Consider the following 113,341-nt stretch of genomic DNA (forward strand, 5'->3'; position numbering starts at 1 on the left):
TGCGTCGGCGAGGCTGCTCGTGGTGGTCTGCTCGTACCCGTGCTCGGTGAGATACCGCACGGCCGTCGCCTGCGGCGAGTCCGCTGGGGTGTGCTCAGTCGCTGGGTTTCGGTCGCTCATGGGTGAGAAGTTAGCACACGGGTGAAACCCGGTGCCGCATATGTATCCCCGGGATGTGGGGGAAGTTGCGGCAATTGTGGGCCGAGTGGCCTTGATTTGAGACTGAGTCTCAGGCATACTTCTGGGGACGCGCCGCGACCACTGGCGCCCAGGACGACAAACGATGGAGTGTCGAGTATGGCAATCGCAAATTTCGCCCAGCAGACTGTTCCCGATGGCGGAACGTACGTGCCGCCCGTCGCGGACTACGCCTTCCTGCTCGGTGAGGCATTCGGCACCGACGTCGTGGCGCGGGCCACGGATGGCGCGCTGAGCGCGGCCGACGCAGGCGACGCGCTGGAGGCCGCGGGCGAGTTCGCCGCCGAGGTGTTCGCGCCGCTCGACCGCGTGGGCGACCAGCAGGGCGCCCAGCTCGTTGACGGCAACGTGCGCATGCCCGACGGCTTCACGGCGGCCTACAAGTCGTTCGCGGCGGCCGGCTGGGTCTCGGCGTCGGTCGCGGAGGACGCCGGGGGAGACGGGCTGCCAGGATCCGTCACCGCCGCGCTCTCGGAGTTCTGGAACGCCTCGAACGCCGCGTTCGCGCTCTGCCCGGCGCTGAGCCACGGTGCGATCCGTGCCATCCAGGCGAACGCGTCTGAGGAGCTCCGCGCCGCGTACCTCCCCAAGCTCGTGAGCGGCGAGTGGACGGGCACGATGAACCTCACCGAGCCACAGGCCGGCAGCGACCTCGGCGCGGTGCGCACGATGGCCCGCGACAACGGCGACGGCAGCTGGGCCGTGAGCGGCCAGAAGATCTTCATCACCTGGGGAGACCACGACGTTGCCGACAACATCGTGCACCTCGTGCTCGCCCGCACCGAAGGCGCCCCCGAGGGACACCGCGGCCTCTCGCTCTTCGTCGTGCCGAAGTTCACACTCGACGCATCCGGTGCGCCCGGCGAGCGCAATTCGGTCGTCACCGTCGGGCTGGAGCACAAGCTTGGCATTCACGCGAGCCCGACCTGCGTGCTGCAGTTCGAAGACGCGACGGGCTACCTCGTCGGCGAACTCAATCAGGGCCTCATGGGCATGTTCGTCATGATGAACGAGGCGCGGGTCGGCATCGGCGTCCAGGGGCTCGGCGTGGCCGACCGCGCCTACCAGCGCGCGCTCTCGTACGCACACACGCGGGTGCAGGGTGCGGTGCTCGGGCTGCCCGACGGCACTCCGATCGCTGGACATCCCGACGTCCGCCGGCTGCTGCTGTCGATGTCGAGCCGGATCTCCGCGATGCGCGCGTTCTCGGTGCTCGTCGGTGACGTGCACGACCGCGCCGAGGCTGACGGCACGGGCGCGCTGGCCGAGCTGTTCGTGCCGATCCTGAAGTCGTGGCTCACCGAGCAGGCCGTGCACATCTCCTCCGACGCCGTGCAGGTGCACGGCGGCATGGGCTTCATCGAGGAGACTGGCGCGGCGCAGCACTTCCGCGACGCGCGCATCATGCCGATCTACGAGGGCACCACTGCGATCCAGTCGAACGACCTCGTCGGACGCAAGGTGCTCCGCGATAGCGGCCAGACGCTTGGGCAGGTGTTCGCGATGATCCGCGAGCAGACCGCAGCCCTCACCGCGACGGGCGACGCGCTCGCCGCCCGAGTGGCCGAGCGCACCGAGCGCGCCGTCGGAGCGGCAGAGCGCGCCACGCAGGCGCTCCTCGGCTTCGCGTCAACCCCGCGCGATGCGTACGCGGTGTCGGTGCCGTTCCAGGAGCTCCTGGCGACGTTGGTGGGTGGCTGGATGCACGCGACCATCGCGACCGCGGTGCTCGGGCACGGGGAGCGGACCGACGACGACGCGCGACGTCTCGCCGAGGCTGACTTCTACAGCGCGCATCACCTCGCTCAGGTCCACGCGCTTGCGGAGACCGTCGCCGCCGGCGAGATCGGCGAGTAACCGGAGGTCTCGGGCGCCCGCCTCTGCGGTGGCGGGCGCCTCTGCGTGCCGGCCCTATCCCTGGCCGACGTGGCGGGAGTCGAGCGCGCTGATCGAGCGCCGTACCGCCTCCGCGAGCTGCCGCACCGCGGCGCTCGGTCCCGCAGGGCCTGCCGGCGCGGCGAGCAGCAGCTCTCGTGTGAACCTGTCGTCCGCGATCGGCCGCAGCACGACGCCCTCCGGCACGCTGGAACGCATGAGCGACGGCACCAGGGCAACGCCCATGTGCGCCGCGATGAGACCGAGTACCACCGCATAGTCGTCGGTGCGCACGGGCACCGTCAGCTTCACGCGAGTCTCCTCGAAGAGCTCGCGAACGAGATCGTCGAGGGTGTCGCCCGGCGTTGACCCCATGACCCAGTTCTCGCCGCCGAGTTGCAGCAGTGCCTGCGTATCGAACTCCTCGATGTGCGCGAGTTCGTGATTCGCCGGGAGCGCGAGCAGCATCGGGTCGGTGAACACGTGCGTCGTGTGCACCTCTGAGCGCAGCGGGAGCGCGTAGCTGCCCGCCGCATAGACGAGGGCGGCGTCAAGGGTGTGCTGGTTGACGCCGCCGACGAGCGGCATGACCTCGGCGAGGGTGGCATCGAGCTCGATGCCGAGCTCCGAGAGTCGCGTGGCGATGCCGGGCAGGATTCGCGCCGCGGCTGTCGGAAAGATGCCGAACCGCAGCCTGACGTGCCCGAGCTGGGCGAGGTCGCGGACGTCGGTGAGGGTGCGGTCGGCGAGCCCGAGGATCTCCTCGCCGCGCTCGAGCATGAGCAACCCGGCGTTGGTGAGGCGCGATCCTCTGCTGCTTCGCGACGTGAGCTCCGTGCCAACGAGCCTGTCGAGATTCTTCAGGTGGTAGTCGACGGTGGGCTGGCTCCACCCGAGCCTGGACGCGGCGCGGGCCACCGAGCCCTCTGCGGCGACGGCGCTGAGCGCCTGGAGTTGGCGAAGATCGATCACGTGCGCTCCCGGAATAGCTGAGGTTACGGCGAAGAATTCAGCGCCCTGATACATACAGTATATGTCTCTAGGGAGCTGAATCAGGGGTTCTCCTGGGAACCGGGCGAGGCCACTATGAAAGGTATGCCTATTGAGACCCATGTGACCCAGCAGGACGCCCCCTACGCGTCCGCCCTCGAGCGCTTCGCCGATGCGGGGCCGCAGAGTTTGATGGTGCCCGGGCACGGCTGCGCACCCGAGGCCGGCGGGGAACACCTCGCGCGACTGTTCGGCGAGCGCGCAGTGCAGCTCGACGTGCCGCTCATGCTCGACGGCATCGACCTCGGGCCCGGCTCGCCGCTCGCGCAGGCGCTCGAACTCGCTGCGGACGCGTGGGGCGCTCGCCGCACCTGGTTCCTTACGAACGGCGCCTCGCAGGGCAACCGCACCGCGGCCTTCGCTGTGCGCGGGCTCGGCGAGCGCGTGCTCATGCAGCGCAGCTCGCACTCAAGCTTCACCGACGGCGTGCTGCTCGCGGGCCTTATCCCGGCCTTCGTCGCGCCGAACGTCGACCACGACCACGGCATCGCTCACGGACTCACCCCTGAGGTGCTCGAGGACGCGCTCGCGACCGAGGCCGAGGCCGGCCGCGCGGTGCAGAGCGTCTACGTGGTCTCGCCGAGCTACTTCGGTTCGACCGCAGACGTCGCGGGCCTCGCACGCGTCGCCCACGCGCACGGCGCGGCACTCATCGTCGACGGCGCCTGGGGGGCGCACTTCGGCTTCCATGAGGATCTCCCGGACTCGCCCGTCCGTCTCGGCGCCGACCTCGTGATCTCGAGCACGCACAAGCTTGCGGGTTCGTTCACGCAGTCCGCGATGCTGCACATGGGCGACACCGAGTTCGCCGACAGGCTCGAGCCGCTCGTGAACCGCTCGTACACGATGACCGCGTCGACCTCCGCGAGCGCGCTGCTCATGGGGTCGCTCGACTCGGCCAGGCACGCGCTCATGAACGGCACGGAGCAGATCGGTCGCTCGATCGAGCTGTCCGAGGAGTTCCGTGACCGCCTGCGAGCCAGCGAGCACTTCACGGTCATCAGCGATGACTTCGGGGACTTCCCCGACATCGTGAGCGTGGACCCGCTGCGGATCCCGATCGACGTATCGCGCCTCGGCCGCAGCGGCCACTGGGTGCGCGACCGCATGATCTCGGAGTACGGCGTGTACTTCGAGATGTCGACGGCCACGACGATCGTCGCGGTCATCGGCGCGCTCGCCACCCCGGACATCGACCGTGTCATGGCGGGACTCGAAGCGGTGGCCGAGGAAGCCCTCGCGAGCAACGGCGGCCCGAGCGAGCTCGGCGCGTTCCCCGAGCTGCCCGAGGCAGGCACGCTGCGCATGCTGCCCCGCGCGGCGTTTTTTGCGGAGAGCATCGTCGTCACCGCCCACCAGGCGATCGGCCAGATCTCGGCGGACACCCTGGCGGCATACCCTCCCGGGATCCCGAACCTGGTGCCCGGCGAGGAGATCACCGAGGAGACCGTGACGTTCCTGCAGGCCGTTGCCGCCTCACCGACGGGCTACGTGCGCGGTGCCGCCGACCCGCTGGTTGCGACGTTCCGCGTGGTCCGCGACCCGCTGACTGCGAGCGCCAACTAGCCACCCGACCTGGCCAGGCCGGCTTGCGCGCTGGGAAGCCTCGCAAGCCGGCGGGCCTGTACTTCGCCTGCCCGGCGCCGACCGGGCGCCTCCGCCCGGGCGCCACTTGCTGTGTGCCACCCGCCGAAGAGCCCCTTCCCCGCAACAGAGGTACTTCCCAACCGTTGGATTGGGGTCGTTCAGCGAGGTAGGGGCTCTCCCTCGCGCGCGGCGCGTGGTGCCATGACTCGGGCTCGGCGCGTGGTGCCATCAGCCAGGCCCGGCCAGGCCTGGCCAGGCTCGGGCGCGGCCCGCGCGGCGGCGCCCGCACCGCATCCGGGCACAACAAAGGGCGGGTCCGGCAACTGCCAGCACCCGCCCTGTGCGTGAAGGCGTTAGGCCTTCTTCTTGCTCTTCTCGAAGAGGTTGCCGACGAGCGTCGAGGTCAGCAGCACGACGCCGAGCAGTACGATGCCGACGATCGAGATCGCGACGACGTCTACGGGCTGGCCGGCAGCCGAGAACGGTGCGTGCGTGTCGACCTTCTCGACGCCTTCCGACGCGAACGCGGGCGCGCTGACCAGAACGGTAGCGAGCGCGACAGAAGCGGCGGTTGCAATGCGTGTGCGGATCTTCACTGTGTCTCCTCAGAAATCTGTGAGCGCGCGGCATCCTGCAGCGCACCCTCCTATTCTGCCCTATTTTTTGGCGGCGCGTGGATAAGCTCTCATCATGAGTCTCGAACGCGAAACTACCGCCATTGACCAGATCGCTGAGGATTGGGTCGACGCGCTCACAGAGCACGACCCCATCACCGGCAGCTACATCGGGCGTGAGAGTGCCCACGCCCGCCTGAACGACTTCTCGCCCGCCGGCAGCGACGCCGTGGCGTCCGTGATGCGCGACACCCTCGCGAAGCTGCGCGAGGCGACACCCGCCGACGACGTCGACCGCGTGACGAAGATCGATCTCACGGCCGAACTGGAGCTCTCGCTCGCGCGCCACGACGCTGGCGAGGAACTGCGCAATCTCAACGTCATCGAGTCGCCGAGCCAGCAGGTTCGCGACATCTTCGACATCATGCCGAGCGACACCGAGGCCGACTGGGCAAACATTGCGGCACGCATGGCCGCGGTGCCCGAGGCGATGCGGTCCTACCGCGAGTCGCTCGATGCCGGCGTCGCGCGCGGGCTGGTGCCTGCGCTGCGCCAGGTGCGTGAGGTCGCGGCCCAGCTGCGCCGCACCGCGGGGATGTCGCCGCTCATCCAGCCGCGCGGCGGGGTGCCCGGCGATGCAGGCCCCGGCGGTAAGCCCAAGGGGTTCTTTGCCGAGCTCGCCGAACGCGCGGGGGAGTCGGTCCCCGAATCGCTCCGTCAGGATCTCGCGACGGCTGCAGACGCCGCCTCTGAGGCGTACGGGGGCCTCGCGAACTTCCTGGACACGCACCTCTCCGCGCACGCGCCTGAGACCGACGCGTTTGGGCGTGAGCGGTACGAGCTCGCGTCGGAGGTCTTCCTCGGGGCCAAGGTTGATCTCGACGAGACCTACGAGTGGGGCGTCGAGGAGCTGCGCCGCATGACGGAGGAGCAGGAGCGCATCGCCGGGGAGATCCTTGGCGAGCGGCCGCGCCCCGGAATCGTCGCCGACGCGATCACGCACCTTGACGGCGACGCCTCGCGCAAGCTGCACGGCACCGAAGCGTTGCAGCAGTGGATGCAGGAGACGAGCGATCGCGCCGTCGCCGAGCTCGGCGCGACCCAGTTCGACATTCCCGAGGAGATCCGCACGCTCGAGTGCATGATTGCGCCGACGCAGGAAGGCGGGATCTACTACACCGGCCCGTCGAGCGACTTCTCGCGGCCCGGCCGCATGTGGTGGTCGGTGCCCGAGGGCGTCACCGAGTTCGACACGTGGCGCGAGCTCACGACGGTCTACCACGAGGGCGTGCCCGGGCATCACCTCCAGATCGGCCAGGCCGTCGTGAACAGCGGCACGCTCAATGAGTGGCGCCGTCAGCTCGCGGGCAGCTCCGGGAACGCCGAGGGCTGGGCGCTCTACGCGGAACGCCTCATGGAACAGCTCGGCTACCTCGACGATCCCGCTGACCGCCTCGGGATGCTCGACGGCCAGCGCATGCGCGCCGCCCGCGTCGTGCTCGACATCGGCGTCCACCTCGGCAAGCAGCGCCCGGACGGCGGCGGGGTCTGGGACGGCGACTACGCGTTCGAGTTCCTCGCCGAGAACGTCAACATGAACGACGGCTTCGTGCGCTTCGAGGTGCTCCGCTACCTCGGGTGGGCGGGCCAGGCGCCGTCATACAAGATCGGGCAGCGGATCTGGGAGGAGCTGCGCGACGAGGCTCAGGGCCGCGCCGAAGCCGGCGGCGGAACGTTCGACATCCGCGACTTCCACCGCGAGGCGCTGCAGCTCGGCGTCACCAGGCTCGACACGCTCCAGGCCGCGATGCGCGGCCAGCTCGCCGGCTAACGGCGGAACCACTCACGATCTGGCCCGGCGGCCGCGCCTGACGAGGTGCGGGCGGCGGGCCAGATCGTTTTCGTCTGCCCGGAGCGGCCCCGTTCTGGGATGATTGTCGCAGGGGAGCTCCACGGGGGAGCGCCTACCGCGTCACGGAGGCAATCGTGTCCAACGAAGAACTATCGCCCTCACTCGTCGAGCGCACCGGGATCGAGATCGTGCCGGAGGGCGCCCGCACCGCGCGGCCACGCGACCTGTTCTGGCCGTGGTTCGCGGCGAACGTCTCGGTCTTCGGGATGTCGTACGGCTCGTTCGTCCTGGGCTTCGGCATCTCGTTCTGGCAGGCCACCGCCGTCTCCGTGATCGGCATCGTCGTGTCGTTCTTCCTGTGCGGCGTCATCGCGATCGCAGGCAAGCGCGGGTCCGCGCCGACGATGGTGCTGTCGCGCGCGGCCTTCGGCGTCCACGGCCAGAAGGTGCCCGGCATCATCTCCTGGCTGACCTCGATCGGTTGGGAGACCTTCCTCGCGATCATGGCGGTGCTCGCCACCGCGACGGTCATCACGCAGCTCGGCGGCGACGGCGGCGTCGCGGTGAAGCTCGTCGCGACGATCGTCGTCGCCGCGCTCATCGTCGTGGCGTCCGTGCTCGGCTACCACACGATCATGAAGATGCAGTCGATCCTGACCTGGATCACGGGCGCCGTGACGGTCCTCTACATCGTCCTCGCGGCGCCGCACATCGACCTCGCCGCGGTCATGGCGATCCCCGCCGGGAGCACCGGGAACGTCATCGGCGCGCTCGTCATGGTGATGACCGGGTTCGGCCTCGGCTGGATCAACATCGCCGCCGACTGGTCGCGGTACCAGCGCCGCGACGCCTCTGACGGGTCGATCATCCTCTGGAACACGATCGGTGGCGCGCTCGCACCCGCGATCCTCGTCGTCTTCGGCCTGCTGCTCGCCGGTTCCGACCCGGCGCTCATGGACGCCGTCGGGAACGACCCGATCGGCGCCCTCGCGACGCTGCTGCCGGTGTGGGTACTCATCCCGTTCCTGCTCACCGCCGTGCTCGCGCTCGTGTCGGGCGCCGTGCTCGGGATCTACTCGTCGGGGCTGACGCTCCTGAGCCTCGGGATCCGGATCCCGCGCCCAGCCGCCGCGGGCATCGACGGGCTGATCCTCACCGCCGGAACGATCTGGGTCGTGTTCTTCGCGGAGGGCTTCCTTGGGCCGTTCCAGAGCTTCCTCATCACGCTCGGAGTGCCGCTCGCTGCATGGGCGGGGATCCTGATCGCCGACATCCTCCGCCGCAAGCGCGACTACGACGAGGTCGCCCTGTTCGACGCCCGCGGCCGCTACGGTGCGTGGGACTGGACCTCGGTCGCGATCTTCGTCGTCGCCTCGGCGATCGGCTGGGGGCTCGTGACGAACGGCTTCGCCGCCGACGCCCCGTGGAACAACTGGCAGGGGTACCTGCTCGGGTTCATCGGCGGCAAGGACGGCGACTGGGCGTACGCGAATCTCGGCGTGTTCTTCGCGCTCGTGTTCTCGTTCGTCGTCGCCTGGTTCGCGCGAGCTGGCAGGATCCACAAGCAGGAGATGATCGGCCGCTAGCCCGCGGGGTAGGGCCTGGGCCTGCCGGCCCGGTCCTGCCGTGCCTGGTCCTGCATTCCCTCTGGCCGCGCCTCCTCCGGCCGTGCCCCCTCCGGCCGTGCCCCCCTCCGGCGGTTGGCAGTTGTTGTCGCTACGGCGACGCCATAACGGCAACAACTGCCAACTCAGCAGTGGCGGCCGGCCCCCGGATGCCGCGGGCCGGCTCAATCAAATGCAGTTAGGCGCTGCGCTGACCGCCCTGGCGACGCTGGCCGCCGCCCTGGCCGCCGGAGCGCCCGCCGGGACGTCCGCCCTGGCCACCCTGGCCGCCCTGGCCGCCCTGGCCGCGCTGGCCACCCGAGCGCTGACCGCCCTGACCGCCGCGCTGGCCACCCGAGGCTGCGCCCTGTCCGCCCTGGCCTCCGCCACCACGGCGCGAGCGCTTACGCTTGGCGTTGGCACCCGTGGACGATCCCGACCCGGCGGGGTTGTGACCGGCGGCGCGCTGCTGCGCGGCCTGCGCCTCCGCGCGGCGCTGCTCGATAGCCTTCGGATCCTGGCGGGGAGCGACCTCGCCGATGAGGTCGAGGACCTCACGGTTGACGCTCTTCGCCATCGGATCGACCTGCAGCGGCGTGACGTTGATCTTCGCCGCGCGCATGAGCTGGCGCATCTCGCCGCGCTGCTCGGGGAGCACGATCGTGACGACGTCGCCCTCGTTACCGGCGCGCGCGGTGCGGCCCGACCGGTGCAAGTACGCCTTGTGCTCGACCGGGGGATCGATGTGGACGACGAGGTCGACACCGTCGACGTGCACGCCGCGGGCGGCGACGTCGGTCGCGACGAGCACCTTCGCCTCGCCCGAGACAAACTCAGCGAGGTTCCGGTCGCGGGCGTTCTGTGACAGGTTGCCCTGGAGCTCGACGGCGGGGATACCGGCCGCGGTGAGCTGCTTTGCGAGCTTCTTCGCCTGGTGCTTCATGCGGGTGAACATGATCCTGCGGGCGGTACCGCTCGCGAGCGCCTCGATGAGGGCGTCCTTCTGGCCCTTGCCTGACACCTCGAAGATGTGGTGCGTGAGCTGCGGCACGGGGGACTCAGCGGAGTCGACCGAGTGCATCACCGGATTGTGCAGGTACTTCTTCACGATGTTGTCGACGCCGTTATCGAGCGTCGCGCTGAAGAGGAGGCGCTGGCCCTGCTTCGGGGTCTTGTTCATGATGCGCGTGACCACGGGGAGGAAGCCCATGTCGGCCATGTGGTCGGCCTCGTCGAGCACGGTGATCTCGACGCCGTCGAGCGTCAGCACCCCCTGCTTGAGGAGGTCGTCGAGGCGGCCCGGGGCTGCGACGACGATGTCGACGCCGGCTTCGAGCGCGACCTCCTGGCGGCGTTGCGGCACGCCACCGAAGATCGTCGTGACCTTCAGCCCGACGGGGTCGGCGAGCATCTTCAGCGTCTCCGCGATCTGCGTGACGAGCTCGCGGGTCGGGGCGAGGACGATGGCGCGCGGTCGCGACGGGCGACGCTTCTTCGCGGCCTCGCCCGCAGCGATTCCTGCCTCGCCGCCGGCGAGGTTCGCGGCGATCGGAATGCCGAACGCGATGGTCTTGCCCGAGCCGGTGCGGCCGCGGCCGAGCACGTCGCGCCCCTTCAGTGTGTCGGGGAGGGTGTCGCGCTGGATCGGGAACGGGGCAGTCTTGCCGTTCTTATCGAGTGCATGGGCGATGGGAGCGGGCACGCCGAGATCGGCGAAAGTCTGAGTGGTCACGCGGTGTCTAGTACTTCCTGCGTTGGTGTGAGTCATGGGGGATTTTCCCCCGGTACTGTCAGTCTACTTGGCTCCCCTGTGGAGCGGCGGATGTCAGCGATCTCTGGACCGGAAGATGCCGACTGTCGGTGGTGCGCGGTAGCGTCGACTGTGCGCGGCGAGAGCCAGAACAGGAATGAGGCGCAATGTTCGTTCGCGAGACCGAGACCGGGCCGCTGCTGGTCACGAGCGCCAGCGACCTCACGGCCGCGAGCGTGTGCGAGTTCGCGTTCCTGCGACGGGTCGACCTCAAGTTTGGCAGGGCCGTGGAGGTGCCTCCGGACGACGACGTGATGCTGGCGAGGGCTGGTGCGCTCGGCGATGAGCATGAGGAGCGGGTGCTCGCCGAACTACGTGAGACCTACGGGCGTGGTGAAGCCGGGGAGCCGGGAGGCGTCGTCGAGATTCCGCGACCCACCGCAATGACGCCCGACGTGCTCGCCGCCGTTGCCGCTGAGACGGAGGTGGTCCTGGCGGGGAAAGCGAAGGTGGTGTTTCAGGCGACGTTCTTCGACCCGGCGCAGCGGCCCGCGCGGCCCGAATCGGGCGAGCCCGCGATCGCGTTCCTCGGGTTCGCCGACTTCCTGGAGCTCCGCGACGACGGGACGTACGAGGTCCAGGACACGAAGCTTGCGCGCCGCGCGAAGGTCACCGCGCTGATGCAGCTCGCCGCCTACGCTGAGCAGCTCGACCGGCTCAGCGTGCCTGTCGCGGGCGAGGCGACGCTGATCCTGGGGTCGGGGGAGCGCACCTCACACAGGATCGCGGACATCGCACCCGTGTTTCGCCGCCGCCGAGCGCGGTTGCACCGGCTGCTGCTCGCAAGCTTCGCCGCGGTCGGAGCGGACGGGCTGCGGGCGAGCGCGCCTCCGGTCGCCTGGGGTGCCGACGGGGTCACTGCGTGCGGCCGCTGTGAGGTGTGCGAACCGGAGATTCGCCGGTCCCGAGATCCGCTCCTCATCGCCGGACTGTACCCGCGGCAGCGCGACGCCCTCGTCGCCGCTGGCCTGGCGACGATTGACGCCGTCGCCGAGGCAGTTCCGGGCGTTGCGGACGGTTCGCTCGCGGTCCCCGGGCTCACCGGCGCGGCCCTCGAACGCATTGCGCTGCAGGCCGCCGTGCAGGTCGAGACGGAACAGGCCGCATCCGGAAGTACGGCGGCCACACCGCCCAGCGTGAGGGTCGTCGCCCCGGCGGCGCTCGCTGCGCTGCCCGCGCCGAACCCGGGTGACCTGTTCTTCGACTTCGAAGGCGACCCGTTCTACCGGGAGACCAGGGACGGCACCGCACACTGGAACCTCGATTATCTCTTCGGCATGGTCGACGAGCGCGAGGAATTCACGGCGCTCTGGGCGCACTCGCTGCGCGACGAGCGCGCCGCACTCGAACGCTTCATCGCGCTTGTGCGCGACCGGCGCGCGCAGTACCCGGGCATGCGGATCTATCACTACGCGAGCTACGAGCGCACGCACCTCCTGTCGATCGCGGCGCGCCACGGGGTGTGCGAGGCGGAGGTGGATCAGCTGCTGCGGGAGCACGTGCTCGTCGACCTGTATCCGGTCGTGCGGCAGGCGCTCCGTGTGGGATCGCGCTCGTACTCGATCAAGAAGCTCGAGCCGCTCTACATGGGCGCCGAGGTGCGCGCGGAAGACGGGGTGGTGAACGGTGCGCAGTCAGTCGTCGAGTACGCCGAGGCCGCCGCGCAGCTCGCATCCGCCGACGCCGCCGAACGCGCAGCGGGGCAGCGCAGGCTCGACGACATCGCCGACTACAACAGGTACGACTGCGTCTCCACGCTCAGGCTGCGGGACTGGCTACTCGACATCGCCCGCGAGCACGGCGTTTCCCCGGCCTCGCCAGACGAGCTAGCGGGCAGCGGCGAGCCGCCCGTCGAACTCAGCAGGGTGGGAGAGCAGCTGCTTGAGCTCGCCGATACCGAGACCGACGCCGCCGCGCGGACGGCGCTGAAGCTCGCCGCGAGCGCCATCGACTATCACCAGCGCGAACAGAAATCGTTTTGGTGGGCCCACTTCGCGAGGCTTGTCGATCCGGTCGAGGACTGGGCCGACACTCGCGATGTCGTCGTCGCAGACGCGGCGCTCAGCGAGGTCGTGGAGGACTGGCACCGGCCGCCACGCGCGCGCGTCGAACGGCGGCGCGTGCGGTTGCGCGGCGAGGTCGCCCCGGGCAGCACGCTGAAGCCCGGAACGCAGATGTTCGCCCTGTACGAGCATCCGGCGCCGTTCCCGCAGTGGGGTGGGGCTCCCGGAGCGCGCGCCGCGCGTCAGATCGAGGTCATTGAACGCCACGAGGACGGCGTGACGATCGAGGAGAAATTGCCGAATGATGCGATCCCGTTCGAGACGCTCCCGGTCGCGGTGACGCCGGGGTCGCCACCGCCCGCCGGGCGGCAGAAGGGCGCGATCGAGGAATGGGGGAGTTCGCTCGTCACGTCGAAACAGCTCGGCGTTGCTCCGCAGGACGCGGTCTATGCGCTGTTGACTCGCGCGCGGCCAACGCTGGTGAACGGGGCGGGGCTCGTCCCGCCGAGCGCTGACGAGGCGCTCGCCGCGGGCGGCAGCGAGGACGCGCGGACGATCGGGGCGGTGCTTGCGAGCCTGCGCGGCCTCGACCATGCCGCTCTCGCAGTTCAGGGCCCGCCCGGCACCGGGAAGACGTACCTCGCCGCTCGGGTGATCCGGCAGCTCGTCGAGCGCGACGGCTGGCGGATCGGGGTTGTCGCGCAGTCGCACAAGGTCGTCGAGAACGTGCTTGAGGGTGTCGTTGCGGCGGGGCTCGACGCCCGGCTTGTCGCCAAGGTGCCGCAGGGCGGCAAGCTCGCTCCCGGCGCTGAGCAGCCCGGGTATACCGTACTGGGACGCGACGGGTACGCCGCGTTCTTCGACGGCCTCGCCGGTCGCGGTGCCGTCATTGGCGGCACCGCGTGGGACTTCTCGAATGAGGATCGCTTCCCGCGCCGCAGCCTCGACCTGCTCGTCATCGACGAGGCAGGGCAGTTCTCACTTGCGCCGACGATCGCCGCGTCGGTCGCGGCCCGGCGCCTCCTGCTTCTCGGCGACCAGCAGCAGCTGCCGCAGGTGTCGCAGGGGTCGCACCCAGAACCCGTCGACCAGGCGGCGCTGTCGTGGCTGCTCGACGGCGGCGAGACGATGCCGGAGTCGCTCGGGTATTTCCTCGCCGAGACCCGGAGGATGCACCCGGCGCTCACCGAGGTGGTCTCCGAACTTTCGTACGCCGGGCGGCTCCACGCCCACCCGACCACGCTGGACCGCTCGGTGGTTGGCGCCGACGGGCCCGGCCTGCACTGGCGTCCCGTCGAGCACCGCGGGAATTCGACGAGCTCCATCGAGGAGGCGGCGGCCGTGGTCGCGACGATCGAGCGGCTCCTTGGCGCGGGGGATCGGCCCGCGGCAGAACTGCACGAGGCAGGGGGCAGGCCGGCCGGCCGGGGCCGCCCGTTGACGGAATCCGACGTCATCGTCGTCGCGGCCTACAACGCCCAAGTGGAGTGCGTGTCCGAGGCCCTCGCTGCGACCGGTCTCGAGCGCGTCAGGGTCGGCACTGTCGACCGCTTCCAGGGCCAGGAGGCCGCAATCTCGCTCGTGACCCTCGCTGCGTCGAGCCCCGAGGATGTGCCGCGCGGGCTCGAGTTTCTGCTCATGCGCAACCGTTTGAACGTCGCGATCAGTCGCGCCCAGTGGGCGAGCTACCTTTTCTCCGCCCCGAGCCTCGGCGACGGGCTTCCGGCATCGGCCGAGGGAGTTGCGGCGCTTTCGGGCTACCTTCGGCTCACCGAGCGCGGGTAACGTGGAGTCATGGTAAAGGTTCCTGGCCCCTTCAAGACGCCGCCGTCGATCACGCTCGACCCCAAGCCGCTCGCAGACGTACCTGACACGCCACTCACGCCCGAGTCTGGCGATGCTCGGGCGCCGCGGAGCGCGTCGCGCCGCTCTGAAATCCCGGTGTTCGAGGTGATGCAGATCACCGACGAGGTCGCGCGCCGACGGCACGCCGGCCACGATGTCGTCTCACTTTGCGCCGGAGAACCGAGCGCCCGCCCGGCTCCGGGGACGCTCCAGCCCGCCGGCTACACCGGGCCGCTCGGTACGACGCCGCTGCGGGAAGCCATTGCCGGACACTACCGCGACTGGTACGGCGTCGAGGTCGACCCGGGGCGCGTGGCGGTGACGACCGGGTCATCTGGCGCGTTCCAGCTCGTGTTCCTCACCGCGTTCGACCCGGGAGACAGGGTCGCGCTCGTGAGCCCCGGGTATCCCGCCTACCGGAACATCCTCACGGCCCTCGGCGTGCACGTAGTCGAGATCGCCACCGGGCCGGAGACGCGGTATCAGCCGACGCCGCAGCTCCTCGACGAGGCCGTTCGCGAGCACGGCGACCTTGCCGGGCTCATCGTCGCGTCACCGGCGAATCCGACAGGCACGATGCTGGCGCGGTCCGAGCTCCAGTCGCTCGTCGAGTGGTGCTCCGCGAAGGGCGCACGCTTCATCAGCGACGAGATCTACCACGGCATCACCTTCATCGACGCCGGCCCCGACAGCCGCGGCGTGAGCGCTGTTGAGCTCGACAGCGACGCGATCGTCATCAACTCGTTCTCGAAGTACTGGGGCATGACCGGCTGGCGACTCGGGTGGGCGCTGCTGCCCGAAGACATGGTCGCCCCCTTCGAGGCGCTCGCGTCGAACTTCGCGCTGTCGCCCCCGGCTCCCGCCCAGGAACTCGCGATGCGGGCGTTCGCGCCTGAGACCTATGCGGAGCGCGACAGCGTCGTCCAGGGATTCGCGAAGGCCAGGGCGCTGATCCTCGACGCCGAACAGTCACTGAACTGGGGCGCGGCGGCGCCGTCCGACGGTGCGTTTTACTACTACTCGGAGCTGGGTCCGCAGCTCGAGCGGTTCGGCGACTCATCCTCGTACGCCCGAGCCCTGCTCGAGGGCGCCGACGTCGCGGTCGTGCCTGGCGGCGACTTCGACCCCGTCGCCGGGCATCGGGCCGTGCGGCTCTCCTACGCTGCGGGCGAGGCGGCGGTCGCGGAGGCGCTCGACCGCATTATCCGCTTCCAGGGATAGGCCAGACCCGGGCCCGGCCCGGACCCCGCCCACTAGATCTGAATAAGACGCAGGGTATGCCCGAACTCGAGAAGTTGGGCATACCCTGCGTCGATTGCATAGATACGGGGTGGAGAGGCGCGGCCGAGACGTCCCGACGCCGCTGGCCCGGCAGCCGCCAGCTACTTGAGGCGGATGGGCGTGCCGGCCGTGATTCCGAAGCGTGCCTGGAGGGCGTCGGTGACGGTACCGGCGGTCTTCGGGTCATTCATCGGGGCTGGGGCCGCGCCGAGCGCAGCGACAACCGCCGCCCCGCCGGGCACGTCGAGCTCAATCGAGGTGATCGCCGAGGCGAGCGGCCCCTCGAGCCCGGCGACGGCGCGCGAGACCGCAGAGCGCACGGCCCGCGTGAGTGCTTCGATGTCGGCGGGGTCGATCAGCTCGCCGGAGTCGACGGGAAGCGGCCCGCCGACGGTGCGCGCCCGGCCGAGCTCGACCTCGCTCCGGGTGTAGGTGACGCCATCGCCGGTGACGACCTCGGCGATCGCCGTGGACCCCTCCGGCGAGGTCACGAGTCGCACGAGGACGTCGAGCTCGTTTGAGGTTGAGACGGGGGTCGATGCCGCGCCGGCAAAGGGGAGCGGAATGCCCGAAGGGGCGCCACCGTGATCGTGCTGATCAGGTGACGCCCCTCCGAAGGTGAACTTAAGATCCATAGGATCCAGAGTACTCCTGCGCGATTACGCGTTTGCTGCGAGAACCTCGTCGACTGCCTTGAAGGGCAGCTCGGGGAACGCGTCTACGACACCCTTGAAGGTGATGACGCCGTCGTGGGCGTTGAGGCCCTTCGCGAGTGCCTCGTCAGCCTGGAGCGCCTTGACCCAGCCCTTGTCGGCGAGTGCGACGACGTAGGGGAGCGTTGCGTTGGTGAGCGCAGCGGTCGAGGTCTCGGGGACCGCGCCCGGCATGTTCGCCACGCAGTAGTAGATCGAGTTGTGCACCGGGAAGGTGGGGTCGTCGTGCGTGGTGGGGCGCGAGTTCTCGAAGCAGCCGCCCTGGTCGATCGCGATGTCGACGAGGACCGAGCCGGCCTTCATCTGAGCGACCATCTCGTCGGTGACGAGCTTCGGAGCCTTCTCGCCCGGGATCAGCACGGAGCCGATCACGAGGTCGGCGTCCTTGAGCGCCTCGGTGATGTTGTGCGCGTTCGAGGTGCGGGTCTGGATGCGACCGCTGAACTCGTCCTCGAGCTGCTTGAGGCGGGGGATCGCGATATCGATCACGGTGACCTCAGCGCCCATGCCGTACGCGATGCGTGCTGCCTGCTCGCCGGCTGCGCCGCCGCCGATGACGACAACCTTGCCGCGACGGGTCGCGGTGACGCCACCGAGGAGGATGCCGCGGCCACCGTTCGCCTTCATGAGCGAGTACGCGCCGACCTGAACCGAGAGACGGCCAGCGACCTCGGACATCGGTGCGAGGAGCGGGAGGCCGCGGTTCGCGAGCTGCACGGTCTCGTACGCGATTGCGGTGGTGCCCGACTTGACGACAGCCTCGCTGAGAGTCTTGTCTGCGGCGAGGTGCAGGTAGGTGAAGAGCACCTGGTCCTTGCGCATCTTGTCATACTCGGACGCGATGGGCTCCTTGACCTTGAGGATCATGTCGCTCTCGGCCCACACCTGGTCTGCCGAGGGGACGATGGTCGCGCCTGCGGCTACGTACTCATCATCGGTGATGGCCGAGCCGAGGCCGGCGCCTGCCTGCACGAGTACCTCGTGGCCGCGGCGCTTGAGTTCGAACACGCCCGCCTGCGTGATGGCGACGCGGTTCTCGTTGTTCTTGATTTCGGTGGGAATACCGACGCGCATGATCTTCTCCAAATAAATGCGTAACGGGTGTGTAGTTTGCATCGCGGTATCCGTTGAAGTTCGTCTACAAAAGGGTCGAAACAGCGGATGTGACGCGATAGACTTGAAGTATATTCGATATCCGCAGAGATTTGGTGAATTCTCTTCGGAATCAGTTGTTGAGCCTGCCGCATATGAAGTGGAAGAGGAAATTCACGCATGGAATCGAAGAATCTTCGCCTCGAGAACGATCTAGACGCGGTTGACCGTAAGATCATGGAGGAACTGCAGGCGAACGGCCGCATGACCAACGCGGAGCTCGCGGAGCGCGTCGGCGTGGCGGCGTCCACCTGCATCGCCCGCGTGCGCAGCCTCGTTTCCCGCCGTGTCATTACCGGATTCACCGCCGCCGTCGACCCGCGTGCGATGGGGCTCGACCTGCAGGTGCTCGTCAGCGTGACCGTCCGCTCGGGCGCCCGCCAGCGTATCGCCGAGATGAGCGAGGAACTGCGGGCGCTGCCCGAGGTGATGCAGCTCTTCTTCCTCGGTGGCGTCGAAGACTTCATCATTCACCTCGCCGCGCGCGACTCCGATCACGTGCGCGACTTCGTCATGGAAAACCTGTCGGCCCATCCGGCGGTCTCCTCCACGCGCACGAGCATCGTCTTTAGCCACCACCAGAACCCCGTCCGCCAGCCGTAGCGCGCCCGCCCGCACTCGGCGTAGGGTGGGGAACGGTCGCTGCAGGTCCGCGGCCGACCGCAGAAGCACCAGCCGCCGGCGATTCGGCGGAGAGAAGGGGTGGAACGCCGTGTCCCGTGCGCTACTCATCGTTGACGTGCAGAATGACTTCACGGAGGGCGGGGCCCTCGGAGTTGATGGCGGCGCGGCCGTCGCGAAGGGCGTCACCGAACTCCTCAGGAACGAGCGGGAGGCCGAGCAGTACGCCCTCGTCGTTGCCTCCCGCGATTGGCACGACGCCGACAACGACAACGGCGGGCACTTTGCGGCGCCGGGAACCGATCCTGATTTCGCGGGCACCTGGCCCGCCCACTGCGTCGGCGGCACGCCGGGCGCCCAGTACCACCCTGCGCTCGACATCGACCGCATCGATGTGCACGTGCGCAAGGGCATGGGCGAGCCCGCCTACTCCGCGTTCGAAGGCGTGGCAGGCGACGGCCGGACGCTCGCGGCGACGCTGCACGAGGCCGGCGTTGACGAACTCGACGTCGTCGGCATCGCGACCGACTACTGCGTCCGCGCCTCGGCCCTCGATGCACAGGAGCTCGGCATGCGCGTGCGCGTGCGCGGCGACCTCATCGCCGGCGTCGCGCCGGAGACCTCGGTCGCCGCGATCCGCGAGCTCGCGTCCGCGGGCATCGAGATCCTGTAGGGCCCGCGGGCAGGGCTCCCGCGGGCTCGGGGAGCAGCTCAGGATCTCACCGGTCAGGATCGCCGCCCGCGCCCGCAGAGCGCCCGCCGATCAGGATCGCCGTTAGTCGGTGACGCGCTCGGGGATGTCGATCGTCGCCGTGAGCGGCTGCCCGTTGCGGACGAGACGACGCTTGGTGACCTGCCAGGCGATCGCGATCGCGACGAACCAGATCGGCGTGAACATGAGCGGCAGCCGGGTGTCGTCGGCGAGGGCGAGCGTCACGAGGATGAACGCGAAGAACGCGAGCACGAGCCACGGGGTCACGCGCGTGAGCGGCGTGCGGAACTTCGAGCTGGCGTGCCGGTCCGGGTGCTTGCGCAGGTAGCAAATGAAGCTGATCGCGATCATGCTCCAGACGAAGATGATGAACGTCGACGCGACCGAGGTCACGAACGTGAACGCCTCGATCACGCTGTCACCGAGCAGCAGGATCGGCACGACGGACAGCACGAACACTGTCGAGAAGAACACCGCACGACGGGGAACGCCGCGGGCATCGGTGAGGGCGAAGCCGCGCGGCGCGTGGCCGTCGCGCGCTAGCGAGTGCATCATGCGGGTGCCCGAGTAGAACCCCGAGTTCGCGCTTGACGCCGCCGAGGTGAGCACGACGAGGTTGATCGCGAACGCCGCTGCGGCGAACCCCGCGTAGGCGAACGTCGTCACGAACGGGCTCTGGTCGGGGTCGAGCTTGTTCCACGGGGTGATCGCCATGATGACGGTGAGCGCGCCGATGTAGAAGATGAGCACGCGAACCACGATCGAGTTGATCGCCCGGGGAAGGTTGTGCGCTGGGTCCTTGGTCTCGGCGGCGGCAGTGCCGACGAGCTCGACGCCGATGAACGAGAAGATGCCGAGCTGGAAGCCGAGGAGGAAGCCGCTCGCGCCGAAGGGGAACAGGCCGCCGTGCTCCCAGAGGTGGGTGAGCGACGCGGTCGTCCCGGTGTCGGGGTTGGTGAAGCCGCTCACGAGCAGGAAGACACCGGTCCCGATGAGCGCGAGGATCGCGACGATCTTGATGAGCGAGAACCAGAACTCGAACTCGCCGAAGAACTTCACAGGCTGCAGGTTCAGGATGACGAGCACGGCCGCGGTGATGAGCGCCGGAACCCAGTTCGGGATGTCGGCGTTAATGTACGCGACATAGCTGGTGATCGCGATGATGTCGGCGATGCAGATGACGATCCACGTCACCCAGTACGTCCACGAGACGAAGAACCCGGCCCACGGGCCGATGAGATCCTTCGCGATGTCGCCGAACGTCTTGTAGTTCAGGTTCGACAGCAGCAGCTCGCCGAGCGCCCGCATGAGCAGGAACATCATGCAGCCGATGCCGGCGTAGATGAAGAGGACCGAGGGTCCCGTCAGGCTGATGACCTTGCCCGACCCGAGGAAGAGGCCGGTGCCGATCGCGCCGCCGATGGCGATGAGCTGCAGGTGCCGGTTCGAGAGTCCGCGTTCGAGTCCGTCGTGGGCGTCTGCGGGGGCCTGTCGGGCCATGGGGATGTTCCGTTTCTCTGAGAGGCGTCGGGTTCGCCGGGCGCTCTTCGAATCGTCACACGGCCACACCGACATATCACTGCTACGGGCGCTGGCGTCGGCGGGTGGGGCCGGTCGCGCAGGCACGCGCGTGTCACACGCTAGCAACCCGCGCGCCCACGGCGCTCGCGGCTTGAGCAAACCTTGAGATTGGGATCGCGTAACCCGCCGGATCAGCCCGCCGGATGGGCCCGGCAGCCCTACTCTTCGACGAACGGCGAGAGCCGAGCCTCCTGCGCGTCGAGCGCCAGCCCGGCCGCGCGGAGCGCCTGCGAGCTGTAGCGGCCGATCGCGCGCTCCTCGATGAGGGTCGCGCGTTGGGCCTCGAGCGCGATGCGCGTGAGCCGAAGGTACGCCTCGGCGGGCGTCTCGGTGGCCGGGAGCGGGATCGCGCCGGTCTCGTGGAACCGCAGGGCGAGCGGCCCGAGCGCGGCCTTCGTCGAGATCTTTGCCCGCTGCACGACGGTGTCGGACGTGAGCTGGCGATTCGGGTCCTCGCTCTCGACGGTGAGCTCGTCGTCGATCGCGCCGATGCCCGCGTCGACGAGGTCGTGGCTCAGCGCCAGGATCTCGGTCTCGTCCGCGCCGGACTTCACGCCGCGCGGCCACAGCCACCGGATCACCGCGGGCAGCGTGAGCCCGTGCAGCAGGAGCGTCACAACGGCGACGAGGAACGCGATGAGGATGATCTGGGGGCGGTACGGCACGTCGGTCGAGATCGACTGCGCCGCCGCGAGCGTGACCACCCCGCGCATCGCGCTCCAGGTGAGCACGACGCCGTCGCGCCAGCCGAGCTGTTGCTCGAGCTCGTGGTCAAGGTCGGCTTTCGCGCGATCCTGCATGAGCTTCATGCGGCGCTTGGCCCGCTCGTCGTTGCCGCGGCCGTTCTTCGCGAGGCGCGCCTCCATCCGCGCGAGCTCGTCGCCCCTGGCCTGCCTGCGCCGCGGCTCGCCGCGCATAAGGAAGACGAGCGGCACGACGAACAGTGCACGGGTGACGATGAGCAGCAGCACGAGCGCGCCGGCGATCAGCGCGACGTGCCCGAGGTGGAAGGTCGAATCGGTGACCTCGTTCACGAGCACGTGCAGTTGCAGGCCCATGATGAGGAAGACGCCGTTCTCCAGGATGAACTGCACGGTCCGCCAGTTGTGCCGCTCGTTCGTGCGGGCGATCGCGCTGAACCGGCGCACCGAGTGGTACCCCGTGTACAGGCCGGTGACAACGACGGAGAGCACGCCAGACGCGCCGATGACCTCGGCGGGGATGAACGCGACGAACGGCACGACGAACGAGACGAGCGTGTCGTGCACTGGGTTGTTGAGCCGGGCGCGGATCCACACGGTGAGGAAGCCCATCACCAGGCCGACCGCGATCGCCGCGACGACCGAGAACACGAACGCGCCGGCGGCCTCCCAGAACACGAAGCTGCCAGAGACCGCCGCGAGCGCGGTGCGGAGCAGCACGAGCGAGGTCGCGTCGTTCACGAGGCTCTCGCCCTCGAGGATCGAGACGATGCGGTCGGGGAGCCCCAGCCGCTTGCCGATCGACGTCGCCGCGACCGCGTCCGGCGGGCTGATCACGGCGCCGAGGGCGACCGCGGCCGGGAACGGGAGCACGGGCACCGCGAGGTGCAGCAGCCATCCGACGAGCAGCGCCGAAATGATCACGAGCAGCACTGAGAGCCCCGCGACGGGGCGGAGGTTTCGGCGGAAGTCAACGAAGGGAACGTTCATCGCGGCCGAGTACAGGAGCGGCGGCAGCACTCCGAGCAGGATGATCTCGGGGTTGATCTCGATGAGGGGAACCCCCGGCAGATACCCGATCCCGATGCCAACGACGACGAGGACGAGTGGCGCCGCGATCCCGATGCGGCCGCTCACGAGCGACACCCCCACGAGCACGACGACGGCTGCTACTGCGACAAGTGCAAGCTCCATCGCCCTAGTTTCTCACGCGCGGCTATGGGGTCGCGAGCGCGAGTTCCGGTTCGGGGTCGCCATAGAACGCGGCCAGCGGCGGGACGGCGCCAGCCAGCGCGTTGAGGTCGAGCTGCTCGCCGGCGAACGGGGAACAGACGATGGCGCGCGTCTTCGGGTCGCGCCGCCACGTCCCGACCGCGCGACCGCCGCGCACGACCGTCGCGAGGAACATGCCGTTCTTGCCCGGAATGAGCTGCCCAAGGTGCGCCGCGTCGAACTGCGGGGACCGGTCCGAGAAACCGAGGAGGTGTTCGTCGAAGGCCGGGAGGAGCTGCCAGCGATCCTGATCGACGCCCGACGCCGCGCTCTCGGCGGCCGCGAGCGCGTCGGGAGCGGCCCAGAGCGCGCCCGCGACGCCGGTCACGCCCTCGCGCCGCGCCTCAACGATCGCGCCCTGCTCGACCGCGAGCGCGAGACCGCGGGCAGCGCTCGCCGCCGGAAGCATCGCCCACGAGGCGAGGTCCTTGCGGCTCACAGCGCCCCGCCCGCGAACGTAGCGGGCCGCGAACTCCGCGAGCGCGTCGTCGCCCGCGAGGCTCCGTGGCCGCGGGATCCATTCCTCGGCGAGCACGAGCCGCGGTTCAGGATCGGCCTGCGCTGCCGCGCGCTCCGACACCGGCCCGAACGTGGTGAAGCCGTTCTGGCACAGCCACCAGATGAGGTGATACCGCCAGCTCGGCTGCCAGTCGATGCCCGCATCGGTCCACGCCTGGGAGAGCTCGGTGCGGGTGAGGCTCGTCCCAGCGAGCGCGGCGAGCGAGACCTCCGTCGCCCGCTCGAGGACGGCGTCGCTCATGCCGAGGAACGCGCGCCGCTTGGCCGCGCCAGCGACGACCCTCGGGTTCGTCAGCTGCTGCATCCAGCCGATGTCCTCGGCGGGCACGAGGTGGACGGTGCCGCGCATCGGCCACGACCGCACGACCGCGCCTACGTTCAGCGCGGCGACGACGTCAGCGGAGGTCGTGCCGGGGGCGCGGACGCCGACCGCCCAGCGCGACGAGCGCCAGTCCTGGCCCTGCAGCGCGAACAGGTGGGCCACCACGCCGCGCACGCGCTCGGGGCCCGTGCTGCGCGCCTCCGTGTCCGCCGCGCCCGCGCCGTCGAGGCCGAGCGCGTGGAGCCGCGCCCTGAGCAGGGCCTCGTCGGTGAGCGTGAGCGCCACGAGCTAGAACCTGGCCCGGTGATACTGCGGCGGCACGAGGCTCGCCGCCGACGGCGCGCGCAGCTCCGCCGCCCACTGGAGCGGCAGGTGCGGATTGGTGAGGAGCGGGCGGCCGAGGAACACGACGTCGGCCTGGCCGGTGACGAGAATGCTCTCGGCCTGCTGCGCTGACGTGATGAGCCCGACCGCGCCGACGGGGAGCGGCCCGCGGCCGACGCGCTCCGCGAGCGCGACCTGGTACGAGGGGCCGATCGCGGGCGGCGCGACAGGGAGATTCCCGGCGGAGGAGACGTCGACGAGGTCCGCGCCGTCCTCGGCGAGCCACTCGGCGACAGTCGCCGCCTCCTCGACCTCGAAACCGCCGTCCGTCCATTCGCTCGCCGACATGCGCACGAGCACCGGAAGCTCCGGGTGCGCCGCGCGAATCGCGCGCACCACCTCACGGAGCAGGCGGGCGCGATGCTCGAGCGGGCCGCCGTACTCGTCGGTGCGCTCGTTCGACAGCGGCGAGAGGAACTCGTGCAGCAGGTAGCCGTGGGCCGCGTGCACCTCGACCGCGTCGAACCCCGCGCGGACCGCCCGCCCCGCGGCGGCCGTGAACGCTTCGACGAGGGCGGGAAGCTCTGCAGCATCGAGCGCGCGCGGCACCGCGTAGCCCTCCCCGAACGGGATCGCTGACGGGGCGACAGGCTCCCAGCCGCCGGACTCCGCCGGCTCCGTGCCGGACGGGAGGCCGGGCCACGCGCGGTAGGTGGAGGCCTTGCGTCCGGCGTGGGCGAGCTGCACAGCGATCCGGGCGCCGTGCGCGTGCGCGATGTCGACGATGCGGCGGAACGCCCGCTCATGCTCGTCGCCCCAGATGCCGAGATCCTCCGGCGAGATGCGGCCCTCTGGGACCACGGCGGTCGCCTCGACGACGACGAGCCCGGCGCCGCCGCGGGCCAGGCCGCCGATGTGCTGCAGGTGCCAGTCGCGCGGCACCCCGTCGCGCTCCTCAACCGAGTATTGGCACATCGGCGCCACCCAGAGTCGGTTTCGGACCTGAAGCCCGCGGAGTGTGAACGGCTGGAAGAGGAGCGGATTCGCCATGCCTTCAGCGTACCGCCGCGCCGCGCACCCGAGTGTCGGCCGTGCGTGAGAAGCTAGGGGCAGTATTCGACGAGCTGCCAAGGAGGCGAGATGCGCGAGATCAAGTGCCCGCACTGCGGCGAGGCGTTCACTGTTGATGAGGCGGGCTACGCCGACATCTTGAAGCAGGTCAGAGACGCCGAGTTCGAGCAGCAACTGCACGAGCGGCTGGAGCTCGCGGAGCGCGACAAGCTCAGCGCCCTCGAACTCGCGCGCACGGCCGCCGAGGGCAAGCTCCGGGAGGCGGCGGCGGAGAAGGACGCCGCCATTCAGGATCTGCGGGCGAAGCTCGAGGCGGGGGAGACCGCCCAGCGGCTCGCCGTCGCGGAGGCGCTCGGCGACGTCGAACGGCAGCGCGACGCGCTCCAGACGCAGCTCGAGCAGTCCAAGCGCGACGCCGAGGCCGCGGTCGACCTCGCGGTTGCCAAGCTCGAGGCGGCGCAGCAGCGCGCCGCGGCCGAGAAGGACACGGAGATCCAGGCGCTGCGGGCGAAGCTCGAGTCCGTCGAGGTTGCGCAGCGGCTCGCGATCACCGAGGCGGTGAGCGTCGTCGAGCGCGAGCGCGACGAGCTCAAGAACGGGCTCGACCGCGCGGAGTTGTCGCAGCAGCTGTCGGAGCAGGCCCTGAAGGAGCGCTACGAGACCCAGCTGAAGGACCGCGATGAGGCGATCGAGCGGCTCCGCGACATGAAGGCCAGGCTGTCGACGAAGATGGTCGGCGAGACCCTCGAGCAGCACTGCGAGACCACGTTCAACCAGATCCGCGCGACCGCGTTTCCGAATGCCTACTTCGAGAAAGACAACGACGCGTCCGCCGGGACGAAGGGCGATTACATCTTCCGCGATCTCGACGACGAGATCGAGATCGTCTCGATCATGTTCGAGATGAAGAACGAGAACGATACGACGCAGACGAAGCACCGCAACGAAGACTTCCTGAAGAAGCTCGACGAGGATCGGCGAGCGAAGGGGTGCGAGTACGCCGTGCTCGTGTCGCTGCTGGAGCCCGAGAGCGAGCTCTACAACAGCGGCATCGTTGACGTGTCGCACCGGTTCGAAAAGATGTACGTGATCCGGCCGCAGTTCTTCATCCCGATGATCACGCTGCTGCGCAACGCCGCCCTCGGCGCGCTCCACTACAAGTCCGAACTCGAGCTCGTGCGGTCGCAGAACATTGACATCACGAACTTCGAGAGCGAACTGGAGGCGTTCAAGGGTGCGTTCGGGCGGAACTTCGAGCTCGCCGAGCGGCAGTTCGGCGACGCGATCGACCGGATCGACAAGTCCATCGTCGAAATGCAGAAGGTGAAAGACTTGCTTATGCGGTCCGGCAACAACCTGCGGCTCGCGAACAACAAGGCGCAAGACGTGTCGATCAAGAAGCTCACCCGCGGCAACCCCACGATGCAGCAGAAGTTCGCGGAGCTCGATCCCGGCGAGTAGCCGCGACGACTGCCAGCACCGACGCGCACCACGGCACACGCCGCGCCAGCACTACCACCACAGTAAGGACACCATGCATCTCGGAGAGATCCTCGAGACCGAGCGCTTCGCCGAACCCGACGAGATCTTCGCCGTGTTCGAGGAGTGGGCGTGGGAGGAGCGCGGGCTGCGGCTGTACCCGGCGCAGGAGGAAGCCATCCTCGGGATGACCCTCGGGTCGAACGTCGTCCTCGCGACCCCGACCGGGACGGGCAAATCGCTCGTGGCGCTCGGGGCGCACTTCGCCGCCCTCGCCGAGGGGCGCCGGACCGTGTACACGGCGCCCATCAAGGCGCTCGTGAGCGAGAAATTCTTCGAACTCGTCGCCGTGTTCGGGGCCGACCGCGTCGGCATGATCACCGGCGACACCGCGATCAACTCGGACGCGCCGATCATCTGCTGCACGGCCGAGATTCTCGCGAACCTCGCACTGCGGGACCGGACGGCGAACGGGATCACCCAGGTCGTCATGGACGAGTTCCACTTCTACGCCGAACCCGACCGCGGTTGGGCCTGGCAGGTGCCGCTGCTGCTCATGGAGGACGCGCAGTTCCTGCTCATGTCGGCGACGCTCGGCGACGTCACCGAACTCGCAGACGACCTGAGCCGGCGGACGGGCCGCGACACCGAGCTCGTCACCGGCGTCGAACGGCCAGTGCCGCTCGACTTCAGCTATGCGGTCGCGCCAACGCACGAGGTCATCGAGCAGCTCGTTGAGGATCGCCAGACCCCGGCCTACCTTGTGCACTTCAACCAGTCGCACGCCGTCGAGCAGGCGCAGGCCCTCGCGAGCATCAAACTCGTCGATCGCGCCGGGCGCGACGAGATCGCTGAGGCGATCGGCGCCTTCCGCTTCTCGGCTGGCTTCGGTCAGACCCTCTCGCGGCTCGTCCGCTCGGGCATCGGCGTGCACCATGCAGGCATGCTGCCGAAGTACCGGCGGCTCGTCGAGCAGCTCGCTCAGCGCGGCCTGCTCAGGGTCATCTGCGGCACGGACACGCTCGGCGTCGGCATCAACGTGCCGATCCGCACAGTCGTCATCACGGCGCTCACGAAGTACGACGGCGAGAAGATGCGCCGCCTCTCCGCCCGCGAGTTTCACCAGATCGCCGGCCGCGCGGGCCGGGCCGGGTTCGACACGGAGGGCGACGTCATCGCGCTCGCGCCCGAGTTCGAGGTTGAGAACGCCCGCGCCGCAGCGAAGGCGGCCGCGAAGGCGAGCGGCGGCAAGAAGGCGAAGCCTGCGAAGAAGAAGTCGCCGCCGCAGGGCTTCGTCGCCTGGAACGAGCAGACGCTCGACAAGCTCGTGGCCGCGTCGCCAGAGCCGCTCGTGAGCCGCATGCGGATCACCCACTCGATGGTGCTCGGCGTGATCGGCCGCGGCGAGGAATTCGAGGGCGACGCGCTCGCTACGCTCCGCACCCTCGTGTTCGACAGTCACGAGCCCCGCGCCGCGCAGTTCGCCCACGCGCGAACCGCGATCGAGATCTTCCGCACGCTCGTGCGCGGCGGCATCGTGGAGACCTACATTGACGGCTCCGGGCAGCGGCTGCTGCGCCTCACCGTCGAACTCCAGTCGAACTTCGCGCTCAATCAGCCGCTCTCGCCGTTCGCGCTCGCAGCGCTCGAGCTGCTCGACCCGGAATCGCCGAGCTACGCGCTCGACGCGATCTCGGTCATCGAGGCGACCCTCGAGGACCCGCGCGCCATCGTGCGTGCCCAGGAGCACCGCGCACGCGGCGAGGCCATCGGCGCAATGAAGGCCGAGGGCATCGAGTACGACGAACGCATGGAGCTGCTCGAGGAGATCACGCACCCGCAGCCGCTCGCCGACCTGCTCGGGGAGGCCTTCGAGGCCTACGTCAAGGAGGTGCCATGGGCGCGTGACTACGAGCTGCGCCCGAAGTCGGTCGTGCGAGACATGATCGAGCGCGCCTTCGGGTTCCGCGACCTCGTGAACTACTACGGCCTCGGCCGGGCCGAGGGCGGCGTGCTCCGCTACCTCAGCGACGCCTACCGCGCGCTCGAGCGGACCGTGCCCGAAGCGGCGAAGACCGACGAGCTCGACGAGATCATTGAATGGCTGGGAGAGCTCGTCCGGCAGGTCGACTCGAGCCTCATCGACGAGTGGACGGAGCTTTCGAACCCAGACGTTGCGGCCGCCCTCGCGGCGCAGCGCGGCTCCGACGACACCGCGCTCGTCGGCCCACCGCCGGCCCGCTCGCTGCTTGCGAACGAGCGCGCCTTCCTCGTGATGGTGCGCAACGCCCTGTTCCGACGCGTGCAGGCCGCCGCGTTCGAACAGTACGACGAACTCGAAGCGCTCGACGCGTCGCACGGATTCGGCGTGCAGAAGTGGCGCGACGCTCTCGACGGGTACTTCACCGAGTACGACGACATCAGGGTCGATAGCGACGCCCGCGCCGCGGGCCTGCTGACGCTCGACAAGTCCCGCGCGGCCGACGGAACCTGGGGCTTCCGGCAGGTGCTGCTCGACCCGGCTGGCGACCGGGACTGGGGTATCGAGGGCGAGATCGACCTCGCAGCCTCGGAGCTCGAGGGCGAACCCGTCGTGCGCGTCACCCGCGTCGGCCCGACGGTCTGACGCGCGGGGCGTCAAGGCTGGCTGCGAGAACGCCGGGTCAACTCGCGCCGGCGTCGGCCACTATCTAGACTCAAACTATGACTCCCCAGGCACTCACCCCTGAACACTTCCTCGCGAACGCAGACCACACGCTGCTCGCGCCCCCGACGACCGCAGCCGAGCTCGAAACTTTTCTCGACGACGCCGCGGCGCTCGGCGTCAAGCGCGTGTGCGTGAGCCCGTCGCTGCTCCCCGTCGACAAGCGCGGACTCGAGATCGTCACCGTCGTCGGCTTCCCCTCGGGCGTGCACAAAGCCGAGGTGAAGGCGTTTGAGGCGGCACGGGCCATCGCTGACGGGGCCGACGAGGTTGACATGGTGGTGAACCCCGGGCTCGTCCACGCCGGCGATTGGGACGGTGTCGAGGCTGAGGTGCGCGCCGTGCGCGAGGCCAGCGCCGGCAAGATCCTGAAGGTCATCATCGAGAGCGCCTCGCTCACCGACGACCAGATCGTTGGCTGCTGCAAGGCATCTGAGGCCGCGGGCGCAGACTTCGTGAAGACCTCCACTGGATTCAACGCCGCGGGCGGCGCGAGCGCTCACGCGGTCAAGCTGATGGCGGAGACCGTCGGAGGCCGCCTCGGCGTGAAGGCCTCGGGCGGCATCCGCGACGCCGAGACCGCGCGCGAGCTGTGGGCCGCCGGCGCGACTCGCTTTGGTGTCTCCGCGACCGGGGCCGTCGTTGCCGGGTGGGACTCGTCAGAGACCGCCACCGGATCGGGCTACTAACCGCGCGACGGAGCACCGCCAATGACGGTTGAGATCCGTGAGCGGCGCGAGCCCGCGGCGGAGGCGCACGCCGAGATCGAGCGTGCAGCAGACGAGCTGTTCCGCGCGCATTTCGGCGTGCTTCCGTGGAACGAGGATGCGCCCGAGCCTGCGCTACACGGCCACGTCGAACGCGTGTTTGACGCGGTCGATGGTGCGACGCTTGTCGGATTTGCCAAGGTGATCGTTGCGGGGGAGTACCTCCACCTCGAGCAGCTCTCCGTCTCGCCGGACCACGCCAGGCGTGGCATTGGCGGCAGGCTCGTCAACACAGTGTTGTCGGCCGCCTGGGCCGAGGGCTTTCAGGCGGTCACGCTCCGCACCTTCGCGGACGTCCCCTGGAACGCCCCGTTTTACGAACGCCACGGGTTTCGTGTGGTCGACGCCGTGGACACCGAGTTCCATGCGGGGCTTGTCAGCACCGAAGCGAGCCTCGGGCTCATGGAGCACGGCGCGCGCGTGCATATGCTCGCGCCGCGGCCGCAGTAGGACGGCCCTCACGGGTCAGCCCTCCGGCGACCGTCGCTGACTCGTCGGCTGCGCCGCATCCCATTCCCACCATCCCCAATTTTTCCTTTTCACTCCAAACATCCGGGATATTTGGGGTGGAAAGGAAAAACTGGCTCGGGTGGGAGACGGGGGCCAGGATGCGAAGAACCCGGCTGCGCCGCGATGCGACCGCAGCCGACGCGGGGCGTGGCTAGCGACGGGCGCCGAGCAGCTCCGAGATGTCAGCGGCAGCGGCGACTGCGCTCGGGCCGAACCGGCCGATCGAATCGTCAGGGTGCGTCACCACGAGTGACGAGATCGACAGGCTGTACGCGGGCTCGCCGCGGTGGTTGAAGATCGGGGCCGACACGCACACGGTGCCAACCTCGTGCTCTTCGAGATCGAGCGCGTAGCCACGTTCGGCGACCTGTTCGAGTTCGTGCAGGAGCGCGTCGACCTCGGTGAGCGTCGCCTCGGTCTGGGCCGGCAGTCCGGTGCGCTCGGCGTAGCTGTGCACCTCCTCCTCGGTGCGGTGCGCGAGCACCGCCTTGCCGAGCCCAGTGGTGTGCAGCCAGGCGGACCTGCCGGCCCGCGAGTGCACGCGATACGGGCGCTGGGACTCTGCCCCGAACAGGTAGGAGACCTCCTCGGAGGCAGCCTCGCCAATGTGCACGGTGCACTGAGTCGACGCGACGAGATCGGCGACGATCGGCTCCGCGAGCGCGACGATGTCGAGCTCGGAGAGCGTGCGGCCAGCGAGGAATGTGAACCGCTTACCCGCGCGATAGCCGTGCTCGGCGTCGCCCGAAATGAATCCCGAACCGATGAGCATCGCGAGGATGCGGTGCACGGTCGACTTCGGGAGCTCGGCAGCGTCAACGATGTCGGTAAACCTGGTGTTCAGCAGGGCAGCTTCAAGCACTGCAAGGGTTTTTTGACTCGCGGTTTGCGGCCGCAGCAGGTACCCGTCGTCGTGCTGGCTCGTGCCTTGCATCTACTCCCTTTCGCCAATCTTTCTAGCGTAGTGCTCACAGCTGAGTGAGTGGGAAGACAGGCTGAAAACTTGAGATTTCACGAGCATCGAGTCTGACGGCTCACCCGCGCCGGCCCGCCAGCCTAACGGCGGCCCGACTCTCAGCGCGCGTCGAACGCCTCGCCGACCAGCGTGAGCGCGCGGGCCCGATCCACACCGAGTGCGGCGAGCTCCCGCGCGGCGCGGTTCGCGATCTCGCGCGCGCTGGCCTCGATCGGGTCGTCGCCGAGCGCGACGAAGGTGCCCGCCCGCCCGCGGCCCTCGACGATGCCGGCCTCCTCGAGTGCCCGGTAGGCGGACGCGACGGTGTTCGCGGCGAGGCCGAGGTCGGCGGCGAGCCCGCGCACTGTCGGGAGGCGCGACCCCGGCAGGAGGTCGCCCGAGTGCACGGCGCGCACCACCGCGTCGTGCAGCTGCCGGAACGGGGGAGTCGCAGACGCGGGGTCGACCTCGAACGCAAAGCTCGTCATGCTGGCAAGCATAGGGCCCCGGCCACACCGAGGTGTGACCGGGGCCCATTCGCGGCACCAAACGGCGAGGCTAGCCGATGCCGGCCATCTCCTCGACGTGGGTCTTGCCGACGCGGTCGAGCACGGCGGGGCGCTTCGCCTTGATCCACCAGTAGCGCGAGAACGCGGCGAGCATCGTGATCACGAAGAGGTACGGGATCACGTTCAGCGGGAACGCGGGCACGGGGTAGACGTTCGCCACGAACACGTAGGCCATCGCGACGACAGCGACCGTCGCCGTCACCCAGATCATGCGGTTCTTGATGCCTTCGCGCGTCGTGTACACGACGCCGGCGATCGCCACGAGCGAGTACGCGACCATGTATCCGTACGTGCCGTAGGTGTCGACCCAGACGGTGATATCCATCGGGTGCGTCCCGGCGAGCAGCAGGATGATGTCGAGCACGATCGCTGCCGGTCCCGCGATGAGCAGCACGCGGTGCGGGGTGAGGTGGGTCTCGTGGGTGCGGCCGAAGCGCTCGGGCACCATGCCCTCCTTGCCCATCACGTAGATGATGCGGCCGACGACGTTTAGCGGCGCGACGACGACGGCGAAGAACGACGCGGCGACGCCGAATACGAGGATCGGCGTGAACCAACCGGGCATGTTGACCTTTTCCGCGACCGCCTGCAGCGGGCTTGCGACCTCGCCGAGCTCGTCGCCGAGCACGGCGATCTGCGTGTAAGCGGAGAACACGTAGAGCACGCCAACGGCGACGGCGCTCCACATGATCGCGCGGGGGATCGCCTTCTTCGGATCCTTCGCCTCGCGCCCGAGGGCGTCAGCCGAGGAGAATCCGACGAAGCCGAGGATGCCGAGCACCATGCCGGCTGCGACGCCCTGGAACGGCACGCCCTCGAAGGAGAACTGCGAGGGATCCCACGCAGCGTCGCCGAGCACGATGAGTGCGGTGACGAGCAGCACGAGGATGATCGCGACGGAGAGTAGTTCGAGGACGAGCGAGATGCGCGCCGAGATACGGATGCCGCGGATCGTGAAGAAGGTCGCGCCGCCGCCGATGATGACGGCGAGGGCGATGAGCCACGGCGTCGAGCCAGCGGACTCGATGCCGAAGATCACGAACAGGTCGGACATGTACGAGACGGCGCCGCCGAGCGAGCCCGCGGCGATGCCCCACGAGCCGATGAGGAGCGCGACGCCAGCGGCGAACGCGCCGGCCGGGCCGAGACCCTGCGCGACGTAGGTGTACAGCGAGCCCGCCGAAGCGTGGCGCTTCGCGAACATGCTGATGATGTAGCCGACACACAGGATGACGATCGTGGCGAGCACGAACGCGAACATGGTGCCGCTGCCAGCGCCGAGGAAGATCGACGCTGCAGTGAACGCGATGACCGCGCTGGGCGCGATGCTCGCGATGGCCTGCGCCGCGAGTTCGGGGCCGGACATGACCCCTTCGCGGAGGCCGGCGTCAGCCTTCTGGGTGGTGGACTGGGACATTCAACTCTCCTTTGAGAAGTTCTTCGGGGTTACGGGATGAGCAGCGTGCGCAGCACGCCGCCTGAAGCGAGATCGTCGAGGGCGTCGGCGGCTTCGTCGAGCGACCGGCGGCCGGAGATGAGCGGATCGAGCTTGAGCTGCCCGTCCATGTAGCGGTCCACGAGCGCGGGGATGTCGATCGACGGACGTACCGAGCCGTAGTTCGAACCGAGGATGCGCTGGTCTGCCTCCGCGAGCACGAGCGGCTCGAACGATGCCTTTGCGCCGGTGGGCGGCAGCCCAACGATCACGGCGGCGCCGCCGAGGCCGAGCATCTGGATCGCCTGCTCGGTGGTGACGGTGCGGCCGATCGCGTCGAACGCGTAGTCGACGCCGTCGGGGATGAGCTCGAAGAGCTGCTCGACCGCGTTGCCCTCGGATGCGTCGATGCGGTCGGTCGCGCCGAACTGCATCGCCATGGCCGTCTTGTCGGCGACGACGTCGATCGCGATGATGCGCTCGGCGCCCGCGAGCTTGGCGCCCTGCACGACGTTCAGGCCGACGCCACCGCAGCCGATGACGGCGACGGTCGAGCCCGGCTCGACGGCGGCGGTGTTCATGACGGCGCCGACGCCGGTCGCGACCGCGCAGCCGACGACGGCGATGACGTCGAGCGGTGCGTCGTCGCGGACCTTGATCGCGCCCGAGGCTGGAACGACGACCTCCTCGGCGAACGACGAGACCCCGAGGTAGTGGTGCAGCGGCTCCGCCTCACCCTCCTCGCCCTCGATGCTCAGGCGCGAGGTGCCGTCAAACAGCGAGCCCTTCGCGTTGATGACCTGCGCGACCTTCTGGCAGCGCGCCTCGTGCCCCTGCAGGCAGTAGCGGCACTCGCCGCACGGCGGCACCCAGCTGAGCACGACGTGGTCGCCAACGGCGAGCGAGGTCACGCCTTCGCCGAGCTCGACGACGACGCCGGATCCCTCGTGGCCCATGACCATCGGCGCGGGGGCTTCCCACTCGCCGCGCTTGACGTGCAGGTCGGAGTGGCACACCCCGGCCGCAGCGATCTTCACTCGAACCTCGCCCGCTTTCGGCGGTGCGAGTGTGACGTCGGCGACGGCGACGCGGGTGTTTGGCTCGCGAAAGACGACTGCCTTCATGTTGTTCCTCCTCCATTGGGGTGCGCGCTGAGTCGGCGCAAAAGTTCGTCGAAGAGATCGTAAGTACGCGGGGTGCGCAATGTCACTGCGCCAAAGGTCGAATTTGAGAGATGCGGATCGGCATTTGGTACATTCAATGCATGAGCTTCGACGTGCGAACCGTGACCCGGGTCGTTGGTGGCGCCTATGTCGATAACGGCATGAGCGACTACACGCCGTGCGAGGGCCTCGCCCGCGTTGGCGAGTACGTGGTGGTCGCGAGCGCGGAACTCGCGACGCTCGTGACCGGAACCGTGGCGGAGCTCGGGGCGCGATTCGCGCAGGGGAGTGAGGCGGCTGCCGTTACCGCGCGCGCGGTATTCGTGAGCCACGACGACACGCCTCGGCTGCGGCAGCTGCTCGCGGCGCACGGCATGAGCGCCGTCCTCGGGGCCGCGGCCTCGGGCGACGCCCTCCACTACCGGCTCGCCGCGCTGCTCGCCGACGACAGGGCCGCAACGGACAGGCTCGTCGCCTCCGGAACGCGCGTGCTCACCCAGGTGGCCCGCCGCGGCGGCGCGACCGCGGTCATGGCGGAGCTCGCGCACCGGATCGACGGCTGGGCCGTGCTGCTCGACGCCCACGGCCAGCTCATCGCCAGCGCCGGAGCTGGCAGGCTCCACCTTGACGACGCGAAGGCCGTCGCGCTCGGGACGCCCGTGCGCGTGCGGCATCCCGGGCTCCAGACCCACCAGGTCGGGTCCGACCTTGACTTCACCGGGTACCTCGTCGTCGCGTCACGGTCGAGCGCGACGAGCAGGATCCGCGACCTTGCCTCGCAGGCCGCCGCGCTCTTCGATCTCGTGCTGCGCACGCGTGACCCGTCCGTCACCGAGCACCTCGGCCGCGAGGCCCTCCTCGAGATCCTCCACGCGGGCGGTAGCCCGGCGACGCAGCTGCTGCGCAAGTGGGGGGTGCGCGAGATCGAGCTCACCGCGTTCGTGCTCGGGACCCGGACCCGGACGGTCGATCTCGAGCGGCTCGTCGAGCGCTGGCTCGACGAGCTCGGCGTCGAGCACATCTTCGTCGGCGAGCCAGGCATCGTGCGCGGTTTCGTGCCCGAGCATCTCGTCGGCGACCTCGTCGCGCTCGCCGCGGGGTTCGAGCCGCTCGGCGCAACCTCGCTGCACCTCGGGGTCGGGTCCGCGGCGCCGATCGACACGCTCGGCCGGAGCGCCGTCCAGGCGCGGCAGGCGTTCGACGCCGCGTTTGACGCGGGCGCCAGCGCCCAGCGCTACGCGGAGCTGCCGACAGTCGACTTCGTACTCGACGTGATCTCTGACGATCACCGCACCCAGCTGGGCGGGGTGCTCGACGAGCTGCGCGACGAGCGCGGCGAGCACGGGGAGCTGCTCGAGACGCTGCTCGTGTTCCTGTCGGAGAACGGCGCGCACCGGGCGAGCGCCGCGCGGCTCGGCATTCACCGGCAGACGCTGGTCTCGAGAATCCACCGCGTCGAGGAGCTCACCGGCCTCTCGATGGCGCGGCCGGACGATCGCGCGGCAGCCTGGCTCGCGCTCCGGGCGCTCGGACACGAGGCGTTCACGCAATAGAATCGTGCTCATGCGACTCGGAGTCATCGACGTAGGTTCGAATACCGTTCATCTCCTCGTGGTTGACGCCCATCCCGGCGCGAGCCCCAACCCGTACCACTCGCAGCGCTCGACGCTGCGGCTCATGCGCTATCTCGACGATGACGGCGCGATCAGCGAGGAGGGCGTCACCCGCATCATCGCCGCGATCGCGGACGCGGTGCGGACGGTGCAGGAGATCGGCGTCGACGACCTGCTCGCGACCGCGACCTCGGCGATCCGCGAGGCCGCCAACGGCGAGGAGGTGCTCGCGCGCATCGAGCGCGAGACCGGCCTGAAGCTCGACGTGCTCTCTGGCGAGGACGAGGCGCGGATCACGATGCTCGCCGTGCGCCGGTGGCTCGGATGGTCGGCGGGCGAGATCCTGCTCTTCGACATCGGCGGCGGTTCGTTCGAGATCGCGCAGGGCGCCGACGAGTACCCGGACGTGCAGGTCTCGCTGCCGCTCGGGGCGGGGCGCTCGACGATCCTGTACCTCCCCGAGGACCCGCCGACCGCCGAGGGCATCTCCCGGCTGCGCGCGCACGCCCGCGAGGAGTTCACGCGGGTGCGCAAAGAGATGTTCAAGGGGAGGCCGAAGCCGAAGCGTGTCGTCGGCACCTCGAAGACGATCCGCTCGCTCGCGCGCCTCATCGGCGGACCGCCGGATCCCGCGACCGGCGACCTCGCCGAGCTGCACTACGCCGGCCTGCGCGAGTGGGAGCCGACCCTCCGCGACATGCCTGGCTCCGTTCGCGAGTACCTGCCGGGGATCACGCCCGAGCGTGGCTACCAGATCATGGCGGGCGCGGTCGTGCTCCGCACCGCGATGAAGGTGTTCGATGTCTCGACGCTCACGATCTCGCCGTGGGCGTTGCGCGAGGGGATCGTGCTGCGCTACATCGACGCGCTCGATGGCCGCGGAACCGACCCGGTCTCCGAGGACGGATAGCGCCCAGTTATCGGGTAGTTTTAGCGGAAGGTACAAACGCTTAACGTAGCTTCCGTGGGGTTGATATCGAAAACGCAACCATTTCCACTCTCGCGGTGCGTCGAAGGCTGTCGTGCTGTAGGAATACACTAATGAATCTCATTCGCCCGCGGCAGGCGCGGGCGCTCATCCATGGGGGTTAACCATTGACCATCTCAACAACTAAGAAGATGCTCGGCCTCACCGCCGCGGCGGGGCTCGTGCTCGGCCTCTCGGCGTGTGGCCAGGCACCCGAGGCTGGCGGCGAAAGCGGCGGCGCAGAGGCCGTTGCCGGCTTCAAGCCCTGCATGGTGTCGGACGAGGGCGGCTTCGACGACAAGTCGTTCAACCAGCTCGGCTACGAGGGCCTGACCAAGGCTGCCGAAGAGCTCGAGGTTGAGGCCGGCGAGACCGAGTCGAAGAGCGCGAGCGATTACGCATCGAACCTCAGCGGCCTCGTTGACGCAGGCTGCACCTTCATCGTCTCGGTGGGCTTCATGCTCTCGGAGCCGACGGTGAACGCGGCGAAGGCGAACCCCGACGTGCAGTTCGCGATCATCGACGACTGGGCTGACAACGACTTCGACGGCGAGACTGACGCGCCGAACATCAAGCCGCTCGTGTTCGACACGGCGCAGGCAGCCTTCCTCGGCGGCTACGCGGCGGCAGCCGTCTCGGAGACCGGCACCGTCGGCACCTTCGGCGGCGCGAAGATTCCGCCGGTCACCATCTTCATGGATGGCTTCCAGGACGGCGTCGACTACTTCAACAAGGAGAACGGCAAGGACGTCAAGGTCATCGGCTGGGACGTCGCGAAGCAGGACGGCCAGTTCACCGGCGAGTTCGCCGCGAACGACACCGCGAAGCAGATGGCACAGGGCATCCTCGACCAGGGCGCAGACGTGCTGCTCCCCGTCGGCGGCCCGATCTACCAGTCGGCTGGTGAGGCGATCCGCGACTCCGGCGGCACCGCGAAGCTCGTCGGCGTTGACGCCGACGTCTACCAGACCGACCCGAAGGTGCAGGACATCCTTTTCACCTCGATCATGAAGAGCATGGACATCGCTGTGTACGACGCAGTGATGGAGGCCGCTCAGGGCAAGTTCAGCGCTGAGCCGTTCGTTGGTGTACTCGAGAACGACGGCGTGAGCCTCTCCGGGTTCAACGACTTCGCCGACAAGGTCCCCGCAGACCTGCAGAAGCAGCTCGACGAGATCAAGGCCGGCATCATCGACGGCTCGATCAAGGTTGAGTCGCCCTCTTCGCCGTAAGGCACTGTGATGGCGGGCCGGTGGGCGATCTCTGATCGCTCACCGGCCCGCCATCGTGGATTCACCAGGGGTTGTGCCGCCGCACTACCCCAGAGAAACGAACTTGGATAGATTTACGGCATGACGCTCGAACTGCGCGGGATCACGAAGCGATTCGGATCATTCACCGCGAACGACCGCATCTCAATCGAGGTGCGACCCGGAGAAATTCACGCCCTGCTGGGTGAGAACGGCGCCGGCAAGTCCACACTGATGAACGTGCTCTACGGGCTGTACCAGCCTGACGAGGGAGAGATCGTCGTCGACGGCGCCGTGCAGCACTTCAAGGGGCCGGGCGACGCGATGGCCGCCGGCATCGGCATGGTGCATCAGCACTTCATGCTCGTCCCGGTGTTCACCGTCGCCGAGAACGTCATGCTCGGACACGAGAGCACGAAGTTCGCCGGCGCACTCGACCTTGCGAGCGCACGCGCCCACGTGCGCGAGGTTGCCGACCGCTTCGGGTTCGAGGTCGATCCCGACGCCGTCGTCGAAGACCTACCCGTCGGCGTGCAGCAGCGCGTCGAGATCATCAAGGCGCTGTCGCGCGATGCGAAGGTGCTCGTGTTCGACGAGCCGACTGCCGTGCTCACGCCGCAGGAAACCGATGAGCTCATGCAGATCATGCGCCAGCTGCGCAGCGAGGGCACGGCGATCGTGTTCATCACGCACAAGCTTCGCGAGGTCCGCGAGGTCGCCGACCGGATCACCGTCATCCGCCACGGCAAGGTCGTCGCCGAGGCCTCGCCCGAGTCCTCGACGAACGAGCTCGCCTCGCTGATGGTCGGCCGCGCCGTCGAGCTCACCGTCCAGAAGGACGCGCCGAAGGTTGGCGACGGCGGGCTGCGGCTCACGGACGTCACGATCGCCGACAGCACGGGCCACATCGTCGTTGACCGCGTGAACCTCGAGGTTCGCCCCGGCGAGATCCTCGCGATCGCGGGCGTGCAGGGCAACGGCCAGACCGAGCTCACCGAGTCGCTCGTCGGGCTGCAGCAGCTCACGTCGGGCGACATCACCCTCAACGGGACGTCGCTCGTTGGCAAGCCCGTGAAGCAGATTATCGACGACGGCGTCGGGTTCGTGCCGGAGGACCGGATCGAGGACGGCCTCGTCGGAACGTTCTCCGTCGCGGAGAACCTCATGCTGAACCGCACGAGCGACCCCGAGTTCGTGAAGGCCGGAACTGTCAGGCGCGGCGTCCTCACCGACTTCGCCGAGGCCAAGATCGCCGAATACGACATCCGCACGCAGGGCCCGGACGCCCTCGCAGGCAGCCTGTCGGGCGGTAACCAGCAGAAGGTGGTGATCGCCCGCGAGCTCAGCCGGCCGCTGAACCTGCTCGTCGCTTCGCAGCCGACGCGCGGCGTCGACGTCGGCTCGATCGAGTTCATCCACACCCGGATCGTTGAGGCGCGCGACGCCGGCGTCCCGGTCGTGCTCGTCTCAACCGAGCTCGACGAGGTCTCCGCACTCGCGGACCGCATCGCCGTGATGTACAAGGGAACGATCATCGGCATCGTTCCAGGCAACGCTTCGCGCGAAACCCTCGGCCTCATGATGGCCGGCGAAACCCCCGAAGGAGTCGCGGCGTGAGCGCACCGACAATTGACACGAACGGGCAGCCCGCAGGGTCGAAGCCCGCGACGGCGGAACGCCCGCCGCAGAACAAACTCATCACGGAGCTGCTGTCGAGCTCAGTGACGACGACAGTGCTCGCGATCGTCCTGTCGATGCTCATCGGCGGCCTGCTCATCGCGTTCACCGATGCCAAGGTCATTGAGGCAGCGGGCTACTTCTTCCAGCGCCCAGCGGACACGTTCGTCGCGCTCTGGGATGCGATCTCCGGCGGCTACGCCGCGCTCTTCCGCGGCTCGATCTTCAACTACGAGGCGCCGAGCTTCCTCCGCGCGATCAAGCCGCTGTCCGACACGCTGAACTTCGCCACGCCGCTCATCATGGCCGGCCTCGGCGTCGGCCTCGCGTTCCGCGTCGGCCTGTTCAACATCGGTGGCCGCGGCCAGATGCTCATGGGCGCGGCGGCCTCCGGCTTCGTGATGTTCGGCGTCGACCTGCCGTTCGCGCTGCACCTGCCGCTCGTCATCATCGCGGGCATCGCTGGCGGCGTCATCTGGGGCGGCCTCGTCGGCTTCCTCAAGGCACGCACCGGCGCGCACGAGGTGATCCTCACCATCATGCTGAACTTCGTCGCGTTCTACTTCATCGCGTGGCTGCTGTCGACCCCTGGGCTGCTCATGCGCCCGGGCGGCAACCAGCCGATCTCGCCGGTCACCCCGGAGAGCGCGAAGTTCCCGCTGCTGTTCGGCGCGCCGCTGACGACGCACTGGGGCTTCATCGTCGCGCTGCTCGCGGCCGGCTTCGTCTGGTGGCTGATGGAGCGCTCGTCGCTCGGCTTCCGCATGCGCGCCGTCGGCGAGAACCCGCACGCGGCCCGCGCCTCGGGCATCAAGGTCGAGCGGATCATCTTCTACGCGATGGCGATCGCGGGCGGTCTCGCCGGTCTCGCCGGCGCGAACCAGATCGCCGGCACGATCACGACGGGCTTCGGCAGCCACATCGACGCGGGCATCGGCTTCGACGCGATCACCGTCGCGCTGCTCGGGCGTTCACGCGCGTGGGGCGTCGTCTGGGCTGGCCTGCTGTTCGGCGCGCTCAAGGCCGGCAGCTTCACGATGCAGATCGCTGAGAAGATCCCCGTCGACATCGTGCTCGTCGTGCAGGCGCTCATCGTGCTGTTCATCGCGGCACCGCCGCTCGTGCGCACCGTCTTCGGGCTCAAGCGCTTTGACCGAGTGCACGCACTCCAGCAGAAGGGGGCATCGGCATGAGCGCGGTCCACGAACTCACCGGCACCCAGGTCGTCGTCGACGGCGCTGGCGTCGTCCGCACCCGCAGCCTGAAGGCGCCGATCGCGTTCGCGATCGTCGCGGCGATCGGGCTCCTGCTCGCGTTCCCCGGCTCGCGCGCGGGGGAGAGCACGTTCCGGCTTTCCGACCGCACCCAGTCGCTGCAGCTGCCTGACGTCGCGCTGCCGACGGCGGGCACCGTCATCGCGTGCGCGCTGATCCTGACCGTGATGGCGGCGCTGACGTTCGTCTTCTCCGCCCAGTACAAGCGCATCCCGCTGTGGTTCACCGTGGTCTTCGCGATCGTCGGCATCTTCCTGTTCCTCACCTGGTCCGCCGCCGGTGGCGTCGTCCCCGTGACGGGGCTGCTGTTCGGCGCGCTGTCGCTGTCGGTGCCGCTGATCTTCGGCGCCCTCGGAGGCGTCATCGGCGAGCGCGCGGGCGTCGTCAACGTCGCGATCGAGGCGCAGTTCCTGTTCGCCGCGTTCACGAGCGCGCTCATCGCCTCGATCACCGGATCCTACGTCGCCGGCCTCATCGGCGCGCTCATTGCGGGCGCCCTGGTCGCCGCGATCCTCGCCGTGTTCTCGATCACCTACGTCGTCACGCAGGTCATCGTCGGTGTCGTGCTCAACGTGCTCATCACCGGCCTCACGAGCTTCCTCCACGGCGCGCTGCTGCAGCCGAACGCGGCGACTCTGAACTCGCCGCCGCGCTTCCCGCGGTGGGCGATCCCGGGGCTCAGCGAGATCCCGATCCTCGGACCGGTGCTCTTCAACCAGACCCTCATCGTCTACCTCGCCTACATCATCGTGCCGCTCGTCACGTGGGCGCTCTACCGCAGCCGCTGGGGCCTCCGCCTCCGCGCCGTCGGCGAGCACCCGCAGGCGGCCGACACCGTGGGCATCAAGGTGAATCCGACGCGGTTCTGGAACCTGCTGCTCGCTGGCGCGATCGCCGGCATCGGCGGCGCCTACTTCACGCTCGGCTCCGTCGGGGCGTTCGACAAGGAGATGGCTGGCGGTCTCGGCTTCATCGCTCTCGCCGCGGTGATCTTCGGCGGCTGGGATCCGTGGCGGGCGACCCTCGCTGCGCTGCTCTTCGGCTTTACGAAGAACCTCGAGACGCTGCTGAACAACCTCGGCTCGCCGATCCCGTCCGAGTTCATGTCGATGCTGCCGTACGTCGTGACGATCCTCGCGGTCGTCGGATTCTCCGGCAAGTCGCGGGCGCCCGCCGCGAGCGGCAAGCCCTACGTGAAGGGATAACGGCCGTGACAGCACACGATCACCGAGTCGACTGGGCGGGGCTCCGCGCCGCCGCGGTCGCGGCGCTCGACCACGCCTACGTGCCGTACTCGAACTACCCGGTGGGGGCCGCCGCGCTTACCGACTCGGGCAGGATTGTCTCGGGCTGCAATGTTGAGAACGCCTCGTACGGGTTGACGCTCTGCGCCGAGTGCGCCCTCGTCGGCGACCTCCACATGGGCGGCGGCGGCAAGCTCGTCGCGTTCGTCTGCGTGAACCGCGCCGAGGAGACGATCATGCCGTGCGGACGCTGCCGTCAGCTCCTGTACGAACACTCTGCCGAGGGCATGCTGCTCGAGACCGTGTCGGGCATCCGCACGATCGACGAGGTGCTGCCCGACGCGTTCGGCCCGCGCGACCTCGAGCGCGTCGCCGAGGCGACCTGACCCCACACCCCACTGGAAGGAACCATCGTGAGTGTTGAGCCATTTGACGCCGTAGACGTGATCCGCGCGAAGCGCGACGGGGGAGCGGTGCCCGAGCCGGCGCTCCGCTGGATGGTTGACGCGTACACCCGGGGCTACGTCTCCGACGCGCAGATGGCGTCGTTCGCGATGGCGATCTACCAGCGCGGGATGGCCCGAGACGAGATCCGCGTGCTCACCGACGCCATGATCGACTCGGGTGAGCGGATGAGCTTCGCGGGCCTCTCCAAGCCGACCGTGGACAAGCACTCGACCGGCGGCGTCGGCGACAAGATCACGCTGCCGCTCGCGCCGCTCGTCGCGTCGTTCGGCGTCGCCGTGCCGCAGCTGTCGGGGCGCGGCCTCGGACACACGGGTGGCACCCTCGACAAGCTCGAGGCGATCCCCGGCTGGCGCGCGGCGCTGTCGAACGACGAGATGTTCGCGCAGCTCGACGGCGACGTCGGCGCGGTGATCTGCGCCGCCGGGTCGGGCCTCGCGCCGGCAGACAAGAAGCTCTACGCGCTGCGCGACGTGACAGGCACGGTCGACTCGATCCCGCTCATCGCGTCGAGCATCATGTCGAAGAAGATCGCGGAGGGGACCGGCGCGCTCGTGCTCGACGTGAAGTTCGGCTCTGGCGCGTTCATGCAGGACTACGCGATGGCGCGCGAACTCGCCGAGACGATGGTTGCGCTCGGCACCGACTCCGGGGTGAAGACGTCGGCGCTGCTCACCGACATGAACGTGCCGCTCGGCCTGACGATCGGCAACGCGAACGAGGTGCGTGAGTCCGTTGAGGTGCTTGCCGGTGGCGGTCCCGCAGACGTGCGCGAGCTTACGATCGCGCTCGCGCAGGAGATGCTCGCCCTCGCCGGACTGCCTGACGCCGACGTCGCAGGAGCCCTCGACGACGGCAGGGCGATGGACTCCTGGCGCAAGATGATCGCCGCTCAGGGCGGCGACCCCGACGCGGCGCTCCCGGTCGCGCGCGAGACCCACGTCGTCACCGCTCCCGTCTCGGGCGTGATGTCGAAGCTTGAGGGGCTCCCGTTCGGCATCGCGGCCTGGCGCCTCGGGGCGGGGCGTGCGCGGGCTGAGGATCCCGTTATCCACTCGGCCGGTATCGACCTGCACGCGAAGCCCGGCGACGCGGTCGTCGCAGGCCAGCCGTTGTTCACGCTCGCTGCGGAAGACGCCGCCAGGTTCCCGCGCGCGCTCGAGGCGCTCGAAGGCGCCTGGGAGATCGACGCGGAAGCAGCTCCGGGAGCCCACGCGCCCGGGCCGCTCGTGCGCGAGCGCATCACCGGCTGAGGCGCGGCGCGCCCGGCGGCCGCGAGTCGCCGGGCCGGTTTTGAGTTCCGTGGGGAAACCGGGTAAAGTAATCTCTTGGTGCGGCGCTCGAAAGAGTGGCCACAGCCACAGTGGGATATGGTGTAATTGGCAACACTACGGTTTCTGGTACCGTCATTCTAGGTTCGAGTCCTGGTATCCCAGCCACAGAAAAGCCCCGGTCATCCGGGGCTTTTCGCGTTAAATCAGGTCGTGTTGGCTGCTCACTACGCGTGAGGTCGGTCACTCTCGCCTGAAAGCGTGATGCGAAGCGACGGCTGCCAGATCTCAGACGATCGGTGCGTCACGAGGACGACCGTGCCGCGTGTCGCAGCGATCGACTCTACGACAGTGCGCTCAGCCTGAGCATCCAACGCCGACGTGGCTTCGTCGAGCACCAATACCGGTGCATTCTTGAGTAGCGCCCGAGCAATCGCAACGCGCTGGCGTTCACCTCCTGAGAGATTGGCTCCGCGGTGACCGGCTTCCTGGTGCACGCCCAACGGGGAGCGGGCGATCACCTCGCCGAGTGCCGCCCTGCGCGCAGCATCGATGACTGCATCGTCGCTTGCGGCAGGGTCGCCGAGGCGGATGTTCTCCGCAAGGGTGCCGGAGAACACATCCGGATGCTGCGGTACATACGCAACATGCTCCATGAGCTGTGCGTGGTGCATGTCCCTGAGATCTGCGCCGCCGAGCAGCACCCGACCCTCGTCAGGATCGTCAAACCGCAACAGCAAACTAAGCAGGGTGCTTTTCCCGCTCCCAGTGGGGCCCTCCACAATGACGGTCGATCCCTCGGGGAGTACCGCAGACACATCGCTGAGGACGGGCGAGTGCGAAAGCCGTTCGAACTCGATGACGTGGCCGCGAATGGCACCGGGACGCGATGGCTCAGGTAGATCTGGGGCATTGACGATCGTACCGAGCCGGGTGACGGCGTGACGTAGGTCGTTCACCGAGAGAGCAGCAAGCGCGAACGCTTCGAGCGGGGCAGACGCGCGCAGCGCGAGAATCGCCGTCGCGAGCAGCACGGAGGAGTCATACCCACCCGTAACTGCGCCCCACAGGATGATGCCGAGGACGGGAAGTACGCTCACCGCGGTAGCGAGAAAAGCTGCGGTCGCGGTAGCACGATTAGTGTTCCGTAGCGCTTGCGCTTGCGCTTCCCAGCGGTCTGTGAGGCGGTCAACTGCGTGGCGATTGCCGAGGGCGGATCGAAGCAACTCGAGGTGGTCAAGGAATTCGAAGGCAGACTCATGTGCCTCGTGTTCGCTTCGCCCCCGCGCGGCGTCAGCCCGGGCCAGCGAGCGCTGGGCGGCAACTTGTGCCGCGAATGCAACGCCAATTAGTACGGCAACGACCGCGGCGAGCCACCCATCACCCACGATCCAGACGCCGATGACCAGCAATACGGGAAGCAGCGGCGCAACCAAGAGGGTCTGGAGCTGGTGCGCAGGAACGCTCATGAGTGACGGGATGGTTCGGCCTGCGACATCACCTGCCAGAGCCCGGTTCGATTCAGTGAACCACGAGAGCTTTGCGCGTGAGAAGGTCTCGCCGACTGCGCGATAGAGATCCGCGGCGAGGCCTGCGCCGGTTATATACCCGCTTCGCGAGACCACGACCGTGACGGCTATCGCGACAACCGCAGTGACCAAGACCCAGGCCGGGCCCTGCTGCCTCGCAATCGACGCTCCCAGGGTGGTGTAGGCAGCGGCCTCGGTGAAAGCGACCAGGACCCAGCCGAGCGAGATCGAGGCAATCTTTCGCTTCACCACGGTTGGGAAGCCCGGGCTGAGCTGTTGAGGTGCAGAGGTCATGCGAGTTCTCCTGAGGCCGTGACGTGATCCGCGCCGAGATCGAGCCGTTCGTCGGCAAGTTGTGCCATGCGCGTGTCGTGCGTGACGAACACGACGGCGCGATCCTCATCGTGCGCAAAGCGCACCAGCTCGGCGACGAGTGCGTGGCCTGTGGCGTCATCAAGCGCGCTCGTTGGCTCGTCGAGCAGGATCAGGGATGCATCACTGAGGAACGCCCGTGCAATGTTTACCCGCTGTCGCTCGCCGCCGGATAGCGGGCGGGCGGGTGTCTCGGGGCTGGCAGCCAATTGGGCCTGCTTCAGTGCTCGCACAACCTGGGTGCGCTGCGCATCACCGGTGCCGAGACGCACATTCTCCGCAATCGTCCCAGGCAGTAGGTCGCTACTTTGAGGGATGAGTAGTGGTACGGCACGCTCGGCCGCTCCAAGAGGGTTCGTTCCGAAGCGGATCTCACCCCGATCCGGTGAGTCGAGGCCGGCAATCGCTCGGAGCAGGGTTGACTTTCCGCAGCCACTTGGCCCAGTGATTGCGGTCACTTTTCCGCGAGCAAAGGAGTGGGAGAGTCCTTCGACAAGTGTCCGATCTCCAGTGCGTAGCGTGACGTCAACGATCTCAGCGACTGCACCCGAGTCGACCGCTGCCGCAAAGTTCTCTGGGACAGTGGCCTGGTGGAACAGGCCGGTCACCCGGTGAGCCGCTTCTCGGCCCGTGCGAATGTAGTCGATGCCGTGTCCCAGCCGCATCGCGGGCGTCACTATCGCAAGTCCGAACAGGAGCATTGCTGCGAGGGCCTCGGGATCCGCTGAATAGCCCAGCGCGTACGCGATTGCGTATGTCGCGACGGCCTGCATAAACGCGGTCGCTAGGGCCGAAAGCGTTGCAACCTTGCGGACGTAGCGCACGAATCCATCGGTGAAGTTCCGTGTGGCGGAGGCGTAGTCTGCGGCAGCGCCGCTTGTTGCGCCGAACACTCGACAGGTCTGCATGCCATGGGCGTAATCGTCGACCGCGGTGATAATCTCGCCCATGACGCGGGCGTTGCGGTCACCGTGCCGGCGTGAGAGTTTCGGGACGACGAGCAGGAAGTGCGCTGCTGCGAGGAACCCCGGGACGAGCGCAAGGAGCGACACCGGCCCCGCGAAGCTCAAAAGCGCCCCAATTGTCGCGACGGGCACGACGACAAGCATTGTGAGCTCGGAAGGGAGATGAGCGACCATATGGTGCAGCGCCGAAATATCGTCTCCGATCAGGCGCCGGAGATCATTTCCGCTGTACCGTGAGAGGGTTCGGCTCGGTAGTGCGGCAATGTGGGTTGCGGTCTGGCGGCGGAGGCTGGCCGAGAACCGCCCCTCGCCTTCGTGTGCCAGCCACGACGAAAGCGCAGCGCCTAGCGCACTGAGCACCCACAACCCGCATATTGCCGCGGCGAGCGGCACGGATGGAGAAACCACGGTGCGAACGACGCACCACAGTGCCCCCACCATAGCGAGACCGCTCGCGGCAGCGGTGATCACCGCGATGGTGAGCTGCCACGCGCCGCGTGTCAGCGCAGAAGCGATCGACGGTTCGCGCCTGACTCCTTCGGAATTGCCAGCTGCAGTCATGATATCACCGCCTCTCGTTCGGCGGTCACACCTTCCAGATGAGTCCGCCCGAGCGGGATGACCTGCGGGGTGCCGGCGACCGGGTCTGGGACCACCCTGCATGGGAGGTCGAACACGTGCTCGACGAGTTCTTCGGTGAGGACAGCCGCCGGCGCCCCTTCCGCGACGATTGCCCCGTCTCGCATCGCGATGAGGTGGGTCGCGTAGCGTGCGGCCTGGTTGAGATCATGGAGCACCGCGACGAGCGTCCGCCCTGAGCGGTGGAGATCGGTGAACAGTTCAAGGAGTTCGATCTGATGCGTGAGGTCGAGGTAGGTAGTGGGCTCGTCAAGGAGCAGCACGTCAGTCTCTTGGGCGAGTGCCATGGCAACCCACACCCGTTGGCGCTGCCCGCCAGATAGCTCATCAAGAAGCCGACCGGAGAGCTCGTGCACGCCGGTCGCGTCCATCGCCTCCGAGACCGCGGCTTCGTCGGACGGGCTCCACTGCCGAATGAGCTTTTGGTAGGGGAATCTCCCGCGGGCGACTAGGTCGGCGACGCGAATGCCGTCGGGCGCGATCGAGGTCTGGGGGAGAAGCCCGAGGCGCCGTGCAACTTCCTTCGCGGGATAACCGTGAATGTCGCGTCCATCGAGTACCACCTGCCCAGCTTCGGGCTTGAGTAGGCGCGATAGTCCACGTAGGAGCGTTGACTTTCCGCACGCGTTCGGGCCGATGATCACCGTAAACGAGCCATCAGGAATCGCGACGGTGAGGTCAGAGGCGATTGTGCGCTTGTCGTAGGCGAGCGCCAGGTGCTCGGCTCGCAACCGGTGCTCGGTGTGTGTCTCCGGGGCGCCGCTTGCGCGGCTGGGAAGGGACATGTGTGTCAAAGTGATTTTCTCGTTTCTCGGATGAGCAGCCAGATCAGGTAGAGACCGCCAAGGCAGACCGTGATCAACCCGACGGGAATTGGCCGGTAGAGCTCTGCGATCAGTAGTGAGAGTGCGTGGGCGCAGGTGAGCAGAGCTGCCCCCATGCAGGCAGCGCCGCCGACGGTGACTCCTGGAGTGCCGGCAAGACGTCTGGCCAGTTGCGGTGCAGCGAGAGCGACGAACCCGATCGGGCCGGCGGCCGCGGTCACCAGCGCTGTCGCAGCGACGCCGGTGATGAGCAGCGCTGGGCGCGAGCGGTTGGCATTCAAGCCCTGAGAGAGCGCCGCATCGTCGCCGAGCTCAAGCTGCCTGAGTGCGGGGGCGAGTGTCGCGATGAGGCCGACGATGATGAGGCCCCCGATCGTGGCGGGGAACAGCCCCTCCCACCCGACCCTGCTCAGGGAACCGGCTGCCCAGAACCCGACGCTCATCGAATCGGTGATGTCTGCCCGGGTGACGAGGTAAATGTTGACGGCCCCCAGCATTGCGGAGACCGCGATACCCACGATGATGAGCCTGAAACCCTGAACGCCTCGCCGATAAGCCAGTAGGTACACGATCGCAGCTGTCGCGAGCCCACCGATCAACGCGGCAGACGCGACGCCCCAGTAGTTTTTTGTGCCCAGCGTCAATACGGCGATTGCGACCGCGGTGTAGGCCCCGGTGTCAAACCCGATAACGTCTGGCGACCCGAGCGGGTTGCGCGTGAGCGACTGAAAGACGGCGCCGCCGATGCCGAGGAGTAAACCGAAGAGGAGCGCAGCGAGGGCGACGGGAAGACGCCACTCGATGACAATCATGCGCTGGAACTCGTCGCCCTGCCCGGCCAGGGCGGCTACCACTTCCGCAGGGCTGAAAGGGTAATCGCCGAAGCCGAGCGCGAGCACCGCAGCAACGAGAGCGATGGTAACGAGCGCGGCGTTGACCGCGACACTGCGAACACTCCAGCGAAGCGAGACTTGCGCGCCAAGGCGAGTCTGACGCGAGCTGTAGCCGAAATCGATGGGGGTTCTTTCCGGGGTGACACTCGCGCTCATAACGTGGATGCCTTTCTGCGCCGCACGAGCGCGATGAGAACGGGGGCGCCGAGAACCGCGGTCATCACGCCGGCTTCGATCTCGCCGGGGCGCGCAACGACTCGTCCGAGAACGTCCGCGCTGAGCACGAGCACCGGAGAGGCGAGGGCTGTGTACGCGACTATCCAGCGCTGATCGGGTCCCGTAAACCAGCGAACGAGGTGCGGCACAGCGAGCCCGACGAACGCGATGCCTCCAGTGAGCGCGGTCGCGGCCCCTGCGAGAAGTGTGACGCTGATGAGTCCGATCGTGCGTGTCCGGGCGATGTTTGCCCCGAGCGATGCGGCCTGATCGTCTCCGAGCGCGACCGCGTTGAGCGATCCTGAGATGACGACAGCGAGCACCAAACCCAGAACAATCAGCGGCAACACGGTGAGTGTGTCTGATACAGAGACCCGAGCGAGCGAGCCGAGGCTCCAATTCCGGAATGAGCGGAAGGTCTCCTCGTTGATGAGTTGGAGGAACGTCGCGAAGGCTGTGAGTACTGCCGCGAGCGCGACACCGGCGATAACGAGGGTGACGGGGGAGGCGCTGCCGCTGCCCGAGGCGCCGATGAGGTACACGAGAACGGTCGCGAGGACTGCTCCGGCGAACGAAAACCAGACGTACCCGGCGATCCCCGTCACTCCGAACACGGCGACACCGACGGTGATAGCAAAGCCGGCCCCGGCATTCACACCGAGAATCCCAGGGTCAGCGAGCGGGTTTCGAGTGATGGCTTGGATGAGCGCGCCAGCGACCCCGAACGCCGCCCCAGCTACGATCCCAACGAGCGTGCGGGGTGCGCGCAGCGTCCAGACGATTGAGGAGGCCTCGCTCCCGTCTGAGTCGAACACGGTTCGCCACACCTCCGACATTGGAACGGGGTTCGCGCCGTAGGTGATGCTCAACACGAGCACGAGGCAGAGTGCTGCTATGAGGGCTGCGATTCCGAGAAGTCGCCGCTGCGTTGCGTGGCCCTTGGCACGTAATGGGCGCGCTGCGTTCTCAGTGTGAACAGGGGAGGTCATCTAGGTTCCTGGAAGTAGGGTCAAACTGGGCGCGGAGCCTCGTCGGCGCCGCGCCCAGCTTGGACGAGTTGCTAGAACTTCTCGGCGAGCAGCGGCACGAGTTGTTCGGCCGCCCACGCGTTTCCGATCGGCCCACCGCTGGTGATGGCCCAGAGGAGGTCACCGCCGTCGTCGGTTTTCGGGGGGAGCTGGACGAACCTGCCAGACTTCACCGCTCCGAGGCTGGTGAACAGGTCGGTGCCGGTCACGCGCTCAGCCATTTCCTCGAGGGTCGTGGCCTCGCTCTGCCCGAGCACCAGCACGTCTGCATCGATCTTCGAGATCAACTCGTCGCTCACGGTCGTATCCTTCGCGAACGCGGCTGCGCCCGGGTTCGGGGCGAATCCAAGGTCGGTGAGGAAGAGCTCGGGCGCTGCTCCGTTCTGCGAGAAGTACTGGAGCCCGGTCGCCGGGCCGTAGTAGATCGCCCACGTTGCCGTCTTGCCGTCGAACTCTGGGTGCGCCTCTCGGATCCCCGAGAAGAGTTCTTCGTGCTCATCAATCACAGCTTCTGCTCGGTCGCTCAGGTCGATGGCCTCGCCGAGCAGCCGGATCGACTCTTGCCAGGGAACGATGCGCTGGTCGGACGCCGGGCTGGTGAGAACGGGCGCGATTTTCGCTAGCCGATCGTAGATGTCCTCCACGCCGCCAAATCCCGGCACCCAGCCCACCGTGACGATGAGATCTGGCTTGGCCGCTGCAACGGCTTCCATCGGCACGTCCTCGCCCCGCACATATTCGTAGGTATTGAGATCAGCCGCGCCGTGAGCGTCGAGGTAGCCGCCCTCGGAGACCATGTTTGAGTTGAGCACGGGAGTCACCCCGAGCGACAGTAGAAGCTCGGTATCTACGCCGTTGGGTACGATCGCCGCGATCCGTGTTGGACGTTCCTTGAGTACTGTCTCGCCGTACGGGCTATCGAGGGTGAGCGGATAGGACGTAGTTCCCTCGGCGGCTGGCACGAGCTCTGAAGCCTCGGCTGCGGCGCTGTCGTTCGAGCTGGATGCTGCTGGCGCCGAGCACCCGACGAGCAGGAGCAGCGCGGCGAGCGCTGACCCGACAAGGGCGGTTGAGTGAACATTTCTTCGCAGGGGCATGATTGCCTTTCGTGAGTGGACGAGTTCTGAGATTTCGAGACTGTGTGGTTGGCGACTGAAGAGGGCCTGAGCTGGCTCAGGGTGCGTCTGACGCGTCAGGCACGGGAACGCCTGACTGCCCGCGTTTCCAGTAGCCGGTGAAACTGATCGCGGCCCGCGGCAGCTCCCATGTCTGCACAAGGAAGCGCCGGATCTCGCGCACTTCTGCCTGCTCCCCAGCAACCCAGACGGCGAGGTTCTCGCGCGGCAGAGTTGTCGCCTCGAGCGCTACAAGCAGGGGGCTCCTGGTAGGGCTTGCAACTGCGTCCGCATTGATCCAGCGAACACGTACGCCCGCGGGGGCTTGAAGTTCGTATCGGTACTCCTTGCCGGGCACGCTGAGCAGCACCTCGCCTGTTGCTCGCTCGGGCAGCTGCTCGAGTAACCGCGCGACAGCCGGGATCGCGGTGTCGTCGCCGAGGATGAGGTAGTTGTCGGCGCCGCTCGGAAGATCGAGGGTTTTTCCGGGCCCCACGACATACATGACATCTCCGACTGATGCCGTCGACGCCCACGTCGAGGCAACGCCTGTGCCATGAAGCACGATGTCGATGTCGAGCTCGCGGGTCGTGGGGTCAAAGCGTCGGACCGTATAGGCGCGGGCGATCGGGCGGCGGCCAGGCGCAAACGTGACTCGCCCGTGTTCGATTTCAGGCAATACAGGGGTCAGATCTCCCGGGTAGGGGAACAGCAGCCTGACGTCATCGTCGAACCCCGGGCTCGAGAACGCCGGCGTGACGTTACCGGCCTGGTCTGTGTGGGCGTCAAGGGCCGCGCCGGTGAGCGTGATGCGCAGCATCGTTGAAGTGACCTCGGTGAGCCTGCCGACCCTGAGTGGTCGGATGCCAACGGGCATGAGCTGTACCGTTCGAGCGGATACGGGCAAGTCGTGTTCTCCCTCGGAGAGTTCCCGTCTGATGCGGGACCGGTGTACCTCACCGGCCAATGAGAAAGGCTATTGTTGGAATCATCAGATGATTTATCCTGATGCGCAAAGATCACATACTGAGGGGGTTCGGTGCCGCAAGATTCGCACTGTGTGCTGCTCGAATCGAACGAATTCGCCGCTGCGGTCGCTGAGAAGGTTTGCAATTCGCGCGAGCCATCCCTTATTTGGGCCTATGCGGGACAGGGGCGCGTCTCCATCGGCAATCATGTCTATCCGCTGCGCCAGGGCGACGCGATCTGGGTGCCGGCGGGCCTGGAGTACGATATTCGAAGTTCCCCGAACAGCGTGCTTATCCCAATCTTCCCGGCAGCCAGGCGGGCCCACTTTGCGCTCTCGACGCCAACGAGAACGCACTTCGCTGCTGAATGGAACGACTGGCTTGTCTATCAGTTCGCACGGAGCATCGGGTACCTCCGTGGCGCGGCTGCCGCCCAGGGGCTTGCGGGTGTCGTCGTCGGTTCTCCCGGGTCAACCCCAGGAGGCACACCGATGCCCGCGGCACCTGTGCCGCTGCCTCCAAGGCCGAACTCGCCCGAGGCCTCACGGGTCGCATTGCGTCTCATGCAGGATCCTGCCGATTCTGCTTCGATCGATGAACTCGCCTCGGGTGTGAGCGTCTCCGTACGAACGCTGCAGGCGCAGTTTTCGAGCGAAACCGGCTTCGCGATATCGGAGTGGCGAGCCCAAGTTCGTATCGCGGCAGCAGCGACGTATATCGATCTTGGCCACGACATTGGGTGGACTGCGCAGCAGGTCGGGTATGCCACTCCCGCAGGGTTTACCAAAGCATTTTTCAGGCAAACGGGGGTGACCCCGAGCGCTTTCGCACAGCGCAGAGGGCAGCGGGTCCGCCCTAGCGAGCCAGTGTCTGATTTGGCCCCTCCTGGTGAGGCCGGCGAGACTGCTGCATCTCGTCGAGGCGTTCCTCCCGTCGTGCCTGCGAGCAAGACTTGGGACAGGGTGAGCGATTTCCATGTGCTCGTGTGGGTGTATCGAGGTTCAGCACGGGTGGAAATCGCAGGCGAACTGTTCAACCTGCGCCAAGGCGAAGCCGCCTGGCTACCGGCTGGCCTCTCGAACAGTGTCAGCTTGCCCGCAGGGTCGATCCTGCTGCCCCTTGGATCACAGGAAGTGAATTACGGGGCGGACGCTCCGGATGTTCTGGTGCAGCGGTTCTCTGACGATGCTGGGCTGTTTCTCATGCACACAATGGTGGCCAACTACTCGCGCCTTCGCCCCACAATCCACGACCCGCATGCGATCACGCGGGCGTTTGCTCAGCAGAGCGCGGTTATGGGCGTCTCCGCGGGGGTGCGTACTTCATCCAATGCCTCGCGCGTTCAGGCGCTCGCGGCCGAGCTGCATAGAACCCCCGCAGATCGAAGAAACCTGAGTGAGTGGGCCGGCCATTTCGAGATCGAACCCGCTCAGCTGGCGTCGGCGGTCTTGTCGATTACCGGAATGGAGTTCAGCCGGTGGCAGAGCCAGATCCGTATGACGATGGCCCGCCGCTACCTGGCAGAGGGGATGAGCGTGGCTCGGGTAGCGAGGACTCTCGGTTACGCCCACGCCTCCGGCTTTGGACAGGTGTTTACGCGGAAGCACGGACTCTCCCCGCGCGACTATCAACGCGAAGGGTGGCAGCAGACTGCCGAGCCATTGATTGTCCCCTGACTCCGCTTCGGCGGACCACGCCCCTCCGGTGCGAGTGTGACTGGGGCGAGCCGCACGCGCCGCACGCGCCGAGGCTCCGGAATCCCCGCGACGATTTGCGTTCGGTGCGCGGATGGGGGACGGTGGCGCCATGGCGGGTCCTTCTACGGCATCGTCCGACGGCCGACGCTCAGGTCGGCGCATGCCGCAGATTCGATGCGGCGAAGAGCGCTCGAAATGGCGTTGGTGATGGCAGCGCTTGCAATTGTGATTACCCTTGGCCTCGCGACGGAGGACACGCTTTCGTCACTTGCAAAGCAGACGCACGAACGGATCGGCCCCGTGCACCTCATGCCAGAAAGGGGAGAGCCGGGCGTTGAGCCCTTCACAGATGTCATGCTGGACGCGGCTGTTGAGCCGTTCACCAGCGACGACGCGGAACGCGAAATACGCGTGCTCGTCGAGGCGGCACTGGCGGAGCCCAACGGGCCCGCAACGACGAGCGAGCGGATGAGCGAGCCCTCCATCGAGTTCGACGCAGCTCACCCGCCGATCGACGGGCAGAGCTGCGGCTGCGCCACCGCCCCCCTACAGCGTCGGGATGTTCGCGAGCAGCTCCTTCGTGTAGGCGTGCGTCGGGTTGTTGAGCACCTCGTCGACCGGGCCGTCGTCCACGATTTCGCCACGGTTCAGCACGGCGACGCGTGACGCGATGTGGCGCGCCAGCGCGATGTTGTGGGTGACGAAGAGTACCGTGAGATCACGCTCTTCCTGCAGGGTGTGGAGCAGCGAGATGATGTTCGCCTGCACGGAGACGTCGAGCGCCGACGTGATCTCGTCGCACACGAGCACCGACGGCATGTTGACGAGGGCCCGCGCGATCGCGGCGCGTTGCCGTTCGCCGCCCGACAGGTCGCCTGGCCGCCGGTCGTAGAACTGCCGCCCGAGCTGCACGGCGTCGAGGGCGTCACGCACGCGTTCGCGGCGCTCTTCCGCGCTGTACTCGCTCGCCATCTCGAGCGGCACGAGGAGTGACTGCCCGAGCGTGCGGCGCGGGTTCAGTGACGAGAACGGTGACTGGAAGATGTACTGGATCTGCCGCCGCTGCTCCTGGGTCCGCCCTCGCGTTGACTTCGCAAGCTCCTGGCCGTGGTAGCTCACCGAGCCCTCGTAGTCGCTGAGCAGGCCGGCGATGGAGCGGGCGAGTGTCGTCTTGCCCGATCCTGATTGGCCGAGAAGGAGCGTGCTCTCGCCCGGCGCGAAATCGAGATCGATGCCGCGGAGCACCTGATTCTTGCCGTAGGCGACGCGGAGGTCTCGGATCGAGATCCGTGGATCCGCTGCACCCGGCGCCCCCGTCGTGGCGTCCACACCGGGCTCCGGTGGCGCGTCGACAGGCACTGCCGCCGCCGCGCCCGCATGGGCGCCGCCGGCACCGTGAGCGCCGGGACCGTGCGCACCGGCGCCCTCGCCTGCTCCGGCGCCTTCGCCAGCGCTTCCGCCCGCATCGCCGTCACCCGAGCGGGAGACGACCTTATCGGGCGCGGTGTGCTTGAGGATGTCGAGCTCGCCGGTGAGGAACTCCGCGGTGCGCGCGTCCATCTTCGAGAGCTTCCCGATCTGGTTCTTCCCGGCGAGGTCGGGCACGGCGGCGAGCAGCCTGCGCGTGTAGTCGTGCTGCGGCCGCACGAGCACCTGGCTGGTGTCGCCGACCTCCACGATCTCGCCGCGAAGCATCACCGCGACGCGGTCCGCGATCTCCGATACGACGGCGAGGTCGTGCGTGATGTACAGCCCGGCGACCCGGTTCTTCACGGTCATGTCGCGGATCGTGTCGAGCACCTGCTCTTGCGTGGTAACGTCGAGGCCTGTCGTCGGCTCGTCGAGCACGATGACGTCTGGGTACATTGCGAACGCCATCGCGATCCCGATCCGCTGCTGTTGCCCGCCGGACAGCTGGTGCGGCCAGCGGCGCTGGTACTCGTCGCTGTCGGGGAGCCCGACCTCCCGCAGCACCGAGCGCACCCGGTCCGCGCGGTCGGCCTCGGACGCGCCGAAGCCGTGAATGTCGAGCACCTCGCGAATCTGGGCACCAACCCGCATGCTCGGGTTCAGCGAGAGCGCCGGGTCCTGCGGCACGTAGCTGACGCGCGCACCGCGGAGCTGGCGCCTCGCGGACTCGCCCAGCGTGAGCATCTCGGCGAGGTCGGGGCTGTCGGACGGATACAGCGTGACCGTTCCGCCGGTGTGCGCGAGGCCCTCGCGGATGTGGCCGAGCACTGCGAGGCCGACTGTCGTCTTACCCGATCCCGACTCGCCGACGAGCGCGAGGATCTCCGCCGCCCGCAGGTCGAGGTTCACGTCGGACACCACGGCGAGGCCGGTGGCGGTCGCCGCGATCGTGAGGTCGTCGACCTCGAGGATCGGTTCGTCGGCCGACATGCGCAGCTGCCAGGCGGTGCCGTTCTTCTGCGCGTCAGTTGCGATGGGCGCGACGGGGGACTGCTGAGTCATTACTTCTCACCTGCGTTCGTGTTGGCGGATGCGCGAGCGATCGAGTCCGCAATGAGGTTGGTGCCGACGGTCAGGATCGCGATCGCGACGACCGGGAGCAGCACGCCCGCGGGCTGCAGCGAGAGGGCGATGCGGTTCTCGTTGATCATCAGGCCCCAGTCCGCCGCGGGCGGCTGCACCCCGAGCCCGAGGAACGACAGTGAGGCGATCGCGCCGATCGAGTACGTCAGTCGGAGCCCGGCCTCGACAGCGAGCGGGCCGGTGATGTTGGGCAGGATTTCGCGGGTGAGGATCCGGCCGCGCGGCACCGCGTACATCTCCGCGGCGCGGATGTAGTCCTCGTTGATGACGTTCAGCGCGGCGGACCGTGCGACCCGCGCGATGCGCGGCGCGTGCGTGATCCCGATCACGGTGACGAGCACCCACCCCTGCGGGCCGAGCACGGTCACGGCGAGGAGCGCAAACAGCAGCTGCGGCACGGCGAGGAGCACGTCGTTCGCGCGCATAATGAGCGAGTCGAGCCAGCCGCCGGTGTATGCCGCAGCCATCCCGAGGGCGACGCCGATGACGAGGCCGACGAGCGTCGCGAGCGCCGAGTAGATGAGCAGGCTGAGCCCGCCCGCGAGGAACCTGGACCAGACATCGCGCCCAAGGTTGTCGGTGCCGAACAAGCCGTCGGGCTGGAACGGACGACTCGCGAACTCGGTGGCAGTGTACCCGGTCGCCCACGGCAGAAGCAGCGGGCCGAGGAACGCGAGCAGCACGATGATCGCGGTGAGGATCACTCCGATCTTTGCCTGCCGCTGCCGCCAGAAGCGATGCATGAACGACACGTTCGCGCCGGTGTTCGCGGACTTGCTCTGGGCGAGATCCTGCGCGGACAGGGTGTTCGTCGCGTTCAGCCCCGAGGCGTCTTGTGGGTTCGACATGTTAGTTCCCTCCTCGAGTGTGAAGTTTCGGGTTCGCGAGGATCCCGACGATGTCGGCGAGGAGATTCACGACGACGTAGATCGCGGCGACGATCATGGTGATCGCGACGACGACCATCACGTCGCGGTAGTTCACTGCCTCGATGAGCGCCTGGCCGAGCCCCGGGTACCTGAACAGGAACTCGACGACGACCACGCCGCCGGCCATCCACGCGAGTTGGATCGCGATGACCTGCGCCACCGGGCCGATGGCGTGGGGAAGCGCATGGCGCATGATGACGCGGCGCTCGGGCACACCCTTCAGGCGTGCCATCTCGACGTAGCCTGAGTCGAGTACCTCAAGCATGGTCGCGCGCATCATGCGCACGATGTACGGGGTGACGACGAGCACGAGTACGAGCACGGGCAGGATGAGCTGGGTGGGGAAGTCCCACACCTGCGTGCCCGGGGGCTGCATCGTGACGGCGGGCAGGATCGGGAAGACCGTCGTCGCGAAGAGTGCGACGAGGGCGATGCCGACGACGAACTCCGGCAGGGCCGCGAGCACGAGGGAGATGCCGGTGATCGCCGTGTCGGTGGCGCGCCCGCGGCGGAGCGCGGACCAGATGCCGACGAGGATGCCGACAGGGATCGAGATGACCGCTGCCGCGACCATGAGGAAGAGCGAGGCGCCGACGCGCTCGCCAATCAGCGCCGCGACAGGCTGCGAGGTCGCCGCGGAGATCCCGAAGTCGCCGACGAACAGCCCGCCGAGCCACAGCAGGTAGCGTTTCCACGCGGGCTCGTTGAGGTTCATCTGTTCATGGATCGCCGCGATCCGCTCGGGCGTCGCCTGCTGCCCGAGGATCGCCTGCGCCGGATCCCCTGGGAGGAGCAGCGTGACGAAGAAGATCACCATTGAGACGACGAGCAGGATCGCGACGCTGATCGCGAGCCGCCGCGCGATGAGGCGAAGAATCATGAGAGGTCTCCAATCCAGACGCGTTGCAGTTGGAAGCCCGAGAGGGGCAGCCCCGTCGCGTTCGGGACGAGCCCGCCGACGTAGGACTGGTACGCGTCGAGCTGGTTCGCGAACCCCCAGACGATGAGGCCGCCACGGTCGTACATGATGGCCTGCGCCTCCTCGATGAGCTCGCCGCGTGCGTCGTCGTCGGTCTCGCCGCGCGCGCGTTCGACGAGCGCGATGAACTCCTCGTCCGCCCAGTGTGTCTCGTTGAACGGCGAATCCGGCATCGCGCCCGAGTTCGCCTGCGGGAGGAAGTTTCGGGTGTACCAGAAGCTCTGAGAGAACGGGTACTCGAGATAGTCGCCCCAGTACGTCGTGAGGTCCATCCGGTTGATCTTCACCGTGATGCCGGCCTCCGCGGCCTGCTCGGCGAACACCTGCGCGGCCTCCACGGTGCCCGCCTGTATGGGGGCGGTCGCGAGCTCGACGGTGAGGCCGTCGGGGTAGCCGGCGTCGGCGAGGAGGCGCTTCGCCTCCTCGATGTCCTGCGTGCGCTGCGGGAACTCCGGGTAGGCCGGGTCGAAACTCGCGAACATGTCGTTGCCGACGGTGCCGTAGCCGGACAGCACCTGCTCGACCATCTGCTCGCGATCGACGGCGAGGCGGAACGCCTGCCGCACCCGCTCGTCGTCGAACGGCGGGGTGTCGGTGCGCATCGTGAAGGGCAGCCACATGCCGGTCTCGGAGTTCAGGATCTCCATGCGCGAGTCTGCGCCGATGACCTCCGCGAGCGCGGCGGGGATCTGCGCGACGGCGTCGACCTGGCTCGACAACAGCGCGTTGATGAGCGCGTCAGTGTCGTTAAAGTTCAGCAGCTCGATCTTGTCGAGGTACGGTCCGTCGTCTCCCCAGTAGTACGGGTTCCGCTTGAGCACGGTGGATTGGCCGGGCGTGAAACTCTCAAGCATGAACGGGCCGGTGCCGACCGGGTTCGTCGGGTCGTAGTCCTCGGGCACGATCGTCATGGTGTACTGCCCAAGGCCGTCGTCGAGGGACGAGTCCGGCACGTCGAGCCTGAACTCGACGGTGGCGTCGTCAACGGCGACGACCTCCCGGAGGTGCCCGAGGCTTGCGGCGCCGTTCTTCGGATCGTCAGGGTCGATGACTCGCTCGACGCTCGCCACGACGTCTTTCGCGGTCATGGGCCTGCCATCTGAGAACTTCACGTCCGTGCGCAGATGCGCGGTCCACACCGTCGCGTCGGCGTTGGGCTCGATCGAGGTCGCGAGCATCGGCTTGAGGTCGAAGTCATCGTCGCGGTAGAGCAGCGCGTTGTACATGTTAACGGCGCGGGCGACGTCTCCGAGGTTCGTGGCGATCGCGCCGTCGAGGGTGTCTGCGGCGCCGCCGCCGACGAAGCCGACGCGGAGGGTGCCGCCCTCGACGGGGGATCCTGGGCCGACGCCGTCGGCGCCTGGCACCGCCTGGCCGCTGCAGGCCGCCAGGAGGCCGGCGAGGCCGAGAGCGAGCGCGGCTCCAAGCATGTGACGGGCCCGTCGACGACGGGGGTGGCGCACACCGGGGGTGCTGTTCACCATTGAATCGCTTCCTTTCGCATGTTCCAGGGCCGGCAGCAGCCGGTCTTGGATGGTCGTGACGCCGGGGGTGCGAGGCTCGGCGCTCGGGCAAGTCGTGTGTCTGTGGGGTGTCCTGTCTGTCAGTGCGGTGGGCGTGCGTCGTGCGCGTCCGTGCCTGGTTCGGCGAAGCGGCGGGCGGCGAACGCGGCCCCGTCGCGCATGGCTGCCGTTGCGGCGTCGAGCATGCGGCCGAAGTGGAGGAACGAGTGCAGCACCCCGGGGACGATGGACCAATCCACGTCGTGCCCCGCGGCTGCGAGCCGGCGGCCGAGCTCCTCCGAGTCGTCGCGGAGCGGGTCGAGCTCCGCGCCCACGACATAGGCCGGTGGCAGCGGCGCCGCGAGATCTGCGGTGAGCGGAGCCGCGTACGGGCTCACCCGGTCGCGGGGGTCGGTGAGGTAGGTGTCGGAGATGAGTTCGAGGTCCGCAGCCGACATGCCATCCCAGAACCCGCCGAGGCTGTGCCGCGACGCGGAGTCCTCGAGGCCGTAGCCGCCGTAGTACAACAGCATGGCCCTGAGCGAGGCGTTGACCCGTGCGGGATTCGTCGCGGCCTCGGTGACCCGGGCGGGCTCGTCGCGAAGGAGGAGTGCCGTTCCAAGCGCAAGCACGGCGCCCGCAGAGTCGCCGGCGACGGCGAGGCGATCCCCATCGATGCCGTACCGATCCCCGCCGAGCGCGAGATCCGCGACGACGCCCGCGCACTCGAGCAGGGCCTGCGGAAACCGCGCCTCGGGGGCGAGCGAGTAGTCGACCGCAACGACTGCGGCGCCCGACGCGCTCGCCAAGACCCGGGCGATCCGGTCGTGGGAGTCGAGGTTTCCGAGCATGAACCCGCCGCCGTGGAGGTAGACGATAGCCGGGAGTACGGGGGAGTCGGTCGGGCGGTGCACGCGCGCCCGGACCCGTGCGCCCGCGACGTCGAAGGTGAGTTCGCGGGTGTCGTGCATGACGGGCCCGCCGACGTTCCAGAACTCGCGCTCCGCCAGGTAGTCGGCGCGAGCCGCGGCGACGCTTCCCGGGGGCGTGTCGGCCGGAGTGGGCTGGGTCGCCAGGCGGTCGAGCTGGTGTTCCACGACGCGGCGCATCTGGGGCGTACAGGCCTCCCGAATGTGCCTCGGAATGTCGGTGAATGAATGCTGCATTGGTGCCCTTCCAACGTGGTGGTGCGGGGTGCCCGCAGGCTGACGCGTCGAGCGGTGCGGCCCCGGCGTCGTCTGCGGCGTGCGGGGGCTCAGCGCGCGCGCCGCGGGTGCGTGAGCGGTCGCATCGCTCCCTGGGCGCAGGCCGGTTGCCTCGGGAACGGTCTGAGACCGTGCGGCGCGTGGCCGCGCGTTCGGGGCGCTGAAGCAACCCCGCTCACGCCGTGGACCGGCGCGCGGTGCCCCCGGCGGCGTCAGTCGTGCGGCGGGAGGCACCAGTTCGTTTCATGGTGGGGTCTGGCTGGGGGACAGGCCGCGATTGAGGTACTGGCCGACCTCGATCCCCGCGGCTCCGCCCGCGTGAGGCACGGCGCGGGCAGCCCGCCTCACGGGTGCGGCCGGTGGCCTCCCGTGGACGTGCTGCAGTGCGTGTGCCATGTCCTGACACTAAGTGAGGGGTCGACAAGGCCGCAAGTGGTGGCGTTCCGCCGCAAATCTGCTGAGTTCTTTGCGACGAACGTCGCGCAAGTCGCTGATTGGCCTGTGGTGGCCTACCCGCGCGTGGCTGTGCGCTTGGGGCCGTTCTGGCGATTTCGGCGGCCAAATGACACCCGTGAAGTTACGCAAATGTGATTTCCTTGCTCCCCGTCGCGGTGGGGGCGCGCAAAGATGATGAAATAGGCGGTATGACAGATTTTGCCCCGCGCATGGACGCCAGGGAGTCACGGGCCTGGCTTGGGCTGATTGGAGTCGCCCAGTTGCTCCCGCACCTGCTCGACGCTCAGCTGGAGCGGGACTCCCGGATGACGCATTTCGAGTTCACGGTGCTGTCGGCGCTGTACGTCGAGCCGACTTCTGTGCTTCGGATGTCGGAGCTCGCGCAGACGACCGCAGCGACGCTGCCGCGGCTCTCGCACGTGTGCACGCGGATGGAGAAGCGGGACCTCATCGAGCGGGTCCCGAGCGAGACTGATCGCCGCGCGACAAACGTTCGGTTGACCCCGGCGGGACGGCGGGAGTTCATTCGCGCGATCCCCGCCCACATTGAGCTCGTGAGAAGCCTCGTGATCGATGCGCTGACGCCGGAACAGCTCGATTCGCTTGGCGAGATTGCCGAGATCATTGGCGGGAGGCTCGCGGAGCATCGCAACTAGTTCGTCGCTCCGGAGGATTCTCCCAGGCCACTGATAAATGATTGTCGCAACAACCAAATTGGAGCGGGGATCGAATGTCGGAGCCAACAGGCCGCAAGACCACCAAGCAGCAGCGAGCCGAGGCGCGCGCCGAGCGGGTGCGTGCCCACCAGCAGCAGGAGGCGGCGCGCAAGCGCAACCGGCGCATCGCGGCCGTGAGCGGAGCGGTCGGCGGTGCCGCCGTCATCGCCCTCGTCATCACCTTCGTGGCGACATCGACGGAACCAGTTCAGCGGCCCCAGGACATCGAGATCGCGGGGCTCACCGAGTTCCCGAATCTCCCCGCGACCCATATCGACCCGGCGCCCGTGGATTATCAGGAGAGCTACGGCATGGCCGTTCCCGCGGGCGGCGACCACTCGCAGATCTGGCTGAACTGTGGCGTCTACAGCCAGCCGCAGCAAAACGAGAACGCGGTGCACGCGCTCGAACACGGGGCGGTGTGGGTGACCTATGATCCGGATGTGGCGACGGATGAGGACATCTCGGCACTGCGAAACGCCATCCCCGACCAGTACACGATCCTCTCGCCGTACCCCGGCCAGCCCGCTCCGTTCATGGCCTCGGCCTGGGGCGCCCAGATCGAGATGGAGAGCGTGTCGGACGCGCGCCTGGCGCAGTTCATCGACAGGTACTGGAAGTCCGCGGACGCGCCAGAGCCGGGCGCGTCGTGCTCGGGGGCGCTGCAGGGCCCAGGCCTTGTCGCCTAGCGGGCGCAGCGCGGGCCTGACGGCGTTCGTCGCCACGATGCTCGCGCTCGTGCTCGTCGCGGCGTCGTTGATCATCGGGCGCGCGACCGCCGGCCCTGATCCGCTACCGAACACGCGCAGCGCCGAGGCGGGGTTCGCCCGCGACATGCAGATCCATCACGACCAGGCCGTCGAGATGTCGATGATCGTCCGAGACCTCACCGACTCGCCAGACATTCGACTCCTGGCATACGACATCGCGACCTCCCAGTCCCAGCAGGCGGGGCAGATGTTTGGCTGGCTCGCGACGTGGGGGCTCCCGCAGTCGTCGCCCGAGCCTGCAATGACCTGGATGCATCGGCCTCTTCCGTCAGGGGAGAGTCACGTGCACGGCGTGCCAGACGCGACGAGCGCGGTGCCCGAGGCGATGCCGGGCATGGCGACGCGTGCGCAACTCGAGGAGCTGAAGACCCTTCGCGGCGTTGCCGCCGAGCGGATGTTCCTGCGGCTCATGATCGCTCACCACGAGGGCGGCATTGACATGGCCGACGCGCTCCTGCAGCGGAGCGACTATCCGGTCGTGACGGACCTCGCCGGCAGCATCGCCAAGGCCCAGCAGAGCGAGATCCAGCTCATGGAAGACCTCCTCGCGGAGCGCCAGTGACGACCCCGCAATCCAACCCCCGCATCCCACGCAACACTCGAAGGACCCGCCCATGACACGCACGAGCCAGCCCGCGCGCCGCGCGCCAAACCTCCTCCTCATCGTCATCGCCGCAGTGGCGCTCATCGCGGTCGCCGGCGGTGTGATCTGGGCCGTCTTGGCCGGTCGCGACACCGCGTCTGGCGCCGACCGTACCGTCGACGCGGCGGGCGTGCCCGTGGAGCGTGCGGACGGAGTGCCCGCGGAAACGGAGCTGGGGATCACGGAGCTCAAGGTTCAGAACCTCGAGAACGTGCAGGCATATTACGAGAACGCCATCGGGCTCGCGGTCATTGACCAGCAGCCGGACGCGGTCACGCTGGGGTTGGGGGACGTCCCGCTCATGCGGCTCGAGCAGTCCGCCGAGCCCCTACCGGAGGTGGGCGACGCCGGGCTGTACCACACCGCAATTCTCTTCGCCGACGAGGCGTCGCTCGCCCAGGCGGTGCTGCAGACGGCGCAGCTCGCGCCTGGCAGCTATCAGGGGTCGGCCGATCACCTCGTGAGCCAGGCCTTCTACTTCGGGGACCCGGAGGGCAATGGCGTCGAGCTCTACGTTGACCGGCCGCGAGAGGACTGGCAGTGGAACAACGGCCAGGTCGAGATGGGGAGCGAACCGCTCGACCCGAACGCGTTCATCGAGGAGCACCTTGGCGACGATGCGGCCGGCACGGCGGTGATCGGGCATATTCACCTGAAAGTCGGAAACCTCGACGACGCGCGCGCGTTCTACGCCGACACCCTCGGATTCGACGTGGTCTCGGAGGCGGAAGGCGCCCTGTTCTACTCGGCGGGCGGCTACCACCACCACCTCGCGACGAATGTCTGGCAGAGCGCCGGCGCCGGTCCGCGCAGCACCGAGGTCGGGCTTGGCTCGCTGACGGTCGCCCTCCCGAGCGAGGCGGACGTCGACAATGTGGCAGCCCGCGTGGCTGCCGCCGGCATTGATCACGAGGTCGTCGAGCGCGGCATCGTCGTCGAAGACCCCTGGGGCAACAAGATTCGGCTGGTGGCCCGGGCGCAGTAGCCCGGCCGAGGGCGCGGCCCGTCAGCGCTTGCGAAAGAGGATCGTGAGCGTGAGATACACCCCGCCAAGGCTCACCGTGACAGCTCCGACGGGGAGCTGCGTCGGCGCGAACGCGTGTGCCGCGAGCCAGTCGGCAATGCTGAGCAGCAGCGCGCCCGCGAGAGCCGCCGCGAGTGTCGGGTGCGTGCGTGGCAGCACGGCCCGCGCGAGGTGCGGCGCGGCCAGCGCCACGAACATGATCGGGCCAGCCGCGGCAGTGGTCACCGCGGTGAGCCCGACCGCGCAGACGACGAGCAGGAGCCGCGTTGCGCCAACCCGCAGCCCGAGCGCGTGTGCCAGGTCGTCGCCCAGTTCGATGATTCGCAGCTTCGGAACGGTCATTGCGGTTGCCGCCGCGATCACCGCGAGCGCGATGAGCACAGGCTGCAGCAGCTCCCACCGCGTGTTGTCGAGTGTCCCCGCGGCCCACACTGAGCTGGCCGTCGCAGTCGCGGTGTCTGTCTTGTAGACGAGCCAGGTGTTCCACGCTCCGAGGGCCGCGCTGATCGCGATGCCTGCGAGAACGAACGTGTTCCCGCCGACCCCCGAGCGCGAACTGAACAGCAACACGAGCCCCGCAGCGGCGAGGCCGCCGACGAGTGCCGCGGTCGCGGTGGCGGCGAACCCCGGGGCGGGAATGAGGATGAGCGCGAGGAGCACGCCAATGTAAGCGCCGGTGTTGAAACCGATGATGTCGGGGCTGCCGAGCGGGTTACGGGTGAGCGTCTGGAAGATCGACCCGGCCGCGCCGAGCGCCGCGCCGAACGCGACGGCCGCGAGCGCACGGGGGAGTCGCCACGCCAGCACCACGGTCTGGGTGAAGTCATTGGCGCTCCCTGTGAGCGCGGCCCACACCTCGGACGGGCTGAGCGCGAGATCTCCCGCGGCGAGTGCGGCGAGGAACACCGCGGCGAGCAGGGTGACGCCCGCAGCCCACCGCCACCGCGAACGCGCGCGTGCCGGCGGGCCGCCTGCTGCGACTGGCGCTGCACGAGTAACTGCCGAGGCATTCGAAGCGGGTCTCGTGTGAATCATGCGCGCCTCCTCAGCACGACCAGGATGACGGGTGCGCCCAGGGCGGCCGCGACGACGCCGACGGGAAGCTCGCCCGGCCACAGCACCGTGCGAGCAAGAATGTCGGCGATGAGGAGCAGGCCGGCGCCGACCGGAGTGCTGACAAGGATCATGCGCCCGGTACTCGGGCCGGTGAACGGGCGAACAAGGTGCGGCACCATGAGTCCGATGAAGCCGATGGGGCCGGCGATGGCCGTGGCCGCGCCGACGAGACAGGCCGCGCCCACCCCGGTGCCCGCTCGGGCAAGGAACGGGTGGGAGCCGAGGCCCCTGGCGGTGTCGTCGCCGAGGGCGAGCGCGTCGATCGGGCGAGCGAGGGCGAACGCGAGGACGCCGCCGAACATGATGAGCGGCAGCGAGTTCCAGAGTACGTCCGTGTTGGGGCTCGCGAGTGAGCCCGCAGACCACGCGCGCATCGCGTCCAGTGCGCGCGGGTTGAGAAGCGTGATCGCAGACTGCACGCCGGAGACGGTCATGCTGAAGGCGACACCGGCAAGCACGAGTTTCGTTCCGCTGGCCGCGCCCCGCAGTCCAAGCGCGAGCACCGCGGCGGTGACGATTCCCGCGCCCGCCACCGCGCTCCACGCGATTCCGGTGGCCGAGCGCACCCCGAACCAGGTCATCGCGATGGTCACAGCGAACGCCGCGCCCGAGCTCACTCCGAGCAGGCCGGGGTCCGCGAGCGGGTTGCGAGTCATCCCCTGCATGAGCGTCCCCGCCCAGGCCAGGGCGGCCCCGACGAGTAGCGCCGCGATCGTGCGGGGGAGCCGCACCTCCCAGAGGAGGGTGTTCAGGTCGTCCCCGCCGCGGCCCGCGAGCGCCTCATGCAGTTCCGCGGGCGAGACCGTGCGAGACCCAATAAGCAGACTCGCCACGCAGAGCGCGACGAGAACGATGGCCGCGAGGGCCTGCGCTCCGAGGAGGCGCGAGGCGCTCGTGCGGCGCGCCTCTCGGAGCGTGGCGGTCACTTCGCCGGAATGAGTTCGAGGCCCGGGCGGAGCTGCTCGAGTAGCCACGGCACGGATGCGATGTTCGGATCTTGGAGCGCAGTCGCGGCCTCAAGCCCGACGGGCACGTAGCGCTCGGACATGATCGGCTGCTTCGACACGATCGGATCGCTCTCAAACTTCTCCTGCAGCGCGTCAGACTGGAACGTCATGAACATGACGCCAGCGTCGTTGAACAGCGGCGCCTGCTCGAAGCTCACGTCGATGGCGCCGGGAACGGACCCCTGTCCGCCGAGGTCTGCGACTGCAGGCAGTGCAACGAGGCCGAGCTGCTGCATGAACTTCGCGGTGACGTTCGCTTCGTCGACGAGCATGACGACGACGCCGTCCCTGGCCTGGCCGTACAGGAACGTGCCCCCCGCGAGGCCCGGGAGGTCCTCCTTGATCGCTTCCACAGCGGCGTCTGCTTCGGCGATGAGGCGCTCCGCGTCCTCAGACTTGCCGAGCGCGTTCCCGATCCTCAGCGCGGACTCCTCACTCGTCGCGCCGTAGAGCGCGGTCTCGTACGACACGACCGGAGCGATATCGCTCAGCTGCGCGTAGAGCGCCTCGTCGAGCGTGAACCCGGCGGTCGCGAGAATGACGTCCGGCTTCGCAGCTGCGACCTGCTCGACATTGATGCTCATCGGGTTAAGCCACGTAGTGTCCTCGGGCAGCGGGTCAATGTATGGCAGGTTCTTCTCGTCGCCAGCACCCGCGACGCTCGTGAAGGATTCCGGGGCGGCGACGACCTGCGCGCCGAGCGCTGAGGCCAGCGCGACGTCGGCGTAGCCGAGAGCCGCGACGCGCTCTGGCTGTTCATCAATCGTTGCGTCGCCGTATGCGTTGTGGATGGTGACGGGGAACGATCCCGATGCTGCCCCGCGTTCAGCGGTCTTCGGATCTCCCGCTGGGTCCGCGCTGGATGAGCAGCCGGTGAGGAGGAGTGCGCCAGCTGCGAGCGCTGCGAGCCCCGCGGATGTGGCGCGACGAATGGGTGAGGGCATGGGTGTGCCTTCCTAACTGGTGTAGGTGTGTGGTGGTGAGAGGAAACGTCTAGGTGAGCGGGAGTATCGCGGCGACCGCGCGGAAGACCGCCTCCGGCGTCGCAGCGGCATCGAGCGCGGCCCAGTCGTCCATGAGGTCCGAGACCAGTGGGGGCGCCGCGACGGTTGCCCGCTCGGGAAGTCCGGTCGTCGCGTGCTGCGACTTCGCGTGCGTGATTGTCGCCTGACCGAGGATCGTCGCGAACATGGAGCGGTAGAACACGAATGCGCTAGTGCGGTCGAGGCCGGACTCGGTGGCGCAGGTGAGGAAGCCCTCCGAGAATTGCAATCCGGCCGGACTTGCGAGCCTCCCCGTTGTGATCAGACGGATCATCCAGGGATGTTCTCGCAAGAAGTCGTGGAGGGTGAGAGCTAGGTTCACCGCGTGCTCCCGCGCGGTTCCGGCGCGCTCGGGAAGGGTGATATCCGCTGAGACGCGCTCAACGAGCTCGACGAGGAGCGCGTCGCGATCGCGCACATAACGGTAGAGCGCCATGGGGGTGACGTCGAGCCGGGTGGCGAGCTGGCGCATAGCGAGCCCAGCCTCGCCGTCGGTCGCGAGAATCGCCATCGCTTCGTCAACGATGCGTTCGAGAGTTAAAGTCGTCATGTTCATCCTATGAAGGTTAGGTTCGCCTAACTATACGCGTATACTTCGAGGCGTGGCAACCAGGCATCCTCTCGTTCATCCGGCACTTCTCCCAGCGCTCCGCCCCTCACTCCCCGTGCTCGCGCTCGCGGTATTCGCAGCGACGCTGGCTGGCCTCGCGGCACTCGCCGCGACGTGGGGCATCGTGCAGCTCCTTGCAGCACCGGCGGCGTCGGGCGTTGCCAGGGTGTGCGCGGCGTGGGTCGCTGCGGCGGTACTGGCCGCGGTCGCATCGTGGCTCGCGCACTCGGCCGAGGCTCGCTTCGAGGCGCGATTGCGCCGAGAAGTCGCCGGCCGGATGCTCAGGCTCCCAGCTGACAGACTGAGCGAGTACCCACCCGACGCGCTGCGCAGGCTCGTGGCTGACGACGTCGCCGCGCTACACCACATGGTTGCCCACCTTCCCGGTGAGCTCGCGACACTCGTGACGGTGCCGGTTGCTGCCGTAGCGTTGCTCATCCACCTCGCGGGTCCCACGGCGCTGCTCGCGCTCGCGCCCGGGGCGCTTGCAGCTGTCGTGTACCTCGCGGTGTTGCCCCGCCTGTCGGCACAACATGGGGCCGAACGCGGCCGTGTGATGGGCGAGATCGCCTCGGCGGTTGACGACTACGCGCGTGGTATCCACGTCTTCCGGAGCTTTGGGGATGCCTCGGGCGCGCTCGCGACGTATGCCGGATCGACCGCCAGATTCACCGCAGGCATGGTGGCCTGGGTGCGGCGCGTCGCGACTCCCGCGGCGATCGCGGTTGCGCTCTTGCAGGCACCAGCGAGCCTCGCGATCGCCTACGCGGTCGGCGTCGCGAGCGACACCGCGACGCTCGCGGCGATCCTGTTGCTGAGCCTCGCCCTCGTCACGCCGGCGCTGCGCCTCGGTCACGGCCTGGACTTTGTGACGGCGGGGCGAGCCGCTGGGGCGCGGCTGGGCGCGCTGCTCGCCGAGCCCGCGCTGCCCTCCGGCACGGTGGACGCCACCACCGGGCCGGCCGATGCCACGCTGCAGGGGGTGACGGTTCGAGCTTCGGGCCACACCGTCCTCTCCGAGCTCTCACTGCGCGCCCCCGCCCGTGCGCTGACTGCCATCACGGGGCCAAGCGGTGCGGGGAAGACCACCGTGCTGCGCGTGTTCGCCGGGTTGCAGCCGGTGGCGCCAGGCGAGGCAGCGATCGCAGGCACGCCCGTGGGGCAGCTGAGTGAGGCCGGGCGACTGGGCGCGGTCCTCCTGGTCCCGCAGGGCGTTGCCGCGCTCGCCGCCTCGGTGCGCGACAACCTGCTGCTCTCAGCGCCAGACGCGCGAGACGAAGCGTGCCGGGCCGCCCTTGAACGAGCCAACCTCGAGGTCGGCCTCGACCGCGACGCGACGCTGCTCTCCGGCGGCGAGCGGCAGCGTTTGGCGCTGGCGCGCGCGTTTCTCACTGAGGCGCGCGTGATCCTGCTCGACGAACCGACGAGCGCGCTCGATTCGCGCGTCGCCGACAAGATCTGGGCCGAGCTGCTGCGGCTCGCGCACGACGGCGGGCGAACGGTCATCGTCGTCACGCACGACCCCAGCCTGGCTCGGCAGAGCGACAACCTTATCGACATTTCGCCGGGCCCAGGCGCAGACGAGCACCACACGGAAGGTGAAGCAGCATGAGCGGGAACGAGGCCCTTCGGGGCGACGCACCGGGCGGGCGGGCCGGTTTTGTGGCGGGAATGCCACCGGCCGCGCGACGTCGGGTGCGCGGCGTGGCCCTCGGCTGGGCGGGCGTCGCCCTTGCCGAGGCCGCGGCCTACCTCGCGCTCGCTCTCGCGATCCGAGACAGCCTCCCTGTGTTCCCAGTGATCGCCCTCGCCGCGGTCGCGATGGTCACGACGGTCGTGGTGTCGCGAGCGGGGTACCTCTCGGGCGCCAGGCTCGCGGGCGACCTCTATGGCGAGATGGGGCGTGCTCTTGCCCGCGCCAAGCTCTCATGGTTCACTGCGGCTAACCGAGCGGTCGTAACGACGGCCGCTGGTCGTAGCGTTCCCACGTTCATGGGGGTGCCTGCTCACCTGCTGCAGACGCTCGTGCTCTCGCTGCTCGTTCCCGTCGCCCTGGTCGTCGCGGTCGCGATCGTGGGCGGTACCGCGATGGCAGGCCTCGCGCTGCTGTTGCTCTCAGCCGCGCTGGTCGCACAGCTCGTCGCCCAGCGCTTCCTCGCCGCTGCAGACGCGAGCCGTCACGCGGCCGAAGGGCAGGCGACCGCTGCGACGCTTGAACTCGTGGAACGCCTCGAGCTGCTCCGAACGGCGGCCGGGCGCGCGCGGGCCCTTGAGCGAGCCGCGCAGGCCTGGCGTGCAGGTGAGGCTGCACTGTCGAAAACGAATCGCGCGGCGGCCCCGGCGACGCTGATCTCGCAGCTCGCGAGCGTGCTGCCCATCGCCGGAGTGCTCGTCGCGCTCGGGGTGACTGGGGGGTTTGAACATCCGGCGCTCGCGCTCGCCCTGATCGTGCTCGTCGGGCGCGCCAGCGCGCCCATCGATGACCTCGCGCTCGTCGGCATTGCGCTCGCTGAGGTGCGTGCTCACACAGAGGCCTACCGGCAGGTTGTCGGCGCCCCCGCCCTTCCCGTGTACGCGGGCGAACCCGCGAGCGCCACGCCCGTGCCAGGCAGCGTTGAAGTGCGGCGCGTGAGCCACGCCCCCGCCCTCGCCGATATCTCCTTCAGGGTGCCCAGTGGCGAGCGGGCGCTCATCGTTGGCCCCAGCGGGTCGGGGAAGAGTACGCTCCTCGGCCTGGTACTCAGGTTTGACGACGCGGAGCAGGGGGAGGTGCTGCTCGGCGGCGTGCACGTGCGCACGCTTCCCCAGGGGGAACTGGCGAAGCAAATCGCCTATGTCCCCCAGGAGCCTGTCGTCTTCACCGGAACGCTCGCGGAGAACCTGCGCATCGGCCGGCCATCGGCGTCAGACGAGGAGCTGCGTGAGGCGGCGCTCGCCGCCCGCCTTGGGGACGTGCTTGAGCGCGACCCCCGGGGCCTCGGGCAAGACGTCGGCAGTCACGGCCAGCGCCTCTCGGGCGGCGAGCGTCAGCGCGTCGCAATCGCGCGAGCCCTGGTGAGCGTGGCGCCCGTGCTCGTCCTCGACGAGGCGACGTCAGCGCTCGACGAACCCACCGAGCAGATGATCGCAGAGGAGATCGTGCGCCGCGAGAAGACGCTGCTGGTCGTCACTCACCGGCGCCCCGAGATCTGGCAGCCGCACCAGGTGATCAACCTGGGCGAGCCGATCGTCAGCGCGCGAGACCGCGGGTGAGCGCCGCGACTGACTCGGCCAGCGCCCGCGAGCTGAGCTTGCCGACACCGGTCGCGTTCACGAACGCGTGAATGTGGCCCTCGACAAGCTGCACGGTCACCGGGACCCCGGCCTCTCGCAGGCGCTCCGCGTAGGCGAGCCCCTCGTCGCGGAGCACGTCGAACCCCGACACGGCGACGTGCACTGGCGGGAGCCCGGTGAGTGCGGCGGCGTCCGCGAGGAGCGGCGACACGAGCGGATCGAGGGCGGCATCCGGGGTCGGCAGGTAGTGGTCTCGGTACCAGTCCATGTGCGCCTCGGTGAGGAAGTACCCCTCACCGAACAGCTCGTACGACCGGTGCTTCGTCGACAGGTCGGTGACAGGAAAGAACAGCAGCTGGAAGTCGGGCGGCCCGGTCGCGTCGTCGCGAGTGGCGATGCAGACCGTCGCGCTGAGGTTGCCGCCAGCGCTGTCGCCTGCGACCGCGATGCGCGCACCGGGCCGCTCGGCCCGCGCCCAGCGGTACGCGTCGATCGCGTCTTCGAGTCCCGCGGGAAACGGGTGCTCAGGGGCGAGCCGGTAGTCGACGGCGATCACCTCGAGCCCGCTTTCGGCCGCGATGAACCGGCACGCCGAGTCAGCGGATTCGAGGCTGCCCACCACCCAGCCGCCGCCGTGGAAGTACAGCACCGTGCCGCGCCCCCGGGCGCCCTGGGCATGCGCGTATCGGCGAGCCCGAACGCTGCCGTGCCGTGTCGGGATGGCGATGTCCTCGACCTCGGCGACGTCGTGGGTACCGCCGAAGATGCGGGCCTCGGCGTCGATCTGGGCGCGCGCCTCCGGGAGAGGAAGCTGTGTGAAATCGTTGCCCGGCAACGCGTTGAGGAGCCGGAGGGCCATCTGCACCTCGGTGGCGAGCCGTTGCCCGTCGGCCTCGACGGGTGTCCCGGCGATGAGGCGCTGAGCCCACTGCGGGAGGTTGCCAAGCGTGCGGATCGCGCCCCTGGTCAGGCGTTCGGAGAGCGGCGGGGTGGTTGGCATGGTGGCTCCTGGGTCGGCGACGGTGGCGACGGAACGGGGCGCGCGTCGGTGCGGGCCCGTGATCACTCTAGCGGCGCGGGGCCGCGCCTGGGCTGCGTGACGAGTTGCCGGGGGACCGATTTCACTATTGTTACTTCAGCAGATGATAGTTAGGCTTGCCTTAGTAATTCGTGGTGTGTGATCGCGAGGCACGCGCTCGGTCGCGCCTCAGCTGACACGACGGCCGCGCTTCCACCCGCTTCGCCGGGCCGAGGCGAGGCGCGCGCCACGCTGCGGGAAAGGAACAGCGATGGCAAAGCGTGGATTCACGGGGGCCATGACTCGCGCGTATGGGGCGCGCGACCACGAGGTGACGGTGACGGCGACCGAAGCGATCACGCCAACCTTCAGGCGCATCTGGATGTCGGCGCCATCGCTCCTCGCCGAGATGAGCCCAGGCTCGACGTCCTACCTGCGCTTCTGGTTCCCGGACCCAAACGGCGGTGATGCGGAGTTCCAGCGCGCCTACACAGTCACCCAGGCAGACGCCCAGTCGGGCACCTTCGCCGTCGACGTCGTGCTGCACGAGCCGGCCGGCCCCGCTTCAGCCTGGGCGAAGGCGGCCGAACCGGGCTGGACAGTCGAGGCGAACTCACTCGGGTCAACTCGGTTTGAGCTCGCGGACGAACTGCCAGCCGGGTATCTGCTCGTCGGCGATTCGGCTTCCCTGCCCGCGATCAATTCGATCATCGCTCAGGTGCCGGCGAGCGTACCGGTCGAGCTGTACCTCGAAGAACACCACGCAGACGACAGGCTCATTCCGCTCTCGTCGCACCCGCGACTCGCGGTGCACTGGGTGCCGCGCGTGGGGGAGGGCTCCCTCGCCGCTGCGATTGCCGACCGCGACTGGTCTGACTGGTACGCGTGGGCCGCGCCAGAGTCGGGGTCGCTGAAGCAGCTGCGCGTTCGCCTCCGCGACGACTTCGGCTTCCCAAAATCAGAGGTCCACGCGCAGGCGTACTGGTACTTTGGCCGCGCATTTGGGAAGAACCGTTCCAAGGCCGTTTCGGCCGCCGTTGCCGAGCAGGAGTTGGCGGCGGCCGCTGCCGTCGCCGCGGCTTCGGTTCCCGCCGCGGACGCAGCCCCCGGCGCGACGGGTGCCCCCGGTGAGCAGGTGGCATCCGCTTCCGTGGGAGCGGTGGGCAGCGGGTCAGGATCCTCATCCCGCGGCGCCTGGCGATCTCAGGCGGGGAGCCGGCTTCTCGCGCCACTGAAGCCGACAATGATGCTCGCCGGCATCGCACAGGCGCTTCTCACGCTCGTGCAGCTTGCGCCCTTCGTGCTGCTCGTCGAACTTGCGCGGCTGCTCCTCACGGGAGCGACGCCCGACAGCTACTGGCGGGTGGGGCTCTGGGCGCTCGGGCTCATGGGCGCGGGTGTCGTGCTCGCGGCCGCGATGCTCGTCTGGCTTCACTGGGTCGACGCGATGTTCGCGCGTGAGCTCAGGCAGCGCCTGCTGCAGAAGCTGTCGCGGCTCCCGCTCGGCTGGTTCGCTGCTCGCGGATCGGGGCAGGTCAAGCAGCTCGTGCAAGACGACACGCTCGCGCTGCACTACCTCGTGACCCACGCCGTGCCCGACGCGGTGAACGCGGTTGTCGCTCCGGTCGCGGTGCTGGCCTACATGTTCGTCACCGACTGGCGCATCGCACTGCTCCTGCTCATTCCAGTACTGGCATACGTCGTTGGCATGTCGATCATGCTCATCCAGTCGGGCCCGCGCACCCAGGAGGCATCACGCTGGGCCGAGCGGATGAACGTGGAGGCGGGGGCGTATCTCGAAGGGCAGCCAGTCGTGCGCGTGTTTGGGGGAGCGGCCGCCTCGTCGTTCCGCGGCAAGCTCGCCGAATACGTTGGGTTCCTCGACTCGTGGCAGCGGCCCCTCTCAGGCCAGAAAGCGTTCATTGACCTCGCAACGAGGCCGGCAACATTCCTCCTGCTCATCAGCGCCGCGGGAACACTGTTCATCGCGACCGGGTCGATGGACCCGCTCGCGCTGCTCCCGTTCCTGTTGCTCGGCACGACATTCGGCGCCCGTCTGCTCGGAATCGGGTACGGCCTGTCCGGGCTGCAGGGTGGCCTGCTCGCAGCGCGGCGAATCCAGATTGCCCTCGACGAGGCCGAACTCGAGGTCAGTGGCGGCTCTGCTGCCGCGGCCGTGCCCGCCGGCCACGTCGAGTTCGACGACGTCGGCTTCGCCTACCGTGAGGGGGTACCGGTGCTCGAAGACATTCACCTTGAGCTCGCCCCCGGAACGGTAACCGCCCTCGTCGGGCCGTCAGGCTCGGGAAAGTCAACGCTTGCGGCCCTGCTCGCGAGGTTCCATGATGTCGGCCACGGTGCGATCCGCGTCGGTGGGCGCGACGTCCGCGATCTCAGCGCGGACGAGCTGTACGCGAGCGTGGGATTCGTGTTCCAAGATGCGCAGCTCGTCCACGGCACGGTGCGGGAGAACATCGCCCTCGCCGTTCCGGCGGCGAGCGACGCCGCAATCGAGGCCGCGGCGCGGGCGGCGCACATCCACGACCGCATCATGCAGATGCCCGAGGGGTACAGCACCGTGCTCGGCGCCGACGCTGCGCTCTCCGGCGGGGAGCGGCAGCGGCTCACGATCGCCCGCGCCATCCTTGCCGACACCCCCGTGCTCGTGCTTGACGAGGCGACCGCGTACGCCGACCCCGAGTCCGAGTACCTCGTTCAGCGGGCGCTGAACCAGTTGACAGCGGGGCGCACGGTGCTTGTCATCGCCCACCGCCTCCACACGATCGCGGGCGCGGATCGCATCGTTGTGCTCGACGGCGGTCGCGTGAGCGAGGCAGGCACGCACGACGAACTGCTCGAACGAGCGGGCAGATACTGGCAGCTCTGGCAGGCCGGTGCTGGTGGTGCCGGGCGCGCGCTCGAGACTACGGAGGGGACGCGATGATCCGAACACTACTGGCCCTGCTCCCGGCGGGCAGCGGGCCACGCCTCGCCGGGCACCTCGCCCTCACAACGCTCGGCGTGCTGCTGCGGGCCGCGGGAGTGGTGCTGCTCGTGCCGCTCGTCAGCGCCCTGTTCAGCGACGACCCGGCCGGCGCGTGGCCGTGGGTCGCGTGGCTCACGCTCGCGACCGCGGCGGGCTGGGCCGTCGACTCGGTGACGGTCCGTCTCGGGTTCGATATCGGCTTTGGGTTGCTCGAGTCGGGGCAGCGCGCGGTGGCAGACCGCCTCGCCGACATTCGGCTCACCTGGTTCACGTCCGGGCACACCGCCACGGCTCGCCAGGCCGTCGCGGCGACGGGGCCCGACCTCGTCGGCCTCATCATCTACCTCGTCGCGCCAATCGTTGGCGCGGTCTTGCTGCCCATCGCCATCGGGCTGGCACTCCTGCCCATCGCGTGGCCGCTCGGGGTCGCGGCGCTCGCGGGCGTTCCCGTGCTCCTCGGCGCCTTCTGGCTGGCGGGGCGGGTGAGCCACCGTGCCGACCGGGCCGCGGCAGCGAGCAACAGCGCGCTCACCGAACGTATCGTTGAGTTCGCGCGAACGCAGCAGGCGCTGCGCGCCTCACGCCGCGTCGGCGTTGAGGGAAGCCACGTGGGTGCGGCGCTCGCCGCGCAGCATGGCGCGAGCGTGCGGCTGCTCCTGCTGCAGGTCCCAGGGCAGCTGATCTTCGGGCTCGCGAGCCAGGTCGCGCTGGTGCTGCTCGCCGGGACGATCGTGGTACTCACCACCTCGGGTGCGCTCGCCGCGCCGGCGGCCGTGGCGCTCATCGTTGTTGTCGTGCGCTACCTCGAGCCGTTTACCGTGCTTGCCGAACTCTCGCCTGGGGTGGAGTCTGCGCTCGGGGTGCTCCGGGATATTCGAGAAGTACTTGACGCGCCCGCGGTTCCGGCGGGGCGCAAGGCGCAGGCGGGCGGGGGCGCGGCCGCGAGTGTCAGGGCGCCTGATCGGTCGCATGACCGGTCGCCTGATCGGGCGCTGGGGCCGCGCTTGGAGCTGCGCGACGTCCAGTTCAGCTACGGGGCTGCGTCCGCTCAGGTACTCGACGGGCTCTCGCTCACGTTTGAACCCGGCACGACAACCGCTATCGTCGGCCCCTCGGGCTCTGGGAAGAGTACCGTGCTGTCGCTCCTCGCGGGGCTGCAGTACCCAACTGCCGGGGCGGTACTGGTTGATGGCGTTGACGCGGCGACGTTGACCGGCGCGGCCCGCCGAGAGCTTGTGAGTGTCGTGTTCCAGCACCCGTACCTGTTTGACGGCAGTATCCGCGACAACGTGCTTGTCGGTCGGCCGGCAGCCGACGACGCTCAGCTTGAACTCGCCGCCCAACTCGCGCAGGTTGACGAACTGATCGCTCGGTTGCCGGACGGTTGGGACAGTCGTGTTGGCGAAGCGGGCGGCTCCCTCTCTGGGGGTGAGAAGCAGCGCGTGTCGATCGCTCGCGCGCTCCTCAAACTCGCACCCGTGTTGCTCGTCGACGAAGCGACGAGCGCCCTCGACACCGAGAACGAAGCCGCGGTGGCGAGCGCGCTCGCAGGCGACCCGGCGCCGCGCACGCGGGTCATCGTTGCGCACCGGCTGAGCAGTATTCGCGCGGCCGACCGCGTCGTATTTCTCGAGAGTGGCGTCGTCGCTGAAGACGGGACGATCGACGAGTTGCTCGCCGCGGGTGGGCGCTTCGCTGAGTTCTGGCGGCAGCAAGACGCCGCTGGGGCGTGGCAGCTGCGGGCGTAACAGAGGTCCGGACCGCGCAAACACACCATTCTCGCGAGAACACCCCTTCCTGGCGGTAGATAAGGGGTGTTCTCGCGAGAATGATGTGTTTTGGAGGGTGGTGCGGGGCGCCGCGGGGTCGTTCGGGGGGCCGGGTGCGGGGTGCGGGGCGACCAGGCTTACTTGTCGTAGGTGAAGAAGCCCTCGCCGGTCTTGCGGCCGAGCTTGCCCGCGTCGACATAGCTGCGGAGCAGCGTCCGTGGGCCCTCGGGCAGGTTCGGGTTCTCTGCTGCGTAGTGCTCCTCGATATCGAGTACCACGTCCAGGCCCACCTGATCCATGAGCGCGAACGGCCCGGCGTGGATGCCCATGTTGGCCTGCATGATCGCGTCGACGTCCTCCGGGGTGCTCACGCCGTCGGCGACCACTGCGAGGGACTCGCGCTTGATCGCGGCCCAGATGCGGTTGAAGATGAAGCCCGTGCTCTCAGCGAGCGCGATGAACGGAGCGAGGCCGAACCGCTTCAGCTCCTCAGCGACCGCGGGCAGCAGCCCCTCGCTCGTCTGGCCGTCGCTCATAAGTTCGACCGCCATGCTCTGCGGCGGCATCGCGAAGTGCATGTTGAAGACCCGCTCGGGGTTCGAGACCTCGTCGATGACCTCGCGCGACTTGTACGACGAGGAGTTCGTTGCGAGCACCGCGTCAGCGTCGGCGAGCTTGTCGAGGGTGCCGAAGAGCGGGCGCTTGATGTCGAGCCGTTCGGGGACGGCCTCAACGACGAGCCACGCGCCGGGAAGCGATTCCTCGACGGTCGCAACCGTGGTGACAGTGCCGGGAGTCGCGCTGATGCCCTGCTTCTCGAGCCGCGCGGTGAGCTCGGGGAGCGCCTCGGTGACGTAGTCGAGCGCGGCCTGCCGCTGCGGTTCCTGCAGCTCCGCGATGCGGACGTCTGAGCCGCCCGACGCGAACACGGCCGCGATACGCCTGCCAAGGGTGCCGCCACCCACCACGACGATCGGTCGCTCCTGGGCATTGGCTGGAACGGTGAATTGCATGTGATTCCTCATTTCCGTTGATCAGTACGCCTTGCATTCTCGATGCAATGTGTATTGAATACATTATGCATCGAACACTCGACGGAAGGAACCCTGTGGCAGTGCGCGGCGAGAACCTCCCAGGCGACGTCAAGGCTGCGGCGGCACAGCCAGCGGCCCCGGCAGAACACCCAGCGGGCCCGGCGGCGCAGGCTGCTGCCCCGGCGAGGCGCCGAGCGCGGGTGCACACTCGTGCCGCGCTGCTCGACGCGGCCGAGGCGATCTTTGCTGAGCGCGGCGCGCCAACGGCAACGATCGACGAGATCTGCTCACGTGCCGGCTTCACGAGAGGCGCCTTCTACTCCAACTTCCGCACCGTGACCGACGTGTTCTTCGCCCTGTACGAGCGAAAGACGGCGGAGCTGCTGAGCGGCGCGAGTCAGTTCGAAGGCCGCGTTGCGCCCGGCGCGAAGCCAGCGGACACGCTCGACGGGTTCGTCTCTGAGCTGCTGGCGGTCATCCCCGCCGACACGCAGTGGTACGCCCTCCGCGCGCTGTTCGGGCTTCGTGCCGGTGCCGATCCCGAGGTTGCGGCCGTGCTGCGCGCGCACGGCGAGGACTTCCAGCACGGCATCACCCCGGTCCTTGCGCGCATCGCCGAGGCTCTCGATTCGACGCTCGAGCCAGACATCGACGAGGCCGCCCGCGTCGTCATCGCGGCGCACGTAGGGTCGGTGCTGCAGGGCCCGTTCGTCGACGACCCCGAGAGTCTGAGGCACGCGGCCGTCCTCGCCGCGCTCCGGGGCGTGCTCCGGCCGAACTAGCCGCCCGAGCGCGCCAGCGCCTCCACGGCGGCGGGCACATGCCGCGCCACGTCACCCGCCACGATGGGGCGCCCAGCGCTCACAGCCGCGCCAGCACCGACGCCCGCAGCCAGCCGGGCCGCGGTGTCGTGGAGCATGGCCGCCGTCGCGCAGAGTTCGGCGAACGCACCTGCGCGGTCGCGGTCGACGATGACCTGCGCGTGCCGCGCGGCCAGCGCCCCAAGGATCCCGGCGAGCACGTCGCCAGTTCCTGCCGTCGCGAGCCACGGCGTCGCGGGCCCGACGGTGATGATGCCCCCGACCGGGGACGCGACGGTCGTGACGGAGCCCTTCAGGAGGACGGTGACGTCGAGCCGAGCGGCGAGAGCCGCGGCGGCTTCCGCGTCGTCGGCGGGCTGTGGCTCGCCCAGCCCGCGCCAGAGCCGGGCGAACTCTCCGGCGTGTGGGGTGATCGCGACGGGCGCGGTCCGGCGGGCGGCGTCGCGCCGCTCGAGGCAGAGTTCGAGCGCGCCCGCGTCGACCACGAGGGGGTGCGCGTCGGTGAAGAGGTCGGTGAGTGCTTCGGTCTCGGCGGCGTCGCGCTCCGCGGGGTCCGTGCCGCTCCCGATGAGCCAGGCGGTCGCCCGCGAGGCGTCGCGCGTGACGACGGTCTCTGGCCGCGCCGCGAGTACCGCTGCGGCCGGGGTCGGGAGGCCGAAGCGGGGGTCGGCCTCGCCGAGCTGCGGGGCGAACTGCACGAGCCCGACGCCCGTCCGCCAGGCGGCCTCGACCCCGAGGGCCGCCGCTCCCGGGTACGCCGCGGAGCCCGTGCGCACGCCGAGCACGCCGCGGGAGTACTTGTGATCCCGCGCAGTCGGCGTCGTGAGGTACGGCGCGGCGTCCGAGGCGGTCCATCGGGTGTGATCGTGCACGGTGCTCCTTCCTGGCGCGGCGGTCGGCGCGGGTGGTGGGCCAGCGGCCGCGGCGGGCGAACGCCCCGCAGATCAGGATCGAGCGCCCTGCCCTCAGCGTAGCCCCGGCGACCGCGCGCCGACCTCGCAATGGTGAAACGGCTATGAGTTTGCAGGGAGAATTGGTGATTTCTCCCAGCAATATCCAGTCCGCCCGTGCGATGCTTAGGGCCCTAAGTAATGCCTGTTTCTCGAGAGCGAGCCCGTGAAGAAACCACTCAAGATCACCCTCATCAGCCTCGGCGTCATCGTCGGACTCGTCGGCGGGACGCTCGCCACCACCTCGATCATCAACGCGGTGAAGACCCCGCGGGAGGTGGCGGAGCTTGAGCCGTACGGTGAACTCGTCGAGGTGGACGGCAAGCAGATGAACGTCGCCGAGTTCGGGAGCGGCGAGCAGACCATCGTGCTCACCCCCGGGGCCGGAACCGCCTCGCCTGTCGCAGACTTCGCGCCAGTGATCAACGGGCTGAAAGATGAGTACCGGATCCTCGTGGTCGAGCCGTTCGGCTACGGGCTGAGCGACCAGGCCGACACGCCGAGGACGACGGAGAACATCGTCGCCGAGATTCACGAGGCCGTCGCGACCTTCGAGGTCGACGAGTACATCCTCATGGGCCATTCGATCACGGGCATCTACGGGCTGGCATACGCGAACACGTATCCCGACGAGGTCACCGCGTTTGTCGGCATCGACACGTCGGTGCCCGAGCAGCCAGGGATGGACAGGGTGCCGGGCATCCTCAAGGCCGCGCCGGCGCTCCGCGGGCTCGGGCTGCTCCGCGTGATGACCGAGCTCGGCGGCAACCCGCTCGAGGGCAACCCGGCATACACGGCGGAGGACCTCACGCGGATGGACGTGCTCGCGATGCGCAACTCGATGGCGCCGACCTACCTCGACGAGGTCAACCACCTCGCCGAGAACTTCGCCGCCGCGAAGGGGCAGACCTTCCCGAAGGATCTGCCGCTGCTACTCATGTACCAGGCGAACAACCCTGACTTCCCGACGTGGACCGACATGCACGAGGCGCAGGCGGCAACCGTCGACTACGCGGTCACGCTCGAGGTCGACGCCGACCACTACCTGCACCACACGAAGGGTGAGGAGGTCGTCGCCGCGACCAAGGAGTTCCTCGCAGGGCTTCCTGCGGCGTAGCCGCCGGCCGCCCAGCTCGCACCGAGGGCCCCGCCGTGCGCACGGCTGGGGCCCTCTCTGTGAGCCGGGTCGAGGCTACGCGGCCTGCTCGGCGCCCTCGATGCGCGCCGCGAGCCCGCGGGCGAGGAAGAGGATCACGACCGCGAGCACGACCGAGATCATGTACGCGATGCGCATGGAGCTGAGGTCCGCGATCGGGCCGATGAGGGCGGCCCCGAGCAGGAACCCGACGTAGGTGAACGTGTTCGCCCGCGCCACTGCGACGCCCGTGTCGTCGATCGTTCCCGCGGCCGCGAAGGCGAGCGGGGCGATGACGCACAGGCCGCCGCCCGCGAGCGCGAACCCGGCGAGGGCCATCCACGGGGCGGTCGCGAACACGACGGCGAGCATGCCGGCGAGCGCGATGAGCGCGCAGACCTGGATCACGCGCTTCGCGCCGAACGCGCGAATCAGCCAGTCTGCGCTCAACCGGCCGATGAGCATTGCCGCGCTATAGCCGCCGTAGGCGAGGGCGGCGATGCTCTCGGGCGCGGCGAGCGTGTCGTGGACGTAGACGGAGCCCCAGCTGGATGCCGAGGATTCGATGAAGTACGCGGAGGTGAGCACGACGCCGATGCTGAGCACGGGGAGCCACGGCACGGTGACGCGCGTAGGCGCGGTGCGTGCGGCAGCGGCGGGGTCGGCTGTGCCGGCGCCCCCGACGCGGGCGTGCACGAGGGATCGGCCGGTCCAGAGCAGCAGCGGCACGAGCACGATGAACTCGGCGCCGAAGAACACCCAGAGCGGCAGCCCCGCCTGCGCCGTGAACGCGGCCGCGAGTGACGCGACGATGCCGGCCGCGCTGTAGATCGCGTAGAAGCCGACGACGATGCTGCGCCGGTACCGCTGCTGGAGCGCCACGGCCTTCATGTTCATCGTCGCGTCGACCATACCGAACGCGACGCCCATCACGATCCACGCGAGAATCAGCATGGCGAACGAGTTCGCGAACCCGATGAGCACGAGGCCCGTGAGATTCGCGACGATCGCCCACCGCAGCAGCGTGTCGCTGTGGATGCGCTGCACGAGGGATCCGGTGACGAGGGTCGCGGCACCGGCCATGAGCGGCAGCGCGAGCGTCATGAGCGCGAGCGTCGAGTCGCTGAACTCGAACGTCGCCTTCACGGTTGGCAGCCGCGCAAACAGCGAGCCGAATCCGAGGCCCTGCGCGAAGAACACGATAAACAGCGCGACGCGTGCCTGGCGCATGCCCGCCGTGATGTGGGTGTCGGTGGAGGTGATATTCGTCATTGTATGTCTCCTCAATTCCCGGCTCTCCATTGAGCCGATAGTCGATGTGGGGTGGGATTACGTGCTGGCGAGCCGGCGCAGTTGCTGCTTGTCGACCTTGCCGACGGGGAGGAGCGGCAAAGCGTCGACGATCACGAACGCCTTCGGGACCTTGTAGTTCGCGAGGTGCTCCCGCGCGTACTCCCGGAGCGCTTCGGCGGCTGGAGCGCGCCCCGCGGCGGGAACGACGTACGCGACCCCGACCTCGCCGAAGGTGTCGTCTGGCCTGCCGATGACCGCCGCGAGCGCCACGTCGTCGTGCGCCTCGATGCGCAACTCGATCTCGCGCGGGTAGACGTTGTACCCGCCCGACTTGATCATGTCTGACATGCGCCCGACGAGCCGGAGCGTGCCGTCGTCGCCGAGCACGCCAACGTCGCCGGTCTTGAACCAGCCGTCGGCCGTGTACGCGGCCGCGGTGCCGGCGGGGTTGCCGAAGTACTCGAGAAAGAGCCCGGAGTGGCGCACCTGCACCTCGCCCTGCACGCCGGGGCCGACCGGGCCGCGCTCGTCCGCGAGGCGCACCTCCATGCCGGGGTCGAACCGGCCGACAGTCTCGGCAAGCACCTCGTCGCTGTCGCCGTCGCGGGTAAACGTGATCGAGGCGATCGTCTCGGTCATGCCGTAGACGGTCATGAGCGGGATCCCGCGGTCGCGGTAGGTCCGGATCACGCCGATCGGCAGGGGAGCGCCACCCCAGACGACCCGCTGCAGGGTCGAGAGGTCGGTGCTCGCGAACTCCGGCTGCGCCGCGATGAGCTGCAGGATCGTCGGCACTGTCATGAGATTCGTGAGGCCCAGCTCGGGCACGAGCGCGAGCAGGCTCGCCGGGTCGAACTGTTCCAGGAGGGCGAGCATGCCGCCGGCCGCGAGCGTCGTGCCGGTGAGGTCGGCGAGGCATGCGACGTGGTTGATGGGCAGGTTGCAGGGGACGCGCGGCGCCCGGATCCCGAGCACGTCCGCCTCGACCCGCGCCGCGTACACGAGTCCACCGTGCGACAGCACCGCACCCTTCGGTGACCCGCTCGATCCCGAGGTGTACACGATCGTCGCGGGGTCGGTGGGGCGAAGCTCGGGGAAGCTCGCCGGCGGCGTGCCCGGCTCGGGCAGCACCCGCAGCTCCGAGGCCACGGTTCGCGGGCCGATCCTGAACGCGCCCCGCGCCCCTACCTCGGCGGCGAGGGCGGCGATATCCGCCCCGTACTCGCGCCCATCGACGGCGTCGAGCGAGAGAAACACCGAGGGCCGCGCGTCGGTGGCGACGTGGCGCAGCTCGGAGAGCGTGTACTTCGGGTTGAGGCCGATCCAGATCGCGCCCGTGCGCATCGTCGCGAGCAGCGACACGAGGTACTCCGGTCGCGGCGTGCAGAGCGTCGCCACGCGGACGCCGGGAGCGGCGCCCAGCGCGGCGAGCGTGGACGCGAGGTCGGCGACCTGCTCGGCGAGTTCCCGGTAGCTCAGGGTGACGCCCTCGAACCAGACGGCGTCGGCGTCGGGGGTCGCGCGGGCGTAGTGGTCGAGATAGTCGAGGTAGCTCGTGGGCTGCGGCACTGCAGCGGTGGCGTGCACGGGTCAACGCTCGACGTTTGCGCCGTCTTCGCGGGTCGCGAAGAGCGAAAGCCATCGGGCGACCATGGCGGGTTTCTCCGCGCCCTCGACCTCGATGATGTTGTCGGTGGTGAGGAGCACGGTGCCGTCCGGGCGCGGCGTCACCTCGGCGATCGTCGCGACGCAGCGAATGTTCTGCCCGATGAAGACGGGGAGCGTGTAGCGCACGCGGTCGAGGCCGTAGTTGAACCCGTAGATGCCGTCGCCACGAACCGGGCTGTGGTTGAAGTGGAACATCGTGAGCAGGCTCGTGAGTAGGAAGCCGTCGACGAGGGTCGCGCCGAGCGGGTTGTTCTTCGAAGCGGTGAGGTCTGCGTGTTCCGCGTCCAGGTAGCTCGCGGTGGCGAAGGCCGAGAGATGCTCGGCGTCGATTGCGAGCCAGTCGGACGTGAAGAACTCCTCGCCCGCGTGGAGATGGAGCTCGGAGAGCGGGATTTCGCGGCGTTGCGACATTGAAACTCCTAAACCTAAGTAAATATTTACTTTAGTATGAGTGCGAAGTCGATCGCGGTCAAGCCCCAGCGGCAGCGGTTCCGGGCGGCCCACCGCACCGCAGCGGCGGACGGCGACGCCGCGCTGAGCGGCGGCCGACCCGATACGGCAAGATGGAGGAAATACGCTGCCCACAGGAGCGAGGGGAGAACTGGTGACGGCAACCGAGCGACAGACGCCCAAGCAGGCGCGGGGGCGCGCCGCCGTCGCGTCGATCCTCGCCGCGGCGAGCGAGCTCCTCGAGGAGGGCGGGTTCGACAGCCTCACCACAGCGACCATCGCGACCCGCGCCGGCGTGAACATCGCGACGCTCTACCGCTACTACCCGAACAAGTTTGCAATCGTCCGTGAGCTCGCGCAGTCGATCGAGGAAGAGCGCTCGGGCGTCGCGCTCGCGGCGCTCGCCGAGCTCGGGGACGCGCCCGATTGGCGCGAGCCCGTCGTCCGTGCCATTCGGGCGATGGCGCAGCTGCGGCGCGATCGGTCAGGCGCGACCGCAATCCGGCGCGCCCTCCAGTCATCGCCGGAGCTCTGGCACCTCGACCACGACGTCAACGCCGCGACCGCGGAAGCGATCGCGCCGTTCCTGCTGCGCGTGAATCCGGCGCTGCCCGCCGAGCGGGCCGGGGCGATCGCCCTGACCGTCGTGCACACTGTCGCGAGCCTGCTTGACCTCGCCGCGGGGGAGCGGGAGCGTGCGTTCGGGCTCGAGCGCGAACTCGAGCTCGTGATCATCCACTACCTCGAGCCCGAGCTCGACGGGACCGGCGCCGCCTAGCGTCCACCGGCCGGTAGCCTCGACCGCCCGCCTAGCGTCAACCGCCGCCGCCCGCGCGCCGCGCTGCGCCGTCACAGCCCGACGCTGTCGTACAGCGCGTAGATCTCGTCAAGCACGGCCTCGCGGCCAGCCTCGGTCGCGTCGGCGTAGGCGCCGTAGAGCGTGTCGAGGCGGGCGCGATGCTCGGCCCCCAGGGCGTCGAAGCGCGCGCGCCACGCTGCCTCGTTGTCGGTCCAGTAGCCGACGACGTGCGTCTTATCGGCCGGAAACCGGAGGGTGTGGCGCAGGTGCCGGCGCACCCGCCTGGTCATCGCAGCCTCGCCGGCGACCCACACACTCTCGCTGCCGTCCGTCGCGAGCTCGGCGCGCAGCACGATGTCCGCGACCCGGCTGGCGAAGCGCCCGTTGCCGCTGCGGTGGACCCACGTCGCTGAGACCGCGTCAGTGTGTGCCGCCGCGGCGGGCAGGCGGGCGTCGCGCGGGTCGGCGACCTCGCAGAAGAGCCGGATCCTCGTTCCCGGCGGCGCCGCTTCGATGATCCGCTCGACGGCGGGCAGCGCGGTCGCGTCGGCGACGAGCGTGATGCGCGTCGCCGACGCGGCGGGTGTGTACTGCGCGAACGGTTCGCTCACCCCGAGCGGCGCGCCGAGGCGTGCGCCCTCGGCCCACTCGGCCGCGAGCCCGCCGGCGTGGCGGACGAAGTCGATGTCGATCTCGCCAGGCCGGTGCGCGCGAACGGTGTACGTGCGCATGGGGGAGGGCGCGATGCCCGCGTCGAACTCCCACCCCCGCCCGACGACGCGCGGCAGCCGGGGTTCGGCGCCGGCGGCGTCCGGAAAGAACAGCCTGACGTACTCGTCGGGCGACCCCGTCGTCGGGTACGCCAGGAGATCGTCGCCGCCGAGCGTCACCCGGCGCATGCCGGGGCTGAGGATCGTGTTCGCGCGCACCTCGGCGCGCCGCACGCGGGCGGGGGAAGAAGGCACGCCGCTACCGCTTCAGCGCGTCGGCGAGCTCGGGAACGAACTCGTCGAGCACCCACGGGACCGAGAGCACGGAGGGGGCGGCGACCGCCTGCGAGACCTCGCGGTCGGTGAGCCAGACGGCGCGATCGTTCGCGATGGGCTGCCAGTTGCGGAACAGCGCGTGCGCGAGCGACGCGTCAACCTCCGCCTGGTCATTCACCAGCCCGAGGTAGACGTCGGCGTGCACCGTGTCGATGTCCTCGAGGCTGATGCCAAAGTAGATCTCGTCGGGGAAGCGCTCCGCCTCGGCGACGATCTCGGGCGACAGCGTCAGGCCGAGGTCCTGGATGATGCCGATGAGCGACGTCGTCGGCGCGTAGAACCCGACGTCGGTCGTGCCCTCGCCGACGCCAGTCGAATACACGAAGGTCGCGTCCCTGAACTCCGGATGCTCGGCCCCGTGCGCGGCGATCGCTGCTTGGGTGTCGGCGACGAGCTTCGCGGCCTGAGCCGGACGGCCGAGCGCCCTGCCGACGAGCTCGGTGTGGTCTTGCCAGTCGAGGAGCCACGGCTTCTCCGGGTATGCGAGCGTTGGCGCGATGCCCTGCAGGCGTTCGTACTGCGTGTCGGTGATTCCCGAGAACGGCGCGATGATCGCGTCGGGCCGCAGCGCGAGAATCTGCTCGAAGTCTATCTCTCCACCGCTGAGGTCCGTGAGCGTCGTCGGCAGTGGCGCGCCCGACCCTTCGACGGCCTCCCGGAACCACGGCACGAACCCGTCCTCGTCGCCCGCCCAGCTCGACGGCACGGCGATCGGGATCACGCCGAGCGCGGCCGAGATGTCCTCAGTGGCCCAGCCGATCGTGACGACACGTTCGGGGGCCTCGTCGAGCGTGAACGTTCCGAACGCGTGGTCGATCGACACGGGAAACGCGCCCGCTTCCGGCTCGCTCACGATCGGTGGCGCAGCGGCAGACGGCGGCGGGGCCGGGGCGTTCGTCGCGCATCCTGTCAGCGCGATGGTGAGTACTGCGAGCACGGCCGCGATGCGCCTCGCGTGGGTGCCGGCGTGCGTGCGGTGGTCGGGATGGGGGCGGGTCATGGGTCTCCTCGTCGTGTGGTGTCCAGCGCGTGGACACTCCGAGCCTAGGAAGTGGCGATGTCGCGGATCGGGCAGAACGTGCCTGAATCCGCGCAGCCCGCGGTGCGCGCCTTGAGGTAGGCGCCCGGCGTCTGCCCGACCTCCTGGCGAAACGCGGTGACGAACGCGCTCGGCGAGTGGTAGCCGACCCGGCGGCCCGCTGCGGTGACCGATGCGCCGGCGGCGAGCAGGGAGACGGCGGCGTTGACGCGCACCCGCCGCCGCCAGCGCACGAAGCTCATGTCGGCGCTCTCCGAGAACGTTCGGGCGATCGTGCTGACGCTCGTTCCGGTGATCACCGACCACTGCTCGAGCGACCGGTCGTCGGCGGGGTCCGCGAGGATCGCGCGGGCGATACGACTGATGCGCGGGTCGCTCGGCACGGGCAGGCCGGCGTCGTGGGCGTGGGAGCCGCGGATCATGTCGAGGCACACCTGCTGGGCGCGCAGCCGCTCGTCGGTGCCCATCGGGGTGTCGTTGAGGTGTTGCAGCATCTCCATGAGCGCCCGGCTGAGCCGCATCGTCGTCGGCTGGGTCGCCGCGCTGTCGCGCAGGTAGGTCGTCCCGATCCGCGCGGCGCGCATCACCTGCGAACCGTGCGTGGCGTGCGCGGGGACGAGGAGCCCCCAGCCCGGCCTGATGACGTGGATCGTGTCGCCAACGCTGACGTTGACCACCCCTGACGCGACCCAGATCAGCTCCGCGACGGCGTGGCTGTGGTCGCGCCAGCGTGCCGCCCGCGGCTGGTCGCGCACGATCGTGGCGAGGAGGAAGGGGCCGGGGATGAGCTCGTCAGGATCGCGCACCCCATGCACCTCGGGTGCGGCGAGCGTCGGCGTGCGTAGGGCTGGCATGAGCTTAGGGTAACCTAAGTATCATGCGATGAACTGCGATCTGCTCGGTTTCGCTAACGTTAAGCCATGCCCAACGAGTTCACCCCGCGCCAGATCTCCGACCGTGACGTCGCGGCGTTTACGAGCCAGGATCTGCACCGGGAGGGCACGCGCAGTCGCGACGCGATGCCGATGGGCGCCGTCGTGCACGCGTTCGGGCCGCTGTTCGTGATCGAGGCCTCGGGCGGGCCGACCGAGATCGAGCGCCGCCCGCTGCTGCCTGGCATGCCGACCATAGACTTCGTGTTCGTCACGCGCGGCACCTTCATCTACCGCGAGGACGACGCGTGGATTGAATCGAGCGATCCGCTGCTCGTCGCCCCGAGCGGTCTGCCGATGCGCGTGCAGTTCCTCACGGACTGGCGCTTTCTCGTCGCTCGGATCCAGTGCGACGCCCTGCTTCCGTTCCTGCCGCGACTTCCCGAGGGGACGACCGTGTACCCGGAACTCACGCTGCCGGAGCGAGCGATGCGGGGGTACCTCGCCGAGCTCGCGCACGCGCCGGCAAGCGTGGGGCCTGGGGATGCCGCAACGGTGTCCAGGGTCGCGATCGAGATGGCCGGCGCGCTGCTGCGCGGCCGGTTCCCCCTGCTGTCTGCGGAGCCCGGGAAGGGCGCGGCAGACGTGTGGAGCGACGCGATGGGCGTGATCGCACGCGAGTGCAGCGCGGCCGGGTTCGGGCCGCGGGAGCTCGCCGCGGCCGTCGGGTGCTCGGTTCGGCGACTCCAGCTCGCCTTCGCCAGGCACGAGACGAGCGTCGGCGCGGAGCTGCGGCGTGAGCGCGCCCGGATCGCGCGGTCGATGCTGCAGAATCCGGAGCATGACGGGCGCTCGGGCGCCGAGGTTGCGGCGCGCTCGGGTTTCGGGTCGGCGTCGACGATGTATCGCGTGCTGCTCGACACGTACGGCGTCACCCAGCAAGAGCTGCGCCGCCGGGCGGCCGCGCCGCGGGGCGCGTGATGGCGGCACGCTCGCACCTGTCGACGGCGCCGCAGCGCATTCGCGGGTTTTTGCTCACCAGCGTGCGTCACGAGAGCCGCAGCATTCGCGCGTGGGAGACCGAGGTGCACGAGCACGACGAACTCATCTGGTCGACTGCGGGGGTTGCTACGGTCCGCGCCGGCGACTCCGTATGGACGGTGCCGGCGCAGCGCGCGGTGTGGGTGCCGAGCGGGGTGCCCCACACGATCGAGACCTCGGCCGACTCGCTGTTCTATGCGACCTTCCTCGAGGCCGGGCTTGCGGCGCAGCTGCCGCGGGAGGCGATGGTGGTCGAACTCATTCCGGCGGTGCGCGAGCTGCTCTTGCTCAACGCCGAGTCCGAGATGCCGACCGACACGCGGCTCCGGCTCCAGCGCCTCGTGATCGAGCTGCTCACGCCGAGCCCCGGCGCGCAGGTCGACCTGCGGATGCCCGTGACCCCGAGCCTGCTCGCCGTCGCGGAGCGCATCCTCGCGGATCCGGGCGCGTTCGACACTACGGTCGACTGGGCCGAGCGCGTCGGGCTGCCGCCGCGCGAGCTGACGCGCGCGTTCGTCGCCGAGACCGGGCTCTCGCTCACGCAGTGGCGGATCCGCGCGCGCGTGCGCGCCTCGCTCGTGCTGCTCGCGTCCGGGCAGACTGTCGCCGCGACGGCCGCGTCGCTCGGCTACGCGAACCCGAGCACCTTCATCGGGCACTTCCGCGAGATTGTCGGGACGACCCCGGCGGCGTACTTCGCGGGTGCCAGCGCGTAGCTGGCGGCCGCCGCGCGGCGCCGACTCAGAGGGCGCGTTTCGCCGCGCGGCGTGCGCGTGTCAAAAAGCGACATAGATTGACCTAATAGCGATATTTGTCTTCGCTATGGTGGATCAGGTAAGGCAACCCTTACCAAGATCTCACCATTGTCAAAGGATCGTTCGTGCAGGTTTTATTCGCCGGTTCCACCCCGCCCCGTTGGGCGCCAACCTCAGCGCGGAAGGACTGATCATGGCCATTCCCTGCGCACCCGCCCGCGTCGTTACCACGCAGCGGCTGACCCCGAACATGCTGCGCATCACGTTCGAAGCTGTCGGCGACTGGCTGTGGCCGACGCACGGCCGCGGCGACGAGCGCGTCGACATCGCGCTCCCGGCTCCCGGCGAGACCGTCGCGAACATCGACGTGTTCAACCTGCCAGAGTACGGGCGCGGCTGGGAAGGGGAGGAGCCACCGTGGCGGCACTACACCGTTCGCCAGGTGCACGAGGGCGGCAGGCTTCTGGACATCGACTTCGTCGTGCACGACGGCGGGCTCGCCTCGGCTTGGGCCGAGCGGGCGGAGCCCGGGCACATCATCGGCATCTTCGGGGCGGGCGAGCGCGAGGAACCCTCCTCGTACTACGCTGCACCCGACGACGCGGAGTTCCAGCTGCTCGTCGCCGACGCGACCGGCGTGCCGGGGCTCGGCCGGATCCTCGAGCAGCTCCCCGCCGGGGCCCGCGCGCTCGCGATCGTCGAGGTGCCCACCGAGGCTGACATCCAGGAGTACGAGACCGCCGGCGACGTCGAGATCCGCTGGCTCATCGGCTCCGGCAACGGGCACGGCCCGAGCGCGCTCGCGACCGAGGTCGCCGGGCTCAGCGCGCCCAAACACCCCTGGTACGCGTGGGTCGCGTGCGAGGCGGCGACGAGCCGCGCCATCCGCAGCGACCTCCGCGCCCGGCTCGGCCTCGCGCGCAACCGGCACCACGCGATCGGGTACTGGACCCAGGACCGCACCGGCAACATGTCTGCCGACGTCGACTGATGGCCCGGCGGCGCGCCGTGGCGCGGGAGGCGTCACCGCACCCGGTTCCCAACCTGCTGCGCGTCGCGCTCGCCGGCGACAAACGCGACAGAAAGCTCGCCCTCGCGACGCTCGGCCTCATGCTGCACCAGGCGGGCGAGGCGGCCGTCCCGATCCTCATCGGCGTCGTCATCGACCGGGCGATTGCGCCGGGCAACCTCTCGGCGCTGCTGCTCTGGCTCGGCGTGCTCGGCGCCGTGTTCCTCGTGCTGTCGCTGAGCTACCAGCGCTCGGTCCTCGCGATGGTGAGCGTCTTTGGCTACGGGGAGCACGACCTTAGGCTGCTCGCCGCCAGGCGGGCGCTCCACCCGCGCGGCCTGCGCACGGCGCGCCATCCCGGCGAGCTGCTGTCGATCGCCACGAGCGACACGGGGCGCGTCGCGGGCATCGCCTGGAGCATCGCGCAGCAGGCGGCGACGCTCATGGCTGTCGCCGCCGCGACGATCGCGCTGCTCGTGATCTCGGTCCCGCTCGGGATCGGCGTGGCCGTCGGCGCGGTCGCCGTGCTGTTCGTGATGCAGTGGCTCGCCCGACCGCTCGAACGGGCCGGCGCGACCGAGCAGCAGGCCGTCGCGTCGGCGAGTGAGGTCGCAACCGACGCGCTCGCCGGGCTCCGCGTGCTGCACGGCCTCGGCGCGCAGGCGGAGATGGTGCGCAAGTACCGGGGCGCGAGCGTCGCCTCGCGCGACGCCGGCATCGCTGCCGCGCGCCTCCTCGTCACCTACCAGGCCGTCAGCACGACAGTGTCGGTGCTGTACCTTGCGGGGCTCGCGCTCGCCGCCGGCTGGCTCGCCGTCCGCGGCGAGATCACCCCGGGGCAGCTCGTGACCGTCGTCGGTCTCGCGCAGTTTCTCCAGGGATCGCTCGCCCACGTCGGCACCTTCGGCGCAAATTGGGCCCACAAGCGCGCCTCCGCCCGCCGCCTGCGTGCGCTGCTCGAGGAGGACTACGCCCTGGGGGCCGGGACCGTTGGCGCCGTCGAGGCGCTCGACACCGCGGCCGCCGCCGGCGCGCTGCTCGAATGGGACGCGCCCAGCGGCGAGACCCTGCGCGTGAACGTCGACGACGGCCTCGTCGGCGTCCGGGTGCGCACCGCCGCCGAGGCGCGCACCGCCGCCGCGACGCTCGGCTTCCGGCGCGACCCCGCGCCGGGCGAGCTCAGGCTCGGCGGCCTGTGCGCCTGCGACCTCGGACCCGAGTGCGTGGCGCGGCGGATCGTCGCGCCACCGCACGACGCTGCCCTGTTCACCGGGTCGCTGCGCGCGAACGTCGCACGGGACGGCTGTCTCCTGCAGCGCCCGATCAACGCCGCGGCCCTCGCGGACGTCGTCGACCACTTGGGCGATGCTGACGAGGAGATCGGCGCCGGCGGCAGGCGGCTCTCGGGCGGCCAGCGGCAGCGGGTGCTGCTCGCGCGGGCGCTGCACACGCCGGGGGACGTCGTCGTGCTCGACGAGCCGACGAGTGCGCTCGATCCCCTCACGGAGCAGCGCGTGGCCGAGTCGCTCGCACGCCTCGGCAGGCCGGTCGTCGTCGTGACGGCGAGCCGGACGCTGCTCGCCGCGTGCTCGCGCGTCGTGGACGGCCGCTGCCGCGAGCCCGAGCGCACGTGTTGCACCGCAGCGGGCACTGGCAGCGCGGGCGCCGCCTGCTGCGCGCTCGGGGCGCGCTGATGGGCGCGAAGAACCTCGGTCGCGCGGACGAGCCGGCGGGCGGGGGATCGGCCGTGGGGGCCGGCGTCTCCGGCCTGCTGCCGACGTCGTCCGCGGCCGCGGCCGCGAAGCTCGGCCTGCGACTCCTCTGGCGCCAGCGCTGGCTGCTGCTCGCGACAGTCACGCTGCTGCTCCTCGGGACGGCGGCGATGCTGCTCGTGCCGCCGCTCCTGGGCGCGGTCGTCGACGCGGTCATCGCGGGGGAACCGTTCACGCGCGTGCTGTGGCTTGGCGTCGCGATCGCGGGCGCCGGCGTCACCGCCGCCGCGCTCGAGGGGATCGGCGGCGTGCTGCTCGTGCGCTGCCTCCAGCACGCGCTCGCGGCGCTCCGCGAGGACGTGTTCGACGCGGCCCTGAACCTGCCGTTACGCCGCGTGGAGGCCGCCGGAGACGCCGACGTCATCTCGCGCGTGACGAACGACGTCGAGGCCGTGACGGAGGCGATCGCCGGGGTGATCCCGCTCTGCGCGCGTGCCGTCTTCACGATCGTGCTCACGCTCGTCGGCATGGCAGCGCTCGACCCCTGGCTCGCGCTCGCCGCGCTCGTCGCGGTGCCGATCCAGATCGCCAGTACGCGTGCGTTCATGCGGCGATCTCGGCCGCTGTACGCGAGGCTCCGCCGCGAGGAGGCGGAGCGCGGGCGCGCGTTCGTGGAGGCCGTCGCCGGCGCGGAGACCGTGCGCGCGTACGGGACCGCCGAGGAACACCTCACGGCAATCGCGCGCGCGAGCGACACCGCCGTGCGCACCCACCGCGAGACCGGCAAGGCGCGAAACATCTTCATCGGCGGCCTCAACGGCGCAGAGTTCGTCGGCCTCGCGGCGGTGCTTGCCGTCGGGTTCGTGCGGGCGACCGCGGCCGGGCTCTCCGTTGGCGCCGTCACCGCGGGGGCGCTCTACTTCCACAGGCTCTTCAACCCGATCGGCGACCTGCTCGGGAGCATGGACGACCTGCAGCGCGCCCTCGCCGGGCTGCAGCGCCTCACCGGGGTGGTGATCGCCGGCGCGGAAGCGCGAGCGGACACCTTTGCGGGTGCAGGCAGCTCGGAGATCGCCGACGGTGCGGTCGAGGTGCTCGGCGTGAGCTTCCGCTACGGAGCGCAGACCCGCCGCGCCGCGCTCCAGGGGGTCGACCTGTCCATCCCAGCCGGCGCCACCGTCGCGCTCATCGGCACCTCCGGCTCGGGCAAGAGCACGCTCGCCCGGCTCATCGCAGGCTTCGACGAACCGGCCGCGGGCGGCGTGCGCATCGGGGGCGTTCCCGCGCACGTGGCGCGGTCGGGCGGGCGCCCAGCCGCGCTGCTCGTTGCGCAGGAGACGCACCTGTTCGCGGGCACCGTCGGCGACAACGTCAGGATCGCGGCTCCCGGCGCGAGCGACCGCGAACTCGCCGCCGCCCTCGCCGAGGTCGGGTTCGATCTCGCGGCGGTGCCCGGAGGCCTCGACGGCACGCTCCCGCCGGCGGTGAGCCACCGGGAGGCGCAGCAGCTCGCCCTCGCCAGGGTGCTGCTCGCGGATCCGCCGGTCGTCGTGCTCGACGAGGCGGGCTCCCAGGCGGGCTCGGACGCCGCGCTCGCCACGGCGATGCGGCGCGTGAGCGCCGGTCGCACCGCCGTCGTCATCGCCCACCACCTCGACCAGGTGCGCGGCGCCGACCGCGTGGTCGTGCTGGAGCAGGGGTGCGTCATCGAGCAGGGGGAACCCGGCGAACTCCTCGAGCGGCCGGACGGCGCGTTCGCCCGGCTGTGGCGCATGGCGCAGTGGGCTGAGGAGTAGCCGCGACCGGCCCGGCGCGCACCGCAAATTCAACGAATGCAAAGATCTGATCACGAAGTGGTGAAGGATTTTTGTGACATTTGGTGCGCGACTAGCGTCGTATAGGTGAGGTTATCAATTCATGGCGCGCCATCTCGGCGGGCCGGGAGGAGAAGAAATCACCATGGCTAACGCAACACCCACGCAGGCACCCAGCAAGTCACCGAGCGCCCAGGCGGTCGAGGGCAAGACGACCATCGACGATGGCGTCGTCGCGAAGATCGCCGGAATCGCCGCACGCGAGATCCAGGGCGTGTACGCGCTCGGCGGCGGCGCGGCACGCGTGGTCGGGGCGATCCGGAACGTCCTGAACACCACCGATCTCGCGCAGGGCATCAACGTCGAGGTTGGCGAAACCCAGGTCGCCGTCGACGTCACGATCGTCGCCGAGTACCCGGTGTCGCTGCAGCGGGTCGCGCAGGAGGTGCGCGAGTCCATCGCGAAGGCGATGCACGAACTCGTCGGGATGGAGGTCGCCGAGGTCAACGTGACCGTGAACGACGTCCACATCGCCTCAGACGACGACGATGGCGACAGCGACGCAGAAGAAGCGCGAGTACAGTGAGCCCGGCAGCGGTGGGGGCCGCCGCCGGCGCCGTGCTCGCCCTCACCTGGATCATCCTGGGGTTCTGGGCCTGCGTGTTCGTGGCCGCCGCGATGGCGGTCGGCACGCTCGTCGGCCGGGTCATTGACGGCAGGATCGACGTGCGCGCCCTCGCGCGGGCGCTCCGCGGGAGGGGATCGTCGTGACACGCGACCGGCCCGTGCCCGGCCGCACCGTGATCACCGCACGCGCACTCGAGCGGCTCGCCGTCGGGGCCGCCCGCGGCGCCGAGGCCTGGCGTGATGCCGCAGCGAGCCCCCGGGCGGTCGGCGTGAAGCTCGCCGACGACGCCGGAGACCTGCGCGCGAGCGTGCAGATCGACCTCACGCTCGGCCGCGCGCCCGAACCACTTCTCCCGCTCGGTGACGCCGTGCGCGCGGCCATGATCGCGCAGCTGTCGGCGCTCGGCGGCAGAAGCGTGTCACGCGTGGACGTGAGATTTTCGGCGGGAGGCCGGGCGACCGAACGGAGGGTGGCGTGACTGCGAACACATCGTTTCTGCCGCACTACCGCCGGCTGCTCCGGCGAGAAACCCACGCCGCCCGGACCGGGTGGGCGACAGTGGCGGCAGTGCTCGTCGGCGTGACCGCCCTCGTCGCGTTTGTCGTGAGTATCTGGGTGCTGCTCGAACCGGGCCTCGACCGCCGCCTCGCCGCAGCGGTCGGCAGCTGGGTGGGTGGCGACGCCACGCCGCGCGTCGCCCTCGCAGCCGGAGCCGGCGTCGCGCTTGTCGCGCTCGTCTTCGTGGTCCTCGCGTGCGTGCCCGGCCGCCGGCCGCGGCAGCGGCGGGTGGCACCCAGGACGGCGATCCTGATCGACGACCAGGTGCTCGCCAACGCGACCGCGGACGCCGTCGCCCGTGACAGCGGCGTGCCGCGAGACCGGATTACCGTCGACGCGCAGCGCGGCCGCGTCCGCGTCAGGGTGACCCCGACGAGCGGGGTGCCGCTCGCCGAGACCACCGTCCGCGAGGCCGCGGCGGCCGTGTGGGAGGCCGCCGGCATCCCCGCCAGTGTGCGCGTCACGATCGCCGCTCGAGGGGTGGTGGCATGAACGACGTCTCACGCATCCTCAACCGCGTCGTGCTGCTGCTCGTCGGGTGCCTGATCGCGGCAGCGGGCGCCGCCCTCGCGCTGTGGGCGCAGTGGCCGAACGCGCTGCCGCCCTGGCTGACCGAAGCGGGCGCGCGCGCCGTCGAACGCGCGCATCAGCTGACGATCTGGGGCGCACGCGCCCTCGGGCTCGACGAGCGGCTGAGCGTGGCAGCCTCCGTGCTCATCGCCTCGCTCGTCGTGCTGCTCGCGGTCGTCTGGTTCGTCGCGACGCGACGGACACAGCGCCCCTCCGTCGCGCTCACCGCGGGCGGGCCCGCCGGCCGCACCGAGATCGATCCGGGGCTCGCGACGCTCGCGCTCGCCGGCCCGCTCCGGGATCGGCGCGACGTCACCTCGGCGCGGGTCAGCCTGCACCGGGTGCGGCGCGTCACCACGATCCGGCTCGCCGTCACCGTCCGCCGCGGCGCCCGCCTCGACGAGGTGATTTCGGCCGCCGAGGCCGCAGTCGCGGACTGGGACGTGCTCGCAGGGGTGCGCATGCCGGTGCTCCTGCACCTCGAGGGACCCGGGCTGACAGGCAGGCTGCGTGCCGAAATGAGGGCCACGTGATCCGCGAGGCCGCCGGGTGGCCTGCCGGCGGCCCCAGCGGATCCCTCGACGCGGCGGACGACCGGATCGTCGCTGGCCGGGCCGTGGACGGCGACACCGCTGCCTTCGCCGTGCTGGTGCGCCGGTTCACGCCGCTCATGCGCGCCTACGCCCGCAGGATGCTGAACGGCAGCGCGGACGTCGACGACGTCGTGCAGGAGTCCTTCATCACCGCATGGGAACGGCTGCCGGAGCTCACCGATCTCGAACGGGTGAAGAGCTGGCTCATGCGTATCACCAGCCGCAAGGCGATCGACAGGCTCCGGCGTGACCGGGCACACGTCGACCTCGCCGACGTTGATCCGGAGGGGCCAGCATCCGCGACCCCGCCGCAGCAGGCGCAGGCTCGCTCGCTAGTCGAAGCGCTCGGCGACGCGCTCGAAACGCTGCCGGCTGCGCAGCGCGAGACCTGGCTGCTCAGGGAGGTCGGCGAACTGAGCTACGACGATATCGCGGGTGAGCTCGGGCTGCCGCTCGCGACCGTGCGCGGACTGCTCGCGCGCGCACGAAAAGCCCTCATAGTGCGAATGGAGCAGTGGCGATGACGGCAGAGACACCGACGGAACGCGCGGACGCGGGCGAGGAGACCGCCGAGCAGCGACTGGAGCGTGACGCGCTCGACCGCCTCAGCGAGCTCGTCCCCGCGCTGCTCGAACGAGACGCACAGGCGGAGGGCGCCGTCGACGAGTCGTGGGTGCGCGGAGTGCTCGCCGGCATTCGGCTCGATGCGCGGGCCGGCAGGCGGATCCCGATCGAGGCAGGCGAGCGCGCAGACCTCGGCATCACCGAGGGTGCCGTGCGCGGCATCATCCGCGCCTGCGAGGACCGCGTGCCGGGGGCGCTCATCGGCCGGTGTCAGCTCGACGGCGACGTGACCGAGCCTGGCGCCCCCATCCGCGTGGAGGTGGACGTGAGCGCGCTGTACGGGGCGCCGATCGTGCCCCTCGCCGAGCGGCTCCGCGCCGAGATCGGCCAGGCGCTCGCAGCGCATACGCCGCTTGCCGTCGCCGCGATTGATATCTCGGTCAGGGACGTGCAGCTGCCCGGCCCTGCCAGCCTTGCCCACCCCGAAGCGACAGGAGGCTCCGCGTCATGACCTCGCGCACCGACGTCTCGGCTCTCGCCGAGCAGCTTGAGGACGCGCTCGCCGCGGTCCCGGGCATCACCGACCTCTACCGCCCAGGGCGCGGCGGGGCGGTAGCCGCCGCCGCACGCGGCGCCACCGGAGACCGCCGTGGAACGCGCCTCCGAGTGACCGAAGAGACCGGCGGGCGGCTCCACATAGACGTCGGGATTGGCGTCGCGGGCCACACCCCGGCGCCCGAGGTGGCTCGGGCCGCGCAGCGCGCGCTCACAGCCCACCTCGACAAACTGGAGATTGCGCCGGTGACCGTGCGGGTCACCGTGCTGCGCGTCGGGTGAGCGGGCTCACAGTCTCAGGCGTCGCCGCCGGGCCGTGACTACCGGACGACGTCGAGGCCCGTCGCCTCGGCCGCCTCGTCGAGCGAGCCCAGGTTCGTCGCGTTCGCGAACCCAGCGGCGCGCATGCGGGCCGCGGCCTGGCCGGACCGGTTGCCGGAGCGGCAATAGAGCAGGTACGTGGCGGCCGGGTCGAGGCCGGGGATCGCCTGCTCGATCTCGCCACCGTTGAAATCGAGGAGGCGGGCGCCCCGGAGATGTCCGGCCGCGAACTCGGCCGCGGTGCGGGTGTCGATGAGGATCGGATCGGCGGCGCCTGTCACAGGCTCGTTGCCGGGGATGGCGCTCCACGCCAGGTAGCTGCCCTCGAGCTCGGCAACGTCGTAGCCCTCGCGCCTGAGGGCGCTCGCCGCAACGCTGTTGCGCACCCCGCTCTGGCAGTACGTGACGATGGTGCCCGCGCCCTTCGGGGGCAGCTCGGCGAGGTTCCAGAGCAGTCGGCCGCCCGACAGCTGCGCCGCGCCCGGGAGGTGGCCGTCGGCGTACTCAGTCTTGTTGCGGACGTCGAGCAGGATCGCGTGATCGTGGTCCGCGAGCTCGGCTGGGGAGACCGTCGCGGGTCGCACCAGGTCGAGGCCCGACAGCGACGAGATGAACCCGGTCACCGTGTCGATCCCGACGCGGACGAGGTGATCTCGCAGCTCGGTCGCCTCGTCGAGGTCCGCGGCGAGCAGCACGAGCGGGCGGGTGTCGACCTCGGGGTTGACCACCCAGGCGCCGTAGCTCGCGGCCTTCGCGACTCCCGGCACGTTGAGTGAGCGCTCGACGGTGCCGGCATGGACCGCGTGGTTGTCGCGGGTGTCGACGAAGATGACGCTGTCGCTCGCGAGCGCCGCCGTGAGGTCGGCCGCCGAGTACTCGGTGAGCTCGGGGGCCGCGCCGAGCACGGCCGGGCCGAGCTTGTTCTGCGACTTCATCCGGCCGAAGTAGGCGTGCGCGTCGGGCTGGCCGCTCAGCAGCTCATCGACGAACCCCTGCTTGTCGTTGGTGCGAAGATACCGGCTCCACCACGAGAAGTTCCGCTCGTACCCGACCGTCGTCGACGGGACCGACCCGAGGGCCTTGCCGCAGGCCGAGCCGGCGCCGTGTGCGGGGAGCACCTGCACGTAGTCGGGGAGTGTCAGGAAGCGATCTCGGAGGCTCTCGAAGAGATCCTCGGCGCCCGCGAACCTCGTGTCGACGCCACCCGCCGCCTCGTCGAGCAGATCGGGCCTGCCGAGGTCGCCGACGAACACGAAGTCTCCGGTGAGCATGAACCCCGGCTCGGTCGACTGTGCGCCGTCGGTCACCAGAAACGAGAGGTGCTCGGGCGTGTGACCCGGCGTGTGCACCGCCTCGACCGTGATGTTGCCGAGCGTGATCCCGTGGCCGTGCCGCATCCGCACGGCGTCGTCGAAGCCCGCGCCGTAGGTCCAGTCCGGGCCACCCTCGTCCGAAACGTACATCGTCGCGCCGGTGCGGGCCGCGAGTTCGCGGGTGCCCGAGAGGTAGTCGGCGTGGATGTGCGTCTCGGTGACGCCGGTGATCGTCATGCCGTGCCGTGCGGCAAGCTCGAGGTACACGTCGAGGTCGCGGCGGGGGTCGACGACGACCGCCTCGCCCTTCGCCTGGCAGCCGATGAAGTAGCTTGCCTGGGCGAGGTCTTCGTCATAGATGCGTTCGAGCAGCATGGGTCACTCTTTCTTCTGCGTGGGGCCGTTTTGGGGAGCGGGAGCGGTGCTAGTTGCAGCTGCAGCGGTCGGCGACCGCCACGCCCTCAAGCGCCTGCTCGATGTGTTCGCCGCAGCCGGCCCAGGTCGGCTTGTTGCAGTTGCTGCAGGTGACTCGTGCGCACATAGTGAATTCCTTCGTGGTGTTGATGTGTTGGTGTGTGGGAGTTGCTGGTGCCGCGGCGCCGCTGGTCTCGCGTGCGGCCGCTAGGCGGACGCCGGCGCTGATCCTGACCCGGCGGTGGCCCCGGCCGCGGCGAGCTGCCTGCGTACGTCGTCCATGTCGAGGTCGCGCGCGCCCTGGATGAGGTGCTCAAGCTGCTGAGCGGGGAGGGCGCCTGCCTGCGAGAACACGAGGATGCCGTCGCGGAACACCATGAGCGTCGGGATCGACGTGATCTGGAACTCGGCGGAGAGCGCCTGCTCGGCCTCCGTGTCGACCTTTCCGAAGGTGATGTCCGGGTGCGTCTCGGACGCCTGCTCGAACACCGGCGCGAACGAGCGGCACGGACCGCACCAGGCGGCCCAGAAGTCGACGAAGACGATGCCGCCCGCTTCGACAGTGGGAACGAAGGTGTCGACGGTGAGGTTTGTCGTGGCCATGGCTCAGACCTTTCTTGCTGGATGGGGAGGAACGGTTAGCGACCGAAGAGCCGCGCGAAGAAGCCCGGCCCACGGGCGGCCTGCGCCGCGTCGATCTGGGCTTGGGTGTGCTTGCCGTTGCACCAGTCCGACGGCGGAACGCTCATCTTGACCATCTCGACGTGCTGACCGCAGCCTGCCCAGGTTGTCTTGCTGCAGGTGCGGCATTTCGTCGGTCGGCACATGTGAGGTCTCCTTCGTGGGCTGAGCCCGGTTCGCGGTGGCTTATACCCCCGGGGGTATCTTGGTTGTGCGCATAACTATACCCTATGGGGTATCCTGGTGGTCAAGTTCGATCCTGAGAGAGGGCCTGCAATGTCAGAGGTAGAGAGCACCGAGACGCACGAGCGCGAGGATGCCGGCGCCGGCGCCGGGAGCGCGAGCCCGGAGGCGAAACGCAAGATCGTGAACCGGCTGCGCCGCGCGCACGGTCAGCTCGCCGCGGTGATTGAGGCCGTTGAGGGGGAGGCGCATTGCCGCGACGTCGTCCAACAGCTCTCGGCGGTCACCAAGGCGCTCGACCGTGCGGGCTTCCTGGTCATCTCGACCGCGCTCCAGGAGTGCCTCGCCGACCCCGACAATGAGGACTCGGCGAAGCCCGAAGAGCTCGAGAAGCTGTTCCTGTCGCTCGCGTAGGGGCGACGCAGTCTTGAGGGCATTGGGGGACTGCTGCTCTGTGGCACGCGCCCGCGGCAATAGCACTGCATGAGCGCGTCGTCCGCTTGGGCGCGATCGGTGCGCGCTGAGCGCCGGACTGGTGAAGAGTACGCCCTGCTCAACTGCCCGGCTGGCCCCGTCGCTGAGTGACGTGGTCGGCCTCAACGTTGGCGTCTTCGGCGCTGAGGTGGCGCAGCAGGTGGGGTATTCCGGCGAGGAGCTTCTGGGTAGCTTGCTAGGCGCCCGAAGTCGTCCGGCTCGCAAGTACCCGGCGGTCAACAGCGCAATAGCCTCACGGTCTAGCCGCTTCACTGTGGAGGTCGGGAGTGGGGTTGTCGTCTGTGGGTGCGTTCTGAATCGGGTGGGGTGTGCAGGATGCGCATGACCCAAGTCCGACACTGTTCTAACGGGTTTCAGCATCCTGTGTGTTCGACTGAAGTTCTTGAGCTGTCGTGAACCAGTGGCGGGTGGAGCGCTGACCCAGCGCAACGAGGACGAGGAGTCCAAGGCCCGATTGAACAAGGCGAATGACGATTGACCAGATGGGTCCGCCTGTGGTCGCGAGCATCGCATACCCGATGCAGGCAATGGCGCCCACAAAACCTAGAACCCACCCGTTTGCCGGCCTCTTGACTGCTATCAGTCTTCCGAATTGGGTGATGCTCGCGATGAGTGCAACTGAGAACAGTGCGCGAATCCACAGCGAGATCTGAATGCCAGGAATCTCGCCGATTGGAGCACTGTCTCGATTGAATCCCTTCAAAGCCAACATCCAGTCGATGTACTCGTGCATAAACACGATTGAGCTGACTGAGTTGATGATTGACAGGGTGACGATTCCAATGGCCGACAGAATCACTAGTCGAGGCCCCAGCGGCGTCCCCTTGGAGATGAGAGTGATTGTGTCCCGGGCGATGCTGGGGGCCCTCTCGGACCTATTTAGAGCCATCATCGTCCTGTTTCTTGAACGCCCATGCCTCCCAGCAGAAGTAGAGCCCAAAGATCAACAGGCCCAGGGGAACGAAAAGCATCGCGGTCGGATAATTTCGTGGTCCGCCGCCGACGAACACGAGAATCACGGCTCCGAGCCCCATGGACAGCATCAGCCAAGCCTTAAAGTAGGCAAACTGGACGCGATTCACAATGGTCACCTCCTTCTTCCGAATGAGCTCGTGTCCAGAACCATTTCCGGCGACGGTTCAATAGTGAAGAGGGCATAGTGGGGCAGGCCAAGGGGCTGCCGTGAGGGCGCAGGCGGGTGATGCCAGTGTTCATGCTTGCTGCGACTGACGATGCTCGACCTGGCGGTGTTCACGCAGCAGAAGCTGATGAGGGGCCTGCGGTTAGTGTCCATGGTGGATTCCGTACCCTCCTCGCTGAGGTTTGCCGCCCTGCCGAAGTGCTGCCGCTCCGTCGAGGGGAAGGGTGAAGCTCGGTGAGTGATCGTGTTGCTACTTAACCTCCCGCCATACAGTGGAGTTGCCTGCGTTGGGGCTATTTGGAGGAGCACCAGCGGCGGGCAGTGGCTCTGCGATCGAGCAGTGACCCTCGGTGCGGGTGGCGGCTGCGGCGGCAGGGTAGTACCACGATATTTATTCAACTTTTGCTTGTCGAATATATCACTAATGTTCACTTCTGGCGTGGGGTAGCGTGGCTTTTCTCGCAATTGCAGGTGGAGCAGATTTAGCGTCGCACTACTGGCAGCGCGGTCCCAGTGGGGACTGAGAAGGCGAGCGTGCGAACGGGATCAGAGTCGTGGGCGACGAGAATAACGACCGTGGGGTCGTGAGCACGAGACGGCAACCTGGTGGCGGCCAGCCGGGGATGGGAGGCGACGAGCCCGAAGAGCTTGAGAAGCTGTTCCTGTCGCTCGCGTAGGGGGCGATGCGGTCTTGAGGGCATTGGGGGTCTGCTTTTTGAAACAAATTGCGCCTAGGGTGATGGCATGAGCAGAACAGACCGCGCGAGCCTCCTCATCCACGACGACGCCGCGACCGTCTTCGCGGCGCTCACCGATCGGGACGCGCTGGCAGCCTGGCTCCCGCCCAAGGGTATGCACGGACGATTTGAACGGTTCGATATGCGCGAGGGCGGCTCGTTTCGCCTCGTGCTCACCTATGAGGATGCAGGAGGCGCACCCGGGAAAACATCGGCGGACGCGGACGTGTCCGAGGTGCATATCGCGCAACTCGTTCCCGGGGAGCGCGTGGTTCACGAGGTGGACTTCGAGTCAGACGATCCCGCGTTTCAGGGCACCATGCGAATGGAGTGGACGGTTCGAAGCACCGCAGAAGGGGCGGACGTGGAGATCGTCGCGCGCAATGTCCCGTCCGGGGTTCGTGCGCGCGACCACGCCGCAGGACTCACGTCGTCGTTGGCGAACCTCGCTGCGCTCCTCGAACCGTAACGCACGCTCACTGCGGCGCCGGGGCCGGCGCTGCGTTTGGCGCGGCGAGGCCGTCTCGCTTGGCGCATCGCGCGCTCACCCTAGTAGTGGTACCTCGCCTGCAAGATGACCACCTGATCGTGGGCCACGAGATAGACGAGACGATGCTCGGAAGTGATGCGCCGTGACCACGCCCCCTGCGCGCCGTATTTCAGCTGTTCGGGCTTGCCGATCCCGTCACATGGCGTCCGGAGACAGGTGTCGATCAGTGTATTGACGCGCTTGAGTATGCGCCGGTCGGTCGTCTGCCAGTAGACGTAGTCCTCCCAGGCAGACGCGTCCCACGCCAGCTGCACTTACTCGCCCCGGTCGAGCTCGTGATTCTCAGTGTGGCCTGCTGTCACACGCTCAAAAGAGTCGAGCAGCCTGCGGGCGTTTGTGGGGGAGCGGAACAGGTAGGCGGTTTCCTGCCACGCCGCGTACTCATCGGCGGGCATGAGGACGGCGTTGCCCCTGCGGGAAACGATCTCCACGGCCTCGCGGTCAGCGTTGACCTGTTCGATCAGTGGGAAGAGGGACCGGCGTGCTTCGCTTGCTGAGATGGACACTCGCGCTCCAATCCGTAAGTCTTGTACCGATATATTGTCCCACTCAGTCGATCGCGTGGCGCGGCTGGATGCGATGGTGCACCGCGTCCGCGCGACTGTCGTAGAGTCAATCTGAGCGCGCTACGTCAGTTTGGTGATGAGGCGCTCGCGCTGGAAGGTCTGCGCAACAGCGAGGAACACCGCGACGTCGATCGCGGCGATGGCAACGACCGCGATGAGGGCGACGGGGGCGTCGAACAGCATGAGGCCCGTCGCCTGCCCGACGACAAGCGCGAGCACGGGCAGCAGCACGAGTACCGAGATCCCTTGCGCCCCCTGCACCGTCGTTGAGCGACCCGACACCGCGACGATGAGCGTGATCGCGAGAAACGCGATGACTGGCACGAGTAGGAAGACGACGATGAGCCACGTGAGGTTGGGGAAGAACGCCCGGCCGACGACCGGGTTGCCGAGCACGTTCGCGATGATCGTGTAGATGGCGAACGATCCCCAGGTGATGACGACGGCCGGCACGAGCGAGGCGAGCACCTTGCCGAGCACCAGCTCCCGGTTCGTGACCGGGGTGTAGAGCAGGCCCTCGAGCGTGCGGCGCTCCTTCTCTCCGACAAAGCTCGAACTCGCGACCACGGAGGCGACCATCACCGGGATCAGGAGGAACATCGGCGCCATGAAGTACGTGAGGGCGGCGTAGACGACGATCCCTCCGGTGTCGAGATCGGGTGGGAGCACGCCGGCCGGAATGTTCTCGAGGAACGCGTCGAGGCCGTTGATCGACGCCGTCAGGATCGGGCTCCTGCCGAGCAGCGCAATCGCGGCGGGAAACACCGCCGCGAAGAGGATCGGGACGACAAGGAGCGGCGCGAGCGCCTGCTTGTTGCGGAGCACCTCGCTGAGATCCTTGCGTGCGATCGTGAGAATTCTGCGGCCGTTCATCGCGCGTCCTCCCGCTGCTTCGTGATGACGTCGAAGTAGAGGTCTCCGAGCGTTGGGGTGTCTGGCACGACGGCGCGGATGGCCGCGCCGCCAGCCGCGAGAGCGGCGACCGCGGCCTCGACGGCGGCGTCGTCCGCGAGGGCGAGGGCGAGGGATCCAGCTGGGGAGACAGCGGCTTCGCCGCCCGGCACTGCGCGGGCGACGAGTGCGGCCGCGGCGCTCCCCGTGGGTCCGGAATCGCCGAGGCTGACGGTGACGCGCCGCCCGGGCCAACGGTCGCTGATCAGATCGGTGATCTGTCCTCGCGCGACCATCTCGCCGTGCATGAGAAAGCCCGCGTCCTCGCAGAGCTCCTCGAGTCCGTGCAGCTGGTGGGTGCAGATGACGAGGGTCGTCTTGCCCGAGGCGATCATCTGCTTGAGGTAGTCGATGAGCTCAAGCGAGGCTTCGGGGTCGAGGCCCGCCGTCGGCTCGTCGAGAAACAAGAGCTCGGGCTCGTGGATGATCGCGCGGCCGACCGCGACCTTCTGCCGCATGCCCTTGCTCAGGGTGCCGGCGAGCGAGCCGGCCCGGTCCGCGAGGCCCAACACCTCGAGCAGCTCGGCGATGCGGCCGGGCAGCTTCGCCTTCGGCACCCCGTAGAGTTCGCCCCAGATCTTCAGGTTCTTATGCACCGTGAGCGTCTCGTAGAGGTTGGTGTCGGTCTGCACGCCGATGCGCTGCCGCAGGCTGTCGCCGGACTCCTGCGTGAGAGGTTCGCCAAAGAGCTCGACGCTGCCCGCTGTCGGGGCGAGCACCCCGTTGAGCAGCCGCACGATCGTCGTCTTGCCCGAGCCGTTTGGCCCAAGCAGCCCGAATGCGCGCCCGCGGCGCACGTCGAACGTGACGTCGGAGACGGCCTGGAAATCGTCGAAGCGCTTCGAGAGGCCGGTCGCGCGGAGCGCGGCCTCGGCTTTGACGTCGTTGCGGTGCATGCGGTGGTCCTTCCCCAGGCGGGCGTATGCCCATCATGCGCCACTGTATTACGGCAGTAATACAAATTGCAATGGGGTGGTGAAGTGACCAGCGCTGCGGGCGCTCCTTGGGTTGCCCAGGCCTATTCCAGCTCGTCTCTGGCGAGCTCAAACGCGGCGATGACGGGAGGCAGGTACCGTTCTACGACCTCGCGAACGGTGTCGGTGTCGACGCCAAAGTATTGGTGGACGAGAATGTTCCGGAGACCACGTATTTGCGGCCACGCAATGTGGGAATGGGCTTCAGTCAGGCCTGTCGGGAGATGGTTCGCAGCTTCACCGATGATTTGAAGATTCCGTTCAATGGCGTCTTCCGCCATTGCGACAATAACTGGGTCAGCACTGTCCAGCGACTCAACGTATTGCGCGCACCTGGCTGCTGCTTCTCGAATGTCTGAGATGCGCTGGGCGGTGCTCCGGCTCATAGCACTACAGCTTCCTTAAGCGCGGCTTTTGAGATTGGTTCTTTCAGCAATTGCGCGGGGAAAACATCAATGTCGTCGCGCTCGTAGAGCCGACGCGTTTCCTCCAGGAGACCGGATGCTCGCATCAGAAGGTTGCCGTCTTTGGCGTCCATGTCGACGAGGATATCGACGTCGCTCCCGGGCGAGGCGTTTCCACGGGCCACAGAGCCGAACAGTCGCGGGTTCGTTGCGCCATATTTGACGAGCAGCGCTCGGAAGGCGTCCCGGCGCGTATCCAGGAGCTCGCGGAGCGCGAGCGTCTCAGGAGTGCTGGCCGACGTTGACATGATCCCAGGGTACCTTGACAGGGCGTTTTCGCCCCCGTGAACAGCACACGCGGGCACTGCTAGTGCGTTGATGCACCCTCACTACATGCCGAGGGGGCGTACACTGGCGCCCATGAAGGTCGCTGTTCTGTTTGGAGGAACCGGCGAGGAGCGTGACGTTTCTATCGCGAGCGCTGCCGCCGTCATTCCAGCGCTGAGACGATCCGGGCACCAAGTGCTCCCTGTCGACACCGTATTTGGGGCAATCGCGCCGGGCGACGAACCGCGAATCTTGATCAGGGAGGTGGGTGAGAATCCACCGGCAGATGTCGGCCTAGGTCTGGTGAGCAGAGGAACGATACCGGTGCGCATCCCCTCCGAAGTTCGGGACTGCGATGTCGTGTTCCTCGCTTTGCATGGCGGATCAGGCGAGGACGGGCGGATCCAGGCGCTGCTTGATCTTGCCGAGGTGCCGTACACCGGATCAGGGCCACTCGCCAGTGGGCTTGCCATGGACAAAATTGTGAGCAAGACGTTGCTGAGATCCGCAGGCCTCCCTACGCCGGACTGGCTGACGGATGAAGCCGACGCGATGGCGGTGGAGGAATCTCTGGGATTTCCCGTCGTCGTCAAGCCCAGCGCTCAGGGGTCGACTGTCGGGCTCACTCTGGTTCGGGAAGCAGTCGATCTCGGCAACGCAATCTCTGAGGCAGCACGCTACGGTCACGTCATGATCGAGCAGCTCATAGCCGGACGTGAGCTCACCGTCGGCGTTTTCGACGGCATGGCGCTCGCTGTGGGAGAGGTCATGGTGGACAGCGAGGAGGTATTTTCCTATGAGGCCAAGTATCAGCCGAATGCCGTGTCCGAGATCTTTCCCGCCGAATTGCCAACGGAGCTAGCGCAGTCGATTCGTACCGCGGCTGTACAAGCCCATGACGTGCACAGGCTGAGCGGCTACAGCAGGACCGACTTCAGGCTCGACGATCATGGCAAGGCCTGGATCATCGAGACGAATAGCTTGCCGGGCCTTACCTCCACCAGCCTGTTTCCACAGTCCGCGGCCGCGGCTGGCCTGAGCTTCGATGAGGTGTGCGACCGGATCTGTCGGCTCGCGGTTACACGGCGATGAGCGCATGTTAGCGTGCTGTCCGTCCAGACAGCCGTTCGTGACGGGCAAGCTGCGTGCGTGGTGTGAGAGATCTTCAGGAACTGCCGAGCCTCGATGCTGCCGGAGCTGCGGGCGCAACAGATCGCTGACCGTCGACAACTTTGCGTAGTTCGGGCTGGAGTAAACGTATCGGTTGTGCGAGGGGTGGTCCCGAGGTGTCCGGCCTTAATCTGATCATCGAGTTCGTCCCCAGGGCTGCCCGAGACCTCAGTCCGTTAGCAGGCGCACCGAGCGCTGCGACTGGGATCCCGGTCGATGGCGTCGACGCCCAGGTTTTGAGCGAGCGCGCCCACGAGACTGAAATCTGCTTAGCAATCCTTCTTGGTACGGTGGCCGTGTGACGCTGGCTCCGCCGAACGGTTCTTCGCTCTCGTCGCCAAGCTGTCCAGGCGAAGAAGCTATGTGGGTTGTAATCGAGGTGGTTCCGTCGGCGCGGTGGTCGTCAGATGTAGGGGGCGTTTGCTGGATACCGCGTCCCCTTTTGGGTCGAGGGCTTGGAGCGGGCCGTCGATGTCGCGCAGTTGTATTGCGGTAGAAGTGATCTATATTTTGTGCGGAGCTGGCAGGGGGAGTCCACGGATCTTCGCGTAGAGTCCCAACGCTGGCGCAGTGCTGCGACGGCGGACTTGGCTACCGCGCGGGCTCAGTTGGGGCGCGGGTAATGCCCTGGCCGGTTTCTTCGGCAGCGACGCGCATGAGCTTTTCCAGTATCTCCATGAGGTGGCTTTGATCGTCCGGCGTGAGAGCTTGCAGCAGCTTTGACTCGCGTTGGTTGCGCTCGAGAAAGACCCGCTGATACGTTTCCAGGCCCGCCTCGGTCGCTGTGTGCACGACTGCTCGTCCATCGTGCGGGGAAGTTTCCCTGCTAATCATCCCGTCGGCGAGCAGCGTGCGCACAGCAGACGAGACTGCGGCTCTACTCATGCCGGTAAGCCCTGCAATGTCCGATTGGGTGAGCGGCCCGCAGAGGGCGAGCGTGAGCATGATGCGTTGCCCTGCGGTGGAGAGTTCTCCCGTGCGCGAGCCGTGCTCTGCGCGTGCGAATTCGCCAATCGTTCCCGTGGCTCGACGCATTCTCATCACGAGGCGTGATGCTTCGGCGTCGACGCCCGGGAAGTGTTCAGGGAGCTGTCCATAAGCGAAGTGGGTGAACCACCAATCCGGGAGAACCGCATCTTCGCGCTCTGCTCCCGCGTCGTCAATCCACATCGCGTCACCTTTCTGGGGTTTCCCTGATCGTATAGGAAGCGACGCCCGTCGGGTTGTCGCGGGCGAGCTTCTCAGTCAAATATAACAAAACAAAGTCTTGACTAATTAGTCAAAGGATTGAATACTTTGAGGTGCCTGACTTGGGCTGCAAAGGAGGAACCCATGACTATTAAACGATCACTGAAGATCTCATCCCTCGCGGCGGTAGCCGCGCTCATGCTTGCCGGTTGCACCGCGGCAGACAGCGAGAAGCCGGCGGCGAGCGCCGAAGGGGAGACGAGCGCGTTTGCGCTTCCGACCGAGCTGCGAAAGCCCACGGGCGAGTTTGGCGTGCTCAAGGATCTCGTCCCCACGGACGAGGACGGTGTCTGGATTGCTGCAGGTTCCGGGCAGGTGGCGCCACTGCAATACGTCCCTGAGGGAAACAGCGAAATTATCGGCATTGTGGCAGACCTCACCGCCGAGTACGCGCACCGTCTCGGCCTCGAACTCAAGATTGAACAGGTCTCGGGTGGTGGCGTGATGCCGGGAGTCGAATCAGGCCGCTATGACGCTGCCCTGGCGTCGGGCGACTTCATCGAGCGGCGAGGGACGGCGTCATTTGTCGACATCCTCAAGGGCGGCACAGCGCTCATCGGAAACGCCGCGGCGCCAACCGACATCACCGGCGTCGACGCGCTCTGCGGACACTCGCTCGCAGTCACTATTAGCTCAATCCAGCAGACGCGCGCAGAGGAGGAGAACAAGACCTGCATCGACGCAGGGAATGAGCCGATCGATGTCCAGCCCTATGACACAGTGCAGGCGGCAGTGCTTGCGGTGCAGTCGCAGCAAGCTGAGGTCGCCTGGTCTGATATCTCGCCGATCAACGTGATCCTCGCCGAAACTCCCGGAGTATTCGAACTCGTGGGTGAGCTCATGTGGTACGCCCCCTATGGGGTCGCAATCTCTGTTGATCGGCCTGAAATGGTCGAAGCAGTGCGTGCCTCGCTGCAGAGCATGCATGACGACGGGACCTACCACGAGATCCTTGCGCGGTGGGGGAGCGAGTCGCTTGAACTCGATGAGATCGTCGTTAACGGTTCAGAGTTCTAATGTCTGCAGTCGAACAACCGGCCCCAACAGGGCCGATTGAGATCGATCTCACTACACCCGATATCGGTAGGCGACGCCTCTCGTGGTGGATCTGGGGCGGCGTCGGGGCCGTGGCGCTCGTTGGCATAGCCAGATTCATGATCGTGACGCCTGGCTGGCAATGGAACGTGGTGGCCGAGTATCTCTTCAAACCGGAGATCTTGCGCGGTGTGATGAACACCATCTGGCTGACTGTGCTCTCTGCGATCACAGGTCTCATCGCGGGTGGCTTGGTCGCGTTCCTGCGTATGTCTGAGAATCCCGCGTTTCGTGCAGCAGGAACCGCCTTCATCTGGTTGATGCGAGCGATCCCTGCACTCGTGGTGTTGCTCTTCATCTTCTTCATGGGGGCGCTGGTGCCGGAGTTTACCTTTGGAATCCCCTTCACCGACGTGACGTTTTTCTCTGTCAAGACGAATGATGTGATTAACAAGTTCTCGGCCGCTCTGATTGGCCTGACCCTTATCCAAGCAGCGTACGTCGGTGAGATCTACCGTGCGGGAATTCTCTCGGTTTCGAAAGGACAGTACGAGGCCGCTGGTGCGATAGGGATGACTCGCGCACAGGCGATGCGACGCATCATTATGCCACAGGCCATTCGGGTGATCATTCCTCCGCTGAGCAATGAGCTCATCACGCTGTTCAAGAGCACTTCGCTGGTCTCGGTCATCGGGTTCACTGAACTCCTTACCTCGGTGCAGCTTGTCTACGGCCGCACCTACCAGACGATCCCAATGCTGCTCGTTGCCTGTCTGTGGTACCTGCTCCTCACCAGCATTGCCATGGTTGGACAAAGCGCGCTCGAGAAGCGCTACTCAAAGGGATTTGTGCGCCGCAGCAAACTGAAGACCCTGGAGGTTCCCGCATGAGCAACCCCGTTGTGACGGTCCGTGGACTGATCAAGAAGTACCACGACACTGCTGTGCTCCAGGGCGTGGATCTAACGCTGGACCGGGGCGAGGTGCTGAGCATCATTGGGCCGTCTGGCTCGGGTAAGTCAACGCTGTTGCGCTGCCTGAACCAATTGGAAGAGATCGATGGCGGCGAGATTTGCCATGGAGACGAACGGCTTGGAATCGAAACTGTCCGCGGGAAACTCATGAGAGTGCGTGAGAAAGACGTCGTCAGGCAGCGGCGTGCATTCGGGATGGTATTCCAGCACTTCAATCTCTTCCCCCACATGACCGCTCTGCAAAATGTAATGGAGGGACCAACCCAGGTTCGCCGCATGCCGCAGGCTGATGCTCGCGCCCTTGCCTTGGAAGAACTCAAACGAGTTGGCCTTGCTGGACATGCAAACCACTATCCGGCTGAACTCTCGGGCGGCCAACAGCAGCGAGTAGCGATTGCCCGGGCGCTCGCCATGCGCCCAGAGATCATGCTGTTCGATGAGCCAACGAGCGCGCTCGATCCAGAGTTGGTGGACGAGGTCCTTGACGTGATTCGCGGCCTCGCCGCCGAGGGAATGACGATGGTGATCGTCACGCATGAGATGAGTCTCGCGCAAGAGATTTCCGACAGCGTCGTAGTGATGGATCGCGGTCAGGTCGTTGAGGCTGGCCCGCCCACGCAGATCTTTCGCGCCCCGCGGTCGGAACGGACGCGCCGGTTCGTCGCCAAGCTCATCGCAGCTCAACAGAAAACAGAAGAGAAGGAGAATCTATGAACACCGCACGACTTGGAACCACTGACGTTGAGGTTTCGCGCCTGTCGCTCGGATCTTGGTATACGTATTCAAGGCTCAGTTTCGAAGCCGGGGTTGAGCTGGTCCGAACGGCCCTCGACAACGGACTGACCTTCTTCGACGTGGCGTACTACAGGAATTCCCCTCACACGGAGCTCATCTTCAGCCGACTGATTCGTGAGGCCGGGGCAAAACGGCACGACTACCAGATCGCTGAGAAGCTCTGGTACTTCTCCTACCCCGAGGAGTCGCTCAGTGACCAGGCGAATCGCATGCTGCGTCGGATCGATGAGGAGTTTGTCGACACGTTGATCATCGAACACCC

Annotated in this window: 104 protein-coding genes and 1 tRNA gene (2 of these 105 only partly in view); 54 read left to right on the forward strand and 51 right to left on the reverse strand. The window is 68.4% G+C overall.

What is annotated here, in order from left to right; translation table 11 throughout:
• Positions 1-120, reverse strand: partial view of a TetR/AcrR family transcriptional regulator gene (locus tag BJ960_RS05775; protein ID WP_185986591.1) — the 5' portion only. Its footprint begins 558 nt before the window's first position; only the first 120 of its 678 coding nucleotides appear in the window; the start codon lies at positions 118-120; its stop codon lies off the left edge, out of view.
• 177 nt (positions 121-297) lie between these two features.
• Here BJ960_RS05775 and BJ960_RS05780 point away from each other — a divergent pair, with 177 nt between their 5' ends.
• A complete protein-coding gene (locus BJ960_RS05780) occupies positions 298-2,055 on the forward strand; it encodes an acyl-CoA dehydrogenase family protein (protein WP_185986592.1) in 1,758 nt (585 codons plus the stop codon).
• A 54-nt stretch (positions 2,056-2,109) separates the two neighbouring features.
• On the opposite strand, the gene BJ960_RS05785 is transcribed toward BJ960_RS05780, so the two are convergent.
• A complete protein-coding gene (locus BJ960_RS05785; RefSeq protein ID WP_220663871.1) occupies positions 2,110-3,045 on the reverse strand; it encodes a LysR family transcriptional regulator in 936 nt (311 codons plus the stop codon).
• A 123-nt stretch (positions 3,046-3,168) separates the two neighbouring features.
• Between BJ960_RS05785 and BJ960_RS05790 the strand changes: the two genes are divergently transcribed.
• Positions 3,169-4,689, forward strand: coding sequence for an aminotransferase class I/II-fold pyridoxal phosphate-dependent enzyme (locus BJ960_RS05790; RefSeq protein WP_220663869.1), 1,521 nt, complete (start codon positions 3,169-3,171; stop codon positions 4,687-4,689).
• Between the two features lie 374 nt (positions 4,690-5,063).
• On the opposite strand, the gene BJ960_RS05795 is transcribed toward BJ960_RS05790, so the two are convergent.
• Positions 5,064-5,306, reverse strand: coding sequence for a hypothetical protein (locus tag BJ960_RS05795; protein WP_121077272.1), 243 nt, complete (start codon positions 5,304-5,306; stop codon positions 5,064-5,066).
• A gap of 94 nt (positions 5,307-5,400) precedes the next feature.
• On the opposite strand from BJ960_RS05795, the gene BJ960_RS05800 reads away from it, so the two are divergent.
• Both BJ960_RS05800 and BJ960_RS05805 read left to right on the forward strand, forming a co-directional pair.
• Positions 5,401-7,155 carry a DUF885 domain-containing protein gene (locus tag BJ960_RS05800; RefSeq protein WP_185986593.1) on the forward strand — a complete coding sequence of 585 codons (1,755 nt, stop codon included), beginning with the start codon at positions 5,401-5,403 and terminating at the stop codon, positions 7,153-7,155.
• A 155-nt stretch (positions 7,156-7,310) separates the two neighbouring features.
• Positions 7,311-8,762: a purine-cytosine permease family protein gene (locus BJ960_RS05805; protein WP_307814680.1), complete on the forward strand. Its 1,452-nt coding sequence runs from the start codon at positions 7,311-7,313 to the stop codon at positions 8,760-8,762.
• 217 nt (positions 8,763-8,979) lie between these two features.
• On the opposite strand, the gene BJ960_RS05810 is transcribed toward BJ960_RS05805, so the two are convergent.
• The gene (locus BJ960_RS05810; protein ID WP_185986594.1) at positions 8,980-10,548 is read right to left on the reverse strand and encodes a DEAD/DEAH box helicase; all 1,569 of its coding nucleotides are present in this window, start codon (positions 10,546-10,548) and stop codon (positions 8,980-8,982) included.
• 149 nt (positions 10,549-10,697) lie between these two features.
• Between BJ960_RS05810 and BJ960_RS05815 the strand changes: the two genes are divergently transcribed.
• Together BJ960_RS05815 and BJ960_RS05820 are read left to right on the forward strand one after the other, a co-directional pair.
• The gene (locus BJ960_RS05815; protein ID WP_185986595.1) at positions 10,698-14,378 is read left to right on the forward strand and encodes a TM0106 family RecB-like putative nuclease; all 3,681 of its coding nucleotides are present in this window, start codon (positions 10,698-10,700) and stop codon (positions 14,376-14,378) included.
• A gap of 9 nt (positions 14,379-14,387) precedes the next feature.
• A complete protein-coding gene (locus tag BJ960_RS05820; RefSeq protein WP_185986596.1) occupies positions 14,388-15,659 on the forward strand; it encodes a pyridoxal phosphate-dependent aminotransferase in 1,272 nt (423 codons plus the stop codon).
• A 161-nt stretch (positions 15,660-15,820) separates the two neighbouring features.
• On the opposite strand, the gene BJ960_RS05825 is transcribed toward BJ960_RS05820, so the two are convergent.
• Both BJ960_RS05825 and ald read right to left on the reverse strand, forming a co-directional pair.
• Entirely contained in the window at positions 15,821-16,354 is a 534-nt protein-coding gene (locus tag BJ960_RS05825) for a hypothetical protein (RefSeq protein ID WP_185986597.1), read from the reverse strand.
• Between the two features lie 24 nt (positions 16,355-16,378).
• The gene (gene ald, locus BJ960_RS05830) at positions 16,379-17,506 is read right to left on the reverse strand and encodes an alanine dehydrogenase (protein ID WP_121077250.1); all 1,128 of its coding nucleotides are present in this window, start codon (positions 17,504-17,506) and stop codon (positions 16,379-16,381) included.
• Positions 17,507-17,704: 198 nt separating this feature from the next.
• Here ald and BJ960_RS05835 point away from each other — a divergent pair, with 198 nt between their 5' ends.
• Both BJ960_RS05835 and BJ960_RS05840 read left to right on the forward strand, forming a co-directional pair.
• Complete coding sequence (locus BJ960_RS05835) at positions 17,705-18,187, forward strand: Lrp/AsnC family transcriptional regulator (RefSeq protein ID WP_121077248.1); 483 nt, start codon at positions 17,705-17,707, stop codon at positions 18,185-18,187.
• A 109-nt stretch (positions 18,188-18,296) separates the two neighbouring features.
• On the forward strand, positions 18,297-18,878 hold the full coding sequence (locus tag BJ960_RS05840) for an isochorismatase family protein (protein ID WP_121077246.1): 582 nt from the start codon (positions 18,297-18,299) through the stop codon (positions 18,876-18,878).
• Positions 18,879-18,980: 102 nt separating this feature from the next.
• On the opposite strand, the gene BJ960_RS05845 is transcribed toward BJ960_RS05840, so the two are convergent.
• The 4 genes from BJ960_RS05845 to BJ960_RS05860 all read right to left on the reverse strand — a co-directional run bounded on the left by BJ960_RS05845 (position 18,981) and on the right by BJ960_RS05860 (position 24,686).
• Complete coding sequence (locus BJ960_RS05845; RefSeq protein WP_202229191.1) at positions 18,981-20,417, reverse strand: amino acid permease; 1,437 nt, start codon at positions 20,415-20,417, stop codon at positions 18,981-18,983.
• A gap of 239 nt (positions 20,418-20,656) precedes the next feature.
• Positions 20,657-22,393 (reverse strand): cation:proton antiporter, encoded by a 1,737-nt coding sequence (locus tag BJ960_RS05850; protein WP_185986599.1) that lies wholly within the window; start codon positions 22,391-22,393, stop codon positions 20,657-20,659.
• 22 nt (positions 22,394-22,415) lie between these two features.
• Positions 22,416-23,597 (reverse strand): winged helix DNA-binding domain-containing protein, encoded by a 1,182-nt coding sequence (locus BJ960_RS05855; RefSeq protein ID WP_185986600.1) that lies wholly within the window; start codon positions 23,595-23,597, stop codon positions 22,416-22,418.
• Between the two features lie 3 nt (positions 23,598-23,600).
• On the reverse strand, positions 23,601-24,686 hold the full coding sequence (locus BJ960_RS05860; protein WP_185986601.1) for an NADH:flavin oxidoreductase/NADH oxidase: 1,086 nt from the start codon (positions 24,684-24,686) through the stop codon (positions 23,601-23,603).
• A gap of 90 nt (positions 24,687-24,776) precedes the next feature.
• Between BJ960_RS05860 and BJ960_RS05865 the strand changes: the two genes are divergently transcribed.
• The 4 genes from BJ960_RS05865 (at position 24,777) to BJ960_RS05880 (ending at position 30,107) form a co-directional block, all read left to right on the forward strand.
• A complete protein-coding gene (locus tag BJ960_RS05865) occupies positions 24,777-26,168 on the forward strand; it encodes a DUF2130 domain-containing protein (protein ID WP_185986602.1) in 1,392 nt (463 codons plus the stop codon).
• 73 nt (positions 26,169-26,241) lie between these two features.
• Positions 26,242-28,812, forward strand: a complete 2,571-nt coding sequence (locus BJ960_RS05870; protein WP_185986603.1) for a DEAD/DEAH box helicase — start codon at positions 26,242-26,244, stop codon at positions 28,810-28,812.
• Between the two features lie 77 nt (positions 28,813-28,889).
• The gene (gene deoC / locus BJ960_RS05875; RefSeq protein ID WP_185986604.1) at positions 28,890-29,579 is read left to right on the forward strand and encodes a deoxyribose-phosphate aldolase; all 690 of its coding nucleotides are present in this window, start codon (positions 28,890-28,892) and stop codon (positions 29,577-29,579) included.
• Positions 29,580-29,600: 21 nt separating this feature from the next.
• A complete protein-coding gene (locus BJ960_RS05880) occupies positions 29,601-30,107 on the forward strand; it encodes a GNAT family N-acetyltransferase (RefSeq protein WP_185986605.1) in 507 nt (168 codons plus the stop codon).
• Positions 30,108-30,318: 211 nt separating this feature from the next.
• Here BJ960_RS05880 and BJ960_RS05885 read toward each other — a convergent pair whose 3' ends face one another.
• The 4 genes from BJ960_RS05885 to BJ960_RS05900 form a co-directional block, all read right to left on the reverse strand.
• Positions 30,319-31,101 (reverse strand): IclR family transcriptional regulator, encoded by a 783-nt coding sequence (locus BJ960_RS05885; RefSeq protein WP_121077221.1) that lies wholly within the window; start codon positions 31,099-31,101, stop codon positions 30,319-30,321.
• 140 nt (positions 31,102-31,241) lie between these two features.
• Positions 31,242-31,610: a GntR family transcriptional regulator gene (locus tag BJ960_RS05890; RefSeq protein WP_121077219.1), complete on the reverse strand. Its 369-nt coding sequence runs from the start codon at positions 31,608-31,610 to the stop codon at positions 31,242-31,244.
• A 70-nt stretch (positions 31,611-31,680) separates the two neighbouring features.
• Complete coding sequence (locus tag BJ960_RS05895) at positions 31,681-33,108, reverse strand: APC family permease (protein WP_121077217.1); 1,428 nt, start codon at positions 33,106-33,108, stop codon at positions 31,681-31,683.
• Between the two features lie 29 nt (positions 33,109-33,137).
• Positions 33,138-34,250 (reverse strand): alcohol dehydrogenase catalytic domain-containing protein, encoded by a 1,113-nt coding sequence (locus tag BJ960_RS05900; protein WP_185986606.1) that lies wholly within the window; start codon positions 34,248-34,250, stop codon positions 33,138-33,140.
• Between the two features lie 140 nt (positions 34,251-34,390).
• Between BJ960_RS05900 and BJ960_RS05905 the strand changes: the two genes are divergently transcribed.
• From BJ960_RS05905 to BJ960_RS05945, 9 genes are all read left to right on the forward strand, one after another.
• Positions 34,391-35,842: a PucR family transcriptional regulator gene (locus tag BJ960_RS05905; protein WP_185986607.1), complete on the forward strand. Its 1,452-nt coding sequence runs from the start codon at positions 34,391-34,393 to the stop codon at positions 35,840-35,842.
• 10 nt (positions 35,843-35,852) lie between these two features.
• Positions 35,853-36,812, forward strand: a complete 960-nt coding sequence (locus BJ960_RS05910) for a Ppx/GppA phosphatase family protein (RefSeq protein ID WP_121077622.1) — start codon at positions 35,853-35,855, stop codon at positions 36,810-36,812.
• A 185-nt stretch (positions 36,813-36,997) separates the two neighbouring features.
• Positions 36,998-38,101 carry a BMP family lipoprotein gene (locus BJ960_RS05915; protein ID WP_185986608.1) on the forward strand — a complete coding sequence of 368 codons (1,104 nt, stop codon included), beginning with the start codon at positions 36,998-37,000 and terminating at the stop codon, positions 38,099-38,101.
• A gap of 120 nt (positions 38,102-38,221) precedes the next feature.
• Entirely contained in the window at positions 38,222-39,736 is a 1,515-nt protein-coding gene (locus BJ960_RS05920; protein ID WP_185986609.1) for an ABC transporter ATP-binding protein, read from the forward strand.
• The gene (locus BJ960_RS05925) at positions 39,733-40,989 is read left to right on the forward strand and encodes an ABC transporter permease (RefSeq protein WP_307814681.1); all 1,257 of its coding nucleotides are present in this window, start codon (positions 39,733-39,735) and stop codon (positions 40,987-40,989) included. Before BJ960_RS05920 ends, BJ960_RS05925 begins: the two co-directional genes overlap by 4 nt.
• A complete protein-coding gene (locus BJ960_RS05930; RefSeq protein WP_185986610.1) occupies positions 40,986-42,275 on the forward strand; it encodes an ABC transporter permease in 1,290 nt (429 codons plus the stop codon). The genes BJ960_RS05925 and BJ960_RS05930 overlap by 4 nt, the downstream gene beginning before the upstream one ends.
• A 5-nt stretch (positions 42,276-42,280) precedes the next feature.
• The gene (locus tag BJ960_RS05935; protein WP_372430597.1) at positions 42,281-42,700 is read left to right on the forward strand and encodes a cytidine deaminase; all 420 of its coding nucleotides are present in this window, start codon (positions 42,281-42,283) and stop codon (positions 42,698-42,700) included.
• A 24-nt stretch (positions 42,701-42,724) separates the two neighbouring features.
• Positions 42,725-44,032 carry a thymidine phosphorylase gene (locus BJ960_RS05940; RefSeq protein WP_185988176.1) on the forward strand — a complete coding sequence of 436 codons (1,308 nt, stop codon included), beginning with the start codon at positions 42,725-42,727 and terminating at the stop codon, positions 44,030-44,032.
• Between the two features lie 111 nt (positions 44,033-44,143).
• Positions 44,144-44,218, forward strand: a tRNA-Gln gene (locus tag BJ960_RS05945).
• A gap of 59 nt (positions 44,219-44,277) precedes the next feature.
• Here the strand turns inward: BJ960_RS05945 and BJ960_RS05950 are convergent.
• The 7 genes from BJ960_RS05950 to BJ960_RS05980 all read right to left on the reverse strand — a co-directional run bounded on the left by BJ960_RS05950 (position 44,278) and on the right by BJ960_RS05980 (position 52,508).
• Entirely contained in the window at positions 44,278-45,873 is a 1,596-nt protein-coding gene (locus tag BJ960_RS05950; protein WP_185986611.1) for an ATP-binding cassette domain-containing protein, read from the reverse strand.
• Positions 45,870-47,579 carry an ATP-binding cassette domain-containing protein gene (locus BJ960_RS05955; RefSeq protein ID WP_307814682.1) on the reverse strand — a complete coding sequence of 570 codons (1,710 nt, stop codon included), beginning with the start codon at positions 47,577-47,579 and terminating at the stop codon, positions 45,870-45,872. Before BJ960_RS05955 ends, BJ960_RS05950 begins: the two co-directional genes overlap by 4 nt.
• On the reverse strand, positions 47,474-48,340 hold the full coding sequence (locus BJ960_RS05960; protein WP_185986613.1) for an ABC transporter ATP-binding protein: 867 nt from the start codon (positions 48,338-48,340) through the stop codon (positions 47,474-47,476). The genes BJ960_RS05955 and BJ960_RS05960 overlap by 106 nt, the downstream gene beginning before the upstream one ends.
• A gap of 5 nt (positions 48,341-48,345) precedes the next feature.
• Positions 48,346-49,428 carry a FecCD family ABC transporter permease gene (locus BJ960_RS05965; RefSeq protein WP_185986614.1) on the reverse strand — a complete coding sequence of 361 codons (1,083 nt, stop codon included), beginning with the start codon at positions 49,426-49,428 and terminating at the stop codon, positions 48,346-48,348.
• Positions 49,425-50,477: a FecCD family ABC transporter permease gene (locus tag BJ960_RS05970; RefSeq protein WP_185986615.1), complete on the reverse strand. Its 1,053-nt coding sequence runs from the start codon at positions 50,475-50,477 to the stop codon at positions 49,425-49,427. Before BJ960_RS05970 ends, BJ960_RS05965 begins: the two co-directional genes overlap by 4 nt.
• Positions 50,478-50,548: 71 nt before the next feature.
• Positions 50,549-51,613: an ABC transporter substrate-binding protein gene (locus BJ960_RS05975; protein ID WP_185986616.1), complete on the reverse strand. Its 1,065-nt coding sequence runs from the start codon at positions 51,611-51,613 to the stop codon at positions 50,549-50,551.
• Positions 51,614-51,689: 76 nt separating this feature from the next.
• A complete protein-coding gene (locus BJ960_RS05980) occupies positions 51,690-52,508 on the reverse strand; it encodes a siderophore-interacting protein (protein WP_237463641.1) in 819 nt (272 codons plus the stop codon).
• A 183-nt stretch (positions 52,509-52,691) separates the two neighbouring features.
• Between BJ960_RS05980 and BJ960_RS05985 the strand changes: the two genes are divergently transcribed.
• Both BJ960_RS05985 and BJ960_RS05990 read left to right on the forward strand, forming a co-directional pair.
• A complete protein-coding gene (locus BJ960_RS05985) occupies positions 52,692-54,275 on the forward strand; it encodes an AraC family transcriptional regulator (RefSeq protein WP_185986618.1) in 1,584 nt (527 codons plus the stop codon).
• 228 nt (positions 54,276-54,503) lie between these two features.
• On the forward strand, positions 54,504-54,962 hold the full coding sequence (locus tag BJ960_RS05990) for a hypothetical protein (protein ID WP_185986619.1): 459 nt from the start codon (positions 54,504-54,506) through the stop codon (positions 54,960-54,962).
• Here BJ960_RS05990 and BJ960_RS16680 read toward each other — a convergent pair.
• From BJ960_RS16680 to BJ960_RS06020, 5 genes are all read right to left on the reverse strand, one after another.
• Entirely contained in the window at positions 54,843-56,768 is a 1,926-nt protein-coding gene (locus tag BJ960_RS16680; RefSeq protein WP_237463642.1) for an ABC transporter ATP-binding protein, read from the reverse strand. The genes BJ960_RS05990 and BJ960_RS16680 overlap by 120 nt on opposite strands.
• Positions 56,768-57,592, reverse strand: a complete 825-nt coding sequence (locus tag BJ960_RS06005) for an ABC transporter permease (protein WP_307814687.1) — start codon at positions 57,590-57,592, stop codon at positions 56,768-56,770. Before BJ960_RS06005 ends, BJ960_RS16680 begins: the two co-directional genes overlap by 1 nt.
• 106 nt (positions 57,593-57,698) lie before the next feature.
• Positions 57,699-58,658, reverse strand: coding sequence for an ABC transporter permease (locus BJ960_RS06010; protein ID WP_202229192.1), 960 nt, complete (start codon positions 58,656-58,658; stop codon positions 57,699-57,701).
• Positions 58,655-60,241 carry an ABC transporter substrate-binding protein gene (locus BJ960_RS06015; RefSeq protein ID WP_185986621.1) on the reverse strand — a complete coding sequence of 529 codons (1,587 nt, stop codon included), beginning with the start codon at positions 60,239-60,241 and terminating at the stop codon, positions 58,655-58,657. The genes BJ960_RS06010 and BJ960_RS06015 overlap by 4 nt, the downstream gene beginning before the upstream one ends.
• 119 nt (positions 60,242-60,360) lie before the next feature.
• Positions 60,361-61,425 carry an alpha/beta hydrolase fold domain-containing protein gene (locus BJ960_RS06020; protein ID WP_185986622.1) on the reverse strand — a complete coding sequence of 355 codons (1,065 nt, stop codon included), beginning with the start codon at positions 61,423-61,425 and terminating at the stop codon, positions 60,361-60,363.
• 683 nt (positions 61,426-62,108) lie between these two features.
• Between BJ960_RS06020 and BJ960_RS06025 the strand changes: the two genes are divergently transcribed.
• The 4 genes from BJ960_RS06025 (at position 62,109) to BJ960_RS06040 (ending at position 65,034) form a co-directional block, all read left to right on the forward strand.
• Positions 62,109-62,576: a MarR family winged helix-turn-helix transcriptional regulator gene (locus BJ960_RS06025; RefSeq protein WP_237463643.1), complete on the forward strand. Its 468-nt coding sequence runs from the start codon at positions 62,109-62,111 to the stop codon at positions 62,574-62,576.
• A gap of 74 nt (positions 62,577-62,650) precedes the next feature.
• The gene (locus BJ960_RS06030) at positions 62,651-63,325 is read left to right on the forward strand and encodes a thioredoxin-like domain-containing protein (RefSeq protein ID WP_185986623.1); all 675 of its coding nucleotides are present in this window, start codon (positions 62,651-62,653) and stop codon (positions 63,323-63,325) included.
• A complete protein-coding gene (locus BJ960_RS06035; RefSeq protein WP_237463644.1) occupies positions 63,315-63,968 on the forward strand; it encodes a DUF305 domain-containing protein in 654 nt (217 codons plus the stop codon). The genes BJ960_RS06030 and BJ960_RS06035 overlap by 11 nt, the downstream gene beginning before the upstream one ends.
• Before the next feature lie 52 nt (positions 63,969-64,020).
• Positions 64,021-65,034: a VOC family protein gene (locus BJ960_RS06040; RefSeq protein ID WP_202229193.1), complete on the forward strand. Its 1,014-nt coding sequence runs from the start codon at positions 64,021-64,023 to the stop codon at positions 65,032-65,034.
• 21 nt (positions 65,035-65,055) lie between these two features.
• Here BJ960_RS06040 and BJ960_RS06045 read toward each other — a convergent pair whose 3' ends face one another.
• The 4 genes from BJ960_RS06045 to BJ960_RS06060 are packed head-to-tail and all read right to left on the reverse strand — an operon-like array spanning position 65,056 to position 68,789.
• Positions 65,056-66,108, reverse strand: coding sequence for a FecCD family ABC transporter permease (locus tag BJ960_RS06045; RefSeq protein WP_185986624.1), 1,053 nt, complete (start codon positions 66,106-66,108; stop codon positions 65,056-65,058).
• On the reverse strand, positions 66,105-67,115 hold the full coding sequence (locus tag BJ960_RS06050; RefSeq protein ID WP_185986625.1) for a FecCD family ABC transporter permease: 1,011 nt from the start codon (positions 67,113-67,115) through the stop codon (positions 66,105-66,107). Before BJ960_RS06050 ends, BJ960_RS06045 begins: the two co-directional genes overlap by 4 nt.
• Positions 67,112-68,140, reverse strand: a complete 1,029-nt coding sequence (locus BJ960_RS06055; RefSeq protein WP_185986626.1) for an ABC transporter substrate-binding protein — start codon at positions 68,138-68,140, stop codon at positions 67,112-67,114. Before BJ960_RS06055 ends, BJ960_RS06050 begins: the two co-directional genes overlap by 4 nt.
• A gap of 49 nt (positions 68,141-68,189) precedes the next feature.
• Positions 68,190-68,789 carry a TetR/AcrR family transcriptional regulator gene (locus BJ960_RS06060; RefSeq protein ID WP_121077167.1) on the reverse strand — a complete coding sequence of 200 codons (600 nt, stop codon included), beginning with the start codon at positions 68,787-68,789 and terminating at the stop codon, positions 68,190-68,192.
• A gap of 52 nt (positions 68,790-68,841) precedes the next feature.
• Here BJ960_RS06060 and BJ960_RS17165 point away from each other — a divergent pair, with 52 nt between their 5' ends.
• Together BJ960_RS17165 and BJ960_RS06070 are read left to right on the forward strand one after the other, a co-directional pair.
• Positions 68,842-70,461, forward strand: a complete 1,620-nt coding sequence (locus tag BJ960_RS17165; protein WP_185986627.1) for an ATP-binding cassette domain-containing protein — start codon at positions 68,842-68,844, stop codon at positions 70,459-70,461.
• The gene (locus BJ960_RS06070) at positions 70,458-72,101 is read left to right on the forward strand and encodes an ATP-binding cassette domain-containing protein (RefSeq protein ID WP_237463645.1); all 1,644 of its coding nucleotides are present in this window, start codon (positions 70,458-70,460) and stop codon (positions 72,099-72,101) included. Before BJ960_RS17165 ends, BJ960_RS06070 begins: the two co-directional genes overlap by 4 nt.
• On the opposite strand, the gene BJ960_RS06075 is transcribed toward BJ960_RS06070, so the two are convergent.
• Entirely contained in the window at positions 72,079-73,122 is a 1,044-nt protein-coding gene (locus BJ960_RS06075) for an alpha/beta hydrolase (protein WP_185986628.1), read from the reverse strand. The two genes, BJ960_RS06070 and BJ960_RS06075, sit on opposite strands and share 23 nt — an antisense overlap.
• A 289-nt stretch (positions 73,123-73,411) precedes the next feature.
• Here BJ960_RS06075 and BJ960_RS06080 point away from each other — a divergent pair, with 289 nt between their 5' ends.
• Positions 73,412-76,084, forward strand: a complete 2,673-nt coding sequence (locus tag BJ960_RS06080; protein WP_237463646.1) for an ABC transporter ATP-binding protein/permease — start codon at positions 73,412-73,414, stop codon at positions 76,082-76,084.
• On the forward strand, positions 76,081-77,874 hold the full coding sequence (locus BJ960_RS06085; RefSeq protein WP_185986629.1) for an ABC transporter ATP-binding protein: 1,794 nt from the start codon (positions 76,081-76,083) through the stop codon (positions 77,872-77,874). The genes BJ960_RS06080 and BJ960_RS06085 overlap by 4 nt, the downstream gene beginning before the upstream one ends.
• Positions 77,875-78,032: 158 nt before the next feature.
• On the opposite strand, the gene BJ960_RS06090 is transcribed toward BJ960_RS06085, so the two are convergent.
• A complete protein-coding gene (locus BJ960_RS06090; RefSeq protein ID WP_185986630.1) occupies positions 78,033-78,908 on the reverse strand; it encodes a 3-hydroxyacyl-CoA dehydrogenase family protein in 876 nt (291 codons plus the stop codon).
• A 101-nt stretch (positions 78,909-79,009) separates the two neighbouring features.
• Here BJ960_RS06090 and BJ960_RS06095 point away from each other — a divergent pair, with 101 nt between their 5' ends.
• Positions 79,010-79,711 carry a TetR/AcrR family transcriptional regulator gene (locus BJ960_RS06095; protein ID WP_185986631.1) on the forward strand — a complete coding sequence of 234 codons (702 nt, stop codon included), beginning with the start codon at positions 79,010-79,012 and terminating at the stop codon, positions 79,709-79,711.
• Here the strand turns inward: BJ960_RS06095 and BJ960_RS06100 are convergent.
• The gene (locus tag BJ960_RS06100; RefSeq protein WP_185986632.1) at positions 79,708-80,622 is read right to left on the reverse strand and encodes an ADP-dependent NAD(P)H-hydrate dehydratase; all 915 of its coding nucleotides are present in this window, start codon (positions 80,620-80,622) and stop codon (positions 79,708-79,710) included. The genes BJ960_RS06095 and BJ960_RS06100 overlap by 4 nt on opposite strands.
• Before the next feature lie 244 nt (positions 80,623-80,866).
• On the opposite strand from BJ960_RS06100, the gene BJ960_RS06105 reads away from it, so the two are divergent.
• Complete coding sequence (locus BJ960_RS06105) at positions 80,867-81,817, forward strand: alpha/beta fold hydrolase (RefSeq protein ID WP_307814683.1); 951 nt, start codon at positions 80,867-80,869, stop codon at positions 81,815-81,817.
• A 75-nt stretch (positions 81,818-81,892) separates the two neighbouring features.
• On the opposite strand, the gene BJ960_RS06110 is transcribed toward BJ960_RS06105, so the two are convergent.
• From BJ960_RS06110 to BJ960_RS06120, 3 genes are read right to left on the reverse strand one after another with little or no spacing between them, the layout of a single operon-like run.
• Positions 81,893-83,107 carry an MFS transporter gene (locus tag BJ960_RS06110; protein ID WP_185986633.1) on the reverse strand — a complete coding sequence of 405 codons (1,215 nt, stop codon included), beginning with the start codon at positions 83,105-83,107 and terminating at the stop codon, positions 81,893-81,895.
• A gap of 57 nt (positions 83,108-83,164) precedes the next feature.
• The gene (locus BJ960_RS06115) at positions 83,165-84,715 is read right to left on the reverse strand and encodes a class I adenylate-forming enzyme family protein (protein WP_185986634.1); all 1,551 of its coding nucleotides are present in this window, start codon (positions 84,713-84,715) and stop codon (positions 83,165-83,167) included.
• A gap of 3 nt (positions 84,716-84,718) precedes the next feature.
• Positions 84,719-85,207: a MaoC/PaaZ C-terminal domain-containing protein gene (locus tag BJ960_RS06120; protein ID WP_185986635.1), complete on the reverse strand. Its 489-nt coding sequence runs from the start codon at positions 85,205-85,207 to the stop codon at positions 84,719-84,721.
• A gap of 193 nt (positions 85,208-85,400) precedes the next feature.
• Here BJ960_RS06120 and BJ960_RS06125 point away from each other — a divergent pair, with 193 nt between their 5' ends.
• Positions 85,401-86,024: a TetR/AcrR family transcriptional regulator gene (locus BJ960_RS06125; RefSeq protein ID WP_185986636.1), complete on the forward strand. Its 624-nt coding sequence runs from the start codon at positions 85,401-85,403 to the stop codon at positions 86,022-86,024.
• Positions 86,025-86,095: 71 nt separating this feature from the next.
• Here BJ960_RS06125 and BJ960_RS06130 read toward each other — a convergent pair whose 3' ends face one another.
• The 3 genes from BJ960_RS06130 to BJ960_RS06140 are packed head-to-tail and all read right to left on the reverse strand — an operon-like array spanning position 86,096 to position 88,984.
• Positions 86,096-87,010, reverse strand: a complete 915-nt coding sequence (locus tag BJ960_RS06130) for a siderophore-interacting protein (protein ID WP_185986637.1) — start codon at positions 87,008-87,010, stop codon at positions 86,096-86,098.
• Between the two features lie 4 nt (positions 87,011-87,014).
• A complete protein-coding gene (locus BJ960_RS06135) occupies positions 87,015-88,091 on the reverse strand; it encodes an ABC transporter substrate-binding protein (RefSeq protein WP_185986638.1) in 1,077 nt (358 codons plus the stop codon).
• Positions 88,092-88,135: 44 nt separating this feature from the next.
• Complete coding sequence (locus tag BJ960_RS06140) at positions 88,136-88,984, reverse strand: helix-turn-helix domain-containing protein (RefSeq protein ID WP_185986639.1); 849 nt, start codon at positions 88,982-88,984, stop codon at positions 88,136-88,138.
• A 66-nt stretch (positions 88,985-89,050) separates the two neighbouring features.
• Between BJ960_RS06140 and BJ960_RS06145 the strand changes: the two genes are divergently transcribed.
• From BJ960_RS06145 to BJ960_RS06205, 13 genes are all read left to right on the forward strand, one after another.
• Positions 89,051-89,983 carry a helix-turn-helix transcriptional regulator gene (locus BJ960_RS06145; RefSeq protein WP_185986640.1) on the forward strand — a complete coding sequence of 311 codons (933 nt, stop codon included), beginning with the start codon at positions 89,051-89,053 and terminating at the stop codon, positions 89,981-89,983.
• Positions 89,983-90,759 (forward strand): helix-turn-helix domain-containing protein, encoded by a 777-nt coding sequence (locus BJ960_RS06150; protein WP_185986641.1) that lies wholly within the window; start codon positions 89,983-89,985, stop codon positions 90,757-90,759. The genes BJ960_RS06145 and BJ960_RS06150 overlap by 1 nt, the downstream gene beginning before the upstream one ends.
• A gap of 232 nt (positions 90,760-90,991) precedes the next feature.
• Positions 90,992-91,789, forward strand: a complete 798-nt coding sequence (locus BJ960_RS06155) for a siderophore-interacting protein (protein WP_185986642.1) — start codon at positions 90,992-90,994, stop codon at positions 91,787-91,789.
• A complete protein-coding gene (locus BJ960_RS06160) occupies positions 91,789-93,501 on the forward strand; it encodes an ABC transporter transmembrane domain-containing protein (protein WP_185986643.1) in 1,713 nt (570 codons plus the stop codon). Before BJ960_RS06155 ends, BJ960_RS06160 begins: the two co-directional genes overlap by 1 nt.
• Complete coding sequence (locus BJ960_RS06165) at positions 93,501-95,315, forward strand: ABC transporter ATP-binding protein (protein WP_185986644.1); 1,815 nt, start codon at positions 93,501-93,503, stop codon at positions 95,313-95,315. Before BJ960_RS06160 ends, BJ960_RS06165 begins: the two co-directional genes overlap by 1 nt.
• A 163-nt stretch (positions 95,316-95,478) precedes the next feature.
• Entirely contained in the window at positions 95,479-95,919 is a 441-nt protein-coding gene (locus tag BJ960_RS06170; protein ID WP_121077136.1) for an Asp23/Gls24 family envelope stress response protein, read from the forward strand.
• A complete protein-coding gene (locus BJ960_RS06175; protein WP_121077134.1) occupies positions 95,916-96,104 on the forward strand; it encodes a DUF2273 domain-containing protein in 189 nt (62 codons plus the stop codon). The genes BJ960_RS06170 and BJ960_RS06175 overlap by 4 nt, the downstream gene beginning before the upstream one ends.
• On the forward strand, positions 96,101-96,439 hold the full coding sequence (locus BJ960_RS06180; RefSeq protein ID WP_185986645.1) for a hypothetical protein: 339 nt from the start codon (positions 96,101-96,103) through the stop codon (positions 96,437-96,439). Before BJ960_RS06175 ends, BJ960_RS06180 begins: the two co-directional genes overlap by 4 nt.
• The gene (locus BJ960_RS06185; protein WP_185986646.1) at positions 96,436-97,011 is read left to right on the forward strand and encodes a hypothetical protein; all 576 of its coding nucleotides are present in this window, start codon (positions 96,436-96,438) and stop codon (positions 97,009-97,011) included. Before BJ960_RS06180 ends, BJ960_RS06185 begins: the two co-directional genes overlap by 4 nt.
• On the forward strand, positions 97,008-97,622 hold the full coding sequence (locus BJ960_RS06190; RefSeq protein ID WP_185986647.1) for a hypothetical protein: 615 nt from the start codon (positions 97,008-97,010) through the stop codon (positions 97,620-97,622). The genes BJ960_RS06185 and BJ960_RS06190 overlap by 4 nt, the downstream gene beginning before the upstream one ends.
• On the forward strand, positions 97,619-98,206 hold the full coding sequence (locus BJ960_RS06195) for an RNA polymerase sigma factor (RefSeq protein WP_372430599.1): 588 nt from the start codon (positions 97,619-97,621) through the stop codon (positions 98,204-98,206). The genes BJ960_RS06190 and BJ960_RS06195 overlap by 4 nt, the downstream gene beginning before the upstream one ends.
• Positions 98,203-98,757, forward strand: coding sequence for an Asp23/Gls24 family envelope stress response protein (locus tag BJ960_RS06200; RefSeq protein WP_185986648.1), 555 nt, complete (start codon positions 98,203-98,205; stop codon positions 98,755-98,757). Before BJ960_RS06195 ends, BJ960_RS06200 begins: the two co-directional genes overlap by 4 nt.
• A complete protein-coding gene (locus BJ960_RS06205) occupies positions 98,754-99,083 on the forward strand; it encodes a hypothetical protein (RefSeq protein WP_185986649.1) in 330 nt (109 codons plus the stop codon). The genes BJ960_RS06200 and BJ960_RS06205 overlap by 4 nt, the downstream gene beginning before the upstream one ends.
• A 38-nt stretch (positions 99,084-99,121) precedes the next feature.
• Here BJ960_RS06205 and BJ960_RS06210 read toward each other — a convergent pair whose 3' ends face one another.
• The 3 genes from BJ960_RS06210 to BJ960_RS06220 form a co-directional block, all read right to left on the reverse strand.
• Entirely contained in the window at positions 99,122-100,810 is a 1,689-nt protein-coding gene (locus BJ960_RS06210) for an MBL fold metallo-hydrolase (protein ID WP_185986650.1), read from the reverse strand.
• A 246-nt stretch (positions 100,811-101,056) separates the two neighbouring features.
• Positions 101,057-101,452: a thioredoxin gene (trxA, locus tag BJ960_RS06215; protein WP_185986651.1), complete on the reverse strand. Its 396-nt coding sequence runs from the start codon at positions 101,450-101,452 to the stop codon at positions 101,057-101,059.
• Between the two features lie 35 nt (positions 101,453-101,487).
• Positions 101,488-101,676, reverse strand: coding sequence for a hypothetical protein (locus BJ960_RS06220; protein WP_185986652.1), 189 nt, complete (start codon positions 101,674-101,676; stop codon positions 101,488-101,490).
• Positions 101,677-101,806: 130 nt separating this feature from the next.
• Here BJ960_RS06220 and BJ960_RS06225 point away from each other — a divergent pair, with 130 nt between their 5' ends.
• Complete coding sequence (locus BJ960_RS06225) at positions 101,807-102,127, forward strand: metal-sensitive transcriptional regulator (RefSeq protein WP_185986653.1); 321 nt, start codon at positions 101,807-101,809, stop codon at positions 102,125-102,127.
• 424 nt (positions 102,128-102,551) lie between these two features.
• Here the strand turns inward: BJ960_RS06225 and BJ960_RS06230 are convergent, their stop codons facing one another.
• Both BJ960_RS06230 and BJ960_RS06235 read right to left on the reverse strand, forming a co-directional pair.
• Positions 102,552-102,941, reverse strand: a complete 390-nt coding sequence (locus BJ960_RS06230; RefSeq protein ID WP_185986654.1) for a hypothetical protein — start codon at positions 102,939-102,941, stop codon at positions 102,552-102,554.
• Positions 102,942-103,083: 142 nt separating this feature from the next.
• Entirely contained in the window at positions 103,084-103,290 is a 207-nt protein-coding gene (locus BJ960_RS06235; RefSeq protein WP_185986655.1) for a hypothetical protein, read from the reverse strand.
• Positions 103,291-104,093: 803 nt separating this feature from the next.
• Here BJ960_RS06235 and BJ960_RS06240 point away from each other — a divergent pair.
• Positions 104,094-104,555, forward strand: coding sequence for an SRPBCC domain-containing protein (locus BJ960_RS06240; protein WP_185986656.1), 462 nt, complete (start codon positions 104,094-104,096; stop codon positions 104,553-104,555).
• A gap of 80 nt (positions 104,556-104,635) precedes the next feature.
• Here BJ960_RS06240 and BJ960_RS06245 read toward each other — a convergent pair whose 3' ends face one another.
• The 6 genes from BJ960_RS06245 to BJ960_RS06270 all read right to left on the reverse strand — a co-directional run bounded on the left by BJ960_RS06245 (position 104,636) and on the right by BJ960_RS06270 (position 107,839).
• Complete coding sequence (locus tag BJ960_RS06245; protein WP_185986657.1) at positions 104,636-104,890, reverse strand: Txe/YoeB family addiction module toxin; 255 nt, start codon at positions 104,888-104,890, stop codon at positions 104,636-104,638.
• Positions 104,891-105,142: a type II toxin-antitoxin system Phd/YefM family antitoxin gene (locus BJ960_RS06250; protein ID WP_121077113.1), complete on the reverse strand. Its 252-nt coding sequence runs from the start codon at positions 105,140-105,142 to the stop codon at positions 104,891-104,893.
• Between the two features lie 120 nt (positions 105,143-105,262).
• On the reverse strand, positions 105,263-106,075 hold the full coding sequence (locus tag BJ960_RS06255) for an ABC transporter permease subunit (RefSeq protein ID WP_185986658.1): 813 nt from the start codon (positions 106,073-106,075) through the stop codon (positions 105,263-105,265).
• Entirely contained in the window at positions 106,072-107,049 is a 978-nt protein-coding gene (locus BJ960_RS06260) for an ABC transporter ATP-binding protein (RefSeq protein WP_185986659.1), read from the reverse strand. The genes BJ960_RS06255 and BJ960_RS06260 overlap by 4 nt, the downstream gene beginning before the upstream one ends.
• Before the next feature lie 122 nt (positions 107,050-107,171).
• Positions 107,172-107,513: a HepT-like ribonuclease domain-containing protein gene (locus tag BJ960_RS06265; RefSeq protein ID WP_185986660.1), complete on the reverse strand. Its 342-nt coding sequence runs from the start codon at positions 107,511-107,513 to the stop codon at positions 107,172-107,174.
• Positions 107,510-107,839: a nucleotidyltransferase family protein gene (locus BJ960_RS06270; RefSeq protein WP_185986661.1), complete on the reverse strand. Its 330-nt coding sequence runs from the start codon at positions 107,837-107,839 to the stop codon at positions 107,510-107,512. Before BJ960_RS06270 ends, BJ960_RS06265 begins: the two co-directional genes overlap by 4 nt.
• A 112-nt stretch (positions 107,840-107,951) precedes the next feature.
• Here BJ960_RS06270 and BJ960_RS06275 point away from each other — a divergent pair, with 112 nt between their 5' ends.
• Entirely contained in the window at positions 107,952-108,950 is a 999-nt protein-coding gene (locus BJ960_RS06275) for a D-alanine--D-alanine ligase family protein (protein WP_185986662.1), read from the forward strand.
• Positions 108,951-109,619: 669 nt separating this feature from the next.
• Here the strand turns inward: BJ960_RS06275 and BJ960_RS06280 are convergent.
• Positions 109,620-110,198, reverse strand: coding sequence for a MarR family winged helix-turn-helix transcriptional regulator (locus tag BJ960_RS06280; RefSeq protein WP_185986663.1), 579 nt, complete (start codon positions 110,196-110,198; stop codon positions 109,620-109,622).
• A gap of 162 nt (positions 110,199-110,360) precedes the next feature.
• Between BJ960_RS06280 and BJ960_RS06285 the strand changes: the two genes are divergently transcribed.
• The 4 genes in view from BJ960_RS06285 to BJ960_RS06300 are tightly spaced (each overlapping or abutting the next) and all read left to right on the forward strand, a layout consistent with a single transcriptional unit that may run on beyond the window.
• Complete coding sequence (locus BJ960_RS06285) at positions 110,361-111,293, forward strand: transporter substrate-binding domain-containing protein (protein ID WP_185986664.1); 933 nt, start codon at positions 110,361-110,363, stop codon at positions 111,291-111,293.
• Positions 111,293-112,201, forward strand: coding sequence for an amino acid ABC transporter permease (locus BJ960_RS06290; RefSeq protein ID WP_185986665.1), 909 nt, complete (start codon positions 111,293-111,295; stop codon positions 112,199-112,201). The genes BJ960_RS06285 and BJ960_RS06290 overlap by 1 nt, the downstream gene beginning before the upstream one ends.
• Positions 112,198-112,998, forward strand: coding sequence for an amino acid ABC transporter ATP-binding protein (locus tag BJ960_RS06295; RefSeq protein WP_185986666.1), 801 nt, complete (start codon positions 112,198-112,200; stop codon positions 112,996-112,998). Before BJ960_RS06290 ends, BJ960_RS06295 begins: the two co-directional genes overlap by 4 nt.
• Positions 112,995-113,341 carry the beginning of an aldo/keto reductase gene (locus BJ960_RS06300; RefSeq protein ID WP_185986667.1) on the forward strand. 616 nt of this gene lie beyond the right edge of the window, so the window shows 347 of its 963 coding nt (coding positions 1-347); the start codon lies at positions 112,995-112,997; its stop codon lies beyond the right edge, outside the window. Before BJ960_RS06295 ends, BJ960_RS06300 begins: the two co-directional genes overlap by 4 nt.

The sequence above is a fragment of the Leucobacter aridicollis genome (assembly GCF_013409595.1).
Lineage (GTDB): Bacteria > Actinomycetota > Actinomycetes > Actinomycetales > Microbacteriaceae > Leucobacter > Leucobacter aridicollis.

Bases quoted from the DNA above. Each gene is read 5' to 3' on its own strand.
- BJ960_RS05780 (WP_185986592.1), top strand. From the start codon at position 298: ATGGCAATCGCAAATTTCGCCCAGCAGACTGTTCCCGATGGCGGAACG.
- BJ960_RS05790 (WP_220663869.1), top strand. From the start codon at position 3,169: ATGCCTATTGAGACCCATGTGACCCAGCAGGACGCCCCCTACGCGTCC.
- BJ960_RS05800 (WP_185986593.1), top strand. From the start codon at position 5,401: ATGAGTCTCGAACGCGAAACTACCGCCATTGACCAGATCGCTGAGGAT.
- BJ960_RS05810 (WP_185986594.1), bottom strand. From the start codon at position 10,548: ATGACTCACACCAACGCAGGAAGTACTAGACACCGCGTGACCACTCAG.
- BJ960_RS05815 (WP_185986595.1), top strand. From the start codon at position 10,698: ATGTTCGTTCGCGAGACCGAGACCGGGCCGCTGCTGGTCACGAGCGCC.
- BJ960_RS05820 (WP_185986596.1), top strand. From the start codon at position 14,388: ATGGTAAAGGTTCCTGGCCCCTTCAAGACGCCGCCGTCGATCACGCTC.
- BJ960_RS05825 (WP_185986597.1), bottom strand. From the start codon at position 16,354: ATGGATCTTAAGTTCACCTTCGGAGGGGCGTCACCTGATCAGCACGAT.
- ald (WP_121077250.1), bottom strand. From the start codon at position 17,506: ATGCGCGTCGGTATTCCCACCGAAATCAAGAACAACGAGAACCGCGTC.
- BJ960_RS05835 (WP_121077248.1), top strand. From the start codon at position 17,705: ATGGAATCGAAGAATCTTCGCCTCGAGAACGATCTAGACGCGGTTGAC.
- BJ960_RS05845 (WP_202229191.1), bottom strand. From the start codon at position 20,417: ATGGCCCGACAGGCCCCCGCAGACGCCCACGACGGACTCGAACGCGGA.
- BJ960_RS05850 (WP_185986599.1), bottom strand. From the start codon at position 22,393: ATGGAGCTTGCACTTGTCGCAGTAGCAGCCGTCGTCGTGCTCGTGGGG.
- BJ960_RS05860 (WP_185986601.1), bottom strand. From the start codon at position 24,686: ATGGCGAATCCGCTCCTCTTCCAGCCGTTCACACTCCGCGGGCTTCAG.
- BJ960_RS05865 (WP_185986602.1), top strand. From the start codon at position 24,777: ATGCGCGAGATCAAGTGCCCGCACTGCGGCGAGGCGTTCACTGTTGAT.
- BJ960_RS05870 (WP_185986603.1), top strand. From the start codon at position 26,242: ATGCATCTCGGAGAGATCCTCGAGACCGAGCGCTTCGCCGAACCCGAC.
- deoC (WP_185986604.1), top strand. From the start codon at position 28,890: ATGACTCCCCAGGCACTCACCCCTGAACACTTCCTCGCGAACGCAGAC.
- BJ960_RS05880 (WP_185986605.1), top strand. From the start codon at position 29,601: ATGACGGTTGAGATCCGTGAGCGGCGCGAGCCCGCGGCGGAGGCGCAC.
- BJ960_RS05885 (WP_121077221.1), bottom strand. From the start codon at position 31,101: ATGCAAGGCACGAGCCAGCACGACGACGGGTACCTGCTGCGGCCGCAA.
- BJ960_RS05890 (WP_121077219.1), bottom strand. From the start codon at position 31,610: ATGACGAGCTTTGCGTTCGAGGTCGACCCCGCGTCTGCGACTCCCCCG.
- BJ960_RS05895 (WP_121077217.1), bottom strand. From the start codon at position 33,108: ATGTCCCAGTCCACCACCCAGAAGGCTGACGCCGGCCTCCGCGAAGGG.
- BJ960_RS05900 (WP_185986606.1), bottom strand. From the start codon at position 34,250: ATGAAGGCAGTCGTCTTTCGCGAGCCAAACACCCGCGTCGCCGTCGCC.
- BJ960_RS05905 (WP_185986607.1), top strand. From the start codon at position 34,391: ATGAGCTTCGACGTGCGAACCGTGACCCGGGTCGTTGGTGGCGCCTAT.
- BJ960_RS05910 (WP_121077622.1), top strand. From the start codon at position 35,853: ATGCGACTCGGAGTCATCGACGTAGGTTCGAATACCGTTCATCTCCTC.
- BJ960_RS05920 (WP_185986609.1), top strand. From the start codon at position 38,222: ATGACGCTCGAACTGCGCGGGATCACGAAGCGATTCGGATCATTCACC.
- BJ960_RS05930 (WP_185986610.1), top strand. From the start codon at position 40,986: ATGAGCGCGGTCCACGAACTCACCGGCACCCAGGTCGTCGTCGACGGC.
- BJ960_RS05950 (WP_185986611.1), bottom strand. From the start codon at position 45,873: ATGACCTCTGCACCTCAACAGCTCAGCCCGGGCTTCCCAACCGTGGTG.
- BJ960_RS05955 (WP_307814682.1), bottom strand. From the start codon at position 47,579: ATGCAGGGTGGTCCCAGACCCGGTCGCCGGCACCCCGCAGGTCATCCC.
- BJ960_RS05960 (WP_185986613.1), bottom strand. From the start codon at position 48,340: ATGTCCCTTCCCAGCCGCGCAAGCGGCGCCCCGGAGACACACACCGAG.
- BJ960_RS05965 (WP_185986614.1), bottom strand. From the start codon at position 49,428: ATGAGCGCGAGTGTCACCCCGGAAAGAACCCCCATCGATTTCGGCTAC.
- BJ960_RS05970 (WP_185986615.1), bottom strand. From the start codon at position 50,477: ATGACCTCCCCTGTTCACACTGAGAACGCAGCGCGCCCATTACGTGCC.
- BJ960_RS05975 (WP_185986616.1), bottom strand. From the start codon at position 51,613: ATGCCCCTGCGAAGAAATGTTCACTCAACCGCCCTTGTCGGGTCAGCG.
- BJ960_RS05980 (WP_237463641.1), bottom strand. From the start codon at position 52,508: ATGCCCGTTGGCATCCGACCACTCAGGGTCGGCAGGCTCACCGAGGTC.
- BJ960_RS05990 (WP_185986619.1), top strand. From the start codon at position 54,504: ATGGCAGCGCTTGCAATTGTGATTACCCTTGGCCTCGCGACGGAGGAC.
- BJ960_RS16680 (WP_237463642.1), bottom strand. From the start codon at position 56,768: ATGACTCAGCAGTCCCCCGTCGCGCCCATCGCAACTGACGCGCAGAAG.
- BJ960_RS06005 (WP_307814687.1), bottom strand. From the start codon at position 57,592: ATGCATCGCTTCTGGCGGCAGCGGCAGGCAAAGATCGGAGTGATCCTC.
- BJ960_RS06010 (WP_202229192.1), bottom strand. From the start codon at position 58,658: ATGATTCTTCGCCTCATCGCGCGGCGGCTCGCGATCAGCGTCGCGATC.
- BJ960_RS06015 (WP_185986621.1), bottom strand. From the start codon at position 60,241: ATGGTGAACAGCACCCCCGGTGTGCGCCACCCCCGTCGTCGACGGGCC.
- BJ960_RS06020 (WP_185986622.1), bottom strand. From the start codon at position 61,425: ATGCAGCATTCATTCACCGACATTCCGAGGCACATTCGGGAGGCCTGT.
- BJ960_RS06025 (WP_237463643.1), top strand. From the start codon at position 62,109: ATGACAGATTTTGCCCCGCGCATGGACGCCAGGGAGTCACGGGCCTGG.
- BJ960_RS06030 (WP_185986623.1), top strand. From the start codon at position 62,651: ATGTCGGAGCCAACAGGCCGCAAGACCACCAAGCAGCAGCGAGCCGAG.
- BJ960_RS06040 (WP_202229193.1), top strand. From the start codon at position 64,021: ATGACACGCACGAGCCAGCCCGCGCGCCGCGCGCCAAACCTCCTCCTC.
- BJ960_RS06045 (WP_185986624.1), bottom strand. From the start codon at position 66,108: ATGATTCACACGAGACCCGCTTCGAATGCCTCGGCAGTTACTCGTGCA.
- BJ960_RS06055 (WP_185986626.1), bottom strand. From the start codon at position 68,140: ATGCCCTCACCCATTCGTCGCGCCACATCCGCGGGGCTCGCAGCGCTC.
- BJ960_RS06060 (WP_121077167.1), bottom strand. From the start codon at position 68,789: ATGACGACTTTAACTCTCGAACGCATCGTTGACGAAGCGATGGCGATT.
- BJ960_RS06070 (WP_237463645.1), top strand. From the start codon at position 70,458: ATGAGCGGGAACGAGGCCCTTCGGGGCGACGCACCGGGCGGGCGGGCC.
- BJ960_RS06075 (WP_185986628.1), bottom strand. From the start codon at position 73,122: ATGCCAACCACCCCGCCGCTCTCCGAACGCCTGACCAGGGGCGCGATC.
- BJ960_RS06080 (WP_237463646.1), top strand. From the start codon at position 73,412: ATGGCAAAGCGTGGATTCACGGGGGCCATGACTCGCGCGTATGGGGCG.
- BJ960_RS06085 (WP_185986629.1), top strand. From the start codon at position 76,081: ATGATCCGAACACTACTGGCCCTGCTCCCGGCGGGCAGCGGGCCACGC.
- BJ960_RS06090 (WP_185986630.1), bottom strand. From the start codon at position 78,908: ATGCAATTCACCGTTCCAGCCAATGCCCAGGAGCGACCGATCGTCGTG.
- BJ960_RS06110 (WP_185986633.1), bottom strand. From the start codon at position 83,107: ATGACGAATATCACCTCCACCGACACCCACATCACGGCGGGCATGCGC.
- BJ960_RS06120 (WP_185986635.1), bottom strand. From the start codon at position 85,207: ATGTCGCAACGCCGCGAAATCCCGCTCTCCGAGCTCCATCTCCACGCG.
- BJ960_RS06135 (WP_185986638.1), bottom strand. From the start codon at position 88,091: ATGACCCGCCCCCATCCCGACCACCGCACGCACGCCGGCACCCACGCG.
- BJ960_RS06140 (WP_185986639.1), bottom strand. From the start codon at position 88,984: ATGCCAGCCCTACGCACGCCGACGCTCGCCGCACCCGAGGTGCATGGG.
- BJ960_RS06145 (WP_185986640.1), top strand. From the start codon at position 89,051: ATGCCCAACGAGTTCACCCCGCGCCAGATCTCCGACCGTGACGTCGCG.
- BJ960_RS06150 (WP_185986641.1), top strand. From the start codon at position 89,983: ATGGCGGCACGCTCGCACCTGTCGACGGCGCCGCAGCGCATTCGCGGG.
- BJ960_RS06155 (WP_185986642.1), top strand. From the start codon at position 90,992: ATGGCCATTCCCTGCGCACCCGCCCGCGTCGTTACCACGCAGCGGCTG.
- BJ960_RS06160 (WP_185986643.1), top strand. From the start codon at position 91,789: ATGGCCCGGCGGCGCGCCGTGGCGCGGGAGGCGTCACCGCACCCGGTT.
- BJ960_RS06165 (WP_185986644.1), top strand. From the start codon at position 93,501: ATGGGCGCGAAGAACCTCGGTCGCGCGGACGAGCCGGCGGGCGGGGGA.
- BJ960_RS06170 (WP_121077136.1), top strand. From the start codon at position 95,479: ATGGCTAACGCAACACCCACGCAGGCACCCAGCAAGTCACCGAGCGCC.
- BJ960_RS06190 (WP_185986647.1), top strand. From the start codon at position 97,008: ATGAACGACGTCTCACGCATCCTCAACCGCGTCGTGCTGCTGCTCGTC.
- BJ960_RS06200 (WP_185986648.1), top strand. From the start codon at position 98,203: ATGACGGCAGAGACACCGACGGAACGCGCGGACGCGGGCGAGGAGACC.
- BJ960_RS06205 (WP_185986649.1), top strand. From the start codon at position 98,754: ATGACCTCGCGCACCGACGTCTCGGCTCTCGCCGAGCAGCTTGAGGAC.
- BJ960_RS06210 (WP_185986650.1), bottom strand. From the start codon at position 100,810: ATGCTGCTCGAACGCATCTATGACGAAGACCTCGCCCAGGCAAGCTAC.
- trxA (WP_185986651.1), bottom strand. From the start codon at position 101,452: ATGGCCACGACAAACCTCACCGTCGACACCTTCGTTCCCACTGTCGAA.
- BJ960_RS06220 (WP_185986652.1), bottom strand. From the start codon at position 101,676: ATGTGCCGACCGACGAAATGCCGCACCTGCAGCAAGACAACCTGGGCA.
- BJ960_RS06225 (WP_185986653.1), top strand. From the start codon at position 101,807: ATGTCAGAGGTAGAGAGCACCGAGACGCACGAGCGCGAGGATGCCGGC.
- BJ960_RS06230 (WP_185986654.1), bottom strand. From the start codon at position 102,941: ATGCACGAGTACATCGACTGGATGTTGGCTTTGAAGGGATTCAATCGA.
- BJ960_RS06240 (WP_185986656.1), top strand. From the start codon at position 104,094: ATGAGCAGAACAGACCGCGCGAGCCTCCTCATCCACGACGACGCCGCG.
- BJ960_RS06255 (WP_185986658.1), bottom strand. From the start codon at position 106,075: ATGAACGGCCGCAGAATTCTCACGATCGCACGCAAGGATCTCAGCGAG.
- BJ960_RS06260 (WP_185986659.1), bottom strand. From the start codon at position 107,049: ATGCACCGCAACGACGTCAAAGCCGAGGCCGCGCTCCGCGCGACCGGC.
- BJ960_RS06265 (WP_185986660.1), bottom strand. From the start codon at position 107,513: ATGAGCCGGAGCACCGCCCAGCGCATCTCAGACATTCGAGAAGCAGCA.
- BJ960_RS06270 (WP_185986661.1), bottom strand. From the start codon at position 107,839: ATGTCAACGTCGGCCAGCACTCCTGAGACGCTCGCGCTCCGCGAGCTC.
- BJ960_RS06275 (WP_185986662.1), top strand. From the start codon at position 107,952: ATGAAGGTCGCTGTTCTGTTTGGAGGAACCGGCGAGGAGCGTGACGTT.
- BJ960_RS06280 (WP_185986663.1), bottom strand. From the start codon at position 110,198: ATGTGGATTGACGACGCGGGAGCAGAGCGCGAAGATGCGGTTCTCCCG.
- BJ960_RS06285 (WP_185986664.1), top strand. From the start codon at position 110,361: ATGACTATTAAACGATCACTGAAGATCTCATCCCTCGCGGCGGTAGCC.
- BJ960_RS06290 (WP_185986665.1), top strand. From the start codon at position 111,293: ATGTCTGCAGTCGAACAACCGGCCCCAACAGGGCCGATTGAGATCGAT.
- BJ960_RS06295 (WP_185986666.1), top strand. From the start codon at position 112,198: ATGAGCAACCCCGTTGTGACGGTCCGTGGACTGATCAAGAAGTACCAC.